General features: G+C 66.0%; 92 protein-coding genes, 1 tRNA gene and 1 riboswitch (2 of these 94 only partly in view). Of the genes, 59 read left to right on the top strand and 34 right to left on the bottom strand.

Annotated features, from left to right (window positions below; all coding sequences use genetic code 11):
• On the bottom strand, positions 1-638 hold the 5' portion of the coding sequence (gene upp, locus NJG22_RS00720) for a uracil phosphoribosyltransferase (protein ID WP_217850223.1). Its footprint begins 1 nt before the window's first position; only the first 638 of its 639 coding nucleotides appear in the window; it begins with the start codon at positions 636-638; its stop codon straddles the left edge of the window (only 2 of its three bases are visible, at positions 1-2).
• A 165-nt stretch (positions 639-803) separates the two neighbouring features.
• Between upp and NJG22_RS00715 the strand changes: the two genes are divergently transcribed.
• From NJG22_RS00715 to NJG22_RS00700, 4 genes are all read left to right on the top strand, one after another.
• On the top strand, positions 804-1361 hold the full coding sequence (locus NJG22_RS00715; RefSeq protein ID WP_134690078.1) for a hypoxanthine-guanine phosphoribosyltransferase: 558 nt from the start codon (positions 804-806) through the stop codon (positions 1359-1361).
• A gap of 2 nt (positions 1362-1363) precedes the next feature.
• A complete protein-coding gene (locus NJG22_RS00710; RefSeq protein WP_253091746.1) occupies positions 1364-1837 on the top strand; it encodes a WbuC family cupin fold metalloprotein in 474 nt (157 codons plus the stop codon).
• Between the two features lie 79 nt (positions 1838-1916).
• Complete coding sequence (locus NJG22_RS00705; protein ID WP_253091744.1) at positions 1917-2387, top strand: hypothetical protein; 471 nt, start codon at positions 1917-1919, stop codon at positions 2385-2387.
• Between the two features lie 70 nt (positions 2388-2457).
• Positions 2458-2748 carry a PA4642 family protein gene (locus NJG22_RS00700; protein WP_186659004.1) on the top strand — a complete coding sequence of 97 codons (291 nt, stop codon included), beginning with the start codon at positions 2458-2460 and terminating at the stop codon, positions 2746-2748.
• Between the two features lie 190 nt (positions 2749-2938).
• On the opposite strand, the gene mqo is transcribed toward NJG22_RS00700, so the two are convergent.
• A complete protein-coding gene (mqo, locus tag NJG22_RS00695; protein WP_253091742.1) occupies positions 2939-4444 on the bottom strand; it encodes a malate dehydrogenase (quinone) in 1506 nt (501 codons plus the stop codon).
• Positions 4445-5225: 781 nt separating this feature from the next.
• Between mqo and NJG22_RS00690 the strand changes: the two genes are divergently transcribed.
• Positions 5226-5810 (top strand): YajG family lipoprotein, encoded by a 585-nt coding sequence (locus NJG22_RS00690; RefSeq protein ID WP_253091740.1) that lies wholly within the window; start codon positions 5226-5228, stop codon positions 5808-5810.
• Positions 5811-5990: 180 nt separating this feature from the next.
• Here the strand turns inward: NJG22_RS00690 and NJG22_RS00685 are convergent, their stop codons facing one another.
• Positions 5991-6197 (bottom strand): hypothetical protein, encoded by a 207-nt coding sequence (locus NJG22_RS00685; protein ID WP_217850215.1) that lies wholly within the window; start codon positions 6195-6197, stop codon positions 5991-5993.
• A 158-nt stretch (positions 6198-6355) separates the two neighbouring features.
• Here NJG22_RS00685 and NJG22_RS00680 point away from each other — a divergent pair, with 158 nt between their 5' ends.
• Entirely contained in the window at positions 6356-6616 is a 261-nt protein-coding gene (locus tag NJG22_RS00680; RefSeq protein ID WP_217850213.1) for a hypothetical protein, read from the top strand.
• A 54-nt stretch (positions 6617-6670) separates the two neighbouring features.
• On the opposite strand, the gene NJG22_RS00675 is transcribed toward NJG22_RS00680, so the two are convergent.
• Positions 6671-7837, bottom strand: a complete 1167-nt coding sequence (locus tag NJG22_RS00675; protein ID WP_253091739.1) for a 1-acyl-sn-glycerol-3-phosphate acyltransferase — start codon at positions 7835-7837, stop codon at positions 6671-6673.
• 125 nt (positions 7838-7962) lie between these two features.
• Here NJG22_RS00675 and NJG22_RS00670 point away from each other — a divergent pair, with 125 nt between their 5' ends.
• From NJG22_RS00670 to NJG22_RS00660, 3 genes are read left to right on the top strand one after another with little or no spacing between them, the layout of a single operon-like run.
• Complete coding sequence (locus NJG22_RS00670) at positions 7963-8145, top strand: CPXCG motif-containing cysteine-rich protein (protein WP_253091737.1); 183 nt, start codon at positions 7963-7965, stop codon at positions 8143-8145.
• Positions 8145-8405, top strand: a complete 261-nt coding sequence (locus NJG22_RS00665; RefSeq protein WP_253091736.1) for a DUF2007 domain-containing protein — start codon at positions 8145-8147, stop codon at positions 8403-8405. Before NJG22_RS00670 ends, NJG22_RS00665 begins: the two co-directional genes overlap by 1 nt.
• 15 nt (positions 8406-8420) lie before the next feature.
• The gene (locus NJG22_RS00660; RefSeq protein WP_253091734.1) at positions 8421-9041 is read left to right on the top strand and encodes an SOS response-associated peptidase; all 621 of its coding nucleotides are present in this window, start codon (positions 8421-8423) and stop codon (positions 9039-9041) included.
• A gap of 37 nt (positions 9042-9078) precedes the next feature.
• On the opposite strand, the gene NJG22_RS00655 is transcribed toward NJG22_RS00660, so the two are convergent.
• Positions 9079-11220, bottom strand: coding sequence for a methyl-accepting chemotaxis protein (locus tag NJG22_RS00655; RefSeq protein WP_253091732.1), 2142 nt, complete (start codon positions 11218-11220; stop codon positions 9079-9081).
• Between the two features lie 152 nt (positions 11221-11372).
• Between NJG22_RS00655 and NJG22_RS00650 the strand changes: the two genes are divergently transcribed.
• Complete coding sequence (locus NJG22_RS00650) at positions 11373-12188, top strand: M48 family metallopeptidase (RefSeq protein WP_253091730.1); 816 nt, start codon at positions 11373-11375, stop codon at positions 12186-12188.
• A 107-nt stretch (positions 12189-12295) separates the two neighbouring features.
• Here NJG22_RS00650 and NJG22_RS00645 read toward each other — a convergent pair whose 3' ends face one another.
• The 3 genes from NJG22_RS00645 to NJG22_RS00635 all read right to left on the bottom strand — a co-directional run bounded on the left by NJG22_RS00645 (position 12296) and on the right by NJG22_RS00635 (position 15148).
• The gene (locus tag NJG22_RS00645; RefSeq protein ID WP_217854071.1) at positions 12296-12880 is read right to left on the bottom strand and encodes a TMEM165/GDT1 family protein; all 585 of its coding nucleotides are present in this window, start codon (positions 12878-12880) and stop codon (positions 12296-12298) included.
• Positions 12881-12973: 93 nt separating this feature from the next.
• A riboswitch (yybP-ykoY riboswitch) is annotated at positions 12974-13093 on the bottom strand.
• A gap of 39 nt (positions 13094-13132) precedes the next feature.
• Positions 13133-14131, bottom strand: coding sequence for a class I SAM-dependent methyltransferase (locus tag NJG22_RS00640; RefSeq protein WP_253091728.1), 999 nt, complete (start codon positions 14129-14131; stop codon positions 13133-13135).
• Between the two features lie 51 nt (positions 14132-14182).
• On the bottom strand, positions 14183-15148 hold the full coding sequence (locus NJG22_RS00635) for a 2-hydroxyacid dehydrogenase (RefSeq protein WP_253091726.1): 966 nt from the start codon (positions 15146-15148) through the stop codon (positions 14183-14185).
• 187 nt (positions 15149-15335) lie between these two features.
• Here NJG22_RS00635 and NJG22_RS00630 point away from each other — a divergent pair, with 187 nt between their 5' ends.
• The 8 genes from NJG22_RS00630 to NJG22_RS00595 all read left to right on the top strand — a co-directional run bounded on the left by NJG22_RS00630 (position 15336) and on the right by NJG22_RS00595 (position 27816).
• Positions 15336-17018 carry a fatty acid--CoA ligase gene (locus NJG22_RS00630; RefSeq protein ID WP_253091725.1) on the top strand — a complete coding sequence of 561 codons (1683 nt, stop codon included), beginning with the start codon at positions 15336-15338 and terminating at the stop codon, positions 17016-17018.
• A 332-nt stretch (positions 17019-17350) separates the two neighbouring features.
• On the top strand, positions 17351-19276 hold the full coding sequence (locus NJG22_RS00625; RefSeq protein ID WP_253091723.1) for a DUF1302 domain-containing protein: 1926 nt from the start codon (positions 17351-17353) through the stop codon (positions 19274-19276).
• 26 nt (positions 19277-19302) lie between these two features.
• Positions 19303-20667, top strand: a complete 1365-nt coding sequence (locus NJG22_RS00620) for a DUF1329 domain-containing protein (protein WP_217850197.1) — start codon at positions 19303-19305, stop codon at positions 20665-20667.
• A gap of 229 nt (positions 20668-20896) precedes the next feature.
• A complete protein-coding gene (locus NJG22_RS00615) occupies positions 20897-23614 on the top strand; it encodes a LuxR C-terminal-related transcriptional regulator (protein WP_253091721.1) in 2718 nt (905 codons plus the stop codon).
• 150 nt (positions 23615-23764) lie between these two features.
• Positions 23765-25372, top strand: a complete 1608-nt coding sequence (locus NJG22_RS00610) for a tetratricopeptide repeat-containing response regulator (RefSeq protein WP_217850194.1) — start codon at positions 23765-23767, stop codon at positions 25370-25372.
• A complete protein-coding gene (locus tag NJG22_RS00605; RefSeq protein ID WP_253091719.1) occupies positions 25369-26061 on the top strand; it encodes a HAMP domain-containing sensor histidine kinase in 693 nt (230 codons plus the stop codon). The genes NJG22_RS00610 and NJG22_RS00605 overlap by 4 nt, the downstream gene beginning before the upstream one ends.
• Positions 26062-26356: 295 nt before the next feature.
• Positions 26357-27001: an MBL fold metallo-hydrolase gene (locus tag NJG22_RS00600; RefSeq protein ID WP_253091717.1), complete on the top strand. Its 645-nt coding sequence runs from the start codon at positions 26357-26359 to the stop codon at positions 26999-27001.
• 95 nt (positions 27002-27096) lie between these two features.
• Positions 27097-27816 (top strand): OmpA family protein, encoded by a 720-nt coding sequence (locus NJG22_RS00595; RefSeq protein ID WP_134690053.1) that lies wholly within the window; start codon positions 27097-27099, stop codon positions 27814-27816.
• A gap of 69 nt (positions 27817-27885) precedes the next feature.
• Here the strand turns inward: NJG22_RS00595 and pta are convergent, their stop codons facing one another.
• Positions 27886-29976, bottom strand: a complete 2091-nt coding sequence (gene pta / locus NJG22_RS00590) for a phosphate acetyltransferase (protein ID WP_217850178.1) — start codon at positions 29974-29976, stop codon at positions 27886-27888.
• 32 nt (positions 29977-30008) lie between these two features.
• Complete coding sequence (locus NJG22_RS00585; protein ID WP_253091716.1) at positions 30009-30296, bottom strand: DUF3565 domain-containing protein; 288 nt, start codon at positions 30294-30296, stop codon at positions 30009-30011.
• A 14-nt stretch (positions 30297-30310) separates the two neighbouring features.
• Between NJG22_RS00585 and NJG22_RS00580 the strand changes: the two genes are divergently transcribed.
• From NJG22_RS00580 to NJG22_RS00570, 3 genes are all read left to right on the top strand, one after another.
• Entirely contained in the window at positions 30311-30796 is a 486-nt protein-coding gene (locus tag NJG22_RS00580) for a peptidylprolyl isomerase (protein WP_217850170.1), read from the top strand.
• A 146-nt stretch (positions 30797-30942) separates the two neighbouring features.
• Complete coding sequence (locus NJG22_RS00575) at positions 30943-31425, top strand: glutathione peroxidase (RefSeq protein WP_253091714.1); 483 nt, start codon at positions 30943-30945, stop codon at positions 31423-31425.
• Positions 31426-31579: 154 nt separating this feature from the next.
• Entirely contained in the window at positions 31580-32683 is a 1104-nt protein-coding gene (locus NJG22_RS00570) for an NADH:flavin oxidoreductase (protein ID WP_253091712.1), read from the top strand.
• On the opposite strand, the gene NJG22_RS00565 is transcribed toward NJG22_RS00570, so the two are convergent.
• The gene (locus NJG22_RS00565; protein ID WP_253091711.1) at positions 32652-33860 is read right to left on the bottom strand and encodes a glycosyltransferase family 1 protein; all 1209 of its coding nucleotides are present in this window, start codon (positions 33858-33860) and stop codon (positions 32652-32654) included. The two genes, NJG22_RS00570 and NJG22_RS00565, sit on opposite strands and share 32 nt — an antisense overlap.
• Positions 33861-34027: 167 nt before the next feature.
• Between NJG22_RS00565 and NJG22_RS00560 the strand changes: the two genes are divergently transcribed.
• The gene (locus tag NJG22_RS00560) at positions 34028-35344 is read left to right on the top strand and encodes a PAS domain-containing methyl-accepting chemotaxis protein (RefSeq protein ID WP_253091709.1); all 1317 of its coding nucleotides are present in this window, start codon (positions 34028-34030) and stop codon (positions 35342-35344) included.
• A gap of 144 nt (positions 35345-35488) precedes the next feature.
• Here NJG22_RS00560 and cysZ read toward each other — a convergent pair whose 3' ends face one another.
• Entirely contained in the window at positions 35489-36217 is a 729-nt protein-coding gene (cysZ, locus tag NJG22_RS00555) for a sulfate transporter CysZ (protein WP_253091707.1), read from the bottom strand.
• Positions 36218-36545: 328 nt separating this feature from the next.
• Here cysZ and trxB point away from each other — a divergent pair, with 328 nt between their 5' ends.
• Positions 36546-37508, top strand: a complete 963-nt coding sequence (gene trxB / locus NJG22_RS00550) for a thioredoxin-disulfide reductase (protein ID WP_253091705.1) — start codon at positions 36546-36548, stop codon at positions 37506-37508.
• An 88-nt stretch (positions 37509-37596) separates the two neighbouring features.
• Here trxB and nadC read toward each other — a convergent pair whose 3' ends face one another.
• The gene (gene nadC / locus NJG22_RS00545; RefSeq protein WP_253091704.1) at positions 37597-38445 is read right to left on the bottom strand and encodes a carboxylating nicotinate-nucleotide diphosphorylase; all 849 of its coding nucleotides are present in this window, start codon (positions 38443-38445) and stop codon (positions 37597-37599) included.
• 244 nt (positions 38446-38689) lie between these two features.
• Between nadC and NJG22_RS00540 the strand changes: the two genes are divergently transcribed.
• The 4 genes from NJG22_RS00540 to NJG22_RS00525 all read left to right on the top strand — a co-directional run bounded on the left by NJG22_RS00540 (position 38690) and on the right by NJG22_RS00525 (position 44582).
• Positions 38690-40834 carry a DUF1631 domain-containing protein gene (locus tag NJG22_RS00540; protein ID WP_253091702.1) on the top strand — a complete coding sequence of 715 codons (2145 nt, stop codon included), beginning with the start codon at positions 38690-38692 and terminating at the stop codon, positions 40832-40834.
• 101 nt (positions 40835-40935) lie between these two features.
• Positions 40936-41502: a 1,6-anhydro-N-acetylmuramyl-L-alanine amidase AmpD gene (gene ampD, locus NJG22_RS00535; RefSeq protein WP_253091701.1), complete on the top strand. Its 567-nt coding sequence runs from the start codon at positions 40936-40938 to the stop codon at positions 41500-41502.
• Positions 41499-42329: a regulatory signaling modulator protein AmpE gene (gene ampE / locus NJG22_RS00530; RefSeq protein ID WP_253091700.1), complete on the top strand. Its 831-nt coding sequence runs from the start codon at positions 41499-41501 to the stop codon at positions 42327-42329. Before ampD ends, ampE begins: the two co-directional genes overlap by 4 nt.
• 240 nt (positions 42330-42569) lie before the next feature.
• On the top strand, positions 42570-44582 hold the full coding sequence (locus tag NJG22_RS00525) for a methyl-accepting chemotaxis protein (RefSeq protein ID WP_253091699.1): 2013 nt from the start codon (positions 42570-42572) through the stop codon (positions 44580-44582).
• Positions 44583-44731: 149 nt separating this feature from the next.
• Here NJG22_RS00525 and NJG22_RS00520 read toward each other — a convergent pair whose 3' ends face one another.
• Both NJG22_RS00520 and cra read right to left on the bottom strand, forming a co-directional pair.
• A complete protein-coding gene (locus NJG22_RS00520) occupies positions 44732-45508 on the bottom strand; it encodes a TatD family hydrolase (protein ID WP_253091698.1) in 777 nt (258 codons plus the stop codon).
• A gap of 2 nt (positions 45509-45510) precedes the next feature.
• A complete protein-coding gene (gene cra / locus NJG22_RS00515; protein ID WP_253091697.1) occupies positions 45511-46506 on the bottom strand; it encodes a catabolite repressor/activator in 996 nt (331 codons plus the stop codon).
• A gap of 297 nt (positions 46507-46803) precedes the next feature.
• Between cra and ptsP the strand changes: the two genes are divergently transcribed.
• From ptsP to NJG22_RS00500, 3 genes are read left to right on the top strand one after another with little or no spacing between them, the layout of a single operon-like run.
• Positions 46804-49653, top strand: coding sequence for a phosphoenolpyruvate--protein phosphotransferase (ptsP, locus tag NJG22_RS00510; RefSeq protein WP_253091696.1), 2850 nt, complete (start codon positions 46804-46806; stop codon positions 49651-49653).
• Position 49654: 1 nt separating this feature from the next.
• On the top strand, positions 49655-50602 hold the full coding sequence (pfkB, locus tag NJG22_RS00505; protein WP_253091695.1) for a 1-phosphofructokinase: 948 nt from the start codon (positions 49655-49657) through the stop codon (positions 50600-50602).
• Positions 50602-52323, top strand: a complete 1722-nt coding sequence (locus NJG22_RS00500; protein WP_253091694.1) for a PTS fructose-like transporter subunit IIB — start codon at positions 50602-50604, stop codon at positions 52321-52323. Before pfkB ends, NJG22_RS00500 begins: the two co-directional genes overlap by 1 nt.
• A gap of 237 nt (positions 52324-52560) precedes the next feature.
• Here the strand turns inward: NJG22_RS00500 and NJG22_RS00495 are convergent, their stop codons facing one another.
• Entirely contained in the window at positions 52561-52782 is a 222-nt protein-coding gene (locus NJG22_RS00495) for a DUF3820 family protein (protein ID WP_253091693.1), read from the bottom strand.
• Positions 52783-52985: 203 nt separating this feature from the next.
• Here NJG22_RS00495 and NJG22_RS00490 point away from each other — a divergent pair, with 203 nt between their 5' ends.
• Entirely contained in the window at positions 52986-53462 is a 477-nt protein-coding gene (locus NJG22_RS00490) for a PA2169 family four-helix-bundle protein (RefSeq protein WP_253091692.1), read from the top strand.
• Between the two features lie 115 nt (positions 53463-53577).
• Here the strand turns inward: NJG22_RS00490 and NJG22_RS00485 are convergent, their stop codons facing one another.
• The 7 genes from NJG22_RS00485 to NJG22_RS00455 form a co-directional block, all read right to left on the bottom strand.
• Positions 53578-55074, bottom strand: coding sequence for a sensor domain-containing diguanylate cyclase (locus NJG22_RS00485; RefSeq protein ID WP_253092062.1), 1497 nt, complete (start codon positions 55072-55074; stop codon positions 53578-53580).
• A 290-nt stretch (positions 55075-55364) separates the two neighbouring features.
• Complete coding sequence (locus NJG22_RS00480; RefSeq protein WP_253091691.1) at positions 55365-56675, bottom strand: OprD family porin; 1311 nt, start codon at positions 56673-56675, stop codon at positions 55365-55367.
• A 203-nt stretch (positions 56676-56878) separates the two neighbouring features.
• A complete protein-coding gene (locus NJG22_RS00475; RefSeq protein WP_253091690.1) occupies positions 56879-57103 on the bottom strand; it encodes a hypothetical protein in 225 nt (74 codons plus the stop codon).
• A 130-nt stretch (positions 57104-57233) separates the two neighbouring features.
• Positions 57234-58649 carry a heavy metal sensor histidine kinase gene (locus tag NJG22_RS00470; protein ID WP_253091689.1) on the bottom strand — a complete coding sequence of 472 codons (1416 nt, stop codon included), beginning with the start codon at positions 58647-58649 and terminating at the stop codon, positions 57234-57236.
• Between the two features lie 123 nt (positions 58650-58772).
• Positions 58773-59444: a heavy metal response regulator transcription factor gene (locus tag NJG22_RS00465; RefSeq protein ID WP_217850127.1), complete on the bottom strand. Its 672-nt coding sequence runs from the start codon at positions 59442-59444 to the stop codon at positions 58773-58775.
• Between the two features lie 9 nt (positions 59445-59453).
• Complete coding sequence (locus tag NJG22_RS00460) at positions 59454-62546, bottom strand: multidrug efflux RND transporter permease subunit (RefSeq protein ID WP_253091688.1); 3093 nt, start codon at positions 62544-62546, stop codon at positions 59454-59456.
• Positions 62543-63706 carry an efflux RND transporter periplasmic adaptor subunit gene (locus NJG22_RS00455; RefSeq protein ID WP_253091687.1) on the bottom strand — a complete coding sequence of 388 codons (1164 nt, stop codon included), beginning with the start codon at positions 63704-63706 and terminating at the stop codon, positions 62543-62545. The genes NJG22_RS00460 and NJG22_RS00455 overlap by 4 nt, the downstream gene beginning before the upstream one ends.
• A gap of 222 nt (positions 63707-63928) precedes the next feature.
• Between NJG22_RS00455 and NJG22_RS00450 the strand changes: the two genes are divergently transcribed.
• Positions 63929-65512, top strand: a complete 1584-nt coding sequence (locus tag NJG22_RS00450) for a PAS domain-containing methyl-accepting chemotaxis protein (protein ID WP_253091686.1) — start codon at positions 63929-63931, stop codon at positions 65510-65512.
• A 35-nt stretch (positions 65513-65547) separates the two neighbouring features.
• On the opposite strand, the gene NJG22_RS00445 is transcribed toward NJG22_RS00450, so the two are convergent.
• The 4 genes from NJG22_RS00445 to norR form a co-directional block, all read right to left on the bottom strand.
• Complete coding sequence (locus NJG22_RS00445) at positions 65548-66282, bottom strand: YkgJ family cysteine cluster protein (protein WP_253091685.1); 735 nt, start codon at positions 66280-66282, stop codon at positions 65548-65550.
• The gene (locus NJG22_RS00440; protein ID WP_253091684.1) at positions 66279-66593 is read right to left on the bottom strand and encodes a hypothetical protein; all 315 of its coding nucleotides are present in this window, start codon (positions 66591-66593) and stop codon (positions 66279-66281) included. The genes NJG22_RS00445 and NJG22_RS00440 overlap by 4 nt, the downstream gene beginning before the upstream one ends.
• 88 nt (positions 66594-66681) lie before the next feature.
• A complete protein-coding gene (locus NJG22_RS00435) occupies positions 66682-67581 on the bottom strand; it encodes a chemotaxis protein (RefSeq protein ID WP_217850115.1) in 900 nt (299 codons plus the stop codon).
• 382 nt (positions 67582-67963) lie between these two features.
• Positions 67964-69514 (bottom strand): nitric oxide reductase transcriptional regulator NorR, encoded by a 1551-nt coding sequence (norR, locus tag NJG22_RS00430; RefSeq protein ID WP_253091683.1) that lies wholly within the window; start codon positions 69512-69514, stop codon positions 67964-67966.
• A gap of 154 nt (positions 69515-69668) precedes the next feature.
• On the opposite strand from norR, the gene hmpA reads away from it, so the two are divergent.
• The 13 genes from hmpA to NJG22_RS00355 all read left to right on the top strand — a co-directional run bounded on the left by hmpA (position 69669) and on the right by NJG22_RS00355 (position 96866).
• On the top strand, positions 69669-70847 hold the full coding sequence (gene hmpA, locus NJG22_RS00425) for an NO-inducible flavohemoprotein (protein ID WP_253091682.1): 1179 nt from the start codon (positions 69669-69671) through the stop codon (positions 70845-70847).
• Between the two features lie 521 nt (positions 70848-71368).
• Positions 71369-71875: a disulfide bond formation protein B gene (locus tag NJG22_RS00420; protein WP_253091681.1), complete on the top strand. Its 507-nt coding sequence runs from the start codon at positions 71369-71371 to the stop codon at positions 71873-71875.
• 559 nt (positions 71876-72434) lie between these two features.
• Positions 72435-73379 carry a ubiquinol oxidase subunit II gene (gene cyoA / locus NJG22_RS00415; protein ID WP_134690016.1) on the top strand — a complete coding sequence of 315 codons (945 nt, stop codon included), beginning with the start codon at positions 72435-72437 and terminating at the stop codon, positions 73377-73379.
• A 3-nt stretch (positions 73380-73382) separates the two neighbouring features.
• Entirely contained in the window at positions 73383-75404 is a 2022-nt protein-coding gene (gene cyoB, locus NJG22_RS00410) for a cytochrome o ubiquinol oxidase subunit I (RefSeq protein ID WP_253091680.1), read from the top strand.
• Between the two features lie 3 nt (positions 75405-75407).
• The gene (gene cyoC, locus NJG22_RS00405; RefSeq protein ID WP_253091679.1) at positions 75408-76031 is read left to right on the top strand and encodes a cytochrome o ubiquinol oxidase subunit III; all 624 of its coding nucleotides are present in this window, start codon (positions 75408-75410) and stop codon (positions 76029-76031) included.
• A complete protein-coding gene (cyoD, locus tag NJG22_RS00400) occupies positions 76031-76363 on the top strand; it encodes a cytochrome o ubiquinol oxidase subunit IV (protein ID WP_134690013.1) in 333 nt (110 codons plus the stop codon). The genes cyoC and cyoD overlap by 1 nt, the downstream gene beginning before the upstream one ends.
• A gap of 11 nt (positions 76364-76374) precedes the next feature.
• Complete coding sequence (gene cyoE / locus NJG22_RS00395; protein WP_186658830.1) at positions 76375-77262, top strand: heme o synthase; 888 nt, start codon at positions 76375-76377, stop codon at positions 77260-77262.
• Positions 77263-77532: 270 nt separating this feature from the next.
• Positions 77533-78741 (top strand): alanine transaminase, encoded by a 1209-nt coding sequence (alaC, locus tag NJG22_RS00390; RefSeq protein ID WP_253091678.1) that lies wholly within the window; start codon positions 77533-77535, stop codon positions 78739-78741.
• Between the two features lie 198 nt (positions 78742-78939).
• Positions 78940-79323 carry a YkgJ family cysteine cluster protein gene (locus NJG22_RS00385; protein ID WP_253091677.1) on the top strand — a complete coding sequence of 128 codons (384 nt, stop codon included), beginning with the start codon at positions 78940-78942 and terminating at the stop codon, positions 79321-79323.
• A 398-nt stretch (positions 79324-79721) separates the two neighbouring features.
• Positions 79722-95003 (top strand): autotransporter-associated beta strand repeat-containing protein, encoded by a 15282-nt coding sequence (locus NJG22_RS24530; protein ID WP_366518773.1) that lies wholly within the window; start codon positions 79722-79724, stop codon positions 95001-95003.
• A 180-nt stretch (positions 95004-95183) separates the two neighbouring features.
• On the top strand, positions 95184-95747 hold the full coding sequence (locus NJG22_RS00365; protein ID WP_217850086.1) for a GNAT family N-acetyltransferase: 564 nt from the start codon (positions 95184-95186) through the stop codon (positions 95745-95747).
• A 52-nt stretch (positions 95748-95799) separates the two neighbouring features.
• Positions 95800-96339 (top strand): hypothetical protein, encoded by a 540-nt coding sequence (locus NJG22_RS00360; RefSeq protein ID WP_253091676.1) that lies wholly within the window; start codon positions 95800-95802, stop codon positions 96337-96339.
• 140 nt (positions 96340-96479) lie between these two features.
• A complete protein-coding gene (locus tag NJG22_RS00355) occupies positions 96480-96866 on the top strand; it encodes a lysozyme inhibitor LprI family protein (RefSeq protein WP_253091675.1) in 387 nt (128 codons plus the stop codon).
• Positions 96867-96869: 3 nt separating this feature from the next.
• Here NJG22_RS00355 and mnmH read toward each other — a convergent pair whose 3' ends face one another.
• Both mnmH and selD read right to left on the bottom strand, forming a co-directional pair.
• On the bottom strand, positions 96870-97982 hold the full coding sequence (gene mnmH, locus NJG22_RS00350) for a tRNA 2-selenouridine(34) synthase MnmH (RefSeq protein WP_253091674.1): 1113 nt from the start codon (positions 97980-97982) through the stop codon (positions 96870-96872).
• Complete coding sequence (selD, locus tag NJG22_RS00345; protein ID WP_253091673.1) at positions 97982-99016, bottom strand: selenide, water dikinase SelD; 1035 nt, start codon at positions 99014-99016, stop codon at positions 97982-97984. Before selD ends, mnmH begins: the two co-directional genes overlap by 1 nt.
• Positions 99017-99140: 124 nt before the next feature.
• Between selD and NJG22_RS00340 the strand changes: the two genes are divergently transcribed.
• From NJG22_RS00340 to phnE, 4 genes are read left to right on the top strand one after another with little or no spacing between them, the layout of a single operon-like run.
• Positions 99141-99995 (top strand): putative selenate ABC transporter substrate-binding protein, encoded by an 855-nt coding sequence (locus NJG22_RS00340; protein WP_253091672.1) that lies wholly within the window; start codon positions 99141-99143, stop codon positions 99993-99995.
• Positions 99992-100786, top strand: a complete 795-nt coding sequence (locus NJG22_RS00335; RefSeq protein WP_253091671.1) for an ATP-binding cassette domain-containing protein — start codon at positions 99992-99994, stop codon at positions 100784-100786. Before NJG22_RS00340 ends, NJG22_RS00335 begins: the two co-directional genes overlap by 4 nt.
• Positions 100780-101607, top strand: a complete 828-nt coding sequence (locus tag NJG22_RS00330; protein WP_253091670.1) for an ABC transporter permease subunit — start codon at positions 100780-100782, stop codon at positions 101605-101607. The genes NJG22_RS00335 and NJG22_RS00330 overlap by 7 nt, the downstream gene beginning before the upstream one ends.
• Complete coding sequence (gene phnE, locus NJG22_RS00325; protein ID WP_253091669.1) at positions 101604-102371, top strand: phosphonate ABC transporter, permease protein PhnE; 768 nt, start codon at positions 101604-101606, stop codon at positions 102369-102371. The genes NJG22_RS00330 and phnE overlap by 4 nt, the downstream gene beginning before the upstream one ends.
• A 396-nt stretch (positions 102372-102767) precedes the next feature.
• Here phnE and NJG22_RS00320 read toward each other — a convergent pair whose 3' ends face one another.
• The 4 genes from NJG22_RS00320 to NJG22_RS00305 all read right to left on the bottom strand — a co-directional run bounded on the left by NJG22_RS00320 (position 102768) and on the right by NJG22_RS00305 (position 105040).
• Positions 102768-103664, bottom strand: a complete 897-nt coding sequence (locus NJG22_RS00320) for a bestrophin family ion channel (RefSeq protein ID WP_253091668.1) — start codon at positions 103662-103664, stop codon at positions 102768-102770.
• 156 nt (positions 103665-103820) lie between these two features.
• Positions 103821-104303 (bottom strand): GNAT family N-acetyltransferase, encoded by a 483-nt coding sequence (locus tag NJG22_RS00315; protein WP_253091667.1) that lies wholly within the window; start codon positions 104301-104303, stop codon positions 103821-103823.
• A gap of 70 nt (positions 104304-104373) precedes the next feature.
• Entirely contained in the window at positions 104374-104832 is a 459-nt protein-coding gene (locus NJG22_RS00310) for a hypothetical protein (RefSeq protein WP_253091666.1), read from the bottom strand.
• 123 nt (positions 104833-104955) lie between these two features.
• Positions 104956-105040, bottom strand: a tRNA-Leu gene (locus NJG22_RS00305).
• A gap of 108 nt (positions 105041-105148) precedes the next feature.
• Here NJG22_RS00305 and queA point away from each other — a divergent pair.
• The 6 genes from queA (at position 105149) to NJG22_RS00275 (ending at position 111223) form a co-directional block, all read left to right on the top strand.
• Complete coding sequence (gene queA / locus NJG22_RS00300) at positions 105149-106198, top strand: tRNA preQ1(34) S-adenosylmethionine ribosyltransferase-isomerase QueA (RefSeq protein WP_253091665.1); 1050 nt, start codon at positions 105149-105151, stop codon at positions 106196-106198.
• Between the two features lie 14 nt (positions 106199-106212).
• Positions 106213-107328 (top strand): tRNA guanosine(34) transglycosylase Tgt, encoded by a 1116-nt coding sequence (tgt, locus tag NJG22_RS00295; RefSeq protein WP_186659038.1) that lies wholly within the window; start codon positions 106213-106215, stop codon positions 107326-107328.
• A 43-nt stretch (positions 107329-107371) separates the two neighbouring features.
• Entirely contained in the window at positions 107372-107707 is a 336-nt protein-coding gene (gene yajC / locus NJG22_RS00290) for a preprotein translocase subunit YajC (RefSeq protein ID WP_110735801.1), read from the top strand.
• Positions 107708-107771: 64 nt separating this feature from the next.
• Positions 107772-109634 (top strand): protein translocase subunit SecD, encoded by a 1863-nt coding sequence (gene secD / locus NJG22_RS00285; RefSeq protein WP_134689995.1) that lies wholly within the window; start codon positions 107772-107774, stop codon positions 109632-109634.
• Between the two features lie 10 nt (positions 109635-109644).
• Positions 109645-110553, top strand: coding sequence for a protein translocase subunit SecF (gene secF / locus NJG22_RS00280; protein ID WP_134689994.1), 909 nt, complete (start codon positions 109645-109647; stop codon positions 110551-110553).
• Between the two features lie 121 nt (positions 110554-110674).
• Positions 110675-111223 carry a glycine zipper 2TM domain-containing protein gene (locus tag NJG22_RS00275; RefSeq protein WP_134689993.1) on the top strand — a complete coding sequence of 183 codons (549 nt, stop codon included), beginning with the start codon at positions 110675-110677 and terminating at the stop codon, positions 111221-111223.
• Between the two features lie 199 nt (positions 111224-111422).
• Here the strand turns inward: NJG22_RS00275 and suhB are convergent, their stop codons facing one another.
• Positions 111423-112241, bottom strand: a complete 819-nt coding sequence (gene suhB, locus NJG22_RS00270) for an inositol-phosphate phosphatase (protein ID WP_217850045.1) — start codon at positions 112239-112241, stop codon at positions 111423-111425.
• A gap of 151 nt (positions 112242-112392) precedes the next feature.
• Between suhB and trmJ the strand changes: the two genes are divergently transcribed.
• The 4 genes from trmJ to NJG22_RS00250 all read left to right on the top strand — a co-directional run.
• Positions 112393-113163: a tRNA (cytosine(32)/uridine(32)-2'-O)-methyltransferase TrmJ gene (gene trmJ, locus NJG22_RS00265; protein WP_253091664.1), complete on the top strand. Its 771-nt coding sequence runs from the start codon at positions 112393-112395 to the stop codon at positions 113161-113163.
• A gap of 3 nt (positions 113164-113166) precedes the next feature.
• Entirely contained in the window at positions 113167-113955 is a 789-nt protein-coding gene (gene cysE / locus NJG22_RS00260) for a serine O-acetyltransferase (RefSeq protein WP_217850042.1), read from the top strand.
• A 168-nt stretch (positions 113956-114123) separates the two neighbouring features.
• Positions 114124-114615 carry a Fe-S cluster assembly transcriptional regulator IscR gene (gene iscR, locus NJG22_RS00255; RefSeq protein ID WP_008092572.1) on the top strand — a complete coding sequence of 164 codons (492 nt, stop codon included), beginning with the start codon at positions 114124-114126 and terminating at the stop codon, positions 114613-114615.
• Between the two features lie 42 nt (positions 114616-114657).
• On the top strand, positions 114658-115343 hold the 5' portion of the coding sequence (locus NJG22_RS00250; RefSeq protein ID WP_217850040.1) for an IscS subfamily cysteine desulfurase. Its footprint extends 529 nt past the window's final position; only the first 686 of its 1215 coding nucleotides appear in the window; its start codon is at positions 114658-114660; the stop codon falls past the right edge of the window.

Below are 115343 nucleotides of genomic sequence, written 5' to 3'. Positions count from 1 at the left end.
CAGGCGTCCTTCTGCTTGGTGCCGAAGATCTTGTCGCCGGCATCACCCAGGCCCGGCACGATGTAGCCGTGCTCGTTCAGGCGCTGGTCGATCGAGGCGGTGTAGATCTGCACGTCCGGGTGGGCGTTTTCCACCACGGCGATGCCTTCGGGAGCCGCGACCAGGACCATGGCGCGGATCTCCTTGCAGCCGGCTTTTTTCAGCAGGTCGATGGTGGCGACCATCGAGGCGCCGGTGGCCAGCATTGGGTCGATGATCAGGGCCAGGCGCTGATTGATGTCCGGCGCGAGCTTTTCCAGGTAGGTGTGGGCTTCGAGGGTTTCCTCGTTGCGGGCGACACCGACGGCGCTGACCTTGGCGCCGGGCACCAGGCTGAGCACGCCGTCGAGCATGCCGATACCGGCGCGCAGGATCGGTACCACGGTGATCTTCTTGCCGGCGATCTTCTCGACTTGCACCTTGCCGCACCAGCCGTCGATCTCGTAGGTTTCGAGCGGCAGGTCCTGGGTGGCTTCATAGGTCAGCAGTGCACCGACTTCCTGGGCGAGTTCGCGAAAATTCTTGGTGCTGATATCGGCGCGGCGCATCAGGCCGAGCTTGTGGCGGATCAGCGGATGGCGGATCTCACGAGTAGGCATAGGGGGAGGGCTCCGGGAGGCGGGCAAAAAAACCGCGCTAGATTAATCTATTCAGTCCTTGATGTCGTGCAGTCATTGTGCACGTTAGTCCATAAAGGCTTGATCTGAGACGAGCGGATGCGTACCTTTGCCCGCTTTTCCAAAATGCACCCCCTGGAGCGCGCCATGTCCGCCGATCTCGAGCATATCCGTCAAGTGATGCACGAGGCTGATTGCCTGTACAACGAAGCCGAGGTCGAGGTGGCCATCGCCGAGGTCGGCAAACGCATCTGCGTCGACCTGCACGACAAGAACCCGGTTGTGTTCTGCGTGATGAACGGTGGCCTGATCTTCGCCGGCAAGCTGCTGACCCACCTGCAGTTCCCGCTGGAAGTCTCGTACATCCACGCCACCCGCTACCGCAACCAGACCAGCGGTGGCGAGCTGTTCTGGAAGGCCAAACCGGAAGTGTCGTTCATCGACCGCGATGTACTGATCGTCGATGACATCCTCGACGAAGGCCACACCCTCAGTGCCATCATCGAGTTCTGCAAGCATGCCGGCGCCCGTGCGGTGCACACTGCCGTGCTGATCGACAAGGACCATGACCGCAAGGCCAGCCCGGACCTGAAAGCCAGCTACTTCGGCCTGTCCTGCGTGGACCGCTACATCTTCGGCTACGGCATGGACTACAAGGGCTACTGGCGCAACGCCAACGGCATCTTCGCCGTCAAGGGGTTGTGAGCATGCGCCAGCCCGCCTACCTCGATCATTCGTTGTTCGCCGAGCTGGCGCAAAAAGCCACCGACAGCCCGCGTGGCAGGCATCACCACAACTTCCATGAAATGCACGAGCCTTGCCATCGGCTGGCGGTTGGCCTGCAACCGTCTACCTACATTCCGCCGCATCGACACCTGAGCGCGGACAAGGCCGAAATGCTGATCGTGCTCAAGGGGCGCCTGGGGCTGTTGATCTTCGATGATCAGGGCGTGGTAATCGAAAAGCGCGTATTGCAGGCTGGCGGTGAGTGCCTGGGGGTCGACCTGACGCCAGGCACCTACCATGGCTTGGTGGTGCTCGAGCAGGATAGCGTGCTGTTCGAAGGCAAGGCCGGGCCCTATCGCGCGTTGGGCGAAGGCGAGCATGCCCACTGGGCCCCACGCGAAGGGGAGCCCGAGGTTGCCGGGTACCACGCCTGGATGCGCGCGCAGTTCGACTGAGCGTCCTTTGGCGGTGGGGCGGGCTTGCCCGGTGATGATGCCTGTGCGTAGAGTGCCTGCTCATGCCAAGGAGCCTCACATGCGTGCGATCGTCCCCCTGCTGCTGGCGGTGAGCCTGCCGCTGTCCGCCGCCCCGCTGCACAGCCAGTTTCTCCCGCCAGACGACCTTTCCCTGCGCCAGGCGGCGCCGACCAGCCAGCAACTGCTGCAGGTCACCGACTACAGCGTGGTGGTCGGCACCCAGCGCCAGTCCGACCAGCAGCCGATCCCGATCACCGCCTCGTTGCAGATGCGCCTGAAGGGCAAGCCGCTGAGCAAGGGCTCGACCATCGGCCAGGTGCTGGTCAACTTCGATGGCGAGGGTGGCAAGAGCCTCAAGAAGCCGGTGTACGACGACAAAACCCGCACCTTGACCTTGAACTATCCGCTGGCCGATTACCGGGTGATCATCGACCTGCTGCGCAACGAGACCCTCTACGTGCAGTTCCTCACCTATGCCAATGGTCATGTCTGGGCCGACCTGCACACCGGTAGCGTACGTACGCGTTGAGGCCCGCCGCTACGCGGGGGTAAACTGCCGGCCTTTGAAAATGCCCGTGATGGCCCAGTTGGAGTCGGCGATGCGTAAAGACAAGAAACAAGTGATTGGGGATGAGATCAGCGATGACTACATCAAGACCTTCCTGCAGTTCGAGCCGGCCGATGGCCTGACCTCGCCGTCGCATCACAAGCTGATCAAGGGCTACCGCGGCCTGCGGGTCGACGATTTCGAGCGCTATGTGGGTTTCTTCGTCGAAGCGGGCTATGACCTCGATGGCAAGGACGAGCATGGCAAGACCTTCGTCGAGGCGATCGCCGACCAGCGCAATGCGCCGGAGTACATCGAGATCATCGACAAGGCCCGTGGTTGATTCCTGTAGGAGCGGCCTTGTGTCGCGATTGGGCTGCGAAGCAGCCCCGGCGATATTGAGGTAGGGCATAAATCTGGGGCTGCTGCGCAGCCCAATCGCGACACAAGGCCGCTCCTACAAAAGGAACGGTGGGTGCAGTCAGACAGGCACAAAAAAACGCCCCGAGGGGCGTTTTTTCGTTTCAGCCAGATCAGGCGTAATGCTTGGCCGGGCTGCTTTCCACCAGCTCCAGCGCCACATCGTTGTCGGCGCTGATCTTGTGGTACAGGGCCGCGTCGGTGGCCAGGGTCTTCTCGCGTGCCGGGAAGATCTCCTTGAGCTTGGCGGCCCAGGCGCCCTTGGCCTGCTCGGGGAAGCAGCGTTCGATCAGCTCGAGCATGATCGACACAGTTACCGACGCGCCTGGCGAGGCGCCGAGCAGTGCGGCCAGGCTGCCGTCCTGGGCCGAGACCAGCTCGGTGCCGAACTGCAGGATGCCGCCTTTTTTCGGGTCTTTCTTGATGATCTGCACGCGCTGGCCAGCCACTTCCAGGCGCCAGTCCTCGGCCTTGGCCTCGGGGTAGAAGCGGCGCAGGGATTCCAGGCGCTGCTCCATCGACTGCATCACTTCGCTGACCAGGTACTTGGTCAGGTCCATGTTGTCGCGGGCCACGGCCAGCATTGGGCCAATGTTGCCCATGCGCACCGACAGCGGCAGGTCCATGAACGAGCCGTGCTTGAGGAACTTGGTGGTGAAGCCGGCGTAGGGCCCAAACAGCAGCGATTTCTTGCCGTCGACCACGCGGGTGTCCAGGTGCGGCACCGACATCGGCGGCGCGCCAACGGCGGCCTGGCTGTAGACCTTGGCCTGGTGCTGCTTGACGATCTGCGGGTTGTCGCAACGCAGCCACTGGCCGCTGACCGGGAAGCCGCCGAAGCCTTTGCTTTCCGGGATGCCGGACAGTTGCAGCAGCGGCAGGGCAGCGCCGCCGGCGCCGAGGAAGACGAAGCGGGCGTCGACTTCGCGGCTGCCGCCACTGTTGACGTCCTTGATGCTCACGGTCCAGCCACTGCCGTTGCGGCGCAGGCCGACAACCTTCTTGCTGTACTTGACCTGGGCGTCCGGCGTGTCGCCGAGCAGCTTGAGCAGCTTGTTGGTCAGGGCGCCGAAGTTGACGTCGGTGCCCTTGAGCACGCGGGTGGCGGCGATGTGCTGGTCGGCCGGACGGCCTGGCATCATCAGCGGCATCCAGTCGTTCATCACGGCCTTGTCTTCGGTGTACTCCATCTCGGCGAAGGCGTGGTGCTGCTTGAGCATCTCGAAACGCTTCTTGAGGAAGGAAACGCCCTTGTCACCTTCGACGTAGCTCAGGTGCGGCACGGGGTTGATGAACGCGCGCGGCGAGCCGAAGCTGCCCTTCTTGCTCAGGTACGCCCAGAACTGGCGGGAAACCTCGAACTGGGTGTTGATGTGCACGGCCTTCTTGATGTCGATGCTGCCATCGGCGGCCTGCGGGGTATAGTTCAGCTCGCACAGGCCGGCATGGCCGGTACCGGCGTTGTTCCAGGGGTTGGAACTCTCCGCGGCCCCGGAGTCCATCGCCTCGACGACCTCCAGCTTGAGGGTCGGGTCGAGCTCCTTGAGCAGTACGGCCAGGGTGGCACTCATGATGCCCGCGCCTACCAGTACCACATCAACCGATTCGTTCTGCGCCATTAACGCGTCTCCACAATCTACAGCACCTAATTGACAGCATAGGATCCCTGGGGTGGCCAGGATCGCCATGTCCGACTCTTCGCAGTTCTTGCAACTTCCGCGGACACCGCCAATCAGTCTTGGGTGTTCAGGTATTGAACCCCGTTTGCCACAGGTGCGGCAATTCGACTTATGGTCAAGTGAACCGTCGTGCGTTATGGACCGGTCTCAGGCTCCCATCCAGGATGAGCGCTTTTGCCGTCTGTTCAGGGCTGTTCGGGACACATCTGCCGCTTTTACACATGCCAGACTGTTCATTTGCTCGCCACACTCTCGTGAAGTTGTGAAAAACCGTTTTTTCACGCTCTTTTGGAGTCGTGAACCTCAAAAGTGGACTGCGCGATGGCAACCCGCAGGTTCATGCGAAGCGGAAGGCCGGGAACAGCAGGCACGACAGCCAATGCAAGACCTGAGTGGAAGGCTCTCTGTGGGCGAAGCGTCGAGGGTGCCGGGGTCAAGCGGCGAATGCGGGGCCCGATCAGGAGACGTCCTTATAATCGGGGGGAGATTATAACGATGTCGCGGGCGGAAAGGGCGTACTTGTTGGGTTTTTATTGCAGCGTTTGTCAGGCCGACAGGGTGCGTTGCTGCCAGTGGCGGCTTGCATGGGCGCAAACCTGGAGACTGGCGAAGCTGCTGCGTGCGGGTGGGGCGTCATGGGCGCTTTTTCTTGCGGCTTGCCGCTTACCGCGTGGCGCTAGGTATACTGGGGGCCTTTGCGGCTTTTTCTGGAGAAACGCGCATGTTGCAACGTCTGTTGGTCGGTTTGTTCGCGGTGGCCAGCCTGAGCCTGGCCGGTTGTGCCCACAGCCCGCAACAACTCAGCCCGCAACCCAAGCTCACCCAGCAGTTGGCCCCGGTCGGGCATGGCCAGCCGGTGGTGGTCAGGGTGGTCGATGGGCGCGCTTCGCAGTCGCTGGGCACCCGCGGTGGCATGTACCCCGAGACCAGCACCATCACCGTCAACGGCAATGACGTGGTGCCCAAGCTGCAGGCCCAGGCCGAAGCCGCGGTGCGCCTGCTCGGCTTCACCCCGACGCCCAACGCCGCCAACGCCCCGCAGCTGACCGTGACCCTGGCCGAGCTCAAGTACCAGTCGCCCAAGGACAAGATGTACGTGACCGAGGCGACCATCGGCGCCACCTTCCGTGCCGACGTGTCCAACGCCAACCGTCGCTACAGCGGCCGTTACGGTGCGTCGCTGGACCAGCGTTTCGGCATGGCGCCGAACCAGGAGACCAACACCAGGCTGGTGAGCGATGTGCTGAGCGATGCCTTGACCCGCCTGTTCAAGGACCCGACCGTCGGTCAGGTACTGGGCGAGTAAGGCTTTTGCGCTAAAGAAAACCCGCTGCCTGGGCTCAGGCAGCGGGTTTTTTATTGGGGGCGGGCACCTCGGCGATGGGGGGCGCCAGCTGCGGGCAAAGCCAAGCACCTTAGTGCCTGGCACCGGCTGCGCCGGTGTTCGCCGGCAAGGCCGGCTCCTACTGGGATCGTCGCAGCTGGCTCAGGCGGCCTGTACGGTGAAATCCAGCAGGCTGATCCCGGTGTGCGGGTCGATTTCCGGCAGGTCGTCGTGGGCATGCCCGCCGAGGGCGCAATACACCAGCCACTGGCGATCCTGGACATTGATGGCGAAACCATCGATCAGCGCCTGCTGTTCGTCGCTCTGGGCGACGAGGTAGAGGCGGTCCTGGTTTTCGGCGTGCAGCATGACAAGCTCCGGTCAGTTGAAGGCCGACAGGGTGGCCTGTCTTGATGACGAGCGTGTGACAGATGAAATTAAATGACAGCTGGTCGCAAAGTCGCGGTGACCGGCTGGGGCTTGGGTAGAATGCCGGGCTTTGCCGCACGTGATACCGAGGTCGCGCAATGTCGTTGCAAATGCTCTGGGGCTTCTTGGCCGCCCATCCCGCCAAATTGATCAACCTGCTGGCCCTGATCATTACCTGCCCGGGTGGGTTGTTGCTGCACAGCGCCCGACGCCGCGAGGCGGTGGCCCGTGAAGGCCTGGCGGTGGAGGACGGCATGGTCGATGCCTTCGAGCAGCGCGTGCCGCGCTACTTCTACATCCTCGGCTTCTCGTGCCTGGCGATGGCCCTGCTGCTGTCGTGGTTCAGCACCTGGGTCTGAATCGCTGACGCCTAGCCTGTAGGCGCGGCTAAAGCCGCGCCTACAGGTGCGTTGTCAGGCGGATGCCGGCTGGCGCTTGACCTGGTACTGGTTGCGTACCGGCGTCGCATACTGCTGCACCAGGTAGGGCTGGTGTTCCACCGGGCAAGCGTCCAGGCGCCGCTGCCATTCTTCCTTGGCCTTGGCCAGTTCATCGGCGGGGAACAGCTTGTCCGCGCTCGGCACCTCGAGCGTCGGGTCCTTCTGCGCCCACATCGCATACGCCAGGTAATGCACCGGGAACAACCGGTAGCCGCCGAGAATCTGGCGGTCGATGGCCTGTGCCAGCTGCTTGGTGTCCTCGTGGTACTCGGTCACCGGTGGCGCGAAGTTGATGTGCACCCGGCCTTTGTAGCCGGTGATGCCCTGGGCGATGCTGTTGTCGTCCTCGCCCGGGGCCTTGGTGTAGCTGCCGGTGGTGGCACGGATGTACAGCTCGCGGGCCTTGGCCAGGTCGCAGGGGTCGTATTCGTAGCTGATCGACACCGGCGTCAGGTTCAGGCTCTGGACCACCGCGCCGAACGGCTCGTCCTTGCGGCTCATGTGGAACATCTTGAGGATCGCCGAATCGGTACGGTCGTCACCGTCCTTGGCGCGGCCTTCGGCCTGGGCAATCCAGATCGACACGCAATCGTGGCGGATCGAGTGGTTGATGTAGGCCGACAGCAACTGGTAGGCGGCCAGCTTCTCGCGGCGGCCGCTGATCGAGCGGTGCACGATGAAGCTCTTGTTCAGGCGCATCATGTCGCTGACGAACGGCTTTTGCAGCAGGTTGTCGCCGATGGCGATGCGCGGTGTCGGCAGGCCGGCGTGGTACACCGCGTAGTTGACGAACGCCGGGTCCATCACGATGTCGCGGTGGTTGGCCAGGAACAGGTAGGCGGTACCGGCCTTGAGCTGCTCGACGCCGGTATAGGTCACGCCGTCGGTGGCGCGGTCGATGGTGCGGTCGACGTAGTACTCGACCTTGTCCTGCAGGGTGGAGACGCAGGTGACCCCGGCGAACTCCTGGCGCAGGCGCCGGGCGATCAGCGGTTTGAGCAGCCAGCCGAAGGCGCCCGCCGCGCGCGGGAAGCGGAAGTGGGTGAGGATATCGAGGAATGCCGGGTCGCTGAGCAGCCGTGCCAGAACGGCAGGGACCTCAGCGTCGTCGTACGGTCGGATGGCATCGAATTCGCCCATCATGCTCTCTTGTTGGAAACGGCTAGGGTAATAAGGTAGGGGCGGGCTCCGAAAAACGGCTCGGACACACACAGGCCCTGTAAACAGACCGGCAATTATACGCACAAGTCACCCCGGAGGCCGCGATGCTGGAAACTGCGATCTACGATTGCCCCTATTGTGGCGAGCAAGTCGAAACCTCGGTGGACCTGTCCGGGGGCGATCAGGAGTACATCGAGGACTGCCAGGTGTGCTGCAAGCCTATCCGCTTCGTGCTGCAGGTGCATGACCAGGAGTGGATGCTGGATGTCTACGGTGAGAACGACTGATGCAACGGATCTACGAGCCGGAAAGCCTGCTGGAGGCGCAGATGCTGATGGGCATGCTGGCCAGCGAAGGGATCGCGGTGCACCTGGTGGGGCGCGACCTGATGGGCGCCATGGGCGAGCTGCCGGTCCAGGGCCTGCTGGGCCTGGCGGTGGCCGATGAGCAGGCCGAATACGCACGGCAGTTGATCGATGCGTACAATGCTGCCCAGCCACTTGCCGGCGACGAACCGGAGAGTTATCCCGGAACCCTGATCTGCTAGGTTTTGAATTCGCCCATGTGTGGACGCTACGCCCTGTTTCGCTGGTCCCAGGCCTTTGCCGGGCTGCCCGGTTTCCCGGCGGGCCAGCAGGCCCAATGGAACATCTCGCCCGGTGCCTCGGTGCTGATCCAGCGCCAGCTCGACGGTCAGTTGCAGCTGGCCAGCGCCCGTTGGGGTTTGACCCCGGCGTGGTTGACCGACCTGTCCCGCACCCCGGCCCAGGCCCGCGCCGAAACCGTCGCCGAACAACCGATGTTCCGCGAGCCCTTGCGCCAGCGGCGCTGCCTGATGCCAGCCAATGGTTTTTACGAATGGCGGGGCACGGCGCGCAAGCGCCCGTACTGGGTGACACCAGGGGAGGGCGCGTCGCTGTTCTTCGCGGCGTTGTGGGAGGTGTATCCGGTGCAGGAGCAGGCCTGGCTGAGCTGCGCGGTGGTGACGCAAGCCGCGATGAACCAGCGCCGGCCGTTGATGCTGGATGAGACCGAGCAGGCGCTGTGGCTGGACCCCGAGACGCCGATGGCGCGTTTGCACGAATTGTTGGCCAAGCCACCGTCGGCCTTGCGCGAGCGGGCGCTGGCGTATTTCGTCAACGACCCGCAGCTCAATGGGCCGGAGTGCCTGACGCCCGCCTAGGTGGCCGGTCCTACAGGAGTACCTGCGCGCCCTCGGGTCAAACCCTGAACTGATTGATCAAGCGCCGCTGCTGCTCCGCCAGCTTGGTCAGCTCGGCGCTGGCCTGGCTCGACTCGTCGGCGCCGCCAGCGACTTCGCCGGCCACCTGGCCGATGTTGATCACGTTGCGGTTGATGTCCTCGGCCACGGCACTCTGCTCTTCGGCGGCGCTGGCGATCTGGGTGTTCATGTCGTTGATCACCGACACCGCCTGGGTGATGCTCTCCAGTGCCTCGGCGGCGCGGCTGGCCTGCAGCACGCTATCGTCGGTCTTGCCCTGGCTGTCCTCCATCACCTTGACCACTTCGCGGGTGCCTTGCTGCAACTGCTGGATCATCTGCTGGATTTCTTCGGTGGCCTGCTGGGTCTTCTGCGCCAGGTTGCGCACCTCGTCGGCGACCACGGCGAAGCCGCGGCCCTGTTCACCGGCGCGGGCCGCCTCGATGGCGGCGTTGAGCGCCAGCAGGTTGGTCTGCTCGGCAATGGCGCGGATGGCCACCAGGATGGCGTTGATGTTCTCGCTGTCGCGGGCCAGGTCCTGGACCACGGTCACCGCCCGACCGATCTCGCTGGCCAGGGCACTGATGGCGTTGGAGGTGTCGCGGACGATGTCCAGGCCCTGGTTGGCCGCGCGGTCGGCCTCGCTGGCGGCCTGGGCCGCCTGGGTGGCGTTGCGCGCCACGTCCTGGGCGGTGGCGGTCATTTCATGCACGGCGGTGGCGACCTGGTCGATCTCGGCCATTTGCTTGTGCACGCCCTGGTTGGTGCGGATGGCGATGTCGGCGGTGTGCTCGGACGAGTCGCTGACTTTCTGCACTGAGCTGACCACCTGGCTGATCATCGCCTGCAGCTTGGCCAGGAAGGTGTTGAAGCCGCTGGCGATGGCGCCCAGTTCGTCGGCGCGGTCGCTTTGCAGGCGGCGGGTCAGGTCGCCCTCGCCCTGGGCGATGTCGTCGAGCATGGCGACCATCTGCTTGAGCGGGCGGGCGATGCCCAGGGCCAGCAGCCAGATCACCAGCAGGCCGAGGGCGGCGATGGCCAGGCCGACCAGGGTCATGCCGGTGATATCGGTGCGGCGCTGGTCGGCCAGGTCCTGCTGCAGCTGGTTGACGTCGGCCATGACCGTGCTCAGCGGCAGCTCCAGCAACAGGGTCCAGCGCGCATCGGTGCTGGCGACCTTGAAGGGCAGGTACAGCTCGATGCGGTCCTTGCTGGCGTCCACCTCGTAGTGCAGTTGCTCGCCGCTCAGGGTGTTGAGGGTGGCGGCTTCCTCGCGGTCCAGCACATCGCTGGCTTTTTCGCCGAACTTGGCTGGGTCGCGGGTGTAGGCCACCAGGCGGCCGTTGCTCGAGACCAGGGCCAGCTCGCCGGCGCCGTCATACAGTTGGCGATCGGCGGTGTTGAGCAGGTCCTGGATGAAGTTCACCGACAGGTCGGCGCCCGCCATGCCCTGGAACTGGCCGTCGATCATGATCGGTTCGACGAACGAGGCGAGCATGACCCGCTTGTCGCCCACCTGGTAGGGGGCGGGGTCGATCACGCAGGCTTTTTTCGACTCTTTCGGGCACAGGTAGTACTCGCTGGCGCGCACGCCGGTAGCCAGCACCGTGTGGTCGTCGACATCGGCCAGCTTGTCCTGGCCGAGGCTGCCGTCGGCGTTGCGGAACCACCAGGGCAGGAAGCGCCCGGTGGCGCTGTCGATGCCCACCAGGTTGCTGCCGACGTAGCGCGCATCGGCGTGGTCGAGGGCGTTCGGTTCCCAGCCCAGATAGGCGCCGAGCACGCTCGGATTGGCCTGCACGGTGCGCTTGAGCTGGTTGATCAGGTGTTCGCGGTCGACGCGCATCAGGGGCTGGCCGTCGGCGCCTTGCATGCCGATCATCGCGTTGCCGGTGGCCAGGCCACGGGCGATCGCCAGCGGCGCCTCCAGGCCGCGCTGGATCTCGCTGACCTGGGTGCGGGCCAGGGCCGCCAGGCGCTGCTCGATGACGTTCTCGAACTGCTGCTGGGTACGTTGTTGCACCAGGGCCTGGGTCCGTTGCCCGGCATACACCGCGTACAGCACCAGTGCCGCGACAATGCTCAGCACGATGGCACCGGCCAGGGCGGCCACGGAAAACTGGATCGACTTGAACTTCATGGCAAAGCTCCGCGCGCAAGGAGGTCGTTACCAGATGTTATCGGCGGGCTAATACCAAAGCATGAGGCGATGGCGAGAAATCTTCCCTGCGGCTCTGGCAGGGGCGGGCGACTGGGCCTAGGATACGCGGCATGTAAAAAGGGAGTGTTTTCATGCGTAAGTCATTCGTTGTCAGCCTGCTCACTGCCGGTGTCCTGCTGGGCGGCTGCCAGGCGGTCAATACCACCAGTGGCGGTGCCGTGGGCGTTCAGCGCCAGCAGTACATGTTCAGCATGCTGTCGACCGACGAGGTCAACCAGATGTACGCCCAGTCGTACCAGCAGACCCTCGGCGAAGCGTCGAGCAAGGGCGTGCTGGACAAGAGCAGCAACGACGCCAAGCGCGTGCAGGCCATCGCCAAGCGCCTGATTGCCCAGGCGCCACAGTTCCGGCCGGATGCCGCGCAGTGGAACTGGGAAGTCAATGTGATCAAGAGCGATGAACTGAACGCCAACTGCGGTCCGGGTGGCAAGATCATCGTCTACACCGGCCTGATCGATCAGTTGCAGCTGAGCGACGCAGAGATCGCCGCCGTGGTCGGCCACGAGATCGCCCACGCCCTGCGCGAGCACAGCCGTGAGGCGATGTCCAAGGCCTACGGCGTGCAAATGGCCCGTCAGGGCGCCGGTGCCATCTTCGGCCTGGGCCAGGACAGCATGGCCATGGCCGACACCGTGGTGAACTACGCCATGACCCTGCCCAACAGCCGTGCCAACGAGAACGAGGCCGACCTGATCGGCCTGGAACTGTCGGCCCGCGCCGGCTACGACCCGAACGCCGCGATCACCCTGTGGAACAAGATGAGCAAGGCGTCCGAAGGCGCGCCGCCAGAGTTCATGAGCACCCACCCGGCCTCGAGCAGCCGTATCGCCTCGTTGCAGGCGGCGATCCCGAAGGTGATGCCGCTGTATCAGGCCGCCAAGAAGTAATTCACCGGGCCCCCTGTAGGAGCCGGCCTTGCCGGCGAACACCGGCAAAGCCGGTGCCAGGCACCGCGCTGTCTGGTTCGCCAGCAAGGCTGGATCCTGCAGGGGCTTCAGCCTATCCAGCCACTGGTCTTCATCGCCGAATACACCGCGACCACGGCCAGCACGAAGAACGCCGTCGCCGCCAGGCGACGGATCAGCGTCAGCGGCAGTTTTTCCGCCGCGAAGTTGCCGGCCAGCACCACCGGCACGTTGGCGATCAGCATGCCCAACGTGGTGCCGATGATCACCATGATCAGGTGCGGATACTGCGCCGCCAGCATCACCGTGGCCACCTGGGTCTTGTCACCGATCTCCGCCAGGAAGAACGCGATCAGCGTGGTCACGAACGGCCCGAAGCGGCGCGCGTTGCTGCTTTCGTCATCGTCCATCTTGTCCGGCACCAGGGTCCACAGCGCGGTGGCGGTGAAGCTCGCGGCGAGAATCCAGTGCAGCACCGACTCGCTGAAGAAGCTGCTGACCCAGGCTCCCACGGCACCGGCCGCGGCATGGTTGGCCAGGGTGGCGGCGATGATGCCGGCGATGATCGGCCAGGGCTTGCGGAAACGTGCCGCCAGGATGAGCGCGAGCAACTGCGTCTTGTCGCCGATTTCAGCGAGGGCAACGATGGCGGTGGGGACGAGCAGTGATTCCAGCATCAGGAGATTCCTACGGGGGCGGGCCGACACGGCTATGACACGTACGACCTCCCCGCCCCGGGTAAGGTGTGCGTGTCATAGGTCTTGTCAAACCCTGGATCTGTCTGCGCAGATCGTGGGTCGCACGCGCCATGGCCTGTGGGCCAAGTGTGTTGACGCGTGCCGGGCGAGCAGGGCGCTCGCGGGAGACTACTCCCCTAGGACGGAGCGGATTCTGCCTAGGCCAGGCGCTTTCGGCAAGCCCTGTTTTTATCCGCGTGTTGCCCGGTAGATGCGAAAGCCCTGGGCCTCGGCGCGGATCTCGCAGTTGCCCAGGGCTTCTTCGAGCAGCGGCTGATAGCGCAGGAAGCTATTGGCAACCAACCGTATTTCGCCGCCTTTTCGAAGATGTTGTCGTGATTTTTTCAGCAGATTTTCCGACGCCTGGTAGTCGGTGTGCACCCCGGTATGGAACGGCGGGTTGCTCAGGATCAGGTCCTGCTCGGCTGGCGCGGCATCGATGCCGTCGCCACTGATCACCTCGGCCTGCAGGCCATTGGCCGCCAGGGTCAGGCGGCTGGCCGCGACCGCGAAGGCGTCGACATCGAGCAGGGTGACCCGGCTTTGCGGGTAGCGGCGCTTGACCGTTGCCCCAAGCACCCCGGCGCCACAGCCAAAGTCCAGCACAGCGCCGCAGGGCAGGTCGTCGAGGTGCTCCAGCAGCAGCGCCGTGCCCTTGTCCAGGCGGCCGTGGCTGAACACGCCCGGCAGGCTGATCACCTGCAACGGGCCGTCCGCCAGCGCCAGCTCGAAGCGTTCGGCCAGGCTCTCCAGGGGCTTGGCCTGGGGGGCGTTGTCGACACTTACCTGCCACAGCTGGCAATGCCGCGCGCTGTCGAGCTTGCGCGGCTTGCCGAAGGCTTGCAGCTGTTTGGCCGCGCCTTCGATGCCACCGCGTTTCTCGCCCACCAGGTACAAGGGGCGCCCGGCCAGGCGCGAGGCCAGGGCATTGAGCAGGTAGGCGGCCAGCTCGCGGGACTTGGGCAGGAACAGCACGGCGGCCTCGAAGGCCACCTCGGGCACCTCGACGCCATAGTGGCTGCGCCCGCTGAAGCGGCTGTGCAGCAGGGCCTGGTCGCCGGCATGCCAGGTCCAGCCATGAGCCTGGGGCAATTGACCGAGCAGGCCGTCGGCCTGGGCACCGGCGATCAGCAGCGGGCCCTGGAACAGCTCCGCCTGGCGGAGCAATACTTCACTGCGCGGGTCCATGGACGACGCCTCCTGAAAAAAGTGGCGCAGTGTAGCAGAGCCGCCACGGCGTCAGCCGACCACTCGCCGTGGCTGGCCGGCGAAGTACGCCTGGGCGTTCTCGGCGAGCTGGCCGACGATGCGCTGGCGCGACTCCACCGCGCCCCAGGCGCTGTGCGGGGTGATGATCAGGCGCGGGATGTCCGCCGCCAGCAAGGGGTTGCCATTGACCGGTGGCTCGACGCTGAGCACGTCGCTGGCCGCGCCGCCCAGGTGCCCTGCGCGCAGCGCGTCGGCCAGGGCCTGCTCGTCGATCAGCCCGCCGCGGGCGGTGTTGACCACCAGCGCGCCGGGCTTGAGCAGCGCCAGCTCGCGAGCGCCGATCATGTGCCGGGTCTGTTCGTTGAGCGGGCAATGCAGGGTCAGTGCATCGACCTGTGGCAGCAGCTCGTCCAGCGGCAGGCGCTCGGCGCGCGGCGGCCGCCCCGGGATCTGCCCGCTGAGCACGCGCATGCCGAACGCTTCGGCCAGGCGCGCCACCGCGCCGCCAAGCTCGCCGTGGCCGAGCAGGCCGAGGGTCTTGCCCTGCAGCTCGACGATGGGGTAGTCCAGCAGGCAGAACTGGCTGGCCTTGGCCCAGTGGCCGGTGGCGACCGCCTGGTTGTAGTCACACAGCCGGGTGGCCAGGGCCAGCAGCAGCGCCAGGGTGTGCTGGGCCACCGAGGGGGTGCCGTAGCCCTGGCAGTTGCACACGGTGATGCCCTGGGCACGGGCGGCGGCCAGGTCGACGTTGTTGGTGCCGGTGGCGGCCACCAGGATCAGCTTGAGTTGCGGGTTGGCGGCCAGGGTGGTGGCGTCGAGCATCACCTTGTTGCTGATGACCGCCGTTGCGCCTTGCAGGCGTGCGGCGACCTGCTGCGCCGTGGTGGCGGCGTGCAGTAGCAGTTCATCGAACTGGGCATGCAGCGGCGAAAGGTCGAGGTCACCCAGGTCCAGGGACTGGTGATCGAGGAACACGGCGCGACGTAGGCTGGGCATCAGGGGCTCCGGTGATTGGACGGCAAGCTGTGGTCGCAGTGTCTGGTCCGTTGGCGCCCTTCGTCAACGTCGTGGCACTCATACCTCGAGGGGCGCAAATCATTCCTTCGGCTGATTTGACCGGTGCGTCACCGATCTACAGTAAGTGCTTGAAAAGTCCTGCCCGCTTTGACGAAAAGGGATACCCATGTTGCAGACGCGCATCATCAAGCCCGCCGAGGGCGCCTACCAGTACCCGCTGCTGATCAAACGCCTGCTGATGTCCGGCAGCCGCTACGAGAAGACCCGCGAGATCGTCTACCGCGACCAGATCCGCCTGACCTACCCGCAGTTGAGCGAGCGCATCGCCCGCCTGGCCAACGTATTGACCGCCGCGGGTGTGAAGGCCGGTGACACCGTGGCGGTGATGGACTGGGACAGCCACCGTTACCTGGAGTGCATGTTCGCCATTCCGATGATCGGCGCGGTGGTGCACACCATCAACGTGCGCCTGTCGCCCGAGCAGATCCTCTACACCATGAACCACGCCGAAGACCGCTTCGTGCTGGTCAACAGTGATTTCATCGGTCTCTACCAAGCCATCGCCGGCCAGTTGACCACGGTCGACAAGACCCTGCTGCTGACCGACGGCCCGGACAAAACCGCCGATCTGCCGAACCTGGTGGGCGAGTATGAGCAGCTGCTGGCCGCCGCCAGCCCGCGCTACGATTTCCCCGACTTCGATGAAAACTCGGTAGCCACCACTTTCTACACCACCGGCACCACCGGGAACCCCAAGGGGGTTTACTTCACCCATCGCCAACTGGTGCTGCACACCCTGGCCGAAACATCGGTACTGGGCAGCCTGGACAGCGTGAGGCTGCTGAGCAGCAACGACGTCTACATGCCGATCACGCCGATGTTCCACGTGCACGCCTGGGGCATCCCCTACGCGGCGACCATGATGGGGATCAAGCAGGTCTATCCGGGGCGCTACGAGCCGGACATGCTGATCAGGCTGTGGCGCGAGGAAAAGGTCACCTTCTCCCACTGCGTGCCGACCATCCTGCAGATGCTGCTCAATTGCCCGTCGGCGGCCGGCCAGGATTTCGGCGGCTGGAAGATCATCATCGGTGGCAGCGCGCTCAATCGCGCCTTGTACCAGGCAGCGCTGGCCCGGGGCATCCAGCTCACCGCCGCCTACGGCATGTCGGAAACCTGCCCGCTGATCAGTGCCGCGCACCTGAACGACGAGCTTCAGGCGGGCAGCGAGGACGAGCGCACCAGCTACCGGATCAAGGCCGGGGTGCCGGTGCCACTGGTCGAGGCCGCCATCGTCGACGGCAATGGCAATTTCCTTCCCGCCGATGGCGAAACCCAGGGCGAACTGGTGCTGCGCGCACCCTGGCTGACCATGGGCTACTTCCGCGAACCGGAGAAGGGCGAGGAACTCTGGCAGGGCGGCTGGTTGCACACCGGAGACGTCGCCACTCTCGACGGCATGGGCTACATCGACATCCGCGACCGCATCAAGGACGTGATCAAGACCGGCGGTGAGTGGATTTCCTCGCTCGACCTCGAGGACCTGGTCAGCCGCCACCCGGCGGTGCGCGAAGTGGCGGTGGTCGGCGTGCCCGACCCGCAGTGGGGCGAACGGCCCTTCGCCCTGCTGGTGGTGCGCGATGGCATGAGCATCGATGCCCGGGTACTCAAGGAACACCTCAAGCCTTTCGTCGAGCAGGGCCATATCAACAAGTGGGCGATTCCCAGCCAGATCGCCCTTGTTACTGAAATTCCCAAGACCAGTGTCGGTAAACTCGACAAGAAGCGCATCCGCCTGGATATCAGCCAGTGGCAAGCCAGTAACAGTGCGTTCCTTTCCACCCTGTAAGCGTTGCGCGGGTCGTGCCTCTTTGGGTGCGACCCGCAGGCTAGAGGGGATGGTGCCTTGTCAAACGATGAAATTGAGCCATGCTTGAGCACTGCCGGCACACAGGGCGGCCATTCGCGGTGGGCCACCCTGCAGGGGGTGCAAATCACACTTTAGAGGGATCAAGCACCTGTGACCGCTGGCTATAGTCGGGTCAGGGGATTTTCAGGAATGGGGGAGGGCACCGCGCGCCTTGTGCGTGGCGCCTTGGGCAAGAGCCTGCTTGGCCAGGCGCTCGAGCCGTTTCTGAAAGGACTCACTGCCATAACAAAAAAGTACATGGAGTAGCGTCGATGACATCTGCAAACCCGTTCTGGCGCCGGGCACGTCTGCCCCTGGCCGTCAGCCTCGCTTCTACGCTCGCAAGTCCTGCTTTCGCTGTCAGCTTCAACATCGGGGAAATCGAAGGCCAGTTCGACTCGTCGCTCTCCATCGGCGCCAGCTGGTCGACGGCCAACCCCAACAAGAACCTCATCGGGGCCAACAACGGCGGCAGGGGGCTGTCGCAGACCTCCGACGACGGCCACCTGAACTTCAAGAAAGGCGAGACCTTCTCGAAGATCTTCAAGGGTATCCACGACCTCGAGCTCAAGTACGGCGACACCGGCGTGTTCGTCCGCGGCAAGTACTGGTATGACTTCGAACTCAAGGACGAAGGCCGCGAGTTCAAGGACATCAGCGACTCCAACCGCAAGGAGGGCGCGAAGTCCTCGGGCGCCCAGATCCTCGACGCCTTCGTCTATCACAACTACTCCATCGCCGATCTGCCAGGCACCGTGCGCTTCGGCAAGCAGGTGGTGAGCTGGGGCGAAAGTACCTTCATCGGTGGCGGCATCAACTCCATCAACCCCATCGATGTCTCGGCATTCCGTCGCCCGGGCGCGGAGATCAAGGAAGGCCTGATCCCCGTCAACATGTTCTACCTGTCGCAGAGCCTGACCGACAACCTGACCGCCGAAGGCTTCTACCAGATCGAGTGGGACCAGACCGTCGTCGACAACTGCGGCACCTTCTTCTCGCAGCCAGACGTGATCGCCGATGGTTGCGACAACAACCTGGCAGTACTGGCCAAGCAGTCGGCCGTGGCCGGGCGCCTGGGGGCGCTGGCCGGGCCGACCATGCGTGCCTTGCAGGGACAGGGCGTCAGCTGGGGCTCGCCGGATGAAGGCGTGATCGTGCGTCGTGGCCCGGACCGTGACGCCCGCGACAGCGGCCAGTTCGGCTTGGCGCTGCGTTACATGTACGAACCGCTTAACACCGAGTTCGGCGGTTACTTCATGAACTACCACAGCCGTGCGCCGATCTTCAGTGGCCGTGGCGCCGCGGCCCGCTTCTACAACCCAGCCAACCTGGCCGGCGCGCTGGTCCGTGCCGGGGTGCCGGCCGGTGCCGCCACCAACCCGGCCCTGCTGCAGCAACTCATGCCCCTGTATGTGGCCGGTAACTCCAGCTACTACGTCGAGTACCCGGAAGACATTCGCCTGTACGGCCTGAGCTTCTCCACCACCCTGCCCACCGGCACGGCCTGGAGCGGCGAAATCAGCTATCGGCCGAATGCCCCGGTGCAACTGAACACCACCGATATCCTGTATTCGGGCCTGACCCCGCTCGACCCCAACGCCTCGGTGCTCAAGGGCATCCCGGACACCGACCAAGCGGGCTATCGCCGCAAGGAAATCACCCAGTTGCAAACCACGTTCACCCACTTCTTCGACCAGGTCATGGGCGCCGAGCGTCTGACCATGGTCGGCGAGGTCGGCTGGACCCATGTGGGCGGCCTGGAAAGCACCTCCAAGATGCGCTACGGCCGTGACCCGGTCTACGGGCCTGGCCCGCTGCCTGGCGGTCGTTGCCAGAGCCTCAACGCCACCACGCTGGCCGGCGCCCCGCAGAACAACCTTTCGCGCTACTGCGAGAACGACGGTTTCACCACGTCCGACTCCTGGGGTTATCGCGTACGTGCCATCTGGGACTACAACAACGTCTTCGCCGGCGTGAACCTGCGCCCAAGCGTGGCCTGGTCCCATGACGTCGACGGTTACTCGCCGGGCCCTGGCGGCAACTTCGAGGAAGGCCGCAAGGCGGTCAGCCTGGGCCTGGACGCCGAGTACCAGAACACCTACACGGCGAGCCTGTCGTACACCAACTTCTTCGATGGCAAGTACACCACCGTGGATGATCGCGACTTCGTCGCCCTCAGCTTCGGCGTGAACTTCTAAGCACTTTGATCCAGGACGACAACAGAATGAAAATGACCACACGTCTGCTGCAGGCCGGTGTACTGGGCATGTCCCTGCTGGCGACCAGCGTCATGGCTGCGGTTTCCGCCGACCAGGCGGCCAAGCTGGGCGCGTCGCTCACGCCGATGGGCGCGGAGAAGGCCGGTAACGCCGATGGCTCGATCGGCCCGTGGGAACCGCTGTCCAAGAGCGCTGGCAGCGCTGACAGCAAGGGCTTCCTGGCGGACCCTTATGGCACTGAGAAGCCGCTGTTCACCATCACCGCGCAAAACGCCGAGCAGTACAAGGACAAGCTCTCGCCAGGCCAGCTGGCCATGCTCAAGCGCTACCCGGACAGCTACAAGCTCCCGGTGTACAAGACCCACCGCGGCGCCACCGCGCCGGACGAGGTGTTCGCCGCGATCAAGGAAAACGCCACCAAGACCACCCTGGTCGCCGGCGGCAACGGCCTGGAGAACTTCCGCACCGCCATTCCGTTCCCGATTCCCAAGGACGGCCTGGAAGTGATCTGGAACCACATCACCCGCTACCGCGGCGGCAGCGTGACCCGCCTGGTCACCCAGGCCACCCCGCAGCAGAATGGCTCCTACAGCCTGGTGTATTTCCAGGACCAGTTCGTCTTCCGCGACAAGATGAAGGACTACGACCCGGCCAACCCCGGCAACATCCTGTTCTACTTCAAGCAGGAAGTGACCGCGCCGGCGCGCCTGGCCGGTACCGTGCTGCTGGTCCACGAGACCCTCGACCAGGTCAAGGAACCGCGCAAGGCGTGGATCTACAACGCCGGCCAGCGTCGTGTACGCCAGGCGCCGCAGGTGTCCTATGACGGCCCGGGGACCGCTGCCGACGGCCTGCGGACTTCCGACAACCTGGACATGTACAACGGCGCGCCGGACCGCTACGACTGGAAGCTCGAAGGCAAGAAGGAGATGTACATCGCCTCCAACGCCTACAAGCTGGATGATCCGAAGCTCAAGTATGCCGACATCATCAAGGCCGGGCACATCAACCAAGACCTGGCGCGTTACGAGCTGCGCCGCGTGTGGCATGTGGTCGCGACCCTGAAGCCAGGCCAGCGGCACATCTACGCCAAGCGTGACTTCTACATCGACGAGGACACCTGGCAGGCTGCGGTGATCGACCAGTACGACGGTCGCAACCAGCTGTGGCGCGTATCGGAAGCCCATGCCCAGCCGTACTACAACGTGCAGGTGCCGTGGTACACCCTGGAAGCCATCTACGACCTGCAATCGGGCCGTTACCTGGCACTGGGCATGAAGAACGAAGAAAAGAGCGCGTACAACTTCGGCTTCAGCGCCAGCAAGGCTGACTTCCAGCCGGCGGCCCTGCGCCAGGCAGGTGTGCGTTGAACTGATCGCTGTCCACTCCGTGTGATCCCCCAGAACGCCCCGGCTTGCCGGGGCGTTTCTGTTCCCGCGCCCTCGGCAGGCATCCTCGGCACGCATCCTTGGCGTTGTTTCGTTTTGTTGTAGTCTTTTTGGGCCAAAGGCCCAGCATCATCTTCAAATGCGCGGCGTTTGCCGCTAGTCTCGCAAGCATCCGTACCCGCCGCATTACTCCAATCAGAACGAGCCGGCCATGACAGACTTGTCCCGTACGCATGGAGTCGCCAGCCAGGCCCTGGGTCTGCTGGACGGGCGTTTCTTCCGCCCGCCCCTGCCGGAGGCGCATGTGCCCCGCGCACGCCTGTGCCAGCGCTTGCAAAGCGGCCTGGAGGGGCGTCTGTTGCTGGTGAACGCCCCGGCCGGGTTTGGCAAGAGCTCGCTGGCCATCGAGTTCTGCCAGGCGCTGCCCAGCCACTGGCGCAGTTTGTGGCTGGGCCTGAGCCTGCGCGATGCCGACCCGGGGCGTTTCCTCGAGCGGCTGCTCGAGGGCCTGCAACAGTTCTGCCCGGCCCTCGGCGGGCAGGCCCTGGGCCTATTGAAGATGCGCCAGCGCCATCAACCGTTCGCCTTCGAAGAGTGGCTCGACGGCCTGCTCGATGAGCTGGCGCTCTACCTGCAACCCGACACGCCGTTGCTGCTGGTGCTGGACGACTACCACCTGGCCCAGGGGCCGGTACTCGACCGCTGCCTGCAGTTTTTCCTCAACCACCTGCCGCCCGGGCTGGTGCTGCTGGTCACCAGCCGTCAGCGCCCCGACTGGCACCTGGCGCGTCTGCGCCTGTCGCGGCAACTGGTCGAGCTCAATGAGCAGGACTTGCGCCTGACCCCGGACGAAGCGCTGGCGGTGATCGGCCGCCAGCCCACCGGTTTGCGCGGCCAGGCCCTCGACAACCTGATCCAGCGCAGTGACGGCTGGGTGGCTGGCCTGCGCTTCTGGCAACTGGCCGCCAGCGAGTCGGGTGACGACCATGCCTTGCCCCAGGCCTTGCACGGGGGCGAGGGGCTGATCCGCGATTATCTGCTCGAAGAAGTGATCGAGATCCTGCCCGCAGCGGTCCAGGCCTTCCTCTACGACACCGCCTGCCAGGAGCGCTTCTGCGCCGAACTGTGCGATGCGCTGCGCGAGCGGCACGACAGCGCCGAGGTACTGCGCTACCTGCAGGCCCACCAGGTGTTCCTGGTACCGCTCGACGAGCATGGCACCTGGTTCCGCTATCACCATTTGTTCTCCGACCTGCTGCGCAGCCGCCAGGCCAGCGAGCCGCTCGCCGGGCTGCATCTGCGCGCCTGTCGCTGGTTCGAGGGCCAGGGCCTGCTCGACGAGGCGGTGGAGCAGGCGCTGCGCGCCGGCCATCTGGATGTGGCGGCCGACCTGGTACAGAGCCTGTCGGAAGAGCAACTGCTGGCCGAACAGAACGTCGGCATGCTACTGCGTTGGAAAATGGACCTGCCCGACAGCCTGCTGATCAGCACGCCACGGCTGATCGTGCTGTACAGCTGGGCACTGGGCCTGGCCTGCCAGCTCGATGCCGCCGAGGAGCTGGCGGCCTACCTGAGCCGCTTCCTGCCAGCCCCTTCGGCCACCGCGCAGAAATCGATGCTGGCCCAGTGGCTGGCCCTGAGCGGGGTGATCGCCCGTGGCCGCGGTGATCGTGCGCGCACCTTGGCCTATTGCGGCGAAGCGCTGCAAAGCTTGCCCTGCAAGCGCTATGGACAGCGCCTGGTGTGCCTGTCGACCTTGTCCAACCTGGCCATTGCCGATGGCGACTTCTGGCGCGCGCGGGGCTGGAACCGCGAGGCCCTCGAGCTGGCCCAGCGGGTCGGTAATCCGTTGTTCGAAGCGCTGGCCCACTATGATCGGGCCAGGGTGCTGCATGCCCGTGGCGAGGTCCTGCGGGCGCTGGAGGAGGTGCGCCAGGGCTTGCAGCGCTTGCAGGGGTTATCCGGGCAACGCCTGTATGCGGTGCGCGCCCGCCTCACCCTGTACGAAGGCTACCTGCTGGCTGCGCGCCTGCAGTCGGGGCCGGGGCGTACCCGGTTGCGGGCAGGCTTGAGCGAGGCGCGCAGTTGCCGAGACATCAGCGTGCTGATCGGGCACTGCGTGATCGCCTCGCTCGACGGCCGCGAGGGGCGCTTCGCCGAGGCGTTCGCCGAGCTGGCCGAGGCCGAGCGGCTGATGCACATCTGGGACGTGCCGCCGATCTTCTACCTGGCCATGATCACCCTGGTGAAATGCGAGTTGTGGCTGGCCCAGGGCCGCACCGACCTGGCCGAGTCGTGGCTGACGCGTCTCGGCCAGACCTATGGCGGCGAGCAGCCCGCGGCGGCGCCCGAATTCCACCCCCTGTTACCGCTGCACATCGAATTGCAGCAGGCGCTGTTGGAGCGGGTGCTGGAGCGCCCGCACGATGCCGAGGCGCGCCTTGGTGCCTTGGTCGAGCGGGGGCGGGCCAGCGGCGGGATGACCCTGGTGGTCAGTGCCCTGTGCCAGCTCATTCAACTGGTGCTCGAGCAAGGCCGCGAAGCCGAGGCCGCGAAACTGCTGACCCAGGCCCTGGAGGCTGCCCAGGGTGGCGCCCAGCAAGCGTTCCAGCGCCTGCTGGATGATCAACCCCAGTGGCTGCGCGAGCAGTTGCTGGCGCGCGCACCCTGCGCCGTGCAGGACGACTTGCTGGCGCGGCTGCCCGAGTCGGCGCCCAGCCTGCCGGTGATCGCCGAGGCCTTGAGCGGCCGTGAGCTGGCGGTGCTGGAACTGATTGCCCAAGGCTGCTCCAACCAGCAGATCAGCGAGCAGTTGTTCATCTCGTTGCACACCGTCAAGACCCACGCCAGCCACATCAACAGCAAGCTGGGGGTCGAGCGCCGTACCCAGGCGGTGGCCCGGGCCAAATCGCTCGGCCTGTTGGCCTGAAGGCACGCACGGCGATAAAATAGTGGCCTTGAGCCACTTCCAGGCCCTGGCGTGCCGCACTCATCTTTTCCGACCCGCTGCCGATAAAGGTCTCGGCGGCATGTATCGCTTCGCGCCACTTTCCCTCTTCTTCCAGTACAGGTCGTGTTGATGCTGCAGTACGGGCAAAAAAGCTTTCTGATCGTCGACGACTACACCGACTTCCGTACGTCGACCCGCTCCATGCTCCGGGAGCTCGGCGTGCGCGATGTCGACACGGCCGACAGTGGCGAACAGGCGTTGCGCATGTGCGGGCAGAAGCGCTACGACTTCATTCTCCAGGACTTCCACCTGGGCGATGGCAAGAAGAACGGCCAGCAGGTGCTCGAAGACCTGATCATCGACAAGTTGATCAGCCATGAGTGCGTGTTCATCATGGTCACTGCCGAAAGCAGCCAGTCCATCGTGCTCAGCGCCATCGAGCACGAGCCCGATGCCTACCTGACCAAACCTTTCAACCGGGTCGGGCTTGCCCAGCGCCTGGAGAAACTGACCCAGCGCAAGACCCTGCTCAAGCCGATTCTCCAGGCCCTGGACCGCGGCCGCCCGGCCGAGGTGCTCGGCGCCTGTGCCGAGCTGTGCAAGAAGGACCCGCGTTTCGCGCCGCTGTGCCTGCGCTACCGGGCCGACGCCCTGCGCGACCTCAACCGCTTCGACGAACTGGAGAAGTTCCTGCAGAACATCCTCGCCAGCCGGCCGCAACCCTGGGTGTACGCGGCGTTGGGCAGCCTGTTGCACAAGCGCGGGCAGAATGCCCAGGCGCAAGGTGTCTACGAGCAGGCGCTCAAAGCCTTCCCGATCATGCCCAACCTGTACGACGGCATGGCCGAAGTACTGGTGGCCCAGGGCGAGAGCAAGCGCGCCCAGCACATGCTCGAGGAGGCCGTGCGCCTGTCGCCGCTGGCTGTGCGCCGCCAGGCCGCGCTGGGTAAGCTGGCGCTGGACAACGCCGATTTCGAGAGCGCGTCCAAGGCCTACCGCCACGCGGTGAACCAGGGGCAGAGCTCGCGCTACAAGGATGCCGAAAGCAACCTGGGCCTGGTCCAGGCGCTGATGAACAAGAACGCCGGCAATGGCCTCGATGCCCGTACTCGGGTCGAGATCAACACCGTGCTCAGCGAAGTGGCCAAGGAAAATGTCGAGGACCAGGGCCTGCAAGTGCGCGCGCGGTTGATGAAGGCGGCCAGCCTGCAGCAGGCCGGTGACCCGGACACCGCCGCGAAGCTGACCGAACAGGCCATGCAGCGCCTGGAAAAGATGGACCAGTTCTTCTCGGTCGAGGCCGCGCTGACCGTGGCCAAGCAGTTGCAGCAACTGGGCCAGGATGCAGCGGGTACCTCGATTCTCAAGGGCTGCGTGGAAACCTACGGTGACGATCCCAAGGTCATGCAGAGCGTGGCCAAGCTCACCGACGATCCGGCCGTGCTCGGCGCCGTCACCGAGGCGGTCGACCTCAACCGCCAGGGCGTGCGCAGTTACCAGGGCGGCCAGCTCAACGAGGCGCTGGGGATGTTCCGCAAGGCGCTGTCGCTGCAACCGAAGAACATCAGTATCGCCCTGAACACCGCCCAGGCCTTGTTGCGCATCGGTGGTGAAACACCGCCGCCGACGCTGATGCAGGAGTGCCGCGACTGCTTGACCAGCGTGGCGGGCATTCCCAGCAGCGACAGCCGCTACGACCGCTACCGCAAACTGCACATCCGGGTGTTCGGCGCATGAACCAGGATAACCAGGGGCTGGATTTCTCCACGGTGATCGCCTCCACCGTGCATGACCTGAAGAACTCCCTGTCGGCGCTGACCCATGCCCACAGCCAGTGGCTGGCGCGCCTGCCCGAGGAACTGCGCGGCGGTACCGAGCAGGGCGTGGTGGAGCATGAACTCAGTCACCTGAATGGCATGCTCGTGCAGTTGCTGGGCCTGTACAAGCTGGGGGTCAACCAGCTGCCGATCTGCCCGGACTACCACGAACTGGACGATTTCATCGAAGCCCAGCTCGCCGCCCAGCAAGACGTGATCAAGCACCGCGACATCCTGGCCACCTGGCGCATCGAGACGCAAAGCCCGCTGGGCTTCTTCGACCGCGAACTGGTCGCCTCGGTGGTGGCCAACGTGCTGACCAATGCCATCCGGTATGCCGGTCATGCCCTGCTGATCAGCATCGAGGAAGAGGGCGAGCAACTGGTGATCAGCGTCAACGACGACGGCACCGGTTATCCACAGCGCATGCTCGAGCGCCAGCATGACTACGTGCAGGGTATCGATTCGCAGAGCGGCAGCACTGGCCTGGGCCTGTACTTCGCGGCGCGGATTGCCGCCTTGCATGAGCGCAACGGCGTGCGCGGGCGGATCGAGATTGCCAACGGCGGGGCGCTGGGGGGCGGGTTGTTCCGCTTGTATTTGCCTTGATGTCGGTGTTGTGCTTTGTCGCCAAACTGGGATCGCGTCCCAAGATCAAGTAAGGCGCTTCCCACTGGTCTCAAGTGGTCTTTCTTGGGCGTTGGAGGCGTGGCAGTGTAGATACCTGTTCTCTACATTTCACTTGCTATCGCTGGGAGGGTTTCTACTTCATGCTATGCAACCAGATACGTATCGTTGATCTGGAGGCGAGAAACGCCAAGCGTATCGAGTCTGTTCCCGAAGCGGCCGTCCTGGATGCGCTGGCCCGCGTTCAAACACTATTCGAGTAATTGGTTATCCTTTCATGGCAAATTCTGCGACAGCGCTCATTCGCGAAACCTTCCCCGTCGGCCCGTTGCAGTGCAACTGCACCCTGATCGGCGACCCGCTGAGCAAGAAGGCCATCGTCGTCGACCCAGGCGGTGACGAGCAGAAGATCCTCGCCCGCCTGCAGCACCATGGCCTGACCCTGGTGAGCATCATCCACACCCATGCCCATTTCGATCACTTCCTCGCCTCGGGCAAGCTCAAGGCGCTGACCGGCGCCACGCTGCACCTGCACAAGGCCGACCAGCCGCTGTGGGACAACCTCGAGATGCAATGCCAGATGTTCGGCATGCCCTACACCCCGGTGCCGTCGCCGGACCGTTGGCTGGCCGACGACGAGGAGCTGGCCTGTGGCTGCGGCGTGGCCCTGCACACGCCAGGGCATACGCCGGGCTCGATGAGCTTCTGGTTCGCCGAGCACAAGCTGCTGATCGCCGGCGACACCTTGTTCCGCCGTGGCGTCGGGCGTACCGATTTGTGGGGCGGCGATCAGCGGGCTATCGTTCGTTCCATCAAGGAGCGGCTGTACCGCTTGGATGAAGAGGCCATCGTGGTGACCGGCCATGGCCCGGACACCCGCCTCGGCGAGGAAATGCGCGAGAACCCGTTCGTGCGTGCCTGAGGTTTCATGGAATTTTTCCGCTGCGCTGTAATCCAAGGCTGGCATAGATCCGTATGTGATCCGTTGCACTAATGAATTTCAGTAGGAGCTTGTCCATGTTCACCATGCGTCGTCTGATTATCGTCGCTACCGCCGCCGCCCTGATGTCCGGTTGTGCCAGCCCCAACCCCTACGACAGCCAGGGCCAGGCGCAGGGCTCCACAGGGATGAGCAAGACCGCCAAGTACGGTGGCCTCGGTGCGCTGGCCGGCGCCATCGCCGGTGCCGCCATCGACCACAACAACCGTGGCAAGGGGGCGTTGATCGGCGCCGCTGCGGTAGGTGCCGCCGCGGCGGGCTATGGCTACTACGCCGACAAGCAGGAAGCCGAGCTGCGGGCGAAGATGGCCAACACCGGCGTCGAGGTGCAGCGCCAGGGCGACCAGATCAAGCTGATCATGCCGGGCAACATCACTTTCGCCACCGATTCGGCGAACATTTCCCCCAGCTTCTATGCGCCGCTGAACAACCTGGCGGGTTCCTTCAAGCAGTTCAACCAGAATACCATCGAGGTGGTCGGCTTCACCGACAGCACCGGCAGCCGCCAGCACAACATGGACCTGTCCCAGCGCCGTGCCCAGGCGGTCAGCACCTACCTGACCTCCCAGGGGGTCGATCCGTCGCGGGTCAGCGTGCGTGGCATGGGCCCGGACCAACCGATCGCCAGCAACGCCGATGCCAATGGCCGTGCCCAGAACCGTCGGGTCGAAGTGAACCTCAAGCCGATCCCGGGTCAGCAGTATGACCAGCAAGGCACCGTGCAGCAGTACCCTTAAGTCGCCGGGCTGTAACCGATCGCGGGGCAAGTCGCAGCGGTGCGCCGATGCGCCTTGCCCCGCGATGCGTTAGCGCACGGTGCTGGCCTGAATGGCCGTCAGCGCAATGGTATGCACGATGTCGTCCACCTGCGCCCCGCGGGGCAGGTCGTTGACCGGCTTGCGCAGGCCTTGCAGCATCGGCCCGAGGCTGACGCAGTCGGCGCTGCGCTGCACCGCCTTGTGGGTGGTGTTGCCGGTGTTCAGGTCGGGGAACACGAACACCGTGGCGCGCCCGGCGACCGGGCTCGCCGGCGCCAGCTGCCGGGCGATTTCCGGGTTGGCGGCGGCGTCGTACTGCAACGGCCCGTCGATCAACAGGTCGTGTTCGGCCTGTTGCGCCAGGCGCGTGGCCTCGCGGACCTTTTCCACTTCCTCGTCGCTGGCTGCCGAGTCGCTGGAGTAGCTGAGCATCGCCACCCGCGCGGCGATGCCGAACGACTCGGCCGACTCCGCGCTCTGCCGGGCGATTTCGGCCAGTTCCGCGGCACTGGGGTGCGGGTTCATCACGCAGTCGCCGTAGACCAGCACCTGGTCGGGGAACAGCATGAAGAACACCGACGACACCAGGCTGCTGCCGGGGGCGGTCTTGATCAGTTGCAGGGCCGGGCGAATGGTGTTGGCGGTGGAGTGCACCAGGCCCGAGACCAAGCCATCGACCTCGCCCAGGGCGAGCATCATGGTACCGATCACCACCGGGTCCTCCAGTTGCTGCTCGGCCATCGGCGCATTGAGGTTCTTGCTCTTGCGCAGGTCGACCATCGGTTCGACGTAGCGCCCGCGGATCAGCTCCGGGTCGAGCACTTCGAGGTCCGGCGGCAGGCTGATGCCCTGGGCCCGGGCCACCGCCTCGACTTCCTCGGGCTTGGCCAGCAGCACGCAGCGGGCGATGCCACGGGCCTGGCACAGCGCGGCGGCTTGCACCAGCAGCGGCTGCGCGCCTTCGGGCAGGACGATGCGCTTGTTGGCCTGCTGGGCGCGCTGGATCAGCTGGTAGCGGAACACCGCCGGCGACAGGCGCAACTCGCGCGGCGTGCCGCAGCGCTGGTGCAGCCAGGCGGTGTCCAGGTGGCTGGCGACGAAGTCGGTGATGAATTCGGCGCGTTCGCGGTCGTCCACCGGGATCTCGCGGTTCAGCGAATTGAGCTGGTTGGCCGTGTCGAACGAACCGGTGCTCACCGACAGGATCGGCAGGCCCGCTTGCAGGGCGCCACGGCACAGCTCGAGGATGCGCGGGTCGGGCTTGCTGTCGCTGGTCAGCAGCAGCCCGGCCAGGGGCACGCCGTTGATTGCTGCCATGCACACGGCGAGGATGATGTCGTCGCGATCGCCCGGGGTCACCACCAAGGTGCCGGAGGTCAGCAGCGGCACCGTGTTGGCCACGGTGCGCGCGCAGATGATGATCTTGTTCATGCGCCGCTGGTCGTAGTCACCGGCGTTGAGCACCTGGGCGCCGAGCAGTTCGGCCACGTCGCGGGTACGCGGGGCGTTGAGCTCGGCCTGCCAGGGAATGCAGCCGAGCAGGCGGAAGTCGTTGCCGCGCAGCAGCGGCGAATGCTCGCGCAGGCGGGTGGCGAACTCGGCCATGCTCTCCTCGGTGCGCACCTTGTTGAGGATCACCCCGAGCACCTTCGGGTCGCGCGGGCCGCCGAACAGCTGGGCCTGCAGCTCGACACGGCCGGACAGCTCGCTGAGCACTTCGTTTTCCGGCGCCGACACCAGGATCACCTCGGCATCCAGGCTCTTGGCCAGGTGCAGGTTGACCCGCGCGGCATAGCTGGCGTGGCGGGTCGGCACCATGCCCTCGACCACCACCACGTCCTTGCCGACACAGGCTTGCTGGTACAGGCGGATGATCTGTTCGAGCAGTTCGTCGAGCTGGCCGTCACCGAGCATGCGCTCGACATGGGCCAGGCTCAGCGGGGTGGGCGGCTTGATGCCGTGGGTGCGGGCGACCAGTTCGCTGGAGCGTTCCGGGCCGGTGTCGCCGGGGTGTGGCTGGGCGATCGGCTTGAAGAAACCGACCTTCAGCCCGGCGCGTTCGAGGGTACGAACCAGGCCCAGGCTGATGGAGGTCAGGCCGACGCCGAAGTCGGTCGGCGCGATGAAAAATGTCTGCATGCGTGCTTCTCGAAATAAGCGGTGCAAGGAATTCAACGGCCAAGGGTATCGCTAACCGCACCCTGAGCGCACCAGCCGCAGGCAAATGCCTGGCCGATGCGGCGCGCGCGCTGGTCGGCGTCGAGTACCCAGGGGCGGGCCTGCCAGGGCGGTTGATGGCGCAGGTGCTGGGTGTGCCCGCAGGACAGCTCGACCACCCAGTGACTTTCCTCGTCCTGATGGAAGCCGATGATCCGACTGATGGGCCGTGTATCGTCCGAGCCGCGTTCGCAATCATGCGGTGCGTTGGTTACACTGGTGCGCTCTACATTCTTTTGCAAAAGGTCTCGCCCCCATGCTGATCGCCGCCAACAAGGCTGTCTCCATCGACTATACCCTCACCAACGACGCAGGTGAGGTCATCGACAGCTCCGCCGGTGGTGCGCCGCTGGTCTACCTGCACGGTGCCGCCAACATCATCCCGGGCCTGGAAAAAGCCCTGGAAGGCAAACAGGCCGGCGACGAGCTGACCGTGGCCATCGAGCCGGAAGACGCCTACGGCGAGTACTCGGCCGAACTGGTCAGCACCCTGAGCAGCAAGATGTTCGAAGGCGTCGACCAACTGGAAGTCGGCATGCAGTTCCACGCCTCGGCGCCGGACGGCCAGATGCAGATCGTCACCATCCGCGACATCGACGGCGACGACGTGACCGTCGACGGCAACCACCCGCTGGCCGGCCAGCGCCTGAACTTCAAGGTCAAGGTTGTCGACGTGCGTGAGGCCAGCGAAGAAGAAATCGCTCACCGTCACATCCACGGTGAAGGTGGCCATCACCACTGATTTTCTGCGCTAAGCTCAGAGAGTCGCCAGGCGCTCGGGCAAGCCGGACTTGCCCTCCTCGGGAGGGTGGACGGTTTGGCCGTGCGCCTTTTTAGTGGGCGGGATTCGCCCCAGCGACACTTGGCAACCTGAGAGGGGATTTCATCATGAGTGCATTTCACGACCTGACGTTGAAGGCGCTGGACGGCCAGGACCTGCCCCTTGCCCCGTTCAAGGGCCAGGTGGTGCTGGTGGTCAATGTCGCCTCCAAGTGTGGCCTGACGCCGCAATACGCGTCGCTGGAAAAACTGTACCAGCAGTACAAGGGCCAGGGCTTCAACGTGCTCGGCCTGCCGTGCAACCAGTTCGCCGGCCAGGAGCCGGGCAGCGACAAGGAGATCCAGGACTTCTGCAGCCTCAACTATGGGGTGAGCTTCCCGTTGGGGGCCAAGCTCGAGGTCAACGGCCATGAGCGCCATCAGTTGTATCGCCTGCTGGCAGGCGAGGGCGCGGAGTTCCCGGGTGACATCACCTGGAACTTCGAAAAGTTCCTGGTGGGCAAGGATGGCCGCGTTCTGGCCCGTTTCGCCCCGCGTACCGCCCCGGATGACCCGGCGGTGGTGCAGGCCATCGAGAAGGCCCTGGCCTGAGTGCGGGCCGGCCCGTGAAAGCGGGCTCGCCCCGCGCTGAAGCCTGCCCGTCATCCTGCGATACCCGCCAATCACCCCAATCAATAATGCTGGGCCGGCTCTCGCGCTGCCCCTAAGCTCTGGCACATTTCCTCATCCGTGTCGGGAGCGCCGCATGTCCAGCAACCCACTGTTCCAGCCCTTCACCCTGGGTAGCCTCGAGCTGCCGACCCGCGTGGTGATGGCGCCGATGACCCGTACCTTCTGCCCCGGCGGCGTGCCCCATGACGGCGTGGTCGAGTACTACCGCTGCCGTGCCGCTGCCGGTGTCGGGCTGATCGTCACCGAGGGCACCACGGTCGGCCACAAGGCCGCCAACGGCTACCCCAACGTGCCGCGCTTCCACGGTGAGGATGCCCTGGCCGGCTGGAAGCGGGTAGTCGATGCCGTGCACGCCGAGGGCGGGCGCATCGTGCCGCAGCTGTGGCACGTGGGCAGCGTCCGGCGCCTGGGCACCGAGCCCGATGGCAGCGTGCCGGGCCACGGCCCGAGCGGCAAGGAGAAGGACGGCAAGGTGCTGGTGCAGGGGATGAGCCACGCCGATATCCGCGAGGTCATCGCGGCTTTCGCCCAGGCCGCGCGCGACGCCCAGGCCATCGGCATGGACGGGGTGGAGATCCATGGTGCCCACGGTTACCTGATCGACCAGTTCTTCTGGGAGGCCAGCAATCGCCGCGACGATGAGTACGGCGGCGACCTGGCGTCGCGCTCGCGGTTCGCCATCGAGCTGATCCAGGCGGTGCGCGCCGCGGTAGGCCCGGACTTCCCGATTATCTTGCGCTTCTCGCAATGGAAGCAGCAGGACTACAACGCCCGCCTGGTGCACACCCCCGAAGCGCTGGCGGCATTTCTCAAGCCGCTGAGCGAGGCGGGTGTGGATATCTTCCACTGTTCTACCCGTCGCTTCTGGGAGCCGGAGTTCGAGGGCAGCACGCTAAACCTGGCCGGCTGGACGCGCCTTCTGACCGGCAAGCCGACCATTACCGTGGGCAGCGTCGGTCTGGACGGTGAGTTCCTGCAGTTCATGGTCGACACCGACAAGGTGGCCAAGCCGGCCAGCCTGGAGGGGCTGCTGCGCCGCTTGCAGGATCAGGAGTTCGACCTGGTGGCTGTGGGCCGCGCGTTGCTGGTGGATGCACAGTGGGCGCAAAAGGTGCGCGATGGCCGCGAGGCCGAGGTACTGCCGTTCAGCCGCCAGGCGCTGACGACCCTGGCTTGACCAGCAGCGGCGCCGGCGTATCCGGGGCGTGTACGCCGCGGCAGGCGCCGTGCAGGTAGCCCTCGAACTGTTCGATGATCGCCGGCCAGCCCTGGCGACTGGCGTGCTGGCGCGCATTCAGGCGCACCCGGCGCAGGGTTTCGTCTTCTTCCAGTAGCCAGCAGGCGGCGTCGATGAACGCGGCCTGGTCCCCGGGCATGGCCAGGGCCCCGTTGTGGCCGTGGCGGATATGCTGGGCGGCGGCGGCCTCGTCGTAGGCGACCACGGCCAGGCCCGAGGCCATGGCCTCGAGGACCACGTTGCCAAAGGTCTCGGTCAGGCTTGGGAACAGGAACAGGTCGCCACTGGCGTAGTGCTCGGCCAGCACCTCGCCCCGCTGTGCGCCACAGAACAGCGCAGCGGGCAGTTGCTGCTCGAGCTGGGCGCGTGAGGGGCCCTCCCCGACGATCACCAGGCGCAGGCGCTTGTGTGGATAACTTCGTTGCAGCGCCGCCATGCAGGGGCTCAGCAGCGCCAGGTTCTTTTCCGCCGCTAGGCGGCCGACGTGCAGCACGGCAATCTCGTCCGCAGCCAAGCCCCACTGTTCGCGCAGGGCCTGGCTGCGCCGAGCCGGGTTGAACAACGCCGCATCGACGCCACGGGCCATCAGCCCGAGCCGTTCGAAGCCCCGGCGCTCCAGCTCCAGGCGCTGGCTGGCGCTGGGCACCAGGGTGATCGCGGTGCGTCGGTGGAACCAGCGCAGGTAATGGGTCAGCAGCCGCGACAGCAGGCCTAGGCCGTATTGGCCGGAGTACTGCGGGAAATTGGTGTGAAAACCACTGACCACCGCCACCCCGAGGCGTCGGGCGGCGCGCAGGGCGCTCAGCCCTAATGGGCCCTCGGTGGCGATGTACAGCACATCCGGGCGCTGCCGGCGCCAGCGCCGCCACAGCTTGTGCATCGACACTTGGCCCCACTGCAGGCCAGGGTAACCGGGCAGTGGCCAGCCGCGGCACAGCAGCAACTGCTCGGGCTCGCCCGGGCCGATGTCGCTGGCCTGGCGCGGGCGGACCAGCTCTACCTGGTGGCCGCGCTGGCGCAGCCCGTCGCTCAAGCGGCCAAGGGTGTTGGCCACGCCGTTGATCTCGGGTGGAAAGGTTTCGCTGACCAGGGTGATGCGCAAGGACGGTGTGCTCATGGGAAAAGTGTCCTGCGGCCATGTGACGCCCGTGTGACGGGGATATGACGCCTGATTTTCGGCACTTTCAGCTGTTTGAATATTTCCTTGCAAAGCACTCAAGAACTCAGCGCAGGCAGCCGATGCAATTGCATTCGACTACAGGAATACGCTCCGGGAGAGCGGCCATGTTCAACAGCAAACTGAAGCAAGAAATCCAGCAACTGCGCGAAGAGTTGATGTCCATCGAGCAGGTCAAGAACAGCCTGGACAGCGAGATGCTGGTCCTCCAGCTCGACCCCCAGGGGCGCATCGAGTCGGTCAACGGCAACTTCGAGACCGAGATGCTGTACCGCGCCGAACAGCTGGTCGGCCGCAATATCGAGGATATTGTCCCGCCCCATGTGAAGAAGCTCGACTTCTACCAGCGCATGAAGCAGGCCATTACCCGTGGCGAGCACCTCAACGGCGCTTTCCGCCTATTGCGCGGCAACGGCGAGGAAGCCTGGTTGCGTTCGATCCTGCAGCCGGTGAAGAACAGCGAAGGGCGGATCAAGTATTTCTCCCTGCACTCCAGCGACCTGACCCGCACCATCGAGACCTCCCGCGAGCATGAGAGCCTGATCAAGGCCTTGATGCGCTCCACCGCGGTGATCGAGTTCAACCTCGACGGCCAGGTACTGACCGCCAACGACCGCTTCCTGCAGACCATGGGGTACACCCTGGAGCAGGTGCGCGGCAAATCCCACCGCATATTCTGCGAGCCGGAAGAGGCCAACTCGGCAGGCTACCAGGCGTTCTGGGAAAAACTGCGCCGTGGCGAGTTCGTCGCCGAGCGCTTCAAGCGTATCGACGCCCATGGCCGGGTGGTGTGGCTGGAGGCTTCGTACAACCCGATCATCGATGCCCACGACGTGCTCTACAAGGTGGTCAAGTTCGCCACGGTGATCACCGACCAGGTCAACCAGGAGCTGGCCGTGGCCCAGGCGGCGGACATCGCCTACACCACTTCGCTGGAGACCGACAGCAGCGCGCGCAAGGCCACCGCCGTGGTGACCCAGACCGTCGAGGTGATGCGTGGCCTGGAAGGGTCGATGCAGGACGCCGCCGACGGTATCCAGGCGCTGGACAAGCAGTCCAAGGTGATCGGCGCGATCATCAAGACCATCAGCGACATTGCCGGGCAGACCAACCTGCTGGCGCTCAATGCCGCCATCGAGGCGGCGCGGGCCGGTGAGCAGGGCCGGGGTTTCGCCGTGGTCGCCGACGAGGTGCGCCAACTGGCCTCGCGCACCAGCAGCGCCACCGAGGAGATCGCCAAGGTGGTGCAGCAGAACGAGCAACTGGCCCAGGCGGCGGTGGACATCATCGACACCAGCAAGCGCCAGGCCGAGCAAGGGCTGGCCCTGGCTGCCGATACCGGCGGGGTGATCGTCGAGATCCAGGAAGGGGCGAAGAAAGTGGTGGATGCGGTGGGGCAGTTTTCCAGCCAACTGAGTCACTGACCGGCTTACCGCTTGTGTAGGAGCGGCCTTGTGTCGCGAAAGGGGTGCGAAGCGCCCCCAGGATTCGTGCATCAAGCTGATATCGCCGGGGCCGCTTTGCGGCCCTTTCGCGACACAAGGCCGCTCCTACAGGTTTATGGGGGCTCAGGTGCGTTCACGCACCCAGAACAACGTCGCCCCGGCCACCGCCGCCGGCATCATCAGCACGTTGACCCCCGGAATCATCAGCGCCAGGTATGTGATCCCGCCAAAGCCCATCGACTGCCAGCGCTTGCTGCGCAGCCAGGCGAGCATGTCCTGCCAGCTCATCTTGTTGTTGTCCGCCGGGTAGTCGATGTACTGGATGGCCATCATCCAGATACCGAACACCAGCCACAGCGGCGCGGCGATCACGTTGACCACCGGGATGAACGACAGGATGAACAGGCCGATGGCCCGTGGCAGGAAATAGCCCAGCTTGCGCATTTCGCGACTGAAGGTGCGCGGCACCATGGCCAGCAGTTCGGCCCAGCTGAACGGTGGGAAGGTGTCCTGGCCGCGCACCACCACCTCGACCTTCTCGGCCAGGAAACCGTTGAACGGCGCGGCGATGACGTTGGCCAGCAGGGTAAAGGTGAAGAACACCATCAGCACCACCAGCGCCACGAACAGCGGCCAGAGGATATAGGTGAGGAAGCTCAGCCAGTCGGGCAGGGTAGGCAGCAGTGCATCGACCCACAGGCTGAACTGGTGCCCGGCGAAGTAGATCAGCCCGCCGAACAGCAGCAGGTTGACCGCCAGGGGCAGCAGCACGAACAGCCGCAGGCTGGGGCTCAGGACCAGTTTCAGGCCTTCGCGCAGGTACTGTGGGCCAGAAAGGGCAGGGGCTTGCATCGGAATGCTCCGCAAAAGGAAAACGCGCTGACCTTACCGAGTTTGGCGCGCCGACGAAAGGCGCCGGGCGTTGGCGAAACGGCCTGTAACAATGCGCCAGGACAATGTCTGTCGGTGGCTGCTGGGCATAGAGACTGTCTATAAGGTGGATTGTCGAAGGATATTTCCTTAATCTCTGCGGCCTCGCTACAGTGCGCTCATCTTTTTACGGTTTTGGGCCAACGCGTTGTAGCCTTCCCCAAGTGCTGCGTGGGTCCGTTTTAATTCCAGCTGGCGCAGCCGGTACCCCGATGCCGGCCCCGTGCGGCCCGCTCGACAGGAGTTCGACATGTCTGAAGTACGTCATTCGCGCGTCATCATTCTCGGTTCCGGCCCTGCCGGTTACAGCGCCGCGGTCTACGCCGCCCGCGCCAACCTCAAGCCGCTGCTGATCACCGGCATGCAGGCCGGCGGCCAGCTGACTACCACCACCGAAGTCGACAACTGGCCGGGCGACCCCCATGGCCTGACCGGCCCGGCCCTGATGCAGCGCATGCAAGAGCACGCCGAGCGTTTCGAGACCGAGATCGTCTTCGACCACATCAACGCCGTCGACCTGGCCAACAAGCCGTTCACCCTGCAGGGCGACAGCGGCACCTACACCTGCGACGCGCTGATCGTCGCCACCGGTGCCAGCGCCCGTTACCTGGGCCTGCCGTCGGAAGAAACCTTCATGGGCAAGGGCGTGTCGGCCTGTGCCACCTGCGACGGTTTCTTCTACCGCAACAAGCCGGTGGCTGTGGTCGGTGGCGGCAACACTGCGGTGGAGGAGGCGCTGTACCTGGCCAACATCGCCAGCAAGGTGACCCTGGTGCACCGCCGCGATACCTTCCGCGCCGAGAAGATCCTGGTCGACAAGCTGCACGCCCGTGTCGCCGAAGGCAAGATCGAGCTCAAGCTCAACGCCACCCTGGACGAAGTGCTGGGTGACAACATGGGCGTGACCGGTGCGCGCCTGAAGAACAACGACGGCAGCTTCGACGAGATCAAGGTCGACGGCGTGTTCATCGCCATTGGCCACACCCCGAACACCTCGCTGTTCGAAGGCCAGCTGACCCTCAAGGACGGCTACCTGGTGGTGGCTGGCGGCCGGGAAGGCAATGCCACCGCCACCAACGTCGAAGGTGTGTTCGCCGCCGGCGACGTGGCCGACCACGTCTACCGCCAGGCCATCACCTCGGCCGGCGCCGGCTGCATGGCAGCCCTGGACGTCGAGCGTTATCTGGACGGCCTGGCCAACGCCGCGTTCTAAGCGTTGCGCCCCGTTCGCCGGCAAGCCGGCGAACGGGGCGTACAAAAAAACCGGCTTTATGCCGGTTTTTTCATCTGCGCGATGTGCCTCACAGGCTCAGTCGCATCGACAGGTCCACCGCCTTCACATCCTTGGTCATCGCGCCGATGGAGATGTAGTCCACACCGGTTTCGGCGATCACCCGCAGGGTGGTCTCGTTGACCCCGCCGCTGGCCTCGAGCTTGGCCTTGCCGGCGGTGAGGCGCACTGCCTCGCGCATTTCATCCAGGCTCAGCTCGTCGAGCATGACGATATCGGCCCCGGCGGCCAGCGCCTGGCGCAGCTCATCCAGGCTTTCCACCTCGATTTCCACCGGCTTGCCGGGGGCGATGCGGTGCGCCGCCGTCACGGCCGCGGCCACGCCGCCGCTGGCGGCAATGTGGTTTTCCTTGATCAGGAAGGCGTCATACAGGCCGATGCGGTGGTTGTGGCAGCCGCCGCAGGTGACCGCGTACTTCTGCGCCAGGCGCAGGCCCGGGAGGGTCTTGCGGGTGTCCAGCAGGCGCACCTGGGTGCCCTCGACCAGGTCGGCCAGAAAGCGCGCGCGGGTGGCCACGCCCGACAGCAGCTGCAGGAAGTTCAGCGCCGTGCGTTCGCCACTGAGCAGCGAGCGCGCCGGGCCTTCGAGGTGGAACAGCGCCTGGTTGGCCGTGGCCCGCTCGCCGTCCGCCACCTGCCAGTGCACCGCCACGCGCGGGTCGAGCTGGCGGAACACCGCATCCACCCAGGCCGTGCCGGCGATCACGCAGTCCTCGCGGGTGATGATGGTCGCCTTGGCCAGGCGCTCGGCCGGGATCAGCTGGGCGGTGATGTCGCCGCTGCCGATGTCTTCGAGCAACGCGCGGCGCACGTTGGCTTCGATTTCGGCGGTCAGGTCGGCGAGGCGTAGGTTCGGCATGGTCGGCTCCACAAGCTAGGTGCCGGCGATTATAGGGCAGGGGGGCGGCGTGTACAGCTGCCGCGCCGATGACCTTTGGTCGGGGCGGGTGAGCATTTGGCCGATTGCAGGGTCAGTTGTGTGCGTAAGAATGCGCGCTAGCAGCTGTCAACTTTTTCCCTGATAATGGCGCCTTGTATTTGGCGTCATAGCTTTGACGATTTTCCGCCGGTGGCACAACGCAACATCCAGCAAGGAGTACGGGATGCAGAAAGAAGGCAAGGTGGTGCCCCTGGCGACCACCCTCGACCGGGGTGCCCGCGCGCCCTCGCCGTGCCTTCCCGTGTTGCTCCTGCAGGTGCGTGACAAGGCCGCCCTGCAACTGCGCCAGGGCTTGCAGGCATTGTTCGACAACGCCGACGACACCCTCTTCGAAATGGCCGACAAGGCCAGCGGTCGCCTCGACCAGAACCTGTACTTCGAAGCCATGCGTGACCTGCGCCTGAAGCGCAAGAGCATCGAGCGCGGCTTTCTCGATACCTTCTACGAGGCCTTCACCCGTATCGGCCAGTGCGATGCCCTGGCCTCGATGGTCAACCAGCTGGCGCTGCACAGCCCGACGCTGGAGCGTTCGCTGGCGGTGCAGGCGATGGTCGACCGGGTGCAGTCGCGCGATGGCTTTGTGCTCGAACAGTTGAACCTGCGTTTCGAAACCCTGCTGGAACTGGACATCGAAGTTGCGCGCAACCCGCTGGGCCCTGGCAGCCTGTGCGGTTTCTTCCTCCAGGCCGGGCGCGACCTGGGCGTGGGGGCGAACGTCAAGCTGGTGTTGCTCAAGTTGTTCGAGCGTTATGTCCTGCGCGACCTCGACCTGCTCTATGGCGAGGCCAACCAGCTGCTGGCCAGTGCTGGCGTGCTGCCGGAACTGCTGCCGGCGCCGCGGCGCCGCGCCGAGGACCGCCGGCACATTGCCCGGCGTGCGCCGAGCAACCCCGCCTTGCACGAACCGGGCGCCGATAGCGCCGGGCAGGCCTTCTTCAGCGCGCTGCAGGCGCTGCTGGCGCCCAGCCGCGGTCGTGTGGCGCCGCGCCTGCAAACGCTTAGCGCGGCGCAGCCGATCAGTACCGACGACCTGCTGCGCCTGCTGACCCATTTGCAGCACTATGTGCCGGCGCCCGGTGAGCCGGACGACTTCAAGCTCGGCCAACAGCTCGAGCAACTGCTGCTGCGGGTCAGCGTGCGCAGCGGCACGCGCCGGCGCATCGCCACCGCCGACGAGGACATGATCAACCTGGTCGAGCTGTTGTTCGCCTTCATCCAGGCGGATGACAATCTGCCGGCGAGCCTGCGCGGGCTGATCGGCCGCCTGCATATTCCCCTGCTGAAAGTGGCCTTGATCGACAAGGGGCTGCTGAGCCGGGCCAGTCACCCGGCACGGCGCCTGCTCAATGAAATCGCCGCTGCGGCGATTGGCTGGGAAGTCGAGGGTGATGGGCTGCGCGACGGCTTGCACCTGCGGGTCGAGCGGATCGTCCAGCGCCTGCTCAATGATTTTTCCGAAGACTGCGAGCTGTTCAGCGAGCTGCTCGAGGAGTTCCTGCTGTTCAGCCAGGACGAACGCCGGCGCAACGAACTGCTCGAACAACGGACCCGCGACGCCGAGGAAGGCCGTGCCCGCACCTTGCTGGCCCGCCAGCGGGTGCAGCAGGCGCTGAACCTGCGCCTGCGCGGCCAGGTGCTGCCACAGGTGGTGGTGCAGATGCTGGTGCAGGCCTGGAGCCAGGTGCTGCTGTTGGCCTGGCTCAAGCAGGGCGAAGATTCCCAGGCCTGGGCCGAGGGCCTGGCGACCATGGATGGGTTGCTCGCCAGCATTGCCCCCAGCGCAGACCCGGCCCGCCTGCTGGAGCAGGTGCCGGGGTTGCTCAAGGCCTTGCGCGAGGGGCTGGCGGGCGTGGCGCTGGACTCGGCGGCGACCCGCGAGTTCTTTTTGCTGCTGGAACAACTGCACCTGCGGGCCTGCGGCGGCGTGCCTGAATTCCACGAGGCGCTGGTCGAGGCGCGGGTGGAGCACGACATCGTGCTGGCCATTGCCGATGAAGCGACCCACGCCCCCTGCGCGCCGCTCGACGACCAGGAACCGGCCCTTCGCCAAGTCGAGCGCCTGCGCCTGGGCACTTGGGTCGAAGTGATGGACGATGACGAGCCGCTGCGCTGCAAGCTAGTGGCGCGCATCGACAGCCATGACCGCTTCGTGTTCGCCAACCGGACCGGCTTGAAGGTGCGCGAATGGAACCGCAACGGCCTGGCGGTGGCCTTGCGTCGCGGCGAGGTGCGCCTGCTGGACGATGGCCTGTTGTTCGAACGGGCCCTGGAGGCGGTTCTGGAGCAGCTGCGCGTGCAGCAGGCCTAGGGCCAGGGGCGCGGATTTCCTACACAATCATTTACATGCACGGGCGGTACAGGCGCGGCATACTGACAGCCTGCCCGTGGCGTCATTCAGGATCTGCCCCCATGCAATTGGACCGTGCGACCGGCTGGTTTTCTGGCGTCAGCCACTGCCCCTCGCCGAACTGCAACGCCCGCCCCGACGGCGAGGCCATATCGCTGCTGGTGATCCACAACATCAGCCTGCCACCTGCCTGCTTCGGTACCGGCAAGGTCCAGGAGTTCTTCCAGAACCGCCTCGACCCTGGCGAGCATCCCTATTTCGCAACCATCAACCAGCTGACCGTCTCGGCGCACCTGTTCGTCGAGCGCGATGGCGCGGTGACCCAGTTCGTCTCCTTGCTCGAGCGTGCCTGGCATGCCGGGGTGTCGCGCTTTGGCGAGCGTGAAGGCTGCAACGACTTTTCCATCGGCATCGAGCTGGAAGGCACCGACCAGCTGCCCTATACCGATGCCCAGTACGCCGCCCTGGCCCAGTTGACCCAGCAGATCCGTGGCGCCTGGCCGGTGATCGACCTTGGGCGGATCTGTGGCCACAGCGACATCGCCCCGCAGCGCAAGACCGACCCCGGCCCGGCTTTCGACTGGCCGCGCTACCGCGCCGAGCTGCAACGCAATGAGGACAAGGCATGAGTTTCCTGGTGTTGGTGCTGGCGCTGTGGGTGGAGAAATTCTCGGCCCTGCGCCAACAGGTGCAACGCGATGGTTTCTTCCTGGGCGAGCTGGTGCGCCTGGAACGCAGTGGCAAGGTCCATCCGTGGTGGACCCTGGCAATCCTGATCCTGGCACCGGTGGCGTTGCTGGTGTTGCTGCTGCATGTGCTGGAGCCCGTTGCCTACGGCCTGCTGGCGCTGCCGGTGCACCTGCTGGTGCTGATCTACAGCCTGGGGCGTGGCGATGTGAAGGCGGCCTTGGGGCCGTTTCGCGATGCCTGGCGCCGGGGCGACGAGCAGGCCGCGCTGCATGTGGCCGAGCGCGACCTGGGCCTGGCCGCGGACGATGCCCCGGGGCTGATCAAGCGGGTCCAGGGGCACCTGCTGTGGCAGGCCTACCAAAGTTTCTTCGCGGTGATCTTCTGGTATTTCCTGTTGGGCCCGGGGGCGGCGCTGGCCTATCGGCTGCTGGCCCTGACCACCGAACATAGCCGCCAACCGGCGCTGCAGGCCCTGGCCGGGCAGTTGCGCCATGCCTTGGACTGGCTGCCGGTGCGGGTGATGACGGTGAGTTTCGCCCTGGTCGGCAACTTTGTCGCGGTGACCCGGGTGATGTTGCACGAATTGCTCGCCTGGCATGTCAGTGCCGGGCACCTGGTGGCCAAGGTCGGCCGGGTGGCGGACGACATTCCCGAAGAGGAAGACCGCCAGCGCGGCCTGGAGCGGCTGGACAGCCTGTGGGAGTTGCTGCTGCGTTGCGCGGTGCTGTGGTACGCCTGCTTTGCCTTGTGGACCGTGCTGATCTGACCCCTATGGGGAACGCTGTAGCCAGCCTTGCTGGCGAACACCGACACAGTCGGTGTCATCCACTGTGGGGAACGCTGTAGGAGCCAGCCTTGCTGGCGAACACCGACGCAGTCGGTGCCATCCAGCGCGCGCTTAACCTTAAGTTACAAACCTTGCGTTCATTCTGCGCTATACAAGGCACGGGCCCGAAGATGGCCTAGTGCTACCCCGCAGAACAACAAGAATTCAAGGAGGTGACCTGTGAAGCGTCTGCTCTATCCGGCCATCGCACTGATGAACCGGCTGAGCTTCGGCATGAAGTTCAGCCTGATCAGCGTCCTGTTCTTCCTGCCCATGCTGGTCACCAGCTTCTACCTGGTACGCGATGCCTATCATCAGCTCCAGGCCACCCGCGGCGAGCTGCATGGCCTGGCGCCGTTGGCCCAGAGCCTGGCCCTGCGCGGCGACCTGGAAACCCTGGGCAACCTGTTGCAGATCAACGCCGTGCTCGGCCAGTCGGGCCAGGCCGGCGATCTCGAAGCCCGCATCGGCGCCTTGCAGGACAAGGTCCAGGCCCAGCTCGACGGCCTGGGCAGCAGCGACCCGGTGCTCGAAGCCAAGCGCAGCGAACTGGCCGATGCCTTCAGCGCTGCCCGTGGCGAGAGCTCGCTGCAGAACAAGGCGGCACTGTTCGACAAGCTGCTGGCCCAGGCCCAGGTACTGGGCAAGCTGGTCGCCAGCCAGTCGGGGCTGGGCCAGGACAGCCAGGCCTCGGTGCGCCAGCTCAGCGAGCTGGTCGGCAGCGCCACGGCGCAGGTCACCCAGGCGCTGGGCGAAGGTCGGGCGATGGGCGCGGTGGCCCTGGGCCGTGGCTTCATGGACTCCTCCGGCAGCGCCCGTTTCGAAGACCTGCTGCAACGCCTGGAACGGCTGTCCGCCGACTACGCCCTGCGCCTGGACGACGCCCTGGCCGGCGATGGCCAGGCCAAGGCGGCGCTGGGTGTCAGCGCCCAGGCCAGCCAGGCCACGGTCAAGCAGGCCGCGACGCTGTTCGAGGACCAGGTGGTGGTGGCCGAGACCCTGGATGCGCCTTGGGCCGGGTTCTACCAACAAACCAGCGAGCTGATGGCCCAGACCTACCGGCTCAACGAGGCGGTGCTGGCCCACCTGCACGGCCAACTGGAGGACCGCCTGGCCCAGCACCGCCTGCGCACCGTGGCGCTGGTGGTGGCCCTGGCCACGGTGTTCCTGCTGATCATCTACCTGTACAGCGGCTTCTACGTGTCCACCCGGCAGACCCTCGGCAGCCTCGGCAGTGCCATGGACAAAGTGGCCGCCGGCGACATGACCGTCAGCTTCCAGGCCAGCAGCCGCGACGAGTTGGGCGAGCTGGGCCGGGGGTTCAATGAAACCGTGCGGCGCATTCGTGGCCTGATCGAGCAGGTCGGCAAGACCGTGACCACGGTCGAGGACCAGGCCGGCCAGGTGCTGTCGGTATCCAGCCGCAGCAACTTGGCGGTCAGCGGCCAGCGCGAACAGATCGAACAGGTGGCCACGGCGATGAACCAGATGAGCGCCACCGCCCAGGAGGTGGCCCGCAGCGCCGCGCTGGCCGCCGAGGGCGCGCAGCGGGTCAACCACGAAAGCGCCTCGGGTCGCGACCTGGTGCAAAGCCAGCAGGGTAGCATCGCCCGTCTGGCCGGCGAGATCGACCAGAGCGTGGCTGCGGTGAACCAGCTGGCCGGTGACAGCCAGGCCATCGGCCGGGTACTGGAGGTGATCCGCAGCATTGCCGAGCAGACCAACCTGCTGGCGCTCAACGCCGCCATCGAGGCGGCGCGGGCCGGGGAGCAGGGCCGTGGTTTCGCCGTGGTCGCCGACGAGGTGCGCACCCTGGCCAAGCGGACCCAGGACTCCACCGAGGAGATCGCGCAGATGATCCAGCGCCTGCGCGAGGGCGTGGGCGCGGCGGTGCGGGTGATGGGCAGCAGCCACCAGATGGCCGCCGGCACCGTCGACGAGGCGCGCCAGGTGCAGCAGGCGCTGGGCAATATCCTCGGCGCGGTGGGCGGCATCGTCGAGCAGAACCAGCAGATCGCCGCCGCGGTGGAGCAGCAGACCGCCGTGGCCCATGACATCGACCAGAACATCGTGGCGATCAACCGCGCCGCCCAGGACACCACCGAAGGCGCCTGCCAGACCGAAGAGGCCAGCCGGGCGCTGTCGGCGCAAGTGGTAGAGCTCAAGCGGTTGATCGGCGCGTTCAGGGTGTGATCAAGGACAACGGGTCCCTGTAGGCGCGGCCTTGCGTCGCGAAAGGGCCGCAACGCGGCCCCTGCGATCTTTGCGTGCACATCGAAATTGGCGCTGCTACGCAGCCCTTTCGCGACACAAGGCCGCGCCTACAAGGGATGCGTGTCGGGCTACCAGCCAAACACCTCGCAGGCGTTGCGACTGCTGGCCTCGGCCAGCAGCCCTGGTCCGATCCCCATGACTTCGGCCAGTGCCCCGGCAATCTCGGGTAGATGCTCCGGGCTGTTGCGCTGGCCCGGGAACATGGCCGGGGCCATGTCCGGCGCGTCGGTCTCCAGCACCACGCTGTCCAGCGGCAGGCGTGGCAGGGTCTTGCGCAGGCGCAGCGCCTGCGGCCAGGTGGCGGCGCCGCCCAGGCCCAGGCGAAAGCCCAGCTTGATGTATTCCCGGGCCTCTTCGTAGCTGCCGGCGAAGGCATGGATGATTCCCGCTCGCGCCGGCCTGTAGCGCTTGAGCGTGGCGATCACCTGGGCATGGCTGCGGCGTACGTGCAGCAGCGCCGGCAGCTCGAAGTCGCAGGCCATCTGCAGCTGGGCCTCGAACAGCGCTTGCTGGCGCTCCGGGTCCAGCTCGGCCAGGTAATAGTCCAGGCCGAACTCGCCCACCGCGCACAGCCGCGGATCGCCGCCCAGGCGCTCCAGCCACTGGCGCAACAGGCCCAGGTGCTCGGGGCGGTGCTGTTCCAGGTAGACCGGGTGCAGGCCCAATGCCGCGCGGATGCGCTCATCGGCGCAGGCCAGGTCCCAGACCCGCTGGAAGTTGCCCTCGAACACCCCCAGCACCACCATGCGCTCCACCCCGCGCGCCGTCGCGTTGGCCAGCAGGCGCGGGCGGTCGGCGTCGAAGTCGGGGAAGTCCAGGTGCGTGTGGGTGTCGATCAGGCGCATGCTCAGGCCGTGCCGATGCGTTGCTTGAAGGTGCGGCCGATGGCGTGCACGCCAGGCTCGTAGCGTTTGTCCTCGATCGCGGCCAGGGCCAGCTCCAGCGCGGTGGCGGCGATCAGGCCGTGCTGCTGGGCCATGGCGTTGACCGGCAGCGGCAGGAAGTCGAGCAGCTGGTTGTCGCCAAAGGTGCCTAGTTGCAGCTGACGCGAACCTTCCGGGCGGCTTTGCAGGGTGTCGAACACGCCTTGCAGCAGCACGTAGGAGGTGGTCACCAGGGCATCCGGCAGGCCGCCCAGCTCGTCGATCAATTGCGCCATCAATTGCTGGCCGCATGCACGGCTGAACGCCTCGCCCTGGTAGCGGCGGACTTCGCCGTCGAACTGGCGCAGCGCCTCGTCGAAACCGCCGGCGCGGGCCTGGCTGACCGACAGTTCCGGGCGTGCGCCGATCAGCGCGATGCTGCGCGGCTGGGTCTTGAGCAGGCTTTGCGCCAGTTGCCGGCTGGCCTCGCGATCGTCGCTGATCACCGAGCAGAAATGCGCCGGGTCCAGGCCCCGGTCGATGGCGATCACCGGCAGGCCCTTGGCCTGCAGGGCGCGATAGCTATCGTCTTGCGGCGGTAGGCAGCTGGCGACGAACAGCGCGTCGCAGCGTCGGGCGCGGAACAGTTGCTGCAGTTGGCGTTCGCTGTCGGGCTGGTCGTCGCTGCTGGCGATCAGCAGCTGGTAGCCACGGGCGCGGGCGCCCTGTTCCAGCTGTTTGGCAATGCGGGCGTAGCTGGGGTTCTCCAGATCCGGGAGAATGAAGCCCAGTGTCCGCGTGTGGCGGCTGCGCAGGCCGGCGGCCTGGGGGTTGGGCGTGAAGCCGTGTGCCTCGACCACCGCGCGCACCCGCTCGACGGTGCTGCTGCTGATGCGCTGCTGTTCGGCCTTGCCATTGATGACGTAGCTGGCGGTGGTCACGGACACACCGGCCAGACGGGCGATATCGCTGAGTTTCACCGAATTTTCCTTGTTATTTCCGGGGCTGGCTGCGTGGCTTGACCGGGTAGTTTCACCCATTGGCGAGCCCGCGCGCAGACGACCATTGTCGCAATTGTCCGACAGGATGGGGCTTTTTCGTCGGCAGATTATCGAGTAACGTGGCCGCCTGGTCAGATTAAACGTTTCAGCTTGCTGAAATTTCCTGCCTTGCAAGTCTGAAAGCGCCACTGGCGTTGAACATTGTCACGACATCTGCCAGCCAATTTCACAACAATACCTCGGCGCCCGACGTGGGCGACGCAAAAGGAGAGGGTCATGCTCGAGCTTGCCGTGGAGCAGATTGCCATGGGCCAGCGCGCCGCCGACAAAGGCGCGGCGCTGGCGTTGCTGGCCGACCGACTGGTCGCCGATGGCCTGGTGGCCGAGGGTTACCTGGCCGGGCTGCAAGCCCGCGAGGCGCAAGGCTCGACCTTCCTCGGCCAAGGCATCGCCATCCCCCACGGCACGCCGCAGACCCGCGACCTGGTGTTCGCCACCGGGGTGCGCCTGCTGCAGTTCCCCGAGGGGGTGGATTGGGGCGACGGCCAGACCGTCTACCTGGCCATCGGTATCGCCGCGCGTTCCGATGAACACCTGCGCCTTTTGCAATTGCTCACCCGCGCCTTGGGCGAGACCGACCTGGTCGAGGCGCTGCGCCGGGCCAGTAGCGCCGAGGCGCTGCTCAAGCTGCTGCAAGGCGCGCCGCAGGCCCTGGCGCTGGATGCGCAACTGGTCGGCCTGAACCTGGCCGCCGAGGACTTCGACGAACTGGCCTGGCGCGGTGCCCGCCTGTTGCAACGCGCCGGCTGTGTCGACGGCGGTTTCGCCGGGGTGCTGCAACAGGTCGAGCCACTGCCCCTGGGCGAAGGCCTGTGGTGGCTGCACAGCGAGCGTCAGGTACGCCAACCCGGCCTGGCCTTCCTCACCCCGCAGCAGCCGCTGCGCTACCGTGGGCAATCGCTCAATGGCCTGTTCTGCCTGGCCAGCCTCGGCGCGGCCCACGAGGCCTTGCTCGAGCGCCTGTGCGAAGTGCTGATCGAAGGCCGTGGGCAGATGCTCTACCAGGCCACCAGCAGCCGCGCCGTGCTCGAAGTGCTGGGTGGCGAAGTGCTGGCCGACTGGCCGAGCGCCCGGGTAGTGCTGGCCAACCCTCACGGCCTGCATGCCCGCCCGGCCAAGGTGCTGGCGCAACTGGCCAAGGGTTTTGCCGGCGAAATTCGCCTGCGCCTGCTCGACAGCGCCCAGCCGGCGGTGTCGGTGAAGAGCCTGAGCAAGCTGCTCAGCCTCGGCGCGCGCCGTGGCCAGGCGCTGGAGCTGATCGCCGAGCCGGCCATCGCCGCCGAGGCGCTGCCGGTGTTGCTGGCCGCCATCGAACAGGGCCTGGGCGAGGCGGTCGAACCGTTGCCGCAGGCCCAACAGCCCCAGCTGGCGCCGGTCGAAACCCTGCAAGCACCGTTGCCGGGCAGCACGCTGCAAGGCGTCGCGGCAGCGCCCGGCATCGCCAGCGGGCCGGCCCATGTCTGCGTCGAGCGCGAGATCGACTACCCGCTGCGGGGCGAGTCTGCGGCCCAGGAACGGGCGAAACTGCGCCAGGCCATCGACAGGGTGCACGCCGACCTGCACACCCTGGTGCAGCGCAGCACCGCGGCCATTGGCGAGATCTTCGTCACCCATCAGGAAATGCTCGCCGACCCGGCGCTGAGCGATGAGGTCGAACTGCGCCTGGCCCAGGGCGAAAGCGCCGCTGCCGCCTGGATGGCGGTGATCGAGGCCGCCGCCCGCCAGCAGGAGGCGCTGCGTGACGCGCTGCTGGCCGAGCGCGCCGCCGACCTGCGCGACATTGGCCGCCGGGTGCTGGCGCAACTGTGCGGCGTGCGCGCCGCCGCCGAACCCGAACGACCCTACGTGCTGGTGATGCGCGAGGTCGGCCCGTCCGACGTGGCGCGCCTGGACCCGGCACGAGTCGCCGGCATCGTCACCGCCCAGGGCGGCGCCACCGCCCACAGCGCCATCGTCGCCCGCGCCCTGGGTATCCCCGCGGTGGTGGGTGCCGGAGCCGAGCTGCTGTTGCTGGACAACGGCACGCCGCTGCTGCTCGACGGCCAGCGCGGCCGAGTCGCCATCGACCCCGCCGCGGACCAACTGCAACAGGCCCTGGCCGAGCGCGACGCCCGCGAGCGGCGCTTGCAGATCGCCTGGGCCAACCGCCATGAGCCGGCAGTGACCCGCGACGGCCATGGCGTCGAGGTGTTCGCCAACATCGGCGAAAGCAGCGGCATCGACAAGGTGGTGGAGCAGGGCGCCGAAGGCATCGGCCTGCTGCGCACCGAACTGATCTTCATGGCCCACCCGCAACTGCCCGACGTGGCCACCCAGGAGGCCGAGTACCGTCGCGTGCTCGACGGTCTGGGCGGGCGCCCGCTGGTGGTACGCACCCTCGACGTGGGCGGCGACAAGCCCTTGCCCTATTGGCCGATCGCCGCCGAGGAAAACCCTTTCCTGGGCGTGCGCGGCGTGCGCCTGACCTTGCAGCGCCCGCAGGTGATGGAAGACCAGCTGCGCGCCTTGCTGCGCGCCGCCGATGAACGGCCGCTGCGCATCATGTTCCCCATGGTCGGGCAGATGCAGGAGTGGCGCGCGGCCAAGGCCATGGTCGAGCGCCTGCGCGAAGAAATACCGGTCGCCGACCTGCAGCTGGGCATCATGGTCGAGGTGCCGTCCGCCGCGCTGCTGGCACCGCAACTGGCCCGCGAGGTGGACTTCTTCAGCATCGGCACCAACGACCTGACCCAGTACACCCTGGCCATCGACCGTGGCCACCCGAGCCTCTCGGCCCAGGCCGACGGCCTGCACCCGGCGGTGCTCGCGCTGATCGACATGACCGTGCGCGCCGCCCATGCCCAGGGCAAGTGGGTGGGCGTGTGCGGCGAACTGGCGGCCGACCCGCAGGCGGTCGCCGTGCTGCTGGGGCTGGAGGTGGACGAACTGAGCGTCGCCGCCCGCAGCGTCGCCGAAGTCAAGGCCCTGGTGCGCCAGGCCGACCTTTCGACGGCCCGCGCCCTGGCGCGCGAGGCCCTGCAACAAGACAGCGCCGAGGCAGTCCGGGCGTTGCTGGAGCGTTACTGAAATGGCCAAGATCCTCACCCTTACCCTCAACCCGGCGCTGGATATCACCATTCGCCTCGATCGCCTGCGCCCCGGCGCGGTCAACCGCAGCCAGGCCCAGCACAGCCATGCCGCCGGCAAGGGGCTGAACGTGGCCCAGGTGCTGGCCGACCTCGGCCATCAGGTGACGGTCGGCGGCTTCCTCGGCCAGGACAACCTGGCGCCGTTCGAGGCGCTGATTGCCTGGCGTGGGTTTGCCGACTGCTTCGTGCGGGTGCCAGGGGAAACCCGCAGCAACATCAAGCTGGTCGAGGCCGATGGCCAGGTCACCGATATCAACGGGCCTGGGCCGCAGGTCGACGAGGCCGCCCGCAGCGCCTTGCTGCAACGTCTGGCTCAGCTGGCCCCGGGGCATGACGCCGTGGTGGTGGCCGGCAGCCTGCCGCGGGGGATCAGCCCCCAGTGGCTGCGCGAGCTGCTGCTGATGCTCAAGTCGCAGGGTTTGAAGGTGGCCCTGGACAGCAGCGGCGAAGCCTTGCGCGCCGGCCTCGAAGCCGCGCCCTGGCTGGTCAAGCCCAACACCGAGGAACTGGGCGAGGTGCTCGGGCTGCCGGTGCCTGACCCGCTCGGCCAGCGTGCCGCCGCGCAGCGCTTGCTGGCCAGCGGTATCGAACATGTGGTGGTGTCCCAGGGCGAGCAGGGCGTGACCTGGTTCGCCGCCGGCCTGGCACTGCATGCGCAACCGTCGAAAGTGCGCATCGCCAGCACCGTCGGCGCCGGTGATTCGCTGGTCGCCGGCATGGTCCATGGCCTGCTCCAGGCCGAGGCGCCCGCCGCCACCTTGCGCCGCGCCACCGCCATCGCCGCCCAGGCGGTCACCCAGGTCGGCTTCGGCATCCATGATCGCGAGCAGCTGGCCCGCCTGGAAGCTGCCGTGCACCTGACAGAACAACAAGAAGAGGGCTGCTGATGAACATCGCCATTGTCACCGCCTGCCCCAACGGCCAGGTGTCCAGCGTGCTCAGCGCGCGCCTGCTGGCCGCCGCGGCCCAGCGTCGCGGCTGGAAGACCTGCGTCGAGGTGCAGGATGCCGAGCACCCCGAGCGTCGCCTGAGCACGGCGCAGATTGCCCAGGCCGACTGGGTGCTGGTGGTCAGCACTGGGCCGGTGGACCTGGCGCGCTTCGCGGGCAAGCGCCTGTACCAGAGCACGCCGGCCCAGGCCTTGGCAGACCGCGAGGGGTTTCTTCAGCAAGCCGCCGCCGGGGCCAGGCTGCACGAGGCGGCGCCGACCGCGCAGGGCCGCGCGGCGAAGATCGTCGCGGTCACCGCCTGCCCGACTGGCGTGGCCCACACCTTCATGGCCGCCGAAGCGCTGCAGCAGGCCGCCCAGGCCCTGGGTTACCAGCTCAGCGTGGAAACCCAGGGCTCGGTCGGCGCGCGCAACCCGCTGCCTGCCGAGGCCATCGCCGAGGCCGAGGTGGTGCTGCTGGCCGCCGATATCGAGGTGCCCACCGCGCGTTTCGCCGGCAAGCGCATCTACCGCTGCGGCACCGGCATCGCCCTCAAGCAGGCCCGCGCCACGCTGGACAAGGCGCTGGCCGAAGGCAAGCTGGAAAGTGCCGGTACCGTGCCCAGCGCAGGGCAAAAGGCTGAAAAAGCCGGCGTGTACAAGCACCTGCTGACCGGGGTGTCGTTCATGCTGCCGATGGTGGTGGCGGGTGGTTTGCTGATCGCGCTGTCATTCGTGTTTGGCATCGAGGCGTACAAGCAGCCCGGCACCTTGCCCGCTGCGCTGATGCAGATTGGCGGCGAAGCGGCCTTCAAGCTGATGGTGCCGTTGCTGGCCGGCTACATCGCCTGGTCCATCGCCGACCGCCCTGGCCTGGCGCCGGGGATGATCGGCGGCCTTTTGGCCAGCACCCTGGGCGCAGGATTCATCGGTGGCATCGTCGCCGGTTTTATCGCCGGCTACTGCGCCAAGGCCATCGCCCGCTGGGTGCGCTTGCCGAGCAGCCTCGAGGCGCTCAAGCCGATCCTGATCATTCCGTTGCTGGCCAGCCTGTTCACCGGCCTGGTGATGATCTACGTGGTCGGCCAGCCGGTGGCGGCCATGCTCGAAGGGCTCACCCAGTTTCTCGACAGCATGGGCACCGCCAATGCGGTGCTGCTCGGGCTGCTGCTGGGCGGCATGATGTGCGTGGACCTCGGCGGGCCGATCAACAAGGCTGCCTATGCGTTCTCGGTGGGCCTGCTGGCCTCCTCCAGCTACGCGCCGATGGCCGCGACCATGGCGGCCGGCATGGTGCCGCCGATCGGCCTGGGCCTGGCCACCTTCATGGCCCGGCGCAAGTTCGCCCAGAGCGAGCGCGAGGCCGGCAAGGCGGCGCTGGCGCTGGGGCTGTGCTTCATTTCCGAAGGGGCGATCCCGTTCGCCGCCAAGGACCCGCTGCGGGTGATCCCGGCGAGCATTGCCGGCGGTGCCTTGACCGGGGCGCTGTCGATGTACTTCGGCTGCAAGCTGATGGCGCCCCATGGTGGCTTGTTCGTGCTGCTGATCCCCAACGCCATCAACCATGCGCTGCTGTATTTGCTGGCGATCACGGCCGGCAGCTTGCTGACGGCGGTGGTGTATGCGCTGATCAAGAAGCGCGAGCAGGTGGAGATGGTGGTGGCGCCGGCCAAGGGCTAGCCAGGCACTGTGCAATCGCTGTAGAGGATGGCCCAGCCCTTCGGGCTACGCTGTTGCGCAGAGAACTACCCCCCTGTGGGAGCGGCCTTGCGTCGCGAAAGGAGCGCGCAGCGGCCCCAGGTTCTGAGCCACCCTCGAAATTGCCGGGGCTGCTGCGCAGCCCTTTCGCGACGCAAGGCCGCTCCTACAGGGACTCGCTAAAGCAATGAGTTACGGTTTGTTCCATGGGAGTGGCCGTCACCCCCGGGGCTTGCCCCGCAACGGTTTCAGTAGATCGCCCAAGCCGTTGTGGTCGATCTCGTGCATCAACGCCAGCAACCCGCCCAGCTCCCCGGGCGGGAAGCCCTTGCGCGCGAACCAGGCCAGGTAGTCGCCCGGCAGGTCGGCGATGATCCGCCCCTGGTACTTGCCGAAGGGCATGGTGCGGGTGACCAGCAATTGCAGGGATTCGGCTTTCATCGGGCAGCGGCCTGTGGCGGGTTGAGCGCGGACCATACTGCAAACTGCACGACGACCCAAGCGGCAATCATGCAGAACGCCTCGCCCCGCTTGCCCTTGTTTATCTTCAAGTCCTTGATTTAAATGGTTTTTATTTTTGTCGATAATTTGGCACGAAGCCTGCTCCTGTCTCTGTGACTATCACCTGCCAAGGAGTTCAAGCCATGAGCAATCCCAACAAAGATGTAATCGACGTGCTCAACGACCTGATCGAGTACAGCAAGGACGGCGAGAAAGGTTTCAAGGAGTCGGCCGATGATGTCAAGAATCCGGAGTTGAAGGCATTCTTCGTCCAGCGTGCCGGCGAATGCGCCAATGCCGCAGCCGAACTGCAAAGCGAAGTGCGTCGGCTCGGTGGTGATCCGGAGACTTCCACCAGCCTCAGCGGCGACCTGCACCGGGGCTGGGTCAACCTCAAGTCGATGGTCACTGGCAAGGACGAAGAGGCTGTGCTCAATGAAGTGGAACGCGGCGAGGATCATGCGCTGAAAGCCTACAAGGATGGCCGCGAGAAGCTGGTCAAGCTGGGGCGTACGGCGAACGATTCGGCCTACGCGCTGGTGGAGAAGCAGTTGCAAGGCGTGCAACGCAATCATGACCAGGTGAAGGCGCTGCGTAACGCGGCGCGCGCGGGATCGTAAGCGGGATCGTTGGGGGCGCTGTGCGCCCCTTTGGCGACACAAGGCCGCTCCTGCAGGGGAACACAATGCCCTGTAGGAGCGGCCTTGTGTCGCCAAAGGGCTGCGCAGCAGCCCCCTAGGGCCTCGGCCCTTCAACCCGATTGCGACCATTGGCCTTGGCCCGGTACAGCGCCTCGTCGGCATCCCCCAGCAAGCCCGCCAGGTCTTGCGCGCCACCCGGCGCATGCAGGCCAATCCCCACGCTCACCGTCACCGCGCGCTCATCGTCGCCGAACGGCGGCATCGCCTCGACACTGGCACGAATGCGCTCGGCCAGCAGCAGCGCGCCGGCCAGTTCGGTCTCTGGCAGCACCACCTGGAACTCCTCGCCGCCATAGCGCGCCGCCAGGTCCGCCGGTCGGCGGATGCACCGCTGCAAGGTGCTGGCCACCTCGCGCAGCACATGGTCGCCGCCGGCGTGGCCATGGCGCTGGTTGAACGCCTTGAAGTGATCCACATCCACCATCAGCACCGCCAGTGGCTTGCGGTTGCGCTGGGCGCGGGCCCATTCCTGGCGCAGCACCTGGTCGAGGCGGCGGCGGTTGGCCAGACCCGTGAGGCTGTCGGTGGCGGCCAGGGTCGCCAGGCCCTGCTCGGCATCGTGGCGGCGGCGCAATTCGCGGCCCAGCAGCAAGGTCAGCCAGAGGATGCCGATGCACAGCACGCCAGTGGCCACGCTGACCACCATTGCGGTGCGTCGCCATGACTGGAACACCTCGTCGGCCGAGTGCGCCACCAGCACGATCAGCGGCAGGTCGGCGACCCGGGCGAAGGTATAGAGGCGCTGGCCTTCATAAGCTGTCGAGCGGGCGGTAAAGCTGCCGCTACGCTCGCCGAGGATGCGCTTGAAGTTGGGACGCTCGCTGAAACTGGTACCGATAAGCGGATCCTGCGGGCGGGTCGGCTGGCGCGCCAGCAGCTGGCCGTCGGTGTTGAACAGGTTGACGCTGCTGTCCACGCCGATGTCCAGGCGTTGGAACAGCGCGTTGAAGTAGGACAGGCGCAGGGCCCCGGCTGCCAGGCCCTGGAATTCGCCATGGGGCCCGGAGATGCGTCGGCTGAAGCTGATGCACCAGTCCAGGTCGCCAAGCCGCGCCTTGAACGGCGGGCTGATCAGCAGGCCCAGGTGCGGCTGATCGCGGTGGGACTGGAAGGGCACGGTGTCGGCGAAATTGGCCTGGCGCGGCAGCGCGCTGGTGGAGTCGCCGAGCACGTCGCCCTTGGCGTCGAGCCAGAGGATGTCGCCGCGCACCGGGGCGGAGAAGGCCTGGTTGAAGAGAATCTGCTGGCGCAGCCTGGGCGACACCTTGAGCAGCTCGGGGTGCTGCACCGCCCAGATCAGGCCCTTGAGCGACTGGTCGTAGAGTTCGACGTTGCGCAGGATGTCGCTTTCGATCAACTGCACGATGTTGCTCGACGAGCGCATGGCCGATTGCTCGACGCTGTCTCGCTCACGGGCCAGCAGGTAGCTGACGATGGCCACGATGGCGAGCACGGCAAGGCAGCTGCCCAGGTTCAGGATCAGCTCGGGGTGCGACTTGTACAGGGCGGATCGTGGTGATCGGGTGGGCAACGTCATGCTCGCAACTGCATAAGCCCCGGGATCCCTGGGGAATGGGCCGAAAAGCGGCGGCGATATTCTAGGCAAGCGGTGATTGTCGGACAAGATCAAAGGCGATTTGGCCGACGGAAATGATTCAGGAGGGCCGGGCCCAGGCAACGAGCGGCTGACTGTGCAGGAGCGGCCTTGTGTTGCGAAAAGGGCTGTGCAGCAGCCCTAGATTTTGCAGGGCTGCTTGAGAGTGCTGGGGCCGCTGTGCGGCCCTTTCGCGACACAAGGCCGCTCCTACCGTTATTACCGCGTTAGAACACGTTCAGCGGGTAATCCACGATCACCCGGAACTCGTCGTTGTCCTGTTCGCTCGCATACGCCGCGTTGGCCCGGTGCGTGGCATAGCGCAGCAGCACCGACAGGTCCTTGAGCTGGCCTTCCTGGAACACGTACTTCAGGTCGAAGTCACGTTCCCAGTGCCGGGCATTCTTGCCGTCCGCGTTGTAGAAGTCATAGAACTCGGTGTCCTGGCTGGCCTTGGTCAGGTCGGCCTTGCCGCGCGAGTAGGACAGCGAGGTGCTCAGGCCCGGCACGCCGAGGCCGGCGAAGTCGTAGTCGTACTGCAGCTTCCACGAGCGCTCGTTCGGCGCGTTGAAGTCCGAATACATGCGCGAGTTGTCGAGGAAGATGCTGTCACCCAGGTTGATGTAGTCGAACGGCGTGTTGCCGTTGACCCGCTGGTAGGCGGCGGTGACGCTGTGGTAACCGGCTGCCACGGTGAAGTGCACGCTCCAGGTGTTGTTGTCGATGCTGCCCAGCTTCGACTGGCCGGTGTCCTGGGTGTGATAGAAGTGCACGCCTGGGTTCAGGCTGACCAGGTCGTTGACCACGTAGGTGTAGTCGAAGTCGGCGTAGTACTGGTTCCAGATGTCCTTGAGCTCGGCGGCATAGACATTGGCGGTGATGTGCTCGGTGCCGCTCCACGACGCGCCGGCCCAGCTCAGGTTCTGGCTGTCCTGCTCGGGCGTCTGGTTGCTGTAGTAGGTGTTGATGCGGCGGTGGCCGCTCTGGTTGTACGGCTTGGTGAAGCTGACCTTGCCGCCTTCGAGCATCAGCCCGTCGATGCTGTTGTTGGTCACCGCGACGCCGCGGAAGGTCTGCGGCAGCATGCGGCTTTCGCCACCGGCGATCACCGGGTTGGTGAGGAACAGGTCACCGGCCTTGAACTCAGTGTCGAAGCCCTTGAGCTTGATCGCGCCGCCGGCGGTGGAGAAGGCGTGGCGGGCCTTGTCGCCCGGTTCGCTCGGCAGGATCGAGGTGCCGGCATGGCCGGAGCCACCGTCCAGTTTCAAACCGATCATGGCGTGGGCATCGAGGCCGAAGCCGATGGTGCCGGGCGTGTAGCCGGACTCGAAGCGCGCCACGGCGCCCTGGCCCCACTCGCGCTTGTCCTCTACCTTGCGGTTCTTTTCGTTGCGGTTGAAGTAGGCATTGCGAAAATGCAGCTTGAGCGAGGACCCTTCGATGAAGCCCTCGGCTTGCGCTTCTTCGGCCTGGGCGGCGACGGGAATCGTTGCGGCCAACGCAACGAACAACGGGGTGAAACGAAACGCGGAAAGCACCGGTACAAACTCCTTTGGTCAAGCGGTTGGGCAGATTTTATTGTCGTGTCTGCCGATCTCTTATTAGAGACGCAACATCCCTGCTGATATTTTCGACACATAAAAAAAGCCGCTGATTAGCAGCGGCTTTGAAAGGCTAACATATCGTCACAGGCGGTGCCCATGGTGTAGCCAAGGGAAAACTTCGAATCGAAAATGGCCGGTCAGCTATCGACATCGCTGTCGGCGGACACTTTGGAAGCTGTCTGCTGCGAGTCTTTCACCGCGTCGGCCGGCTTGGCGGCATAGGCGTCGCGGGCCTCTTGATGGACAGCGGCAAGTTCGCTGTTACGGGCGACGAAGGCCGGCGATTCTTCGGCCATGGCCAGGGGCGACAACAACAGGGACGACAGGACGAAGACGCTGGCAATACCCATACTGTTGGACATTTGATGCAACCTTCTTGCAGAGCAAGTGCGAGTGATGACGGGGCTAAAGTTAGCCCTGTAAACAACCTGGAAACAGAGGCCGTTTGGATAAGCACTGTTGCATAAAAGGTAATTATTGCGGGTAAAAGTGTCAGATTTTTACCGCAAACCCGCGTAGTTGACCGTTCGGCAGGCTGATGCCGAAGGTATTGGCGCCTGCTGCGCTGCGCACGAACACACTGCCGCCGTGCATCAGGGCGATGGCCTTGACGATCGCCAGGCCCAGGCCATGGTTGCCGCCCCCGCTGTTGGCCCGGGCGGCATCCACCCGGTAGAAGCGCTCGAACAAAAGCGCCAGGTGCTCGTCGGCGATCGCCGGGCCAGGGTTGCTGACGGCGATGTTGACCTGCTGCTCATCGGCCTCGATGCGCACCTCGATCACCTGGTGCGGCGCGGTGTGCTGCACGGCGTTGTTCAGCAGGTTGATCAGCGCCCGGCGCAGTTGGGCCTTCTCGATATGTGCCTGGGCGTCGCCGCTGACGCTGACGCTGACCTGGGCGTCCTCGAGGATGAAGTCGAGGTAGTCCAGGGTGGTGGCCACTTCCTCGGCCAGCGATGCCTGGGTCAGCGCGGTGGCCTTGCTGCCCTGGTCGGCGCTGGCCAGGAACAGCATGTCGTTGATGATGCTGCGCAGGCGCTCGAGCTCCTCGAGGTTCGATTGCAGCACCTCGAAGTAGTGCTCGGCGCTGCGCCCGCGGGTGAGGGCGACCTGGGTCTGGCCGATCAGGTTGGTCAGCGGCGAACGCAGTTCGTGGGCGACATCGGCGTTGAACGCTTCCAGTTGCGTGTAGGCCTGGCTGACCCGGTCGAGGGCGGCGTTGAAGGCGCTGGCGAACTGCGCCAGTTCCGGCGGCAGGTCGTGGCTTTGCAGGCGCCCGTCCAGGCGCGGCGGGGCCAGGGTCTGGGCTTCGTCCGAAAGCGCCTGCAAGGGCTTGAGGCCGATGCGCGCGACCCAGTAGCTGAGCAGCGAGGCCAGCAACACGCCCAGCGCGGCCAGGCCGACGATGGCCACCAGCAGGCTGTGCTGGGCCTGCCAGAAGGTCTCGGTGTCGATGCCGATCAGAAAGCGCAGCGGCGGGCGCTCGCCCAGGGCCGGCAGTTCGCTGACCAGCACCTTGTAAGGGTAGGGGCTGTTGGCCAGGCGCAGGTCGCGCATGCCTGGCGCGCCTTCGGCGAAGGCGCGCAGCTGTTGGCTGGGCTGGCCGTACTCGAAGGCCGGGTCGCTGCTCACCACCCAGAAGCGGATGCGCCGGTCTTCTTCGCTGAGCAGGTTGAGCTTGTTGTTGATCTTGGCCCAGTGTTCGGCGGTGCCGTAGCGGTTGAGGGTGGACTCGAGCACGCTGAAGCGCGCGTCCAGTTCGGCTTCGGGCAGCAGGTCGAGGCTGCGGTCGACCTGGCGGTACAAGGCGCTGCCGATCAGCACGAACACGGCCAGGGCCACCAGGGTGAACAGTGCCGAGAGGCGCAGGGCGATGGAGTTGCCGGGTTTGCTTCGGAAAAGGGTCATGGGCTGTCGCTCCCTGGGGCTGCTTTGCAGCCCTTTCGCGACGCAAGGCCGCTCCTACAGGGGGACGCGATCCCCGGGAGGAGCGGCCTTGCGTCGCGAAAGGGGCGCATAGCGCCCCCCGGGCTACCCACGGTTCTCCAGGACATAACCCATGCCTCGAATGGTATGCAGCAACTTGTTGTCGAACGGCCCGTCGAGCTTGGCGCGCAAGCGCTTGATCGCCACCTCGACGACATTCGCGTCGCTGTCGAAATTGATGTCCCAGACCAGCTCGGCGATGGCGGTCTTGGACAGGATCTCGCCCTGTCGGCGGGCCAGCACGCTGAGCAGCGAGAACTCCTTGGCGGTCAGCTCCAGGCGTTGTCCGGCGCGGCTGGCCTTGCGCGCCATCAGGTCGATCCACAGGTCGGCGACCTGGATCTGCAACGGTTCGTGGACCGCGCTGCGGCGGGTCAGGGCCTGCAACCGAGCCACCAGTTCAAGGAACGAGAACGGCTTGCCCAGGTAGTCGTCGGCACCTTCGCGCAGGCCGTGGATGCGGTCCTCGACCCGCTCGCGGGCGGTGAGCATGATCACCGGCGTCTGCTTGCGCGCCCGCAGCGCACGCAGCACGCCATAGCCGTCCAAGCCGGGGAGCATGACGTCGAGCACGATCACCGCGTAGTCACCTTCCAGGGCCAGGTGCAGGCCGTCGATGCCGTCGCGCGCCAGGTCGACGGTAAAGCCCTGTTCGCTGAGGCCGCGATGCAGGTAGTCGGCGGTTTTCTCTTCGTCTTCGATGATCAGCACACGCATGGTCTTGTCTCAACTGGCGGTCGGCGCCGGGGCAACGGTGGCCCGGCGGCGGTGGAACAGGCGCTCCAGGGCCAAGTATATGACCGGGGTGGTGAACAGCGTCAGCGCCTGGCTCACCAGCAAGCCGCCGACCACGGCGATGCCCAGCGGCTGGCGCAGCTCGGCGCCGGCGCCAACGCCTAACATCAGTGGCACCGCGCCGAGCAACGCGGCCAGGGTGGTCATGATGATCGGGCGAAAACGCACCAGGCACGCCTGGTGGATCGCCTGCTCGGGCGTCAGGCCCTGGTTGCGCTGGGCCTCCAGGGCGAAGTCGATCAGCAGGATGCCGTTCTTCTTGACGATGCCGATCAAAAGCACCACGCCGATCAGCCCCATGATGGTGAAGTCCTGGCCCATGGCCCAGAGCAGTACCAGGGCACCGAGCCCCGCCGACGGCAGCGTGGAAATGATCGTCAGCGGATGCACCAGGCTCTCGTAGAGCACGCCGAGGATGATGTACACCGCCACCAGCGCGGCGAGGATCAGGTACGGCTGGCTCGACAGCGAGCTCTGGAACGCCTGGGCCGCGCCCTGGAAATTGCCGGTGATGGCGTCGGGCATGCCCAGCTCGCGCTGGGTGCGCTCGAGGATCTGCACCGCCTCGCCCAGGGCCACGCCCGGCGCCAGGTTGAACGACAGGTTGGCGGCCGGGAACAGGCCGTCGTGGCTGATCGACAGTGGCCCGGTACTGGGCGGCGCGACATGGGCCAGGGCCGACAGCGGCACCATCTCGCCGGACAGCGGCGAGCGCAGGTAGAAGTAGTTGAGGCTCTCGGCCTTGCCGCGCTGGCGGGCGTCCAGCTCGAGGATCACCTTGTACTGGTTGGTCTCGGTCTGGAACTCGCTGATCTGCCGCTGGCCGAAGGCGTCGTACAGCGCCTGGTCGACGTCGCTGGTGCTCAGGCCGAAACGCGCCGCGGCCTGGCGGTCGATGTCGATGCGGGTGACGCTGGCGCCCAGCTGCAGGTCGTTGGACAGGTCGCGCAACGCCGGGTTGTCCCGCAGGCGTTCGGTCAGGCGCTGGGTCCACAGGTTCAGGGCCACCCCATCGTTGCTCTTGAGCACGTACTGGTACTGGGTGCGCGACGGCCCGGAGCTGAGGTTGATGTCCTGGCCGGCCCGCAGGTACAGGACGATGCCAGGCACCTGGGCCAGCTTCGCGCGCATGCGGTCGATCCATTCGCTGGCCGAGACGTCGCGCTCGCCGCGGGGCTTGAGGGCGATCCAGAAGCGGCCGTTGGCGATGGTCTGGTTGCTGCCGGTGACCCCCACCGAGTGGGAGAAGGCGCGTACCGCCGGGTCGGCCTCGATGATCCTGGCCAGGGCCTGGTGTTTTTCGATCATCGCCGGATACGACACGTCCGCCGCCGCCTCGCTGGTGCCGAGGATGAAGCCGGTGTCCTGCAGCGGGAAGAAGCCCTTGGGGATGGCCACGTAGCCGGCCACCGCCAGCGCCAGGGTGACGCCGAACACCGCCAGGGTGGTGCGCTGGTGGGCCAGCGCCTGGTCCAGGCCTCTGGCGTACCCGCGCAGCAGGCGCTGGCCGAGGCCGCCGTGCTGTTCGGCGGGTGGGCGGCGCATGCACAGCGCGGCGAGGGTCGGCGCCAGGGTCAGCGATACCAGCACCGAAATCAGGATGGTCGCCGTGGCGGTGAGGGCGAACTCCTTGAACAACCGACCAACCACCCCGCCCATGAACAGCAGCGGAATGAACGCGGCAATCAGCGAGAAACTGATCGAGACCACGGTGAAGCCGATCTCGCCGGCGCCCTTGAGCGCGGCGCTGCGGCTGTCGTCGCCGGCCTCCAGGTGGCGGTGGATGTTCTCCACCACGACGATGGCATCGTCGACCACGAAACCCACGGCGATGACGATGGCCACCAGGGTGAGGTTGTTGAGGCTGAAGCCGAACAGGTACATCAATGCGCAACTGGCGATCAGCGACACGCCGAGCACGCTGGAGACGATGAAGGTCGCCGACCACTGGCGCAGGAACAGCGCCATCACCCCGATCACCAGGGCCACGGCGATCATCAGGGTCAGCTCCACTTCGTGCAGCGAGGCGCGGATGGTCTGGGTGCGGTCCTGCAGCGCCGACACCTCGACCGCGGCCGGCAGCATCTGCTGCAAGCGCGGCAGGGCGTCCATCACCCGGTCCACGGTGTCGACGATGTTGGCCCCGGGCTGGCGGAAGATCACCAGGTTAAGGCCCGGTTGCTGGCCCGACCAGGCCTTGACGTAGGCGTTCTCGGCGCCTTGGATCACCTTGGCGACGTCAGACAGGTGCACCGGCGCGCCATCGCGGTAGCTGACGATCAGCCGCGCGTAGTCCTCGGGGTGGAACAGCTGGTCGTTGGCGGCGAGGGTCGACACGCTGTGCTCGCCGTACAACGCGCCCTTGGCCAGGTTGAGGCTGGTCTGCTGGATGGCCTGGCGGATATCGGCCAGGGTCAGGCCGATGGCGGCGAGTTTCTCGGGCTGGGCCTGCACGCGGATCGCCGGGCGCAGCTGGCCGGTGATGTTGATCAGGCCGACCCCGTCGATCTGGCTGAGCTGGCGCGCCAGCAGGGTCTCGGCGTAGTCGCTGAGCTCATTGCCGGGCATCTGCGTGGCGCTGACGGTGAGGATCAGCACCGGGCTGTCGGCCGGGTTGACCTTGCGCCAGGTCGGCGGGCTGGGCATGTCCTGGGGCAGGCGCGCGGTGGCGGTGTTGATCGCCGCCTGGACTTCCTGGGCGGCGGTGTCGATGTTCTTGTCGAGGGTGAACTGCAGGATCAGGTTGGTCGAGCCCAGGGCGCTGCTGCTGGTCATCTGGCTCATGCCGGGGATGGCGCTGAACTGCACCTCCAACGGGGTGGCGACCGAAGAGGCCATGGTCTCGGGGCTGGCACCGGGCAACTGGGCGGTGACCTGGATGGTCGGGAAGTCCGCTTCGGGCAGGGGCGCCACCGGCAGCCGGGGGAAGGCGATGGCGCCGAGCAGCACCAGGGCGAAGGTCAGCAGCAAGGTGGCGATGGGGTGGTCGATGCACCAGGCCGATACGCCGTTGCGGGTGTTCATGGCGAGCTCCTGCGGTTGGCCATCGCCGCCGGAGCGGGGGCCTCGGGCGTGACCTCGACGGTGCTGCCGGGCTTGAGCCGCGACTGACCGTCCAGCACCAGGCGATCGCCAGCCTTGACCCCGGCGATGACGTTCAGCGTGCTGTCCTGGTACACCACCTTGACCGGCACGGCGCTGACCTTGTCGCCGTCCAGGCGGTAGACGAAGTGACCGTCGATGCTGCGCTGCACCACGGGTGGCGGCACCACCAAGGCACCCTCGTGCACCGCCGTGCGCAGGCGCACGGTGACCAGCTGGCCGGGCCACAGGCGGCCGCCGGTGTTGTCGAACTCGGCCTTGACCCGCACCGTGCCGGTGGTGGCCGAGACCTGGTTGTCGATCAGCATCAGGTGGCCCTTGGCGAGCAGGCTGCGTTCGCCGTCGGCGTCCATGTACGCCTCGACCTCGGCGGGGGTAGACGATTTCAGCAGGCCCTGCAGGACGGGGAGTTGCTGCTGGGGCAGGGCGAACTCCACGGCGATGGGGTCGATCTGGGTGACGCTGAACAGGCTTTGCGTATCGCTGCTGCGCACCAGGTTGCCGGGGTCGATGTTGCGAATGCCGACGCGCCCGGTCACCGGCGAGCGGATCTGTGTGTAGCTGAGCTGCACCGCGGCGTTGTCGATGGCGGCCTGGTTGCCCTTGAGGGTCGCCTGCAACTGCTTGACCAGGGCCTGCTGCTGGTCGAGGGTCTGCTTGGACACGCCGTCGTCCGTGCTCAGCAACTGGTAGCGCCTGAGGTTGACGTTGGCCACCTGCAGCTGCGCCTGGGTCTGCCCCAGCTGGGCGCGGGCCTGGTCGAGGTTGGCGCGGATCGCCCGGTCGTCGAGTGCGGCCAGCAGGTCGCCGGCCTTGACCCACTGGCCCTCCTTGACCAACACCTGGGTCAGCACGCCCTCCACCTGTGGCCGTACCTCGACGCTGTGCAGCGACAGCACCGAGCCGATGGCACTGAGGTAGCGCGGCACATCCTGCTCGACCACGGCCACCACCCGCACCGGCACCGCGCTGGCGGCGCGGCTGGGCGGGGGGCTGGGGCGTTGGCCGAGCCACAGGCCGGCGGCGGCCAGCATCAGTAAAGCCAGCGCGGCAACAACGAGGGGGCGGGACGGACGTCGCATCGGGGCGGGTACCTTGGCCGGAGGGCTGGGAACGGGTCTGGTATAGCCAGGGTTATAGCGCGCCGATCGGGTCGCCAGCGTGACGTCTGGCTGTCACGGCTGTCAGTTTCGAGCGGTTGATGGCCAAGTGCCAATACCCTGCCGTGGATCAATATTGCCCCCGCGTTTGAACCTAAAGTCGTACGCCCTGCCGATTTTCCCGTACAACAACGAGAGCCTCCGATGAAGTGCAATATGCCCGTTACCGGTCGCGAAGTGGATTACCCCGGCGACGCCAACATCCTGTCCACCACCGACCTGGACAGCCGTATCACCTATGCCAACGACGATTTCGTCCGGGTCAGCGGTTTCACCCCGCAGGACCTGCTGGGCAACGCCCACCATATCGTCCGCCACCCGGACATGCCGGCCGAGGCCTTTGCCCAGATGTGGCAGACGCTCAAGGCCGGGCATTCGTGGATGGGGTTGGTGAAGAACCGCTGCAAGAACGGCGACCACTACTGGGTGAGTGCTTTCGTCTCGCCGATCAGCAGTGGCGGACAGGCGCTGGAATACCAGTCGGTGCGGACCAAGCCCGAGCGGGCCCAGGTCGAGGCGGCCGAGCGCTGCTATGCGCGTCTGCGCCAGGGCCGGCGCGACTGGCGCCAGCGCTTGCCGGTAGCCGGGCTTGGCGCGCGCCTGGCGCTGTCGGTGGGCGCGGTGTGCGCGCTGGTGATCGGCGTCGGGCAGTGGTGGCATGGCGCCTCCTGGCTGGTCACCCTGGTGCAGATGGCGTTGGCCGCAAGCCTCAGCGCCCTGGCGATCCAGTGGCTGTTGCGCCCCTACGAGCGCCTGCGCCGCCAGGCCCTGGCGATTGCCGACAACCCGCTGAGCCAGCAGTTGTACACAGGCCGGCGCGATGGCCTGGGCCAGATCGAGTTCGCCATGCGCATGCTCAAGGCGCAGTTGGGCGCGGTGGTGGGGCGTATCGGCGATACCTCGTCGCGCCTGGCCGGGCATTCCGGCGCGCTGGCCGAGGCGCTGCACAGCAGCCATGCCAACAGCCTGGAGCAGCAGGGCGAAGCGGACCAGGTGGCCACCGCGATCCAGCAGATGAGCGCCAGCGTCGCCCAGGTGGCCAGCAGCGCGCAGATGGCCTCGATGGCCGCCGACCAGGCCGAGGACGAGACCCAGGCCGGGCACCAGCTGGTCGATCGCAACCGCTGTGCGATCCAGGACCTGGCCGGTTCGCTGGTGGAGGCCAGCGAGGTGATCGAACAGCTGGAAAACCACAGCAGCGAGATCTCCGGGGTGCTCGACGTGATCCGCGGCATTGCCGAACAGACCAACCTGCTGGCGCTCAATGCCGCCATCGAGGCGGCGCGGGCCGGTGACCAGGGGCGTGGTTTCGCCGTGGTGGCCGACGAGGTGCGTGGCCTGGCCCAGCGTACCGCGCAGTCGACCCACGATATCCAGCGCATGATCGCCGCCCTGCAGGACGGCGCCCGGGCCGCGGTGCAGGTGATGCAGCAGAGCAGCGCCCATGCCGGGCACAGCGTCGAGCAGGCGCAACTGGCCAGCGACGCGCTGGACAGCATCAGCGTGCGGGTCAACCAGATCAACGAGATGAGCTTGCAGATCGCCGCGGCGGTAGAGCAGCAGAGCCAGGTCAGCGAGAACATCAACCGCAACATCACCTGCATTCGCCAGGCCAGCGAGGCGACGGTGACCATGGGCCAGCGCAGCCATGGCAGCGCCAGTGACGTGGCCGACCTGGCCAAGGACCTACGGCGGTTGGCGGATGAGTTCTGGCGGCGCTGCCAGTGAGCCGTTGAGCGGGCCTACCCCGCGATTGGAGCTATCTAGAAACCGATGAACGCGTAGTAGACCGGTGTTTCGCCCGTCACCTGCAGGCAATGGTCCTGCAGTTCGGCGGCAAGCGCCGCGTCCTGCACATGCACCGCCCAGGGGCCGTCGACCGCCTGTGGCGCCTGCTCCAGCACCGTGGCAAACGCCGTCATGTCCGGCAGCCATGCGGTAAACCCGTTGCCCTTGAGCGCACTGGTGGTCATCCCCAGCGCCTGGCAGATCGCCACTTTGCCCGCGATATCCTCACGATCAGCCTGGCGCGAGGCCTCGATCAAGGCGCGCAGCCTTTCATCCTGCGGCAGGCTGCCATGAATCAGCACCGGTCCCTGCTCCCAGGCCTCGGGTGGGCAATCCTTGTTCTGCGGCCGCAGCGGCAGGTGCGGGTTGATCTCCGCCGGGTAGATCCGGCACACCAGCGGCCGGCTGTCATAGATGCTGCACAGGTCGTCGGCGTCGAGGTGGCGACAGCGCCCGGGGTTGAACGCGGCGAAGGTCACCGATACGCGTAGCTGGCCTTTGCCGCAAGCCACTGGGTGCGAGCGGCGCAGCACATGCTCGCGCTGGTCGTCCGGCATGCCCGGGCCATCGGCCAGGAAGCCTTCGATCAACACGATCACCTGGCCAGCGGATAGCGCCCACTGTCGGGCTTCGGCCAGGGTCAGCGGCACGTGGTGGCCGGTGCAGCATTTACCGCAACCGGTGCAGGCGAAACGCAGTTCCTCGCTCACGGTTTGCCTGGGTTCCATTCGGTGACCACCGCATGCTGCTGCTGGCGACTGTACAGGCACAGCTCGGTGCCGCTGCGGTTGTTCATGTGTTTTTGCGGGTAGACGCCTTCGATCAGCAGTGCGCTGTAGCCGACCTGGTCGTCGAACTCGGCGGGCTTGCCCAGGGCGTGGGCATCCTTGAACTGACTGGCGGCCAGGCAGGCCTTGAGCATCTGCTGGCGCTGGTCGTTCCAGGCCTGGCTGCTGGAGGCGTGGGCTGCGCCGCTGATGAGCAGGGCGCAGGCGATCAGGGTGGGGCTGAGATATTTCATACGCGATACCGGCAATGAACATCCGAAGGGCGCGAATTATGCCCGAACATTCTCCTGCATCAAGCCAGGAAAATCCTGACTTGATATGTCAGCGCTCCTCGAACACCACCGCCCGCGCCGCGGTCACCAGGCAGTTGGTCAGCTCGGGCGAGGAGAACTTGGTCAGGATCGCGTTGGCCCCGGCCAGCTTGGCCTTGTCGCCGCTCATCGCGCTGTCCAGCGAGGTGTGCAAGAGGATGTACAAGTGCTGGAAGTCCGGGGTTTCGCGCAGGGTGCGGGTGAAGGCGAAGCCGTCCATCTCGGACATCTCGATGTCGGAAACGATGATGTTGATTTCCCGCTCGGTGCCTTGCAGCTCCAGCAGCACATTGATCGCGTCCTTGGCGCTGCGCGCGGTGTGGCACTCGATGCCGAGGTTGCGCAGGGTGTGCACCGATTGCTGCAGCGCCACCTGGCTGTCGTCGACCACCAGGATGTTGGCGGCGGCCAGCAGGCTGGCGTCCTCCTCGCTGACTTCACCCGGGTGCGGCTCGTGGGCCGGTGGGGCGATGCCGTGAATGACCTTCTCGATGTCCAGCACCTGCACCAGGGTGTTGTCGACCCGGGTCACGCCGGTGATGAACGAACGGTTGCCCGAGCCGTAGGGCGGCGGTTTGATGTCGGTGCTCAGGCAATGCACGATGCGGCTCACCGCCTGCACATGCAGGCCCTGGCGCGAGCGGCTGATCTCGGTGACGATCAGGCAGCCGCCGTCGGGGTCGGCCAGGGGCATTTCGCCGATGGCGCGGGACAGGTCGATCACCGACAGCGAGTTGCCGCGCAGGGTGGCCACGCCCTTTACGTGTGGGTGGGCCTCCGGCAGCTTGGTCAGCGGCGGGCAGGGGATGATCTCGCTGACTTTCAGCAGGTTGATTGCCATCAGCTTGCCGCTGCGCAGGGTGAACAGCAGCAGGGACAAGGAGTCCGCGCGGGCTTTTTGCGTGGCCATGGGCAACCTTCGCTATGAATGAGGGGGAGGATGCCGGGTTATCGGCTTTTTGCTGTCGGGCTTTAGCTTAGTTTGCTATTGGCGTTTGCAAGCAGGCGCAAGGCTTGCCGGTGCCACCGCGTCGCCTGGTTCGCCAGCAAGGCTGGCTCCTACAGGTATTGCAGGCCGTAACCGTTGTAGGAGCCGGCTTGCCGGCGAACACCGGCGTTGCCGGTGCCATCCACCGCGTCGCCTGGTTCGCCAGCAAGGCTGGCTCCTACGGGCATTGCAGGCCGTAACCGTTGTAGGAGCCGGCGTAGCCGGCGAACACCGGCGTAGCCGGTGCCATACTCCGCGCCGCCTGGTTCGCCACAAGCTGGCTCCTACAGGGTAGGGAGGGCGCTTAGCGCAAGCCCAAGCGCTTGGCCAGCCGGTTCAGGTTGGCCCGGTCCAGCCCCAGTTCCCGCGCGGCGGCGGCCCAGTTGTCCTGGTGGCGATTCAGGCACGTTTCGACAATCTGCCGCTGATAGTCATCCACCGCTTCGCGCAGCCCGCCCTCGGGCAATGGCCGGTCGGCCGACGGTGCCTCGGCGGCAACCTGCATGGCCGGTGCCACGGTGCGCAGGTCCAGGTCCGCCGCCTCCAGGGTGAGGATCCTTGGGCGCTGCCCATGCTGCCCCAAGGCCTTGAGCGCCGAGCGGCCGATCAGGTGCTCCAGTTCGCGCACGTTGCCCGGCCAGTCATACCCCAGCAGCGCGGCCTGGGCCTCGGCCGACAGGCGCAGGCTGCCCAGGCCCAGGCGCGAGCGGTTCTGCTCGAGGAAATAACCGGCCAGCAGCAGCACATCGCGGCCGCGTTCGCGCAGCGGCGGCACTTGCAGCGGGTACACGCTCAGGCGGTGATAGAAGTCGGCGCGGTAGTTGCCGTTGCGCACCTCTTCGGCCAGGTCGCGGTTGGTCGCGGCGATCAGGCGCACATCCACCCGATGCTCGCGGTCCGAGCCCAGGCGCTGCAACTGCCCGCTCTGCAATACCCGCAGCAGCTTGGCCTGTACTGCCAGTGGCAACTCGCCGACCTCGTCGAGGAACAGCGTGCCGCCATTGGCCAGTTCGAACTTGCCCCGGCGTTCACCGTGGGCGCCGGTGAAGGCGCCGCGCACGTGGCCGAACAGTTCGCTCTCGACCAAGGTGTCGGGCAGGGCGGCGCAGTTGAGGCTGATCAGCGGTTTGTCCGCGCGGTTGCTGGCGCGGTGCAGGGCCTGGGCCACCAGCTCCTTGCCCACGCCAGTCTCGCCGGTGATCAGCACGGTCAGGTCGCTGCCGCCGACCAGGCGGATCTCCTCGACCAGGCGCTTGTGCGCCTTGCTCTGGCCAATCAGTTCCTTGTCCTGGCCGCTGGCCTGGCGATACACCTCGGCACGCTGGTGCTCGTCCTCGGCGCGCAGGGCCAGGTGCTCGATGCGCTCGGCCACGGTGACGGTGGCGGCGGCCAGGCTGGCGAAGGCTTGCAGGGCCTCGAGCTCGAGGCTCTGGAACTGGCCGGCGGTGAGGGCATCGAGGGTCAGCAGGCCCCAGGGGCGTTCGTCGACCATCAGCGGGCAACCCATGCAGTCGTGCACCTCGAGGTCGACATGGGCGGCATCCACCAACCCGTCGTAAGGGTCGGGCAAAGGGCTATCGCTGGGGAAACGGGTGGGCTCGGGGCGGCTGAGCAAGGCCTGGAAGCGCGGGTGTTCACTGACCCGGAAGCGCCGGCCGAGGGTATCGGCCGACAGCCCGTCCACCGCCAGCGGCACCAGCCATTCGCCGTCCAGGCGCAGCAGCGCGGCGGCATCGCAGGGCAGCAGGCCGCGCATGGCCTGGAGCAAGCGGCGATAACGTTCCTGGTCGGGCAGGTCGCAGGACAGGTCGCTCACCAGCGGGAGGAGGGCGGTGAGCAGGGGTTTTGCAGTCATATGGACTCCTGTTGGTCTAAATGACTATACGCGTGAGTGTGTCCTTTTGACACCGGTCAATGAAAACCCCCGGTTTTGTTGACGATGAAAGTTGGCACGATTGCTGAAATAGCCTACGCAACCATTCGAAGCCACAGGCTCAGGAGTTGTCGTAATGCTCAATGCCGAACAACGTGCAATCATCAAAGCCACCGTGCCCCTGCTGGAAAGCGGCGGTGAGGCCCTGACCACCCACTTCTACAAGATGATGCTCAGCGAGTACCCCGAGGTACGCCCGCTGTTCAACCAGGCCCACCAGGCCAGCGGCGACCAGCCGCGCGCCCTGGCCAACGGCGTGCTGATGTACGCCCGCCACATCGACCAGCTCGAGCAACTGGGCGGCCTGGTTGGCCAGATCATCAACAAGCACGTGGCCCTGCAGATTCTCCCCGAGCACTACCCGATCGTCGGCAGCTGCCTGCTGCGCGCCATCGAGGAAGTGCTGGGCAAGGAAATCGCCACCCCTGAGGTGATCGCGGCCTGGGCCGCTGCCTACGGCCAGCTGGCCGACATCCTCATCGGCGCCGAAGAGAACCTGTACAAGCAGAAGGAAGAGGCTGTCGGCGGCTGGCGCGGCACCCGCGAGTTCCGCCTGGTGCGCCGCGAGCAGGAAAGCAGCGAGATCGTCTCGTTCTACTTCGCCCCGGTCGATGGCAAGCCGGTACTCAAGGCCGAACCCGGCCAGTACATCGGCCTGAAGCTTGAGATCGACGGCCAGGAGCAGCGCCGCAACTATTCGTTGTCGGCCCTGTGCGACGGCGAGCAGTACCGCATCAGCGTCAAGCGCGAGGCGGGCGGCAAGGTCTCCAACTACCTGCATGATGGCTTGATGGTCGGCGATACCCTGCAACTGTTCCCGCCTTCCGGTGATTTCACCCTGGCCGCCAGCGACAAGCCGCTGGTGCTGATCAGCGGCGGCGTGGGCATCACCCCGACCCTGGCCATGCTCGAGGCGGCCCTCGAGACCGAACGCCCGGTGCATTTCATCCATTGCGCGCGCAACGGCGCGGTGCATGCCTTCCGCGACTGGATCGATGGCCTGGCGGCGCGCCACCCGCAACTCAAGCGCTTCTACTGCTACGCCGAGGAGGATGGCAGCCAGGCTGCCGACGCAGTGGGCCTGCTGGACCAGGACCTGCTGGCCCAGTGGCTGCCGCGTGAGCGCGATATCGACGCCTACTTCCTCGGACCCAAGGGCTTCATGGCGGCGATCAAGCGCCAGCTCAAGGGCCTGGGCGTGCCGGAAGGGCAGAGCCGCTACGAGTTCTTCGGGCCGGCTGCGGCGCTGGAGTGAAGCGCTGAGCCCATCGCGTGGCAAGTCCGCTCCCTCAAAGCCGAGGATGGCGGCGTGGGCGCGGGCTTGCCCCGCGATGGACTTCATCCCAATCGCTGCGGTTCGGCGTTCTGCCGGGCCGCCAGCCCATGGATGCTCCCGGCCGTGGGTAATCGAGAACGAAGCGGACGATGGCATACGGCGCTGTCGGCCTGGCCGAGCGCCGAACCGCAGCGATTGGGCCTATAGCCGATCTTCTATATAAGGAAGAGATGAACGCGGTTACACCTGCCTTCATCTTTAATCCTCCTTTAATCACTGTATCCTTCACTCCCGAGTGTCGAGGGGCTTGCCCCTGTCCGGCGCTCGGGCCGCCGTGTTTTTCACGCGCGGCCGTTGAACCGAAACCGACCTGCTCGGTCCTAGGTCAGCAGTGGATCGCGCGCACGCCTCTCCTCGATGCATTCAAAGGTCATCTCCAGCGTGTAGACTTGGCGCCCCCGGGCAGCCCGCGCTGCCACACTCCATCGAAGGAATCGGCAATGAACGAACTCTCATCGCGCCTGAATCGGGAACGGCGCTTTCTGGTGCTGCTCGGCGTGATCTGCCTGGCGCTGATCGGGGGCGCCCTGTACATGCAGGTGGTGCTGGGCGAGGCCCCCTGCCCGCTGTGCATCCTGCAACGCTACGCCTTGCTGTTCATCGCCGTGTTCGCCTTCCTCGCCGCGGCCATGCCGGGGCAGCGCAGCCTGACCTTCTTCGAGGCGCTGGTGGTGCTCAGCGCCATCGGTGGCATCGTTGCAGCCGGCAACCATGTGTATATACTCGCCAACCCGATGGTCAGCTGCGGCATCGATACCCTGCAGCCCATCGTCGACGACCTGCCGCTGGCCAAGCTGTGGCCGCTGGCATTCCAGGTCGATGGCTTCTGCGCCACCCCGTACCCGCCGATTCTCGGCCTGTCCCTGGCCCAATGGGCCTTGGTTGCCTTCGTGCTGACCGCGCTGCTGGTGCCGCTGGGCATCTACCGCAACCGTCGCCGCGCTTAGACAAAAGTCCCGAATTGACCTGGGTCTATTGCGCAGCGAGATAAGCCGCAAAGCGCGTGCAACGGTTGATCCAGGTCAGGCTTCGGCCCTTGCGCTATAAGGGGTTGAGGGCTATCAAGCGGGGTGCGACAAACTGTCGCGAAGTTGATTTTTTGAGCAGTATTGTTACGCATTCTGTAAAAGACTGTTGCTCAATAAGTCATAGTCATCGTTGGGCGACCTATCTACAATCGCCCCCAATTTCCGTTCGGCACTGCTTGCGAGTCGCAGGATTGATGGGAGCCGCAGCGCTTTCCATTTGCTGACTTCGACAAGTTTCGCCCAACGGCGATACCGGGCGGACACCCCTCCGCGTTTTCCCGCACCAAATGGACTTGGTCTGAAGTACAGGCCTGTTGCCTACGAAACCATAAGCACCGCTAACCCGCTTGACGCCAAGATCCTGCAGTCGGATCCGGGCAGGGGCGAGTACGGGCGCCAATTGCCGCACTTGGCAGGACGAAGTGTTGGCTACCAAAACACAAATTGCATTGAAGCAAGCTGATCTAGAGGTCGTGAGATGAGTAAAAAGCGTTACCCCAGACTGTTTGGCATATTGCCCTTTTTAGGCATGCTTTTACTCAGTGGGTGCAACTGGACCCTGCTCGATCCGAAGGGCCAGGTGGGCATTGAGCAGAAGAACCTGATCCTGATCGCCACCGGCCTGATGCTGCTGGTGGTCGTGCCCGTGATCATCATGACCTTGGCGTTCGCCTGGAAGTACCGTGCTTCCAACAAGGCAGCCACCTACACCCCAGAATGGTCGCACTCGACCAAGATCGAAGCCGCGGTGTGGATCATCCCGATCCTGATCATCATCGCCCTGGGTTACTTCACCTACCACTCCACCCACAAGCTGGACCCGTACCGTCCACTGGATTCCGACGTGAAGCCGGTGCAGATCGACGTGGTCGCGCTGGACTGGAAGTGGCTGTTCATCTACCCGGAACAGGGCATCGCCACGGTCAACAAGATCGTCTTCCCGGCCAACACCCCGGTCAACTTCCGTGTCACCTCCGACGCCGTGATGAACTCCTTCTTCATCCCGGGCCTGGGTGGCCAGATCTACGCAATGGCTGGCATGACCACCAAACTGCACCTGATCGCCAACGAGAACGGTGAGTTCGACGGTATCTCCGCCAACTACAGCGGCGCCGGCTTCACCGGTATGAAATTCAAGGCAACCGCCACTTCCCAAGCCGACTTCGATGCATGGGTCGCCGAGGTGAAGGCTTCGCCGAAGAAACTGGACCAGGCCGAATACGACGCCCTGGCCAAAGCAAGCGAAAACAACCCAGTCGCGCTGTACAGCGAGGCTCCGGCTGACCAGTTCCAGCGCATCGTCGACAAGTACGAAGGCATGAACCGCGGTCGTCCGAACCACGAAGAAGCAGGCAGCAAAGACCTGGCCACTACCAAGGGTGTGGAATCGAGTATGCAACCAGCTGCCGGTGCAGAGGAGTAAGAGATGTTCGGTAAATTAACTCTGGAGGCGATACCGTATCACGAGCCGATAGTCATGGTGACGCTTGCCATGATCGCGCTCGGTGGTATCGCTGTCGTTGGTGCCATCACCTATTTCCGCAAGTGGTCGTACTTGTGGACCGAGTGGTTGACCACGGTCGACCACAAGAAAATCGGCGTGATGTACATCATCGTCGCGATGGTCATGCTGCTGCGCGGCTTTGCCGACGCCATCATGATGCGTACCCAGTTGGCCGCCGCCACCGGTGGCTCCGAAGGCTACCTGCCGCCTGAACACTATGACCAGATCTTCACCGCCCACGGTGTGATCATGATCATCTTCATGGCGATGCCGTTCTTCACCGGCCTGATGAACCTCGCGGTTCCTCTGCAGATCGGTGCACGTGACGTTGCCTTCCCGTTCCTGAACTCCCTGAGCTTCTACCTGCTGCTGGCAGGCGTGCTGCTGGTCAACATCTCGCTGGGCGTTGGTGAATTCGCCAAGACCGGCTGGGTGGCGTATCCGCCGCTGGCGGGCATCCAGTACAGCCCTGGGGTGGGTGTCGACTACTACATCTGGGCGCTACAGCTCTCAGGCCTGGGTACGACGCTGACCGGCGTGAACTTCCTCGTCACCGTGATGAAGATGCGCGCACCTGGCATGAAGCTGATGGACATGCCGATCTTCACCTGGACCTGCACCTGGGCCAACGTGCTGATCGTCGCTTCCTTCCCGATCCTGACCGCTGCACTCGCACTGCTGACCGTTGACCGTTATCTGGACTTCCACATCTTCACCAACGAGCTTGGTGGGAACCCGATGATGTACGTCAACCTGTTCTGGGCGTGGGGTCACCCTGAGGTCTACATCCTGATCCTGCCGGCCTTCGGCGTGTTCTCGGAAGTCACCTCGACCTTCGCGGGCAAGCGCCTGTTCGGTCACCACTCGATGATCTATGCATCGGGCGCGATCGCCATCCTCGGCTTTGCGGTCTGGCTGCACCACTTCTTCACCATGGGTGCCGGCGCCAGCGTCAACACCTTCTTCGGCCTGGCGACGATGCTGATCTCCATTCCGACCGGTGTGAAGCTGTTCAACTGGCTGTTCACCATCTACCAGGGCCGTCTGCGCTTCACCGCGCCGATCATGTGGACCCTGGGCTTCATGGTCACCTTCTCGATCGGTGGCATGACCGGCGTTCTGCTGGCCGTTCCAGGTGCCGACTTCGTTCTGCACAACAGCCTGTTCGTGATCGCCCACTTCCACAACGTGATCATCGGTGGCGCGGTGTTCGGCTACATCGCCGGCTTCGCCTTCTGGTTCCCGAAAGCCTTCGGTTTCACCCTGAACGAGAAGTGGGGCAAAGCTGCCTTCTGGTTCTGGATCTCCGGCTTCTACGTTGCGTTCATGCCGCTGTACGCCCTGGGCTTCATGGGCATGACCCGTCGTCTGAACCACTCCGACAACCCGCTGTGGGAACCCTACCTGTACGTAGCCGTGGTCGGCGCCGTGCTGATCCTGTTCGGTATCGCTTGCCAGCTGATCCAGATCTACGTCTCGGTTCGCGATCGCAAGGACAACATGGACGTCACCGGCGACCCATGGGGCGGCCGTACCCTGGAATGGTCGACTTCGTCGCCACCTCCGTTCTACAACTTCGCGCACATGCCAGAGCATGTTGGCCTGGACGCCTGGCACGAAGCCAAGCAATCCGGTGCTGCGTACAAGGCGCCTGCCAAGTACGAAGCCATCCACATGCCGAGCAACACCTCCACCGGTCTGTTCATGGGCCTGTTGCTGACCGTGTTCGGTTTCGCCTTCATCTGGCACATCTGGTGGCTGGTGGGCGCGAGCCTGGTGGCAACCATCGCTGTCTTCGTTCGCCACGCCGCGCGTGACGACCAGGGCTACATGGTTCCGGCCGAGGAAGTGGCGCGCATCGAAGGCGAGCGCATGAAAGCGCTGGCCAACGCTGGTGCACTGCCTGCCGGCGGCGCACGTGTCGAATCGTTTGAACGGGTGTAATCAATGTCCAGCCAAGTAATCCACGGTGGCGCGCATGGTCATGACCATGCTCATGATGACCACCACCACGACTCGGGCCAGATGACCGTCCTCGGTTTCTGGCTGTACCTGATGACCGACTGCATCCTGTTTGCGTCGCTCTTCGCCACCTACGCGGTGCTGTCCGGCAGTTTTGCCGGCGGCCCGTCGGGTCACGACATCTTCCAGCTCGACTTCGTAGCGGTCGAGACGCTGTTCCTGCTGCTGTCCTCGATCACCTTCGGCTTCGCCATGCTGCAGATGTTCAAGGGCAACAAGGGTGGCGTACTGGGCTGGTTGGCCGTGACCTTCCTGTTCGGTGCCGGCTTCATCGCGATGGAAATCTATGAATTCCATCACCTGATCGCCGAGGGCTTCGGCCCTCAGCGCAGTGGCTTCCTGTCGGGCTTCTTCGCCCTGGTAGGTACCCACGGTCTGCACGTGACTGCCGGCCTGATCTGGATGGCAATCATGATGTACCAGATCAACAAGCACGGCATCACGCCGACCGCCAAGACCCGCATGAGCTGCCTGAGCCTGTTCTGGCACTTCCTGGACGTGGTCTGGATCTGCGTGTTCACCGTCGTCTACCTGCTGGGAGTTCTGTAATGGCTAGCGCACACGACACTCATCACGAAGGCAACCACGGCAGCGTGAAGTCGTACATGATCGGCTTCATCCTGTCGATCATCCTGACCGCGATCCCGTTCGGCCTGGTGATGTACCCGAGCCTGCCGAAGAACCTGACCGTTCTGATCGTGGTGGCCATGGCCGTCATCCAGGTGGTTGTGCACCTCGTGTACTTCCTGCACATGGACCGCTCGAAAGAGCAGCGTTCCAACGTGTCGACGTTCCTGTTCACCACCCTGGTAATCGCTCTGCTGGTCGGCCTGTCGCTGTGGATCATGTTCAGCATCCACTTCGAAATGTTGGCCAAGTGAGGTAAGACTGCATGTCCGTGAAGCACTTTATCCAAATCACCAAACCGGGGATCATTTTCGGTAACGTGCTTTCCGTGGCAGGCGGATTCTTCCTTGCCGCGAAGGGCCATGTGGACTTCGCCCTGTTCCTGGCGGTGGTGGTAGGTACTTCCCTGGTGGTGGCGTCCGGTTGCGTGTTCAACAACTGCATCGACCGCGACATCGACCACAAGATGGAACGCACCAAGAACCGCGTCATGGTGCAGGGCGGCATGTCGCTGCCCCTCGCGCTGATCTACGCCACCCTGCTCGGGGTGGCGGGTTTCAGCCTGCTGTATGTCCAGGCCAATCCGCTGGCGGCGTTCTGCGCCCTGGTCGGTTTCGTGGTCTACGTCGGCTTCTACAGCCTGTGGCTCAAGCGTAAATCGGTGCACGGCACCTTGGTTGGCAGCCTGTCCGGTGCCATGCCTCCGGTGATCGGCTACTGCGCCGTGAGCAACAGCTTCGACCTGGCCGCGGTGACCCTGCTGGTGATGTTCAGCCTGTGGCAGATGCCGCACAGCTTCGCCATCGCCATCTTCCGCTTCAAGGACTACAGCGCCGCCAACATTCCGGTGTTGCCGGTGGCGCGCGGTATCCTCGCGGCGAAGAAGCAGATCGTCCTGTACGTGCTGGCCTTCGTGCTGGCGACCCTGATGCTGACCCTGGGTGGCTACGCTGGCCTGGGTTACCTCGCCGTGGCGGCTGCCATGGGCCTGTACTGGCTGTACATGGCCTGGGGTGGCTACAAGGCCGAGGACGACAGCAAGTGGGCGCGCAAGGTATTCGGCTTCTCCATCCTCACCGTCACGGCGCTGAGCGTGATGATGGGCGTGGACAGCCAGACCGCGGCCGATGTGCTGATGACCTACGCACGCTGAGACAGCGGGCTGTTACACCAAGAACCCCGGCCATGTGCCGGGGTTTTTTATGCCTGTGGCCAATGCGGCCTGTGGGAAGGCTTGTCCCACGATTACGATCTATCAGCGCTGTGATTTCATTGATTTCAGTATATGAACCTGAAATTTCAATTAAAAACAGGAAATTATCCTTTACCTATATCTTCAATCGGGATTATCTTCTGATTCGGCCGCCGCAGCGGCCAACGTCGCTCGGACGGTTCCGGGCGCTTACGTCTGCAGAGGAACACCATGGCCAACCCAGGTTCGCCGCGCCGCTTCGCGCGCATCGATCGTCTTCCCCCCTACGTCTTCAACATCACCGCCGAACTCAAGATGGCCGCCCGCCGCCGTGGCGAGGACATCATCGACCTGAGCATGGGCAACCCCGACGGCGCCACGCCGCCGCACATCGTCGAGAAGCTGGTGCAGGTCGCCCAGCGCGACGACACCCATGGCTACTCCACCTCCCGTGGGATTCCACGCCTGCGCCGGGCCATCTCCAACTGGTACCAGGAACGCTACGCGGTCGAGATCGACCCGGAAAGCGAGGCCATCGTCACCATCGGCTCGAAAGAGGGCCTGGCGCACCTGATGCTCGGCACCCTCGATCACGGCGACACGGTGCTGGTGCCCAACCCCAGCTACCCGATCCACATCTATGGCGCGGTGATCGCCGGGGCCCAGGTGCGTTCCGTGCCGCTGGTGCCGGGCGTGGACTTCTTCAACGAGCTGGAGCGGGCGATCCGCGAATCGATCCCCAAGCCGAAGATGATGATCCTCGGCTTCCCGTCCAACCCCACCGCCCAGTGCGTCGAGCTGGACTTCTTCGAGCGCGTGGTGGCGCTGGCCAAGCAGTACGACGTGCTGGTGGTGCACGACCTGGCCTATGCCGATATCGTCTACGACGGCTGGAAGGCGCCGTCGATCATGCAGGTGCCGGGGGCCAAGGACATCGCGGTGGAGTTCTTCACCCTGTCCAAGAGCTACAACATGGCCGGCTGGCGGATCGGCTTCATGGTCGGCAACCCCGAGCTGGTCAGCGCGCTGGCACGGATCAAGAGCTACCACGACTACGGCACCTTCACCCCGTTGCAGGTGGCGGCCATCGCCGCGCTGGAGGGCGACCAGCAGTGCGTGCGCGACATCGCTGAGCAGTACCGCCAGCGTCGCAACCTGCTGGTCAAGGGCCTGCACGAGCTGGGCTGGATGGTCGAGAACCCCAAGGCCTCGATGTACGTCTGGGCGAAGATCCCCGAGCAGTATGCGCACCTGGGGTCGCTGGAGTTCGCCAAGAAGCTGCTGGCCGAGGCCAAGGTCTGCGTGTCGCCGGGGATCGGCTTCGGTGACTACGGCGACGATCATGTGCGCTTCGCCCTGATCGAGAACCAGGACCGTATCCGCCAGGCCATCCGCGGCATTCGCCAGATGTTCCGGGCCGATGGCTTGACCTGCAAGTAAGCAGTCCCTGGCCTATCGCGGGGCCAGCCCGCTCTCACATCGTGCATGGCGTGGGAGCGGGTTGGCCCCGCGATGCTTTTGCGCCGATCAGCGGCGATCTTTTTTTGCTTTGCCCCTCTTCTCAGCCGTTCGTGCCTGGATTACAAATAGCGCCGCGGGCGCTCGCCCGGATAACAACAACCTCCCTTCCTGGCCATCATGTCCGAACAGAATCCTTGCATGTCCTGCGGCGCCTGCTGCGGCTACTTTCGTGTGTCTTTCTTCTGGGGTGAGTGCCAGTCCGCCGGCGGCCTGGTGCCCGACGATCTGGTGGTGCAGATCAACCCGACCCGTGTCGCCATGATCGGTACCGACGCCAAGCCTTGTCGCTGCGTAAGCCTCGGTGGCGAGATCGGCACGCAAGTGGCGTGCTCCATTTATGAGAACCGTTCAAGCCCGTGCAGAGAGTTCGAGGCTTCGTGGGAAAACGGCGTGCACAACCCCAGTTGCGATGAGGCGCGTGCCGCGTATGGCCTGCCGCCATTGACCCCGCCAGGGGCCAACGAGCCGCATTGGCCAGAGGAGGGCGCCGAGGTCGCTTGATGGGTGATCGACCGCGAACAGGGGCAGGCTAAGCGCAGGCGGTTTTTTACCCGCTGGCTTGTCCCGCGATTGCAGCGCCGGTACCGTCGTGGCGCAAGCCCGCTCTACAAAACCGCCTGCGTCTCTAGCCTATTGGCCATTCGCCATGACCGTTCGTCGGTTGGATCCAACCCGCAATGGGCTGAAACCCGCGAAACACGTGCCGCCTCGACAAAGTATTAACACCATTTGATCGCGCCGACCGCCCTATCCTGCGGCTCCGAGCGGCTACACATTCCAGCAAAGGAAAATTTGTAGCCATGGTCAGGTGTTTCGCCGTTCGCGTGCCCAGAGTCACTGCAACAAGCGCTGTTCACGCATTCAGGGACTGAACCGCCTGATCCACGAAGGAGCTTTCCGTGGACAGAATTGTTGCCGCCCGTTTGCCTGCCCGTTTATCTCAATTATCCCTGGCCGTCAGTCTGGCGGTTGGGGGCATGGCCTTGGGGCTGACCAGCGAACAGGCACTGGCGGCCTGCACGCTCAACGCGGGCGTGGTGACTTGTAGCGGGGCGGCCAACCCGCTGGCGCCGAGTTATTCCAACAGCACCAACGGCCTGACGGTCAACGTCCAGCCCGGTGCCGGCCTTGGGGTATTGCTGGGGGTAGGGGGCACCGCGCTGACGCTGACCGGCAGTGGCAACACCTTGAACAACTCAGGCACCATCGACCCCACGCTGCTGGGGTTGCTCAGCCTGCAGTCCACGGGCGTGGTGATCGGCAGCACCGGTACCTCCGGCACCCTGACCATCAACAACAACCTGGGCGGCACCATCAAGGGCACGGGGGCGGTGCTCGGTGCGAACCTGCTCAACCTTACCGGCATGGCCATGGATGTGCGCAACGGCGCCGCCGGGACCACCACGATCACCAACGCCGGGACCATCGGTTCCACGCCGCTGGTGGGCCTGACCATCATCAGCGAGGACACCCCCATCGTCGCCGTGAGCGGCGGCGGCACGGTGAACTTCACCAACACCGGGACGTTGCTCGGGCGTACCGCATTCCAGACCTCTGCCAGCGGCAACACCTTCACCAACGCCGGCAGCTTGACCGGCAGCCTGTCGATGGGCGCCAACAGCACCAACCGCTTCAATGCCGTGACCGGCTCCAGTGTCAGCGCCGGCGCAGGTGTCGGGCTCGCCCTGTTGGTCAGCGGCAACCCCAACCTGGCGTTCGCGCCGGCCGGCAAGATCGACGGCGGCGCCGGCGGCGACAACACCCTGGCGTTGCAGAACGCCATCGGTGGCGGTAGTGGCACCAGTGGCAGTGGCACCATCAACGCCAGCAACTACATCAACTTCAATCGCCTGATCGTCGACAGCGGCACCTGGAGCCTGATCGGCCAGGTGCTCAACGGCACCACCCAGACCACCCTCAACGGCGGCCAGCTCAACTTCGACAATGCCAGTGCCTTCGGCAACGGGGTCATCACCGCCAACGGAGGCGGCCTGGCGGGCACGGTCGGCGGCTTGAGCCTGGCCAACGCGCTGGTGCTCAATGCGGGCCTGAACGTCGGCGGCGCCACCGACATGACCCTCAACGGCGTGGTTTCCGGGGTTGGTGGGTTGACCAAGACCGGTGCCGGCCTGCTCACCCTCGGCGCGAGCAACACCTATGGCGGTGGCACCACCCTCGCCGCGGGCGGCCTCAACCTGACCAGCGCCGCGGCGCTCGGCAGCGGCGGCCTGACCGTCAGCGGCGCCGGCAGCCTGCAAGGCAGCGTGCCGCTGGTGCTGAACAACGCCGTCACCCTCAACGCGGCGCTGAGCCTGCCCGGCAGCAATGCCCTGACCCTCGGCGGCGTGCTCAGCGGCAGCGGCTCGCTGGTCAAGAGCGGCAGCGCCAACCTGACCCTGAACGGCATCAACAGCTATACCGGCGGCACCACCCTGAACACCGGCACGCTCATCCTCGGCGGCGACAGCGCGCTGGGCACCGGCGCGCTGACCCTCGGCGGCAACGCCACCCTCGACAGCGCCGCGGCGCTCAACCTCGGCAACGCCATCGCCCTGGGCGGCAACACCCTGAGCCTGCCGGGCAACAGCGCCACGACCCTGGGCGGCGTGATCAGTGGCAGCGGCGCGCTGGCCAAGACCGGCGCGGCCGACCTGACCTTGAATGGCGTCAACACCTACAGTGGTGGCACCAGCCTGGCCGGCGGCAAGCTGACCCTCGGCAACAGCAGCGCGCTGGGCAGCGGCGCGCTGACCCTGGGTGGCAACGCCACCCTCGATGCCAGTGCCGGCGTGAGCCTGGGCAACGCCATCAGCCTCGCCAGCAATACGCTGACCCTGCCAGGCAGCAATGCCACCACCTTGGGTGGCGTCATCAGTGGCACCGGCGCGCTGGTCAAGAATGGCAGCGCCGCGCTCACCCTCAATGGCAACAACACCTTCAGTGGCGGTACCACGCTCAACGCCGGCGCACTCACCGTGGGCCACAACAACGCCCTGGGCGGCGGTGCGCTGACCCTGGGCGGCAATGCCAGCCTCGATGCCAGCACCGCGGTCAACCTGGGCAACGCAATCAACCTGGGGGCCAACACCCTGAGCCTGCTGGGCACCAGCGCGACGACCCTGGGCGGGGTGCTCAGCGGCACCGGCGCGTTGGTCAAGAACGGCAGTGCCGGCCTGACCCTCAATGGCAGCAACACCTTCAGCGGCGGCACCACCCTCAACGCCGGGGTGCTGACCGTGGGCAACAACAATGCCCTGGGTACCGGCGCGCTGAGCCTGGGCGGCAACGCCAGCCTCGACGCCGGCGTGGCGGTCAACCTGGGCAACGCGGTCAACCTGGGCGGCAACACCCTGACCCTGCCGGGCAGCAACGCCACCACCCTCGGCGGGGTGATCAGCGGCGCGGGCGCCTTGACCAAGAACGGCAGTACCAACCTGACCCTGTCGGGGGCCAACACCTTCAGCGGCGGGCTGAACCTCAACGCCGGCACCCTGACCCTGGCCAATGCCGCGGCCCTGGGCACCGGCGCGCTGACCGTCGGCGGCGCCTCGACGCTGTCCACCACTGTGGCCAGCACCCTGAACAACGCCGTCAACCTCGGCGCCAACCTGACCCTTTCCGGCGCCAACAACCTCAACCTGGCCGGCACCCTCAGCGGCAGCGGCGGCCTGATCAAGAACGGCAGCGCCACGCTGACCCTCAGCGGCAACAATACCCAAAGCGGTGCCACCGCGCTCAATGCCGGCACCCTGGTGCTGGGCAGCAACACCGCGTTGGGCACCGGCACCCTCAACGCCGCCGCCAACACCACCCTGGACACCAGCGTCGCCGGCCTGAACATCGCCAACGGCCTCAACCTGGCCGGCAACCTCAACCTGCCCGGCAGCAACGACCTGACCCTGAGTGGCGTGATCGCCGGCAGCGGTGGCATCACCAAGGCCGGCAATACCACGCTGACCCTGACCGGCGCCAACAGCAACAGCGGCTCGACCTTCCTCAACGGCGGCACCCTGGTGGTGGGCAGCAATACCGCGCTGGGCACCGGCACCCTCAACACCGCCGCCGGCACCCACCTGGATGCCAGCACCGCGGTCAGCCTGGCCAACGATGCGATCATCGCCGGCCCGCTGACTATCGATGGCACCGCCAACCTGGGCCTGAGCGGCCAGCTCAGCGGCCTTGGCTCGCTGGTCAAGAATGGCAACGCCAGCCTGACCCTGAGCGGCAACAACAACTACACCAACGGCACCCAGCTCAATGCCGGCACCCTGGTGCTGGGCAGCAACACCGCGCTGGGCATCGGCGGCCTGACCCTGGGCGGCAACGCCAACCTCGACACCAGCACCGCCGTCGCCGCCACCAACAGCATCAGCCTGGGCGGCAACAGCCTGACCGTGCTGGGCAGCAACGCCACCACCCTGACCGGCCAGATCAGCGGCACCGGTGCCTTGGTCAAGAGCGGCAATGCCGGCCTGACCCTCAACGGCAACAACACCTTCAGTGGCGGCACCACCCTCAACGCCGGGCTGCTGACCCTGGGCAACAGCAACGCCCTGGGCACTGGCGCGCTGACCTTGGGCGGCAACGCCAGCCTCGACGGCAGCGGCACCCTCAACCTGGGCAACGCCATCAACCTGGCCGGCAACACCCTGACCCTGCCGGGCAGCAACGCCACCACCCTGAGCGGGGTGATCAGCGGCACCGGCGCGCTGACCAAGAACGGCAGCACCAACCTGACCCTCAGCGGCGCCAACACCTTCAGCGGCGGCTTGAACCTCAACGCCGGCACCCTGACCCTGGCCAGCGCCGCCGCCCTGGGCAGCGGCGCGCTCAACGTCGGCGGCGCCGCGACCCTGGCCAACTCGACGGCGATGACCCTGAACAACGCAGTCAACCTCGGCGCCGACCTGACCTTGCCCACCACCAGCAACCTGACCCTGGCCGGCACGCTCAGCGGCACTGGCGGCCTGGTCAAGAACGGCAGCGCCACCCTGACCCTGAGCGGCAACAATACCCAGAGCGGTGCCACCGCGCTCAATGCCGGCACCCTGGTGGTCGGCAGCAATACCGCACTGGGCACCGGCGCCTTGAACGCCGCCAACAACACCACCCTGGACACCAGCGCCGCCGGCCTGAACCTTGCCAACGCGCTCAACCTGGCGGGCAACTTCATCCTGCCCGGCAGCAACGACCTGACCCTGAGCGGCACCATCGCCGGCAGCGGCGGCATCACCAAGAACGGCGCCACCACGCTGACCCTGACCGGGGCCAACAGCAACAGCGGCATCACCCGCCTGAACGCCGGCACGCTGGTGCTCGGCAGCAACACCGCGCTGGGTACCGGGGCCCTCAATACCCTGGCCGGTACCCACCTGGATGCCAGCACTGCGGTCAGCCTGGCCAACGATGTCACCATTGCCGGCCCGCTGACCATCGATGGCAGCGCCAACCTGGGCCTGAGCGGCGTGGTCAGCGGCATTGGCTCGCTGGTCAAGAACGGCAGCGCCAACCTGACCCTGAGCGGCAACAACCTCTACACCAACGGCACCCAACTCAATGCCGGCACCCTGACCCTGGGCAGCAACACCGCGCTGGGCATCGGCGCCCTGACCCTGGGCGGCAACGCCAACCTCGACGCCAGCACCGCCGTTGCCGTGAGCAACGGCATCAACCTCGGCGCCAATACCCTGACCGTGCTGGGCAGCAACGCCACCACCCTCGGCGGGCTGATCAGCGGCACAGGCGCGCTGGTCAAGAACGGCAGCGCCGGGCTGACCCTCAACGGCAACAACACCTACAGCGGCGGCACCACCCTCAACGCCGGGCTGCTGACCCTGGGCAACAACAACGCCATGGGCAGCGGCGCCCTGAGCGTCGGTGGCAACGCCAGCCTCGAAGGCAGCGGCGCCCTCAACCTGGGCAACGCCATCAACCTCGCCGGCGGCGCCACCCTGACCCTGCCGGGCAGCAACGCCACCACCCTCGGCGGGGTGATCAGCGGCGCGGGCGCCTTGACCAAGAACGGCAGTACCAACCTGACCCTGTCGGGGGCCAACACCTTCAGCGGCGGGCTGAACCTCAACGCCGGCACCCTGACCCTGGCCAATGCCGCGGCGCTCGGTAGCGGCGCGCTGAACGTCGGCGGCGCCGCGACCCTGGTCAACAGCGTGGCGATGACCCTGGGCAACGCCGTCAACCTGGGCGCCAACCTGACCCTTGGCGGCAGCACCAACCTGGCCCTGGGTGGGGTGGTCGGCGGTACCGGCGGCTTGATCAAGACCGGCACCTCCGATCTGACCCTGAGCGGCAACAATACCTTCAGCGGTGCCATCGACCTGCTCGGCGGCAGCATCACCACGGTGGGCGGCACGGCCCTGGGCAATACCTCCGGGGTCACCCTCGGCGCCGGCACCAACCTGAACCTCGGCGCCAGTGCCACCATTGGTGGCCTGGGCGGTGCCGGTACGGTGAATATCAGCGGCGGCAGCACCCTGACCCTGGGTGGCAACAACCTCAACAGCGTGTTCAGTGGTGCCCTGGCCGGTGCCGGCGGGCTGACCAAGACCGGTACCGGCAGTTTCGAGCTGTCCGCCAGCAACGTGATCGGCGGCACCACCACGGTCAACGGCGGCCTGCTCACTGTCAGCGGCTCGCTGGCCAGCGCCGGGGTGCAGGTCAATACCGGCGCCAGCCTGGGCGGCACCGGCAGCCTGCTGGGCCCGGTCGATATCGCCGACGGTGCGCACCTGCTGGCCAACAGCGGCGCGACCCTGACCACCGGCGCGCTGACCTTGCACAGTGGCTCGATCTTCGATGTCGGCCTGGGCTCGCCTGCAAGTGGCGGCACCCGACTGGTCAACGTCAACGGCAACCTGACCCTGGACGGTACCCTCAACGTCACCGATATCGGCGGCTTCGGCACCGGTATCTACCGGCTGATCGACTACACCGGCGCCCTGGTCGACAACGGCCTGCTGATCGGCAACGTGCCCGGCAGCATGCTGCCCGGCGACCTGCAGGTGCAGACCTCGATCGGCACCCAGGTCAACCTGCTGGTCGGTGGCGCCAGCAGCACCGTGCAGTTCTGGGACGGCAGCCAAAGCGTCCCTAACGGCGTGATCGACGGCGGCAGTGGCACCTGGGACGGCAGCAACACCAACTGGACCGACGTCAGCGGCGTGCTCAACGGCAGCTGGGCCAGCGACTTCGCGGTGTTCCAGGGTACCGCGGGGGATGTCACCGTGGCCGGTACCCAGGTCGCTACCGGGCTGCAGTTCGTCACCAACGGCTACCGCCTGATCGGCAGCGGCGGTCTGAACCTGGTCAATGGCAGCAATGGCGCCTTCGCCGTGCGTGTCGACCCGGGCGTCACCGCCACGCTCGACGTCGGCCTGTCGGGCAGCGGCCAGCTGGGCAAGCTCGACACCGGCACTTTGGTGCTCAACGGCGCCAACACCTACACCGGTGGCACCTTGCTCAATGGCGGCACGATCGTGGTCGGCAACAACAGCGCCTTGGGCAGCGGCGCGGTCAGTGCCGCCAGCGGCACCACCCTGGACAGCAACACCGCCGTCACCCTCGGCAACGCCTTCGGCCTCAGCGGTGCCCTGACCGTCGCCGGCTCCGCAGACCTGGGCCTGAGCGGCGTGCTCTCCGGCGCCGGCAGCCTGGTCAAGAACGGTGCGGCCAACCTGACCCTGGGGACCGCCAATACCTACACCGGGGGCACCACCCTCGGCGCCGGCACGCTCACCCTAGGCAGTGGCCAGGCGCTGGGCACCGGCGGCCTGGTGGTCAGCGGGGCCTCGAGCCTGGCCACCACCGGCAACCTCAGCGTGGCCAACACCATCGCCCTCAACAGCAACCTGACCCTGCCCAGTGCCAGTGACCTTACCCTGGGTGGCGTCATCAGCGGCACTGGTGGGCTGGTGAAGGCCGGCAGCGGCGTACTGACCCTGAACGGCAGCAACAGCTACAGCGGCGCCACCAGCCTCAACAGCGGCGCCCTGGTGGTGGGCAGCAACACCGCGCTGGGCACCGGCGTGCTCAACGCCCTGGGCGGCACGACCCTGGGCAGCAGCGCCAGCGTGACCCTGGCCAACCAGGTCAACCTGTTGGGCAACCTCACCCTCAGTGGCGCCCAGGACATGGTGCTCAACGGCACCCTCAACGGCGTCGGCGGGCTGGCCAAGAACGGCGCCGGCACGCTCACCCTCGCCGGCACCAACGCCTACCTGGGCAACACCAGCCTCAACGCCGGCACCCTGGTGCTGGGCAGCAACACCGCCTTGGGCCTTGGCCAGCTCAACGCCGCGGCGGGCACCACCCTGGACAGCAACGGCGCGCGCATCATCGGCAACTCGCTCAACCTCGCCGGGAGCCTCAGCGTGGCCGGCAGCAACGACCTGACCCTGGGCGGGCTGGTCAGCGGTGCCGGTAGCCTGACCAAGAACGGCGCGGCCAACCTGACCCTCAATGGCGCCAACGGCTACCTCGGCGGCACCCTGCTCAATGCCGGCACCCTGACCCTCGGCAATAACCAGGCCCTGGGCGTTGGCACGCTCACCGTCGCTGGCGCCGCCAACCTGGGGACCAGCGCGGTGCTGAGCAACGTCGGCAACCAGGTGGTGCTCAACGCCGGCCTGGACTTCGTCGGCAGCAACGACCTGACCCTCAATGGCCAGATCAGCGGTGTCGGCAGCCTGAGCAAGACCGGCAGCGGCAATCTCACCTTGGGCGCCAGCAACACCTACAGCGGCGGCACGACACTGGCCAGCGGCTTGCTGATCCTGGGCAACAACAATGCGCTGGGCACCGGCAACCTTTCGGTTACCGGCAACAGCAGCCTGGCCGCCAATGGCCCGTTGCAAGTGGCCAATGCCATCGGCCTGGGCGCTGGCACCACCCTCAGCGTGAACAACCTGCAAGCGCTGACCCTGGACGGCATCATCAGCGGTGGCGGCACCCTGAGCAAGCTCGGCGCCGGGCAACTGGTGCTCAACGGCAACAACAACTACAGTGGTGGCACTACCCTGCAGGCCGGCAGCCTGTTGCTGGGCAATGCCAACGCCATCGGCAGCGGCGTGCTCAATGTCACCGGGGCCGCCACGCTGGATGTTGGCCAGGCCATCGCCCTGGCCAACGCGGTCAATCTGGGCGCCAACCTGACCTTCGCCGGCACCGATGATCTGAGCCTCAGCGGTGTGGTCGGCGGTAGCGCAGGCCTGGTCAAGAGCGGCAGCGGCACGCTCACCCTCAGTGGTGCCAATACCTACAGTGGCGGCACCAGCCTCAATGGCGGCAGCCTGGTGCTTGGCAGCAACACGGCCCTCGGCACCGGCGACCTGACCGTTGCTGGCAGCGCCAGCCTGGATGTCACCGGCAGTGCCAGTATTGGCAATGCCGTGCACCTGGGCAGCACGTTGACCCTGCCGAGCACCGGCGACCTGACCCTGGGCGGGGTGATCGATGGTGTCGGCGGGTTGGTCAAGTCCGGTGCGGGCACCCTGATCCTGGCGGGTGCCAACAGCTACCTGGGGGGCACGACCCTCAATGGCGGCACCCTGCAGGTGGGCGACGACAACGCGCTGGGCCAGGGCATCCTGACCGTCGCTGGCGCCTCGACCCTGGGTAGCAGCGGCCCGGTCACCCTGGGCAACAACCTCAACCTCAACGCGGGTCTGACGGTCGATGGCAGCAACGACTTGACCCTGGCCGGCACCCTCAATGGCGCCGCGGGCCTGGTGAAGGCCGGCAACGGCAACCTGACCCTGGCTGGCAACAACGCCTATCTCGGCGGCACCGAACTGGCCGCCGGCAGCCTCACCCTGACCAACGCCGCAGCCCTGGGCCTGGGGGCGCTCAACGTCACCGGCAATGCCACCCTGGCGACTGGCGCGGCCATGGTCCTGGGCAATGCCCTGGACATCGCCGCCGGCAGCACCCTGACCCTCGATACGCCTAACTCGCTGGTGATCAGCGGCACTCTCAGCGGCAGCGGCAACCTGCTCAAGACCGGCGTCGACGACGCGCTGCTGGTCACGCCGAAGAGCCTGACCGGCAGCGTCGATATCCAGGCCGGCTCGCTGAGCCTGCTGGGCGCCGGTGTGCTCGACAGCGCCTCCGGGGTCAATGTCGGCGCCAGTGGCACCCTGAACCTAAACGGCAATGCCAACCTGGCCAGCCTGACCGGCAGCGGCCAGGCGGTGATCGGCAACGGCGCCACCCTGAGCATCGGCAGCAGCAACGCCAACGGCACCTTCGGTGGCGCCTTCAGCGGCGCCGGCAACCTCGACAAGGTCGGCAGCGGGGTACTGACCCTGGCTGGCAACAGCACCCTGGCGGGCACCAGCCAGGTCAGCGATGGCACCCTCAAGGTCGACGGCAGCCTGACCAGCGCCGGGCTGAACGTGGCCAGTGGTGCCAGCCTGGCCGGTAGCGGCAACGTCGCTGCCCCGGTGACCATCGCCAGCGGCGGCCACCTGGTCGGCAGCAGCGGCGCCACCCTGGGCCTCGGCGCCTTGGTGCTGGGCGCAGGTGCCATCGTCGATGCCGGCCTGGGCGCACCGTCCACCGGCAACACCGCGCTGTTCAACGTCGGCGGCAACCTGACCCTCGACGGTACCCTCAACGTCAGCAACATCGGTGGCTTCGGCAACGGCGTCTACCGCATCTTCGACTACAGCGGCGCCCTGACCGACAACGGCCTCGACTTCGGCGGCCTGCCATTGGGGGTCGGCCTGGGCGACGTGGCCCTGCAAACCGCCCTGGCCAACCAGGTCAACCTGCTGGTCAGCGCCGCGGGCCTGAACGTGCAGTTCTGGGACGGCAGCCAGACCACGGCGAACGGCCAGGTCGACGGCGGCAGCGGCGTGTGGAACGCCAGCAACAGCAACTGGACCGACCTCAATGGCACCGCCAACAACACCTGGGGCAACACCTTCGCGGTCTTCCAGGGCACGGCAGGCGATGTCACCGTCGACGGCAGCCAGAGCCTCACCGGCATGCAGTTCGTCAGCAATGGCTATCGCCTGCTGGCCGGCACTGCCGGGGCGCTCAACCTGGTCAACGGCAGCAGCGGCGACACCAGCGTGCGGGTCGACCCGGGCGTGATCGCCACCCTCGATGTCGGCCTGGCCGGCAGCGGCAAGCTCAACAAGCTCGACAGCGGCACCCTGGTGCTCAACGGCGCCAATACCTACAGCGGCGGCACCCGCCTCAGTGGCGGCGCCCTGGTGCTGGGCAGCAACAGCGCCCTGGGCAGCGGCGCGCTCGATGCCGCCAGCGGCACCACCCTGGACGCCAACCAGGCGGTCGCCCTGGGCAATGCCATCACCCTGGACGGCCCGTTGACCATCGCCGGCAGCAACGACCTGGCCCTGGGCGGCGTCATCAGTGGCGCCGGTGGCCTGGTCAAGGCCGGCAGCGCTCGGCTGTCGCTGGCCGGCAACAACAGCTACGCCGGCAACACCGCGCTCAATGGCGGCACCCTGGTGGTGGGCAGCAACAGCGCCCTGGGCAGCGGCTCCTTGAACACCACCTCCGGCACCAGCCTGGACAGCAGCCAGCCGGTAACCCTGGCCAACAACCTCAACGTCAGCGGCGACCTCACTGTGCTGGGCAGCAACGACCTGACCCTCGGCGGCAGCGTCGCTGGCAGCGGCCGCCTGCTCAAGGCTGGCCTTGCCCGCTTCGCCCTGATGGGCGCCAACACCTACAGCGGCGGCACCGAGCTGCAGGCCGGCACCCTGGTGGTCGGCAACAACGGCGCCCTCGGCAGCGGCGGCCTGGATGTCACCGGCAATGCCAACCTCGACAGCGCCAGCGCCGTGACCCTGGCCAACCCGGTCAATGTCGGCGGCGTGCTCAACGTGCTTGGCAGCAACGACCTGCACCTGGCCGGCGTGCTCAGTGGCGCCGGCACCCTGAACAAGAGCGGCCTGGCCGACCTGACCCTGTCGGGCAACAACACCTTCAGCGGTGTCCTCAACCTGCTGTCCGGCAGCCTCAGCACCCTCGGCACCACCGCCCTGGGTACCCAGAGCGAGCTGAACGTCAGCAGTGGCGCCACGCTCAACCTCGACGGCAATACCACCCTGGGCGACATCGGCGGCAGCGGCGTGATCGACATCGCCGCCGGCAACAGCCTCAATGTCGAGGGCGGCACCTTCGATGGCAACATCAGCGGCAGCGGCAGTCTCACCAAGCTTGGCGCTCGCACCCTGGCGCTGCGTAGCGCCAACAGCCACACCGGCGTCACCAACGTACAGGCCGGCAGCCTGGTGGTGAATGGGGCCCTGGCCAGCAATACGGTCAACGTCGCCAGCGGCGCCACCCTGGCCGGTAGTGGCGATCTCGGTGGCTCGGTCAACGTCGCCAATGGGGGGACCCTTGCGGCCACCAGCGCAGCCACGCTGGATGTCGGCAACCTGATGCTGGACAGCGGCGCCAACTTCAACGCCGCGCTCGGCACCGCCGGCACCGGCGGCGGGCCGCTGGTCAACGTGGCCAACAATCTGACCCTCGGCGGCACCCTGAACATCACCGATATCGGTGGCTTCGGTGCCGGGGTGTATAGCCTGTTCCGCTACGGCGGCAGCCTGGTCAACAACGGCATGAGCTTTGGTAGCACGCCGGTGCCGGTCACCGACCTCACCGTGCAGACCGCGGTCGCCAACCAGGTCAACCTGGTGGTCGGCGGGGCCAGCAACGTGCTGTTCTGGGATGGCAGCCAGACCGTCGCCAACGGCCTGATCGATGGCGGCAGCGGCACCTGGAACGCCACCAACAGCAACTGGACCGACGTCAACGGCGTGCTCAACGGCACCTGGAACGACACCTTCGCGGTGTTCCAGGGCGCCACGGGCACCGTCACCGTGGACGGCAGCCACAGCATCAGCGGCCTGCAGTTCCTCACCGACGGCTACGTGCTCGAGGCTGGCGCGGCAGGCGAGCTGCTGGGCAATGGCGTCACCAACCTGCGGGTCAACCCGGGTGTCAGCGCTACCCTCAACGTTGCCCTCAACGGCACCGGCAGCCTGGCCAAGCAGGATGCCGGCACCTTGGTGCTCAACGCCGCCAACGGCTACAGCGGTGGTACCGCGCTCAACGGCGGCACCCTGGTGCTGGGCAACGACAGCGCGTTGGGCAGCGGCACCCTGACCGCCGCCGCCGGCACCACGCTGGACAGCAACCGCGCCGTGACCCTGGCCAACGACGCCGTGCTCAATGGCGCCCTGGCCATCGCCGGCAGCAATGCCCTGACCCTCAACGGCGCCATCAGCGGCAGCGGCGGCCTGCTCAAGGACGGCGCCGGCCAGCTGACCCTGGGCGGCAGCAACAGCTACACCGGCGGCACCCAGATCAACGCCGGCAGCCTGGTGGGCAACACCAGCAGCCTGCAGGGCGCCATCCTCAACAATGCCGCGCTGACCTTCGAGCAGAACAGCAACGGCAGCTACACCGGCAACCTCAGCGGCACCGGCACCCTGGCCAAGAACGGCACCGGCGAGTTGCTGCTGACCGGCGTCAACAGCCTTACCGGCGCCACCCGCGTCAATGCCGGCAGCCTGCTGGTGGGCGGTCGCCTGGACAGCGCCACCGTGCAGGTCGCCACCGGCGCCCGCCTGGGCGGCAGCGGCACCGTGGCTGGCGCGGTACAGGTTGCCAACGGCGCCACCCTGGCGGCCGGGCAGAGCACCACGCCGCTCACCGTCGGCAGCCTCGACCTGGCCTCGGGCAGCGCCCTGGACTTCAACCTCGGCGCCCCGGCGGCCTCCACCACCGTGGTCAAGGTCAACGGCAACCTGGTGCTCGACGGCACGTTGAACATCACCGATGCCGGCGGCTTCGGCACCGGCGTGTACCAGCTGTTCAGCTACGGCGGCGTGCTCACCGACAATGGCCTGGTGTTCGGCGCCATTCCGGGCAGCGTGGTGCTGGGCGACCTGGCCTTGCAGACCGCCATCGCCAACCAGATCAACCTGGTGGTGCAGAACTACGGCGAGGAACTGCAGTTCTGGAACGGCGGCAAGACCAACCCCGATGGCAGCATCGGCGGCGGCAGCGGCACCTGGGGCTCGAACACCGGCTGGACCAACGCCAGCGGCACCAGCAATGAAGGCTGGAGCGGCGGCTACGCGGTGTTCGGCGGTACCCCGGGTACCGTCACCGTGGTCGGCAACCAGTCGTTCGAAGGCTTGCAGTTCCTCAGCGACGGCTACCAGGTGGTACCGGGTGCCGGCGGCAGCCTGACCCCGGTCAACGACCCTGACGGCAGCCTGGCACCGGTACGGGTCAACGCCGGCGCCACCGCCACCGTCAGCGCGCCCCTGGTGGGCAGTGGCGGCATCGAGAAGCTCGACGCCGGTACCCTGATCCTGGCCGGTGCCAACACCTACAGCGGTGGCACCACCGTCAGCGGCGGTACCTTGGTCGGCAACACCACCAGCCTGCAAGGCAACATCCTCAACAACGCCAGCCTGGTCTTCGCCCAGGGCAGCAACGGCACCTTCAACGGCACCCTCAGCGGTACCGGCACCACCACCAAGCAAGGCGGCGGCACCTTGCTGCTGACCGGCAACCAGCCATTCAGTGGCGCCTTCAACGTCAACCAGGGCGTGCTGCAAGTGGGCGATGCGGCCAACCCGGGCAGCACCCTCGGCGCCCAGGTCACCGTGGCCAACGGCGCCGCGCTGACGGGCAACGGCACCGTCGCCGGGCTGACCAACAACGGCACCGTGCTGCCGGGGCCGGCTGGCAACCTGAACGTCTCGGGCAACTTCACCAACGGCGCCAGCGGGACCTTGGTCATCGACCTGGGCACCGCGCCGGTGAACTACCTGAACGTGGGCGGCACCGCCAACCTCGGCGGCAGCCTGATGGTGGCCAACCTCGCCAGCGGCAACGGCCAGTACACCGTGGTCAACGCCGCAGGCGGGGTGAATGGCACCTTCGCCACCACCAACCTGGCCAACTCGGCGTTCCTCAACAGCGCGCTGGCCTACGGCGCCAACCAGGTGACCCTGTCGGTCAGCCGCAACGGCACCTCGTTCGCCGACGTTGCCGCCACCGGCAACCAGCGCGGCGTGGCCAATGCCCTGAGCAGTGCCGGGGCGCCGGCAACGCTGGTCAACAACCTGCTGCCGCTCGACAGCCAGGGTGCGCAGGCCGCGTTCGACAGCTTGTCCGGCGAGATCCACGCCAGTACCGCGACGGTGCTGATCGAGGATTCGCGCTACGTGCGTGAGGCGGTCAACGACCGCCTGCGCCAGGCCGATTGCAGCAACCAGGACGACCCACGTCGGACCCTGGCGCCGACCGCCAACCAGCAGCTGACCAGCGAAGGCTGCCAGGGCCAGGCGGTGGGCTGGATCCGTGCCATCGGCAGCTGGGGTACCTACGACGGCAGCAGCAGCCATGCCAGTGTCGACCGCGACCTGTCGGGCTTCATGCTCGGCGCGGACCGCGCCCTGGATGAGCAGTGGAAGGTCGGCGCCGCCGCCGGCTACACCCGCTCGAGCATCGACGCCCACCGTCGCCGCTCGGACGCCACGGTGGACAGCTACCACCTGACCACCTACCTGGGTTACCAGCTGGATGCCTTCGCCGCGCGCCTGGGCGTGGCCTACAGCTGGCACGACATCGACAGCAAGCGTGATGTCCAGGTGGGCAGCTACAGCGACCGCCTGAAAGCCAAGTACAAGGCGCGCAGCGCCCAGGTGTTCGGCGAGGTGGGCTATGCCATCGACGCCGGCGGCATCGCCCTGGAGCCGTTCGCCGGGCTGGCCTACGTCAACTACGACAGCGACACCGCCCACGAGAAAGGCGGGGCAGGGCGCTTGCAGGGCAAGGTCAAGCAGGACGTGACCTTCTCCACCGTCGGCGTGCGGGCGGGCAAGCGCATCACCCTCGACAACGGCAGCCAGATCACCCCGCGGGTGTCGCTGGGCTGGCGCCATGCCTTCGGCGACGACAAGCCTGATGCCGACCTGCGCTTTATCGACGGTGGCGCAGGGTTCAGCACCGAGGGCGTGCCGATCGCCAAGGACGCGGCGGTGGTCGAGGCCGGGGTGGACCTGTCGGTGGGCGCCAGTGGCAAGCTTGGGGTCGGGTACTCCGGGCAACTGTCCAGCGAGAACCGCGACCATGGGGTGGTGGTGAGCTTCAGCATGGGGTTCTGAGGTAGACCGCTGGGGCTGCCTTGCAGCCCTTTCGCGACACAAGGCCGCTCCTACAGGGAAATGCTATCCCCTGTAGGAGCGGCCTTGTGTCGCGAAAGGGCCGCAAAGCGGCCCCAGGGATGCCAGACCGAGCCACTGTCGTTAGACTGTCATCTCCCACGATCGGACAGGAGTCCCGGTGTGCCCGACCCCCGCAGTTTCCCCAGCGACCTGAGCCTCGACAGCCCGCGCCTGCAGCTGCGCCCCATGCGCCATGGCGACGCACAGCAGTGGCTGACCATCATGGCCGACCCCGAGGTGATGCGTTACTGGTACCACGCCCCTTGGCAAACCCTGGCCGAGGCCGAAAGCGCCCTGGCCGCCGACCGTGAAGCCTACGCCGCCGGCCAGTTGCTTAAGCTGGGCATGTACCGCCGCGACAACGGCGAGCTGATCGGCATGGTCCAGCTGTTCAACCTCGAGGAAGGCTCGCGCCGTGGCGAGATCGGCTACTGCCTGGCCAAGTCGGCCCAGGGCCGCGGCTACATGGACGAAGCCCTGACCTGCTTCATCGACTACCTTGCCCACACCCTGCACCTGCGCCGCCTGGAGGCGGAAATCGACCCGCGCAACCAGGGTTCGGCACGTACCCTCGAACGCCAGGGTTTCGTCCTCGAAGGCACCTTGCGCGCGCGCTGGTGCGTGGCGGGCGAGTTGTCCGACTCGGGGCTTTACGGCCTGCTGCTCGAACCGCCTGTCGCCTGAGGCCAGGGTGCGCTATGGTCGGCGTTCGACACTGAATGGACGGAGTTCGCGGTTGCCTGCCTTCTACCTGACCACAAGCCTGGCCCTGTACCTGCTGAGCCTGGCCTTCGATGGCGCCCTGACGGGGGCGGGCCGGCATGTACCGGCGTTGCAGATGCTGCTCTACGGTCCCTGGGGCATCGCCTTTGGTCTGTACCAGTGGTTCGCCAACCCATTGCTGGCGCTGGCTGTCCTCGCCCATCGACGCTTGCGCCGCCTGGCGCTGGTGTGCGGGCTGGCGGCGCTGTACCTGGTGGCCAGCAGCTTTAGCATCGCCCGCTTGCCGGACAACCAGAGCTACGCCTTCCAGGATGTGTCCGGCTTCGGCGCGGGCTTCTACCTGTGGCTGCTGGCGATCCTGGTGTTCTGCCTGGGGCAGCTCTGGTGGTGCTGGAAGGCGCGTTCGGCGGCGGATGTTCCGGGTTGGGGCTGGCTCGACGTGGCGCTGATCGCGGCCCTGAGCGTGGCGATCTATGCCGGTACGCAAATGCCCTCGCTGCGCTTCGAGCCGCACAAGGTGATCGTGCCGCCGGAGCAGCCGCAGACCTTGTGACCGTCGGCGCCAGTTTGCTGGGGAACCAGGTACCGCACTGCCGGCACCGGCGGCTGCGCGCGCAGATCGCTGCGTTGTGCGTGAATGAAAGTGCGGCAGGCTGCTAGGCTGTGCCGCGAACACCCGATAAAGGAATGCCCATGTTCAAGCAGTATCTGCTCGGCGCCAGTGCCTGGCTGGCGATCGCCTGCGCCCAGGCCGACGATTATTCGTCCACCTACACCCAGTGCATGGACAAGGCCTCCAGCACCTTGGCCATGGGCGCCTGCATCCAGGCCGAGACCAAGCTGCAGGATGACCGGCTCAACCGGGTGTACAAGCAGCTGATGGCCAAGCTCGACAGCCAGCGGCAGAAGGACCTGCGCGAGGTGCAGCGCACCTGGATGAAGTACCGCGACGGCAATTGCGCGTTCCACGGCAAGCTGAGCAACGGCAGCATCTACCGAATCGAAGGGGCAATGTGCGAAATGGACATGAGCAAGGACCGCGCCGCGGAGCTGGAACGCATCCTCAGCCCCGGGCAGTGACCGTCACCCGCTGCGCTGTTGGCGCCTGGCCCGGGCCTTGAGGTACTCGCGCACCTCCACGCCATCCCCGGCAAACTCGATACGGCTCGCCTTGGCCTCGCGCTGGTAGGCATACATCGGGTCGTAGTACTCGTTGAGCAGCCCTTCGATCCAGCCGCGGTGCAGGTGCACATCGCCACTGCGCAGTTGCTCGTCCAGGGCCTGCCCCAGCAACTCGGACAAGCGCTGGAAGCGCTCGCCGCCGAGGCGCTTGTGGATATTGGCCATGCTCTGGCGCATGCGCTCGGCGAACAGCCGGCGGCCATCTTCCTCGCCGTGCACCGCGACGAACTCGGCGCACAGGTTGATCACGTAGTCGCGCAGGATGCGCTCCACGCGGTTGGCGAAGCTGTCTTCCAGCCACACCAGCGGGTACTGCTGCATGCCCTGGTACAGCTCCAGCGGTACCGAGCAGCTGCCGACGATACGCCCTTCGTCCTCGAGCACGAACTGCTCGAGCCCACGCTCGCGCTTTTTCAGCACATCGATGGCCAGGGCGTTCTCGAAGTCGATCTGCGCCGGCTGCGCCGTGGCGCGCTTGCCGAAGCTGGAACCGCGGTGGTTGGCGTGGCCTTCGAGGTCGAGGACGTTGTCCAGCTGGTGCAGCACGTCGGTCTTGCCGGTGCCGGTGAGCCCGCCGACCAGCACGAAGTCGCACTGCTCGACTGCCTGCTGGGTGGTTTCCAGCAGCAGGGTGCGCATGGCCTTGTAGCCGCCGACGACTTTCGGGTACTGGATGCCCGCTTCCTTGAGCCAGCCCTGGACGATCTGCGAGCGCAGGCCGCCACGCAAGCAGTACAGGTAGCCGTCGGGGTGGGCCTGGGCGAACGCCGCCCAGGCCTCTAGGCGCTGTTGCTTGACCGTGCCGTTGACCAGTTGGTGGCCCAGAGCGATGGCGGCGGCCTGGCCCTGTTGCTTGTAGCAGGTACCGACCTTCTGCCGCTCCTGGTCGGTCATCAGTGGCAGGTTGAGCGCGCCGGGGAAGGCGCCCTTGGCGAACTCGACGGGGGCGCGCATGTCCATCAGCGGCACGTCGTCGAGGAACAGCTGTTTCAGCTCGGTGCAGTCGGGGCGCATCAGATCACCTCGACCGCGTGGCTCTGTCGCTCGACCAGCGCGCCGATGGGCGCCAGGTCCAGGCCCAGTTCCCGGGCCACGGCGAGGAACGCGTCCTCGCCCTCGGGGCTGACCGCCACCAGCAGGCCGCCGCTGGTCTGCGGGTCGCACAGCAGGTGCTTCTGGTCGTCGCTGAGCGCGCCGATCTTGTGCCCATAGCTGTCGTAGTTGCGCAGGGTGCCGCCGGGGATGCAGCCCTCGGCCAGGTAGTAGTCGACGCTGGGCAGGCGCGGCACGGCGTCGAACTCAAGGCGCGCGGTCAGGCCGCTGCCTTCGGCGACCTCGACCAGGTGGCCGAGCAGGCCGAAGCCGGTGACGTCGGTCATCGCCAGCACGCCATCGAGCTTGCCGAAGCGGCTGCCCGGGGTGTTGAGGGTGCACATCCAGTCGCGGGCCAGGCCCTGGTCCTGCTCGCGCAGCTTGGCTTTCTTCTCGGCGGTGGTGAGGATGCCGATGCCCAGGGGCTTGGTCAGGTACAGCTTGCAGCCGACGCTGGCGGTGTCGTTGCGCTTGAGGTGGCGCTTGCTCACCACGCCGGTGACGGCCAGGCCGAAGATCGGTTCGGGGGCGTCGATGGAGTGGCCGCCGGCCAGCGGGATGCCGGCTTCGGCGCACACCGCGCGGCCGCCGCGAATCACTTCGCGGGCCACTTCAGGTGGCAGTACGTTGACCGGCCAGCCGAGGATGGCGATGGCCATCAGCGGGTCGCCGCCCATGGCGTAGATGTCGCTGATGGCGTTGGTGGCGGCGATGCGCCCGAAGTCGTACGGGTCGTCGACGATGGGCATGAAGAAGTCGGTGGTCGAGACCACGCCGCGCTCGTCGTCCAGGGCATAGACCGCGGCGTCGTCGCGCGAGGCGTTGCCGACCCAGAGTTTCGGGTCCAGCGCCTGCGTGCCGCTCTCGGCGAGGATCACATCCAGCACCTTGGGGGAAATCTTGCAGCCACAGCCGGCGCCGTGGCTGTACTGGGTCAGACGAATCGGCTCGCTCATACGCACCTCGGGATTTTCGTGATGGGCGATTGTAGCAAAGCTGGCCTTTGCGCCTGCGCCTCTTATAATTCCACTCCGTCGGCGTTTTGCCGCACCTTCCCCGCTATTGAACCGGAGAACCCCCATGTTCAAACGCCCCCTGGCACTCGCTGCCGGCCTCGCGCTGTCCTGCTGCGCCGTTTTCGCCCAGGCAGCCGAGGTACTGCGCGTCAGCGCCATCCCCGACGAAGCGCCGACCGAACTGCTGCGCAAGTTCAAGCCGCTGGGTGAATACCTCGAGCAGCAACTGGGCATGAAGGTGCAGTTCGTGCCGGTGAGCGACTACCCGGCAGTGGTCGAGTCGCTGGCCAGCAACCGCCTGGACATGGCCTGGCTGGGCGGTTTCACCTTCGTCCAGGTGCACCTGAAGGATCCGACCGCGACCCCGCTGGTGCAGCGTGAGCAGGACGCCCAGTTCACCTCCAAGTTCATCACCGCCAACCCCGAGGTGAAGAGCCTGGCCGACCTGAAGGGCAAGACCTTCGCCTTCGGCTCGATCTCGTCCACCTCCGGCAGCCTGATGCCGCGCTACTTCATGTTGAAGCAAGACAACATCAAGCCCGAGGGCTACTTCAGCCGCGTCGCCTACTCCGGTGCCCACGATGCCACCGTGGCCTGGGTTGCCGCAGGCAAGGTCGATGCCGGCGTGCTCAACGCCAGCGTGTGGCAGAAGCTGGTCGATGCCGGCAAGGTCGATACCAGCAAGGTCAAGGTGTTCGCCACCACGCCGACCTACTTCGACTACAACTGGACCGTGCGCGGCAACATGGACCCGGCGCTGAAGGCCAAGATCAAGCAAGCCTTCCTCGCCCTGGACCCGGCCAAGCCTGCCGACAAGGCCATCCTCGACCTGCAGGCGGCCAGCCGCTTCATCGAGACCCAGCCGGAGAACTACCAGGGTACCGAGCAAGCCGCGCGTGAGGCCGGCCTGCTCAAGTGACTATTCGTCTGCAAGGGGCCAGCCTGCGCCACGGCCAGGTCCAGGCCCTGAACGCCGTGGATCTGCGCATCGACCAGGGTGAGCGGGTGGCGATCATCGGCCCGTCCGGGGCCGGCAAGTCGAGCCTGCTGCACCTGATGGCCACCGCCGTGCAACCCAGCGCCGGGCAACTGACGCTGCTCGACGCCCAGCCTTGGGCGTTGTCGGCGCGCGCTCGCCAGCGCCTGCGGGCACGGGTGGCACTGGTACACCAGGCGCCGCCCTTGCCGCCGCGCCAGCGGGTGGTCACCGCGGTGCTGGCCGGGCGCCTGGGCCAGTGGGGCACCCTGCGCGGCCTGCTCAACCTGCTGCACCCAGGCGATGTGCCGGGTGCGCGCCAGGCCCTGGCCGAACTGGGGTTGGCGGACAAGCTGTTCGTCCAGTGCGGGCAGTTGTCCGGTGGTCAGTTGCAGCGGGTCGGCATCGCCCGGGCGCTGTACCAGCGCCCGCAGGTGCTGCTGGCCGACGAGCCGGTCTCGGCGATGGACCCGGTGCTGGCCGACCACAGCCTGGCGCTGCTCAACCGCCATGCCCAGGCCCATGGCGTGACCCTGGTCGCCAGCCTGCACGCGGTGGAGCTGGCATTGGCGCACTTCCCGCGGGTCATCGGTATCCGCGAAGGGCACGTGGCCTTCGACTGCCCGGCTGAGGCGGTGAGCCAAAGCCTGCTGGATGCGTTGTATGCCAATGAGCAGTTGGCGTCGCCGGTCATCGCCGGGGCGAGCCTGACGGTGCAGATCCCACGATGCTGAACGCCGCTGCCCGCGACCCTGCGGCGCTACCTCGCCTGCTGTTGACCTTGCTGTGCCTGGCCCTGCTGTGGCCTGGAGTGCAGCTGAGCGAACTGAACCCCGGCGTGCTGCTGCAGGCGGAAAACCGGCAGCAGATGGCCAGTTTCGTCAGTGGTTTCTGGCCGCCGGCCCACGATCACGACTTCCTTGGCCTGCTGTGGCAAGCCACCTTGCAGACCCTGGCCGTGGCCACTGCCGGCATGGCCCTGGCCCTGCTGCTGGCGATACCGGCCAGCCTGCTGGCCAGCCGCGCCCTGTCGCTGCGCGCAGCCTCCCGCGGCGGGCGCCCGGGGTTCTGGTCGCGCACCTTGCGCCTGCCGGTGCGCGGCCTGCTGGTGTTCCTGCGCAGCGTGCCAGAGATCGTCTGGGCGCTGCTGTTCGTCCGCGCCGTGGGGCTGGGCCCGACCGCCGGGGTGCTGGCCATCGCCATCACCTACAGCGGCATGCTCGGCAAGGTCTATGCGGAAATCTTCGAGTCGGTCGACCAACGCCCGGCCCATGCCTTGTTGCAGGCCGGCAGTAGTCGCTTGGCGGCGTTCTGCTACGGCATCCTGCCCAATGCCGCGGCCGAGGTGGTGTCGTACACCGTCTACCGCTGGGAGTGCGCGGTACGCGCCTCGGTGGTGATGGGCTTCGTCGGCGCTGGCGGCCTGGGCCAGCAGATCGATTTGTCGATGCGCATGTTCGCCGGCGACCAGGTGGCGAGCATGCTGCTGGCGTTCCTGGTGCTGGTGGTGCTGGCCGACCTGCTCAGCCGTTTTCTGCGCGGGAGGCTGGCATGAACCGGGCAATCAACCTATTGGTGCTGCTGGGCATCGTCGCGGCGGTGGTGGCGTCGTTCGCCTATCTGGAGCTGGACCTGCACGCGGTGGTCGGCGAGGGCGGGTTGGGGCAGATGGCGGAGTACGCCGGGCGCTTCCTGCAGCCGGACCTGTCGCTCGAGCACTTGCGCGCCGTGGGCCGGGGGGCGCTGGAGACCCTGGCGATGTCCGGGCTCGGCACCTTGCTGGCGATGCTGCTCGGCATGGTGCTGGCGCTGCCGGCGGCGGGGCGATTTGGCTGGCCGCTGCAAGGCGCGGCGCGTTTGCTGCTCAATGCGCTGCGGGCGATTCCCGAGCTGGTGTGGGCGGCGCTGACCGTGCTCGCCGCAGGGCTGGGGCCCAACGCCGGCACGCTGGCGCTGGCGCTGCATACCGCCGGCGTGCTCGGCCGCCTGTTCGCCGAGGCCCTGGAAAACGCCCCGCCGGAGCCGGCGGCGGCGATTCGCCTGCAGGGCGGCGGCCAGGTGGCGGCGTTTTGTTTTGGCACCTTGCCCAACCTGTGGCCGCAGCTGCTGGCCTACAGCCTGTACCGCTGGGAGAACAACATCCGCATGGCCAGCGTGCTCGGTTTCGTCGGCGCGGGCGGCCTGGGGCAGATGCTCTACACCACCCTGAGCCTGTTCCAGGAGGCCCAGGCCAGCACGGTGATCATCGCCATGCTGGTGCTGGTGTTGCTGGTGGATGCGTTCAGCGATGTGCTGCGCCAGCGGTATGTGAGGGCCTAGACAGGCGCTATCCCTGTAGGAGCGGCCTTGCGTCGCGAAAGGGCTGCGCAGCGGCCCCGGCGATCTACGAGGCGCAGCTCAAACCTGGGGCCGCTACGCGCCCCATCGCGCCGCAAGCCTTGCCGGCGAACACCGGCAGCGCCGGTCCATCCACCGCGTTGCCGGGTTCGCCAGCAAGGCTGGCTCCTACACCCTGCAACCTGCGAACACCCCGTAGGAGTCGGCTTGCCGGCGAACACCGGCAGCGCCGGTGCCGTCCACCGCGCCGCCGGGTTCGCCAGCAAGGCTGGCTCCTACACGCTGCAACCTGCGAACACCCCGTAGGAGCCGGCTTGCCGGCGAACACCGGCAGCGCCGGTGCCATCCACCGCGTTGCCGGGTTCGCCAGCAGGCTGGCTACGGCATGGCGTTCGCCGCAGACACCTGCTCCCCACGCTGCATCGACTCCAGGTTGCGCTCGATGGTCTCGCAGATGCTGTCCATCGGGATCTGGTGCTCGCTGGCGCGAAACGGGCTTTGCAGGTCGGTGCCGATGCGCTCGATCGCCAGCAGCATGAAGCCCACCACCGTCGAGGCCAGCGGCGTGAACCAGCCCAGCGATTCCACCAGCCCCACCGGCACGATCAGGCAGAACAAGGTGATGAACAGCCGTGGAAAGTACACGTAAGGGTAGGGCAGCGGCGTATTGGCGATGCGTTCCATGCCGCCCTGGGCATTGGACAGGTCCACCAGCGTCGACGCCAGCCGTGCCAGGCGAATGCTGTCCAGCCGCCCGGCCTGGTACTCCCGGGCCAGCAACGCCGCCGAGCCACCGAGGATATCGTTGGCGAAGTTGTTCGAACGGTTGCGCCGCTCGAATTCGTCGGGCGGGATGAACGCCATCAACTCGTCCGGACACGTGTCGCCCTTCAGGTGCGCCGCCAGGCAGTTCACATAGGCGATATGCCGGCGCAGCAAGGTGGCCTTCAGTGGGTTTGGCCCTTCCTGCGGGTCGTCTATCAGTGTCAGTACCTGGCGGGCAAAGCTGCGCGAGCCGTTCACCAGCGCGCCCCACAGCGTGCGGGCTTCCCACCAGCGGTTGTAGGCGCTGCTGTTGCGAAAGCTCACCAGCACCACCAGCGCCGAGCCCAGCAAGGTCAGCGGGATCAGCGGCAGGCTGAACTTGCTGTTGAAGAACAGCATGAAGTCGATGGTGACCAGCACGTCCCAGATCAGCAGCCAGAACAGCGACCAGCCGATATAGCCGAAGGTCTTGACCACCAAGCGGTACTTGCGGATGAGCAGGGTTTTCACGTGGGGAACCTCGAAGCGATGGATGCAGGTTCCGACGCCGGCGGCGGGGTAAGGTTCGGTGTGTTTCGTCGTGTAGGCGCCCGCCTTGCTGGCGAACGAACGCCACGCGCAAATCGGTGGTGGTGCTGTTCGCCAGCAAGGCTGGCGCCTACCGGGTTATGGGTTGCACATCTGCTTCATCTGCACCAGCGCCACCCGGCTGCCATCGGGCGCGCGGCGCTGTTCGATCGCGAACGGGACGAAACCCAGCTGTGGATAAAGCAGCAAGCCTGCGGTGTTGTGGTTGAAGCACGACACCCACAGCTCCCGCGCGGCGAACTGCTCGCGGGCCAGGGCGAGCATGCTTTGCACCAGGTAGCGCGCCACCCCCTTGCCCCGTGCGGCCGGTGCCACCACCACGTTGCCCAGCGCGCAGACGCCGCCGTGCTCGGCCTTGTAGAAATTGGCGAAGCCAACGAGCACGCCATCGGCCTCGATCACCGTCGAGCCGCTGCGCTGGGCGATGGCGTCGCTCAATTGTTCGGGCGTCAGGGGGTAGGTGGCCTTGGGGAACATGTAGAACAGTTCGTCCGGGCCCTGTGGGAAGCAGCAAAGGGCGGGGATATCGGCATGCGTGACGGGGCGGTGGCTTAGTTGCATGGGGAAATCCGTGCTCGAGTGAGTGGCCAGCATACGCCATGGCCTCGCCGTTGCACGTCCTATGTCTGCCTCACCCCAGGCAGTAGATGAGGGTAGAGCAGATGATCGTCTGATTGACCACCAACCCGGCCGTCACCCAGGCAGCGGCCAGCACAACGGCGAGCACAGGTGTTGCCCGCCGCGTGAAGCACAGCGCCAGGCAGGCGCCGATCAGTGCTCCAGGCAAGCTGAACAGGTAGGCGAACCAAGCCATCACATCGCCTCGTCCGCTGGTGAAGAACCAAAGGTAGAAAAGCCCGAGGTACAGCGCCATGGTCAGTGCGGCGCCGCCGATTACCGGGCTTGGCGCCCGTAGCATCAGCAGAATGACCAGGATGGCGGCCTGCGGCCCCCAGATGTCGACAACGTTCCCCCAGAAAAACTCGCCGAAGGGGGCGATGCAGGTGGTTACCACCATGCCCCCGAGCAAGCCAGGCAGAACGGTCCAAAGACGGGCTCGCATTCCTGTGTTCGATTGCTGTGCTGGCATACCCTGGACTTCCTGTCGTGGTGGTGGTGGTGGTGGTGGTGGTGGTGGTGGTGAAAACGGCTGGCTCTCGCCTGTTTTTCAGGCACAAAAAAACCGACCATAAGGTCGGTTTTTTCTGGATCTTGGTGCCCCGAGGGAGACTCGAACTCCCACTCCTTTCGAAAACGGATTTTGAATCCGCCGCGTCTACCAATTCCGCCATCAGGGCTTAGGCGCCGCAGTATAGAGAGGTCACTCAAGCCGGTCAATCGGCTTTCATGGTCAATTTTCGCGCATTGGGCTAAACTTCCCGGCCCTGTCGAACCCGAACATCATCATGCGCGTCGCCGATTTTTCCTTCGAACTCCCCGATTCCCTGATCGCCCGCCACCCCCTGGCCGAGCGTCACGGCAGCCGCCTGCTGGTGCTCGATGGCCCCAGCGGCGAGTTGGCCCACAAGCAGTTCACCGACCTGCTCGACTACCTGCGCCCCGGCGACCTGATGGTGTTCAACAACACCCGGGTGATCCCGGCGCGGCTGTTCGGCCAGAAAGCCTCCGGCGGCAAGCTGGAGGTGCTGGTCGAGCGCGTGCTCGACAGCCACCGCGTGCTGGCCCATGTGCGCGCCAGCAAGGCGCCGAAAGAGGGCGCGCAGATCCTCATCGATGGCGGTGGCGAGGCCGAGATGGTCGCCCGTCACGAGACGCTGTTCGAACTGCGCTTCAACGAAGAAGTGCTGCCGCTGCTCGAGCGCGTCGGCCACATGCCGCTGCCGCCCTACATCGACCGCCCCGACGAGGGCGCCGACCGCGAGCGCTACCAGACTGTCTACGCCGAGCGCGCCGGCGCCGTGGCCGCGCCCACCGCCGGCCTGCACTTCGATGAGTCGCTGCTGGCGAAGATCGCCGCCAAGGGCGTCGAGCGCGCCTTCGTCACCCTGCATGTGGGCGCCGGCACCTTCCAGCCGGTGCGGGTCGACAAGATCGAAGACCACACCATGCATAAAGAGTGGCTCGAAGTGAGCCAGGACGTGGTCGACGCCGTGCAGGCCTGCCGCGCCCGCGGCGGGCGGGTGGTCGCCGTGGGCACCACCAGCGTACGCTCGCTGGAAAGCGCGGCGCGCGACGGCGAGCTCAAGGCCTTCAGCGGCGACACCGACATCTTCATCTTCCCGGGCCGGCCGTTCCATGTGGTCGATGCCCTGGTCACCAACTTCCACCTGCCGGAGTCCACGCTGCTGATGCTGGTCTCGGCCTTCGCCGGTTACCCCCAGACCATGGCTGCCTACGCGGCGGCGGTCGAACAGGGTTACCGCTTCTTCAGTTACGGTGATGCCATGTTCATCACCCGCAATCCGGCGCCACGCGGCCCAGAGGATCAAGCATGAGTCGCACCTGTCGAATGTCGTTCGAACTGCTGGCCACCGACGGCAAGGCCCGTCGCGGCCGGCTGACCTTCCCCCGTGGCACCGTCGAGACCCCGGCCTTCATGCCGGTGGGCACCTACGGCACGGTCAAGGGCATGCTGCCACGCGATATCGAGGCCATCGGCGCCGAGATCATCCTCGGCAACACCTTCCACCTATGGCTGCGCCCGGGCACCGAGGTCATCAAGAAACACAACGGCCTGCACGACTTCATGCAATGGAAAGGCCCTATCCTCACTGATTCCGGTGGTTTCCAGGTGTTCAGCCTGGGCGCCATGCGCAAGATCAAGGAGGAAGGCGTGACCTTCGCCTCGCCAGTGGATGGTTCGAAAGTGTTCATGGGCCCGGAAGAGTCCATGCAGGTGCAGCGCGACCTGGGCTCGGACATCGTGATGATCTTCGACGAGTGCACGCCGTACCCGGCCGAGCACGACGTGGCGCGCACCTCGATGGAGCTGTCGTTGCGCTGGGCCCAGCGCTCGAAGAACGCCCACGGCGACAACACCGCGGCGCTGTTCGGCATCGTCCAGGGCGGCATGTACCAGGACCTGCGCATGCGCTCGCTGGAAGCGCTGGTCAACATCGACTTCGACGGCCTGGCCATCGGTGGTCTGTCGGTGGGCGAGCCCAAGCACGAGATGATCAAGGTGCTGGACTACCTGCCGGCGCAAATGCCCGCTGACAAACCTCGTTACCTTATGGGGGTAGGCAAGCCGGAAGATCTTGTAGAGGGTGTGCGCCGCGGCGTCGACATGTTCGACTGCGTGATGCCTACCCGCAATGCGCGCAACGGCCACCTGTTCGTCGACACAGGGGTGATCAAGATCCGCAACGCGTTCCATCGCCACGATGAATCGCCGCTGGATCCGACCTGCGATTGCTATACCTGCAGCAACTTCTCCCGCGCTTATCTGCACCACCTGGACAAGTGCGGCGAAATGCTGAGCAGCATGCTGAATACCATCCACAACTTGCGCCATTACCAGCGCTTGATGGCCGGTTTACGCGAAGCTATCCAACAAGGTAAATTGGCCGCCTTTGTCGACGCCTTCTACGCCAAGCGCGGGCTGCCTGTGCCGCCCTTGGACTGACTGTTCGCATCCATTATTAGAAAATTTGCATTAGGAGTGCCCAATGAGCTTCTTGATTCCCGCCGCCTACGCGGACGCAGCAGCCCCCGCCGCCGGCCCAGCCGGTACCGGCTTCGAGTGGATTTTCCTGGTCGGTTTCCTGGTCATCTTCTACCTGATGATCTGGCGCCCGCAGGCCAAGCGTGCCAAAGAGCAGAAAAACCTGCTGAGCAACCTGCAAAAGGGTGACGAAGTGGTCACCAACGGCGGCATCGCCGGCAAGATCGTCAAGGTTGCCGACGACTTCGTGGTCCTGGAAGTGTCCGACAACGTCGAACTGAAGTTCCAGAAGGGCGCCATTGCCGCGACCCTGCCAAAAGGTACGCTCAAGGCTATCTGAGTTACCGGTTTCATTTTTCCAGTCGGGGCGCGCAAAGCGCCCCGCGTCTTGAACGGGCGGCGTGATGCTGAACAAATACCCTCTGTGGAAATACCTGCTGATCGTGTTGGTACTGACGGTCGGCTTCATTTATTCCGCACCCAACCTCTACCCGGATGATCCGGCGGTGCAGATCAGCGGCGCCAGCTCCGCCCTGCATGTCAGCCAGGCCGACCTCGACCGCGTGACCAAGGCGCTGGGCGATGCCGGCATCACCGTCAAGGGCGGCAGCCTGGGCGAGAAGGGCAGTGCCCTGGTGCGCCTGAGCAACCAGGAAGACCAGCTGCCGGCCAAGGATGTGGCGCGCAAGGCTCTCGGCGACGACTATGTCGTGGCCCTGAACCTGGCCCAGACCACCCCGCAGTGGCTGCGCAACCTGGGTGCCAGCCCGATGAAGCTCGGCCTGGACCTGTCCGGTGGTGTGCACTTCCTGCTGGAAGTGGACATGGACAAGGCCATGACCGCGCGCATGAAAGTCTACGAAGGCGAGGTCAAGACCTTGCTGCGCAAAGAGCGCATCCGCTACCGCAGCCTGCCGCAGCAGGATGGCGGGATCATGCTGGGCTTCGCCGACGATGCCACCCGCGAACAGGCCCGCAGCCTGATCCGCAAGAATTTCAATGATTTCGACCTGACCACCACCGAGCGCAGCGAACTTGCCGTGCTGCGCCTGGCCCTGACCCAGGCCAAGGTCGCCGAGATCCGCGAATACTCCATCAAGCAGAACCTGACCACCGTTCGCAACCGTGTGAACGAGCTGGGCGTGGCCGAGCCGCTGGTCCAGCGCCAGGGCGCCAACCGCATCGTGGTCGAGCTGCCGGGCGTGCAGGACACCGCCGAGGCCAAGCGTATCCTCGGCAAGACCGCCAACCTGGAGTTCCGCTTCGGTGCCGAGCCGGGCGCTTCCAAGGCCACCACCGAGGTGTTCGAGTTCCGCGAAGGCGGCCGCTCCGCCGCGGTCGAGCGCGGCCTGATCATCACCGGTGACCAGGTCACCGACGCCCAGGCCAGCTTCGACGAGCACGGTCGCCCGCAGGTGAACATTCGCCTCGACGGCCATGGCGGCGAGCTGATGAGCCGCGCCACCCGCAGCAACGTTGGGCGCAGCATGGCGGTGATCTTCATCGAGCAGAAGCCGATCACCCGCTACGAGAAGCAGACCGTCGACGGCGTCGAGAAGGACGTTGCCGTACAGAGCTTCAAGGAAGAGAAGAAAATCATCAGCCTGGCGACCATCCAGTCGCCGCTGGGCAGCCAATTCCGCATCACCGGCCTGAACGGCCAGGGTGAGTCCTCGGAACTGGCCCTGCTGCTGCGTGCCGGTGGTCTGGCCGCGCCGATGTACTTCGCCGAAGAACGTACCATTGGCCCAAGCCTGGGTGCCGACAACATCACCAAGGGTATCGATGCGTCGCTGTGGGGCATGCTGTTCGTCTCGCTGTTCATCATCGCCATCTACCGCGGCTTCGGCGTGATCGCCACCGTTGCCCTGGCGGGCAACATGGTCCTGCTGCTGGCGCTGATGTCGCTGCTGGGCGCCACGCTGACCCTGCCGGGTATCGCCGGTATCGTGTTGACCATGGGTATGGCGGTGGACGCCAACGTGCTGATCTTCTCGCGTATCCGCGAGGAGCTCAAAGCCGGCATGTCGGTGCAGCGCGCCATCCACGAAGGTTTCAACCGCGCCTACACCGCGATCATCGACGCCAACCTGACCAGCCTGCTGGTCGGCGGCATCCTGTTCGCCATGGGTACCGGCCCGGTCAAGGGCTTCGCGGTCACCATGTCCCTCGGGATTTTCACCTCGATGTTCACCGCCGTCATGGTGACCCGCGCCATGGTCAACCTGACCTGCGGCGGGCGTGACATCAAGAAGCTGTGGGTTTGAGGGAGCTGCGATGAAAACCATCAACTTCATGGGCGTGCGCAATGTCGCGTTCGCCATTACCGTGCTCCTGACCGTGCTGGCGCTGTTCAGCTGGTGGCAGAAAGGCCTGAACTTCGGCCTGGACTTCACCGGCGGCACGCTGATCGAGCTGACCTACGAGCGTCCGGCGGATCTCAAGGCCGTGCGTGCCGAACTGGTCGACTCCGGCTTCCACGAGGCCGTGGTGCAGAGCTTCGGCGCCACCACCGACCTGCTGGTGCGCATGCCCGGCGATGACCCGCAGCTGGGCAACAAGGTGGCCGCGGCGCTGCAGAAAGCCGGCGGCGACAACCCGGCCACGGTCAAGCGCGTCGAGTTCGTCGGCCCGCAGGTGGGTGAAGAGCTGCGCGACCAGGGCGGCATGGGCATGCTCCTGGCCCTGGGCGGCATCCTCATCTACCTGGCCTTCCGCTTCCAGTGGAAGTTCGCCGTGGGCGCGATCATCTCGCTGGTCCACGACGTGGTGGTCACGCTGGGTATCCTGTCGTTCTTCCAGATCACCTTCGACCTGACGGTGCTGGCGGCGGTGCTGGCGATCATCGGTTACTCGCTCAACGACACCATCGTCGTGTTCGACCGGGTGCGCGAGAACTTCCGGGTGATGCGCAAGGCCTCGCTGATCGAGAACATCAACGTCTCGACCACCCAGACCCTGCTGCGCACCATCGCCACCTCGGTGTCGACCTTGCTGGCCATCGCCGCGCTGCTGTTCTTCGGCGGCGACAACCTGTTCGGCTTCTCCCTGGCGCTGTTCATCGGCGTCATGGCGGGTACCTACTCGTCGATCTACATCGCCAACGTGGTGCTGATCTGGCTGAACCTGAACAGCGAAGACCTGATCCCGCCGGTGAAGACCGAGGGTGTGGACGAGCGTCCGTAAGGCTTCGTCCCGCGCCGTTTGGCGTAAAGAAAGGCGCGAGTGTTGAACTCGCGCCTTTTTTTTTGCTCCAAGGCAAGGAGAAGGCGGGCCAAGACCCCGCGGGTATGACTAGGAGGTTCACGTGAACAAATCAATGCTGGTGGGTGCGGTACTGGGTGCTGTCGGTGTAACCGCCGGAGGTGCTGTGGCGACCTACAGCTTGGTGAACAAAGGGCCTGAGTACGCCCAGGTCACCGACGTGCAGCCGATCAAGGAAACCATCAAGACGCCGCGCCAGGTGTGCAAGGACGTGGCGGTGACGCGCCAGGCGCCGGTCAAGGACCAGCACCAGATCGCCGGTACCGTGGTCGGCGCGCTCGCCGGCGGCCTGCTGGGCAACCAGATCGGCGGTGGTACCGGCAAGAAGATCGCCACGGTGGCCGGTGCGGTGGGTGGCGGTTATGCCGGCAACAAGGCCCAGGAGTACATGCAGGAGCGTGACACCTATACCACTACCCAGACCCGCTGCAACACGGTCAATGACCTGAGCGAGAAGGTGGTGGGCTACAACGTGACCTATTCCATCGGTGACCAGGTGGGCAAGGTGAAGATGGACCGTGACCCAGGTTCGACCATTCCGTTGGACAAGAATGGCAAGCTGGTGTTGAGCCAGAATCAGCCGGGGCAGTGATCCCGGCGCGAGCTGCTTTGTGTAGGAGCGGCCTTGTGTCGCGAAAGGGCTGCGAAGCAGCCCCGGCAATCTCGCGGCATATCACAGATCCTGGGGCCGCTTCGCGCCCCTTTCGCGACACAAGGCCGCTCCTACAGGGCGCGCGTGGGGTACAGGCATAAAAAAAGCACCCGAGGGTGCTTTTTTGTGCCCGAGGCGATCAGCGCTTCATGTGCTCTGGCAGGTGCGGCTGGATGGCCGTCAGCACGGCCTTGAAGCACTTGATGTTGCCCGCGACGATGTGGCCCTTCTCGAGGTGGTCGTGGCCACCGTTGAAGTCGCTCACCAGGCCACCGGCTTCCTGGATCAGCAGCACGCCGGCCGCCATGTCCCACTCGGACAGGCCCGACTCCCAGAAGGCGTCGAAGCGGCCGGCGGCCACGTAGGCCAGGTCCAGGCTGGCGGAGCCGGCGCGGCGGATGCCGGCGGTCTGGCCCGTCAGGGCGCGGAACATGCCCAGGTAGTTGTCCAGGTCGGCCATCTGGCTGTCGCGGAACGGGAAGCCGGTGCCCAGCAGGGCGCCGTCCAGGCTGGTGCGCGAGCTGACGCGGATGCGGCGGCCATTGACCTGGGCGCCACGGCCACGGCTGGCAGTGAATTCTTCCTGGCGAACCGGGTCGACGATCACGGCGTGCTCGAGGCGGCCGCGGTATTTGCAGGCGATGCTGACCGCAAAGTGAGGAACGCCACGCAGGAAGTTGGTGGTGCCATCGAGCGGGTCGATGATCCACAGGTAGTCCTTGCCTTCTTCACCGGAGCCAGCGTGCAGGCCGGTCTCTTCACCCTGGATGGAGTGGTTCGGATAGGCCTTGCGCAGGGCATCGACGATGACCTTCTCGGCGGCGCGATCGACCTCGGAGACGTAGTCCTTGGCCTGCTTTTCGTCGACTTTGATGCTATCCAGGCGTTCGATGGAGCGGAAAATCAGTTCACTGGCGCTGCGAGCGGCGCGCAGGGCGATATTCAGCATAGGCTGCATGGGCGTTTCACCTGGGATGTTAAAGAGGAAAGCCGCATAGTCTATCAGAAATCCACGACGGCAGAAGGGTCAGATGCGCTTTCGTGGCGTTACGTCCGTCGCTTCTGTAAGATCGTTTGCCCCTTTATCCCTACTCCGTGAGCTCAACACCTTGTTGCAGAATATTCGTGTTGTTCTGGTCAATACCAGCCACCCCGGCAATATCGGCGGCGCTGCTCGTGCCATGAAAAACATGGGCCTGTCGCGCCTGGTGCTGGTGCAGCCAAAAGAGTTCCCGTCAGGCGACGCCACCGCGCGCGCCTCGGGCGCCGACGACATCCTGGCCAATGCCCAGGTGGTCGACAGCCTCGAGGGCGCCTTGGTCGGTTGCAGCCTGGTGATGGGCACCAGCGCCCGCGAGCGCAGCATCCCCTGGCCGCTGATCGACCCGCGCGAGTGCGGGGCCAAGGCCGTGGAGCACGCCCGTGGCGGCGAAGAGATCGCCCTGGTGTTCGGGCGCGAGCACGCCGGCCTGACCAACGAAGAACTGCAGCGATGTCACTTCCACGTGCACATTCCCTCGAACCCCGACTTCAGCTCGCTGAACCTTGCCGCCGCGGTCCAGGTGCTCTCCTACGAGGTGCGCATGGCCTGGCTGGCGGCCGAAGGCGCGCCGTCGAAAGTCGAGAAGTTCGATGCCAACTCGCTGCGCAGCAACGAGCCGGCGACCATGGACGAAATGGAGCTGTTCTACGACCACCTGGAAAAGACCCTGGTGGACATCGGCTTCCTCGACCCGGAAAAGCCCAAGCACCTGATGCCGCGCCTGCGCCGGCTCTATGGGCGCAGCGCGGTCAATCGTTCGGAAATGAGCATTTTGCGCGGCATCCTCACCGAGACCCAGAAAGTCGCACGGGGCGAGCCGCATAAACGGAAGGACTGAAAGATGTTCGAGCGTCTGCGTGAAGATATCCAGAGCGTGTTCCATCGTGACCCGGCGGCGCGCAACGCCTTCGAGGTGCTGACCTGCTACCCCGGCATGCACGCGATCTGGCTGCACCGCCTGGGCAACGCATTGTGGAAGCGTGACTTCAAATGGCTGGCGCGGCTGGTGTCGAACTTCGGCCGTTGGCTGACCGGCATCGAGATCCACCCCGGCGCCACCATCGGCCGGCGCTTCTTCATCGACCACGGCATGGGCATCGTCATCGGCGAAACCGCCGAGATCGGCGACGACGTCACCCTGTACCAGGGCGTGACCCTGGGCGGCACCAGCTGGAACAAGGGCAAGCGCCACCCAACCTTGGAAAACGGCGTGGTGGTCGGTGCCGGCGCCAAGGTGCTGGGCCCGTTCACCGTCGGCGCCGGGGCCAAGATCGGCTCCAACGCGGTGGTGACCAAGGCGGTGCCGGCCGGCGCCACCGCGGTAGGTATCCCCGGGCGGATCATCGTCAAGAGCGAGGATGACGCGCTCGAGGCCAAGCGCAAGGCCATGGCCGAGAAGATCGGCTTCGACGCCTATGGGGTCAGCGGCGACATGCCCGACCCGGTGGCCCGCGCCATCGGCCAGATGCTCGACCACCTGCAAGCTGTCGACGAGCGCCTGGAGGGCATGTGTGGCGCGCTGACCCGGATGGGCAGTGACTACTGTGCCAAGGAGCTGCCGGCGCTGCCCGCCGACGAGTTTGCCGAAGCCTGCGTCGAGGCGAAGCAGGGCGACACCCAGGCGCATTGATTGCGCCAGCCCGACACAAGGGGCGTGTGCTCGCGCCCCTTGTCTGCTACACTCGCGCCCGCCTCCCGCATGCATACCCGACTAAAGCACTAGGTCTAATAGTTGACTTAAATGCTCGGGAATCGCATACTCGCACACATCCTGTAACTCCCGTGGTACCCATACGCCATGCGACTGACTACCAAAGGCCGATACGCCGTGACCGCCATGCTCGACCTGGCGTTGCACGCGCAGCATGGGCCGGTGTCTCTGGCCGATATTTCCGAGCGCCAGGGCATTTCCCTCTCTTATCTGGAGCAGCTGTTCGCCAAGCTGCGCCGCAGCAGCCTGGTTTCCAGTGTTCGCGGCCCGGGCGGCGGCTACCAGCTGTCGCGGGGCATGGAAACCATCCAGGTGGCCCAGGTTATCGACGCGGTCAACGAATCGGTCGATGCCACCCGCTGCCAGGGCCTGGGGGACTGCCACGCCGGTGATACCTGCCTGACCCACCACCTGTGGTGCGATCTCAGCCAGCAGATCCATGAATTCCTCAGTGGCATCAGCCTGGCCGACCTCGTCATGCGCCGCGAGGTGCAGGAAGTCGCCCAGCGTCAGGACCTGCGCCGCGTCGCAGGCCGTACCGCCCAGCTGGACAAGATTGAGACGTCCGCCGTCGACTGATAGCAGCGACGAGCGACGCCACCGCCTGATAGGAGATACTCAATGAAGTTGCCGATCTACCTCGATTACTCCGCGACCACCCCGGTCGACCCGCGCGTTGCGCAGAAGATGGCCGAGTGCCTGCTGGTCGACGGGAACTTCGGTAACCCGGCCTCGCGTTCCCACGTGTTCGGCTGGAAAGCCGAGGAAGCGGTGGAAAACGGCCGCCGCCAAGTGGCCGAGCTGATCAACGCCGACCCGCGCGAGATCGTCTGGACCAGTGGTGCCACCGAGTCCGACAACCTCGCCCTGAAAGGCGTGGCGCACTTCTATCAGACCAAGGGCAAGCACATCATCACCTCCAAGATCGAGCACAAGGCGGTCCTGGATACCGCTCGCCAGCTCGAGCGTGAAGGTTTCGAGGTGACCTACCTGGAGCCCGGCGAAGACGGCATCGTCACCCCGGCCATGGTCGAGGCCGTCCTGCGCGACGACACCATCCTGGTCTCGCTGATGCACGTGAACAACGAAGTCGGCTCGATCAACGACATCGCCGCCATCGGTGAGCTGACCCGCTCGCGCGGCGTGCTGTTCCATGTCGACGCCGCCCAGTCGGCCGGCAAGGTCGAGATCGACGTGCAGAAGCTCAAGGTCGACCTGATGTCGTTCTCGGCGCACAAGGTCTACGGCCCCAAAGGCATCGGCGCGCTGTACGTCAGCCGCAAGCCGCGCGTGCGCCTGGAAGCCAT

It is taken from the genome of Pseudomonas sp. VA159-2 (assembly GCF_024126635.1).
Lineage (GTDB): Bacteria > Pseudomonadota > Gammaproteobacteria > Pseudomonadales > Pseudomonadaceae > Aquipseudomonas > Aquipseudomonas muyukensis.
This window is presented reverse-complemented; position numbering and strand designations above follow the sequence as displayed.

Excerpts from the sequence above, each read along its gene's own strand:
- NJG22_RS00635 (WP_253091726.1), bottom strand. The coding sequence starts at position 15,148 with ATGCCCAGCCTACGTCGCGCCGTGTTCCTCGATCACCAGTCCCTGGAC.
- NJG22_RS00310 (WP_253091666.1), bottom strand. The coding sequence starts at position 104,832 with ATGCCAGCACAGCAATCGAACACAGGAATGCGAGCCCGTCTTTGGACC.
- NJG22_RS00630 (WP_253091725.1), top strand. The coding sequence starts at position 15,336 with ATGTTGCAGACGCGCATCATCAAGCCCGCCGAGGGCGCCTACCAGTAC.
- NJG22_RS00575 (WP_253091714.1), top strand. The coding sequence starts at position 30,943 with ATGAGTGCATTTCACGACCTGACGTTGAAGGCGCTGGACGGCCAGGAC.
- queA (WP_253091665.1), top strand. The coding sequence starts at position 105,149 with ATGCGCGTCGCCGATTTTTCCTTCGAACTCCCCGATTCCCTGATCGCC.
- pta (WP_217850178.1), bottom strand. The coding sequence starts at position 29,976 with ATGCAGACATTTTTCATCGCGCCGACCGACTTCGGCGTCGGCCTGACC.
- iscR (WP_008092572.1), top strand. The coding sequence starts at position 114,124 with ATGCGACTGACTACCAAAGGCCGATACGCCGTGACCGCCATGCTCGAC.
- NJG22_RS00340 (WP_253091672.1), top strand. The coding sequence starts at position 99,141 with ATGTTCAAACGCCCCCTGGCACTCGCTGCCGGCCTCGCGCTGTCCTGC.
- NJG22_RS00660 (WP_253091734.1), top strand. The coding sequence starts at position 8,421 with ATGTGTGGACGCTACGCCCTGTTTCGCTGGTCCCAGGCCTTTGCCGGG.
- NJG22_RS00685 (WP_217850215.1), bottom strand. The coding sequence starts at position 6,197 with ATGCTGCACGCCGAAAACCAGGACCGCCTCTACCTCGTCGCCCAGAGC.
- NJG22_RS00700 (WP_186659004.1), top strand. The coding sequence starts at position 2,458 with ATGCGTAAAGACAAGAAACAAGTGATTGGGGATGAGATCAGCGATGAC.
- secD (WP_134689995.1), top strand. The coding sequence starts at position 107,772 with ATGCTGAACAAATACCCTCTGTGGAAATACCTGCTGATCGTGTTGGTA.
- NJG22_RS00690 (WP_253091740.1), top strand. The coding sequence starts at position 5,226 with ATGTTGCAACGTCTGTTGGTCGGTTTGTTCGCGGTGGCCAGCCTGAGC.
- mqo (WP_253091742.1), bottom strand. The coding sequence starts at position 4,444 with ATGGCGCAGAACGAATCGGTTGATGTGGTACTGGTAGGCGCGGGCATC.
- NJG22_RS00650 (WP_253091730.1), top strand. The coding sequence starts at position 11,373 with ATGCGTAAGTCATTCGTTGTCAGCCTGCTCACTGCCGGTGTCCTGCTG.
- NJG22_RS00610 (WP_217850194.1), top strand. The coding sequence starts at position 23,765 with ATGCTGCAGTACGGGCAAAAAAGCTTTCTGATCGTCGACGACTACACC.
- NJG22_RS00655 (WP_253091732.1), bottom strand. The coding sequence starts at position 11,220 with ATGAAGTTCAAGTCGATCCAGTTTTCCGTGGCCGCCCTGGCCGGTGCC.
- cyoA (WP_134690016.1), top strand. The coding sequence starts at position 72,435 with ATGAGTAAAAAGCGTTACCCCAGACTGTTTGGCATATTGCCCTTTTTA.
- trxB (WP_253091705.1), top strand. The coding sequence starts at position 36,546 with ATGTCTGAAGTACGTCATTCGCGCGTCATCATTCTCGGTTCCGGCCCT.
- mnmH (WP_253091674.1), bottom strand. The coding sequence starts at position 97,982 with ATGCGCCCCGACTGCACCGAGCTGAAACAGCTGTTCCTCGACGACGTG.
- cysE (WP_217850042.1), top strand. The coding sequence starts at position 113,167 with ATGTTCGAGCGTCTGCGTGAAGATATCCAGAGCGTGTTCCATCGTGAC.
- NJG22_RS00475 (WP_253091690.1), bottom strand. The coding sequence starts at position 57,103 with ATGTCCAACAGTATGGGTATTGCCAGCGTCTTCGTCCTGTCGTCCCTG.
- ampD (WP_253091701.1), top strand. The coding sequence starts at position 40,936 with ATGCAATTGGACCGTGCGACCGGCTGGTTTTCTGGCGTCAGCCACTGC.
- NJG22_RS00595 (WP_134690053.1), top strand. The coding sequence starts at position 27,097 with ATGTTCACCATGCGTCGTCTGATTATCGTCGCTACCGCCGCCGCCCTG.
- NJG22_RS00605 (WP_253091719.1), top strand. The coding sequence starts at position 25,369 with ATGAACCAGGATAACCAGGGGCTGGATTTCTCCACGGTGATCGCCTCC.
- NJG22_RS00615 (WP_253091721.1), top strand. The coding sequence starts at position 20,897 with ATGACAGACTTGTCCCGTACGCATGGAGTCGCCAGCCAGGCCCTGGGT.
- yajC (WP_110735801.1), top strand. The coding sequence starts at position 107,372 with ATGAGCTTCTTGATTCCCGCCGCCTACGCGGACGCAGCAGCCCCCGCC.
- norR (WP_253091683.1), bottom strand. The coding sequence starts at position 69,514 with ATGACTGCAAAACCCCTGCTCACCGCCCTCCTCCCGCTGGTGAGCGAC.
- NJG22_RS00570 (WP_253091712.1), top strand. The coding sequence starts at position 31,580 with ATGTCCAGCAACCCACTGTTCCAGCCCTTCACCCTGGGTAGCCTCGAG.
- NJG22_RS00705 (WP_253091744.1), top strand. The coding sequence starts at position 1,917 with ATGCGTGCGATCGTCCCCCTGCTGCTGGCGGTGAGCCTGCCGCTGTCC.
- NJG22_RS00580 (WP_217850170.1), top strand. The coding sequence starts at position 30,311 with ATGCTGATCGCCGCCAACAAGGCTGTCTCCATCGACTATACCCTCACC.
- NJG22_RS00680 (WP_217850213.1), top strand. The coding sequence starts at position 6,356 with ATGTCGTTGCAAATGCTCTGGGGCTTCTTGGCCGCCCATCCCGCCAAA.
- cyoB (WP_253091680.1), top strand. The coding sequence starts at position 73,383 with ATGTTCGGTAAATTAACTCTGGAGGCGATACCGTATCACGAGCCGATA.
- NJG22_RS00420 (WP_253091681.1), top strand. The coding sequence starts at position 71,369 with ATGAACGAACTCTCATCGCGCCTGAATCGGGAACGGCGCTTTCTGGTG.
- NJG22_RS00455 (WP_253091687.1), bottom strand. The coding sequence starts at position 63,706 with ATGCGACGTCCGTCCCGCCCCCTCGTTGTTGCCGCGCTGGCTTTACTG.
- NJG22_RS00385 (WP_253091677.1), top strand. The coding sequence starts at position 78,940 with ATGTCCGAACAGAATCCTTGCATGTCCTGCGGCGCCTGCTGCGGCTAC.
- selD (WP_253091673.1), bottom strand. The coding sequence starts at position 99,016 with ATGAGCGAGCCGATTCGTCTGACCCAGTACAGCCACGGCGCCGGCTGT.
- NJG22_RS00620 (WP_217850197.1), top strand. The coding sequence starts at position 19,303 with ATGAAAATGACCACACGTCTGCTGCAGGCCGGTGTACTGGGCATGTCC.
- ampE (WP_253091700.1), top strand. The coding sequence starts at position 41,499 with ATGAGTTTCCTGGTGTTGGTGCTGGCGCTGTGGGTGGAGAAATTCTCG.
- NJG22_RS00600 (WP_253091717.1), top strand. The coding sequence starts at position 26,357 with ATGGCAAATTCTGCGACAGCGCTCATTCGCGAAACCTTCCCCGTCGGC.
- suhB (WP_217850045.1), bottom strand. The coding sequence starts at position 112,241 with ATGCAGCCTATGCTGAATATCGCCCTGCGCGCCGCTCGCAGCGCCAGT.
- NJG22_RS00450 (WP_253091686.1), top strand. The coding sequence starts at position 63,929 with ATGAAGTGCAATATGCCCGTTACCGGTCGCGAAGTGGATTACCCCGGC.
- cysZ (WP_253091707.1), bottom strand. The coding sequence starts at position 36,217 with ATGCAAGCCCCTGCCCTTTCTGGCCCACAGTACCTGCGCGAAGGCCTG.
- cyoC (WP_253091679.1), top strand. The coding sequence starts at position 75,408 with ATGTCCAGCCAAGTAATCCACGGTGGCGCGCATGGTCATGACCATGCT.
- NJG22_RS00675 (WP_253091739.1), bottom strand. The coding sequence starts at position 7,837 with ATGGGCGAATTCGATGCCATCCGACCGTACGACGACGCTGAGGTCCCT.
- NJG22_RS00665 (WP_253091736.1), top strand. The coding sequence starts at position 8,145 with ATGCAACGGATCTACGAGCCGGAAAGCCTGCTGGAGGCGCAGATGCTG.
- NJG22_RS00540 (WP_253091702.1), top strand. The coding sequence starts at position 38,690 with ATGCAGAAAGAAGGCAAGGTGGTGCCCCTGGCGACCACCCTCGACCGG.
- NJG22_RS00315 (WP_253091667.1), bottom strand. The coding sequence starts at position 104,303 with ATGCAACTAAGCCACCGCCCCGTCACGCATGCCGATATCCCCGCCCTT.
- alaC (WP_253091678.1), top strand. The coding sequence starts at position 77,533 with ATGGCCAACCCAGGTTCGCCGCGCCGCTTCGCGCGCATCGATCGTCTT.
- NJG22_RS00670 (WP_253091737.1), top strand. The coding sequence starts at position 7,963 with ATGCTGGAAACTGCGATCTACGATTGCCCCTATTGTGGCGAGCAAGTC.
- NJG22_RS00520 (WP_253091698.1), bottom strand. The coding sequence starts at position 45,508 with ATGCGCCTGATCGACACCCACACGCACCTGGACTTCCCCGACTTCGAC.
- NJG22_RS00470 (WP_253091689.1), bottom strand. The coding sequence starts at position 58,649 with ATGACCCTTTTCCGAAGCAAACCCGGCAACTCCATCGCCCTGCGCCTC.
- NJG22_RS00710 (WP_253091746.1), top strand. The coding sequence starts at position 1,364 with ATGCGCCAGCCCGCCTACCTCGATCATTCGTTGTTCGCCGAGCTGGCG.
- NJG22_RS00625 (WP_253091723.1), top strand. The coding sequence starts at position 17,351 with ATGACATCTGCAAACCCGTTCTGGCGCCGGGCACGTCTGCCCCTGGCC.
- NJG22_RS00490 (WP_253091692.1), top strand. The coding sequence starts at position 52,986 with ATGAGCAATCCCAACAAAGATGTAATCGACGTGCTCAACGACCTGATC.
- NJG22_RS00460 (WP_253091688.1), bottom strand. The coding sequence starts at position 62,546 with ATGAACACCCGCAACGGCGTATCGGCCTGGTGCATCGACCACCCCATC.
- cyoD (WP_134690013.1), top strand. The coding sequence starts at position 76,031 with ATGGCTAGCGCACACGACACTCATCACGAAGGCAACCACGGCAGCGTG.
- NJG22_RS00330 (WP_253091670.1), top strand. The coding sequence starts at position 100,780 with ATGCTGAACGCCGCTGCCCGCGACCCTGCGGCGCTACCTCGCCTGCTG.
- nadC (WP_253091704.1), bottom strand. The coding sequence starts at position 38,445 with ATGCCGAACCTACGCCTCGCCGACCTGACCGCCGAAATCGAAGCCAAC.
- hmpA (WP_253091682.1), top strand. The coding sequence starts at position 69,669 with ATGCTCAATGCCGAACAACGTGCAATCATCAAAGCCACCGTGCCCCTG.
- ptsP (WP_253091696.1), top strand. The coding sequence starts at position 46,804 with ATGCTCGAGCTTGCCGTGGAGCAGATTGCCATGGGCCAGCGCGCCGCC.
- tgt (WP_186659038.1), top strand. The coding sequence starts at position 106,213 with ATGTCGTTCGAACTGCTGGCCACCGACGGCAAGGCCCGTCGCGGCCGG.
- NJG22_RS00500 (WP_253091694.1), top strand. The coding sequence starts at position 50,602 with ATGAACATCGCCATTGTCACCGCCTGCCCCAACGGCCAGGTGTCCAGC.
- NJG22_RS00440 (WP_253091684.1), bottom strand. The coding sequence starts at position 66,593 with ATGAAATATCTCAGCCCCACCCTGATCGCCTGCGCCCTGCTCATCAGC.
- NJG22_RS00435 (WP_217850115.1), bottom strand. The coding sequence starts at position 67,581 with ATGGCCACGCAAAAAGCCCGCGCGGACTCCTTGTCCCTGCTGCTGTTC.
- NJG22_RS00355 (WP_253091675.1), top strand. The coding sequence starts at position 96,480 with ATGTTCAAGCAGTATCTGCTCGGCGCCAGTGCCTGGCTGGCGATCGCC.
- NJG22_RS00495 (WP_253091693.1), bottom strand. The coding sequence starts at position 52,782 with ATGAAAGCCGAATCCCTGCAATTGCTGGTCACCCGCACCATGCCCTTC.
- NJG22_RS00715 (WP_134690078.1), top strand. The coding sequence starts at position 804 with ATGTCCGCCGATCTCGAGCATATCCGTCAAGTGATGCACGAGGCTGAT.
- NJG22_RS00565 (WP_253091711.1), bottom strand. The coding sequence starts at position 33,860 with ATGAGCACACCGTCCTTGCGCATCACCCTGGTCAGCGAAACCTTTCCA.
- secF (WP_134689994.1), top strand. The coding sequence starts at position 109,645 with ATGAAAACCATCAACTTCATGGGCGTGCGCAATGTCGCGTTCGCCATT.
- pfkB (WP_253091695.1), top strand. The coding sequence starts at position 49,655 with ATGGCCAAGATCCTCACCCTTACCCTCAACCCGGCGCTGGATATCACC.
- NJG22_RS00560 (WP_253091709.1), top strand. The coding sequence starts at position 34,028 with ATGTTCAACAGCAAACTGAAGCAAGAAATCCAGCAACTGCGCGAAGAG.
- phnE (WP_253091669.1), top strand. The coding sequence starts at position 101,604 with ATGAACCGGGCAATCAACCTATTGGTGCTGCTGGGCATCGTCGCGGCG.
- NJG22_RS00640 (WP_253091728.1), bottom strand. The coding sequence starts at position 14,131 with ATGGACCCGCGCAGTGAAGTATTGCTCCGCCAGGCGGAGCTGTTCCAG.
- NJG22_RS00465 (WP_217850127.1), bottom strand. The coding sequence starts at position 59,444 with ATGCGTGTGCTGATCATCGAAGACGAAGAGAAAACCGCCGACTACCTG.
- cyoE (WP_186658830.1), top strand. The coding sequence starts at position 76,375 with ATGTCCGTGAAGCACTTTATCCAAATCACCAAACCGGGGATCATTTTC.